This window comes from Phocaeicola faecalis, from assembly GCF_021730445.1.
In the GTDB taxonomy this organism is placed as follows: domain Bacteria; phylum Bacteroidota; class Bacteroidia; order Bacteroidales; family Bacteroidaceae; genus Phocaeicola; species Phocaeicola faecalis.
Genome location: NZ_JADNRM010000003.1, coordinates 57,672 through 173,014 on the forward strand (window position 1 = coordinate 57,672; position 115,343 = coordinate 173,014).

Consider the following 115,343-nt stretch of genomic DNA (forward strand, 5'->3'; position numbering starts at 1 on the left):
GGTGGTGCAGCCAACTTGAAAAATATGGAAGAAGCTTTCAGCAAACGCACCAAACTGGAGAAAGTGAGAATGGCCAAAGACTGCCAACTGAGTCTTAAAGGAGGTATTGAATTAAAGAAAGACGGAACGGCCAACACCATCATCGCACTGTTGGCTGCCGGAAAAGAGAACTGTTACCGCCCTGAACACCCGAAAGAACCGGTACAACCCATTCAAACCGGGCTCTTTACTGAAGAAGGAGAAAGTGCAGAAGAAAAAAGAAGAAGACTGGCACAGGAAGCCGAAGAGAAACGCAGAAAGGAAGAAGCTGAAAAGCAACGCATTGCCGACTGTGAAAGCTTCATAAAGAAAGCCATCGAACTGAAGAATGCTGAAAAATATAAAGAAGCATTAGCTGCTTTGAGCAAAGCAGAAATGCTCGGTGTAGAAACCAAGAATGCTCAGATACGCGAACTGGAGAAAGACATCAAGCAATTGAAAAAAGGCAGCAGCCTTTGGTCAAAGCTGGGCAAGAAAATCACCACGCTCTCTGACGACCTGTTAAAAGAAGATTAAAAGAAACAAGTAAATTACATCACCTTATATAATATAGTAAGATTATGTCTGATGAAACTATAATGCCATTCGATTTCCCACAAGACAACCCGACCATCATTAAAGTAATCGGTGTGGGTGGTGGCGGCGGCAATGCCGTAAATCACATGTACAAAGAAGGTATTCACGATGTAACATTTGTAGTGTGCAACACAGACAATCAGGCATTGGCCGAATCGCCTGTGCCCGTCAAACTGCAACTGGGCAAAGAAGGACTGGGAGCCGGAAATCGTCCTGCACGTGCACGCGAAGCCGCTGAAGAAAGCATTGAAGACGTAAAAAATATGCTGAACGACGGCTGTAAAATGGTATTTATCACTGCCGGAATGGGGGGAGGAACCGGAACCGGTGCGGCACCTATCATTGCCAAGACAGCCAAAGATATGGATATCCTTACTGTAGGTATCGTCACTATACCCTTCTTGTTCGAAGGCAATCGCAAAATAGATCAGGCGCTGGACGGTGTAGAGCAAATGAGCCAGCACGTAGACGCTTTGTTGGTTATCAATAATGAACGCCTGCGCGACATTTACTCCGACTTCAGTGTCATGAATGCTTTCGGAAAAGCAGATGACACCCTTTCTGTAGCAGCAAAAAGTATTGCCGAGATTATCACTATCCGCGGTACTATCAACCTCGACTTCAATGACGTGAAAACAGTATTGAAAGACGGTGGTGTGGCCATAATGAGTACCGGATACGGTGAAGGAGAAAATCGTGTGAGCCAGGCTATCAATGATGCTCTTCACTCTCCGCTGCTGAACAACAATGATATTTTCAACTCAAAGAAGATTCTGTTTAACATCTCTTTCAGCACTAAGAGCGAGTTAATGATGGAAGAAATGAACGAAGTGCACGACTTCATGAGTAAGTTTGGCAAAGATGTGGAAACCAAATGGGGACTTTACATCGACGAATCGTTGGAAAGCAAAGTGAAATTCACTGTACTGGCAACCGGCTTCGGCATCAAAGATGTACCGGGTATGGACAATATGCTCAACAAACGTACCATCGAAGAACAAAAGAAGCTGGAAGAACAGGAAGAAGAAGAACAGCGCAAAGATGAACGCCGCGGAGACTACTACGGTCGCGACACTTTCAAGAATAGCAACAAGAAAAAACGCCACAACATCTATATCTTCAGTCTGGAAGACCTTGACAATGACGACATCATCAGTATGGTGGAAACAACCCCCACTTATCAACGAACCAAGACTGTGCTCGAAAGTATCCAATCCAAAGCCGTGGCCGAGGAAGAGGAAACATTCAGCAACAACGATACCGAAAACGGTGGCATAACAATAACATTTTAACAACTAAAATATAGAGAATATGGATTTATTTGACGTAATCAGCAACGATATCAAAGAGGCTATGAAGGCCAAGGACAAAGTGAAATTAGAAACTTTGCGCAATGTAAAGAAATTCTTCCTCGAAGCAAAGACCGCTCCGGGAGCCAATGATACACTGACCGATGACGCTGCTCTAAAAATTATGCAGAAATTGGTAAAACAAGGCAAGGACTCAGCTGCTATTTACACCGAACAAGGCCGTTCTGATTTGGCAGAAACCGAATTGGCTCAGGTAGCCGTCATCGAAGCCTATCTACCGAAACAGATGGGGGCTGAAGAATTGGAAGCTGCTTTGAAAACAATCATTGCAGAAGTAGGCGCAACCGGTCCACAGGATATGGGCAAAGTAATGGGCGTGGCTACCAAGCAACTGGCAGGCAAAGCAGAAGGTCGTGCCATTTCAGCTAAGGTAAAAGAACTGTTAGCATAAAGCCTTTAAACACCATTTAAAAAAGACGGAAGCGTTTGCCAAAAAGCTGCTGAAGTTTTTGAAAAAGGCAGGAGAGTTTTTCTGAAAAGACCTTGGTCTTGTGTAAGAAACGCTCTCCTGTCTTTTTTATTGCAACAACGTCTTTACAATAAGTTTAATTCATCATCCTGCTTCCACACCAAGCTATTGTAGCACTAATGGCCCCCCTGATATATGAAACGCAGTTTCCCGAGGCAGTCATTATTCTTGGGGATTTAACAAATCAAGAAGGTGTGTCAAAACCAACATGACCACTCTACAAAGTTACAGATTGTAACTAACAATTATAAAGGAGCCATATCAAACTCTGTTTTTAAGTAATGATATGGCTCTTTTCATCATTGATTTAGGGAGTCAAGTTTCAGATTAAAAATTGTCCTTTCATCAAATTACGTTTTGACACATCCTTTCCTCCGGTTTTCAACCCCCGCAGACACTTAGAACTCCCTACGTCGTTTCATTAGCCGGAATAAGCGTTTGCGTCCTTTCGATTAAGCCTTTCTGTCAGTCGGATTACTACAGTCTTCGGCAGTGGACTGTACAGTCCATTACGGCAGACTGTACAGTCCGTTACGGTAGACCGTACAGTCCGTTGCTGTAGACTGTAGTAATCTTCCGTTCAAAAAGCTTTAGCTGACCCTAAGAAACAGCTTACTCTTCCTTTGTCGATGACATGACATATAAATCACTAAGAATACTGACTGCCCCGCTTTCCTTTACTTCGTATTTGAATCCGCAGAAAAATATCGGTTTTCAGGCAAAGAGCTCTTTCAATACATCCAATGATTTAAGCAAAGGGAAATCAGGCAAATGCAGGCGATAATAATCATTGATAATGGTAAGACAACGGTTGCGCTCCGCACGACTCATGGCAAAAAGGTGCATCGTCTCATAATTCATCCGCATCAGAATATTAATATGAGAAGCCTCATCCGGCTTCAGAAACGCCCCATGCGAAGGCTGTATGGGAGTGAAACAAGCATTGAGCAAATCAAAAAAACATCCCTCATCATAATCTTCCGTATTAGGATAAAGACCTAGAAAGCGGGAAAAGCGCATCAAAAACACCAAATGAAAATTGGCAAACCCACGCTCACACTCATCCAACCAACGAATGGAATGCTCCAAATAAGCAAAAAGCGGTCTGTTCTCTGCCTCCTCACGCAATGACCGATAAAGAAACTCTGCAAGAAACATAGCTATGGCCGACTTATATGGGTCATAAGGCAAGGTACGAAACGGATACCATGATTTAGCCTCCTTAACAGGATAGAGGCTGCCATTCGGACGATAGTCCGCCTCAAACTCCACCATAGCAAGGGGTTGAAAAAGCACCGACTTCACCGCCGACTTGCGCGAGCGGGGAATTTTCACCAGAAACGAAGCCCGTCCCGTGTGCTGCGTATAGATATCGACAATATTCGAAGTATCATTATACTTTAGACTATGAAGTACGATTCCGACTGTTTTTTGCAACATATTCTTCCATTATTAAGCCTCTACCACGTACAAAAGTAGTCAATTTCGAGGAAAATGAGCAGAAAACTAAAAAAAATCACTCGAATGTTTTGGAGATTTAAAAATAGTTCCTACCTTTGCAACCGCAAAAGAGAAAAACACTCTCTGATGCAAAAGCCAAGCTAAGGCTGGCAAGTTAAAGGCCTGGCCCCTTCGTCTATCGGTTAGGACGCAAGATTTTCATTCTTGAAAGGGGGGTTCGATTCCCCCAGGGGCTACAAATAAAAATAATAAAAGAACAAAACTAAAGATTAGTCGAGATGGCAAATCACAAATCATCAGTAAAGAGAATCAGACAGGAAGAGAAGAGAAGACTTCATAACAGATATTATGCAAAAACAATGCGTAACGCTGTTAAAAAACTTCGTGAGACTTCTGACAAAGCAGAAGCTGTTGCAATGTATCCGGGCATCCAAAAAATGTTGGACAAGTTAGCTAAGCGCAACATTATTCATAAGAATAAAGCTTCTAACCTGAAGTCTAAATTGGCTGCTCATATTAGCAAGCTCGCTTAAGCAAAGTCTTAAACTAAAAGATAAAATAGGCTGAATCATACGATTCGGCCTTTTGTCGTTTCAGGAAGACTGAATACCCGACAACGGCTCAAACTATCCCTTCCCATAACCTAAGCGTTTTCTTGGGTCAAGTCAAAAAATATGTGGGTATAATATTTGAGAAACATTGAAAGTCTGCAATGCTAAAAACATACATCCTTCCAAAGTATTATAAATCAAGTACATCAGACGAACACCTGATTGGACGTCAGCATTGTAACTCAGAGGTCATGCTTATCACCCACAGGGTTTTCAGATTAACCCGTTTTCTTCCTCTCAGCCAAGTCTTTTTCTACGTCAGACTATGACGTCCTGTTACGGCAGGATATACGTCCCACCGAAGCAGGACGTAATAATCTATAGCCCGAAAAAGCTTAGCCCTTAGGAAGAGACAGCTAAATCTTCCTTTAGAGTGCCGTAAAACGAAATGACGGAAGCCAAAGAAGTTAATAATGTACAAACAAAGAATAACTTTCTTTGCACATCCAATGTTTTTTTTACTTTTGAAGAACTAAAAAAAACAATTATGAAAAGCATTAAAATCAAAGCGTTAATAACCGCTACAGTTATTCTAAGCAGTTACACCATTCACAGAGCAAAGACAGACTCTAAGGAGTTTTCAAGCATGGCATTAATGAATATTGAAGCATTGGCCGATGACAATGAAACTAATGGTGAGAAAAGATTCAAATACGATACATGGTACAATGAGGATTGTTACATATATGTTGGCGGAGCCTATGCCAAAGGGAAGAAAGTATCTTGTCGCGACGGGCACGACCATCCAGTATGCGTTGACTGCCAACTGTAAATTATGTTTCTTATGTACAAAATAGTATCAGTTCTCTGCATCATACTTTTTGCCGGATGTCAAAACTCCGGCAAAAATTGTAATGTAACAGAAGGAAAAAAACTATTGATTCCTTCACAATCGGCTATAACCATCGAAGACTTAATAGCCGACTATGACACGATAAGGCTAGAAGCTTCAAATCATTCTTTATTATCTGGTATCCTGCTAGTACGTACTATGAACAATAAATTATACATCACAGACAACACCCTGTCTATTGTATTCATCTATTCTATGCAAGGCAAATACTTATCAAAGATTTGCAACCAGGGAGAAGGTCCGGAAGAATACATCAAAATAAGCAGCTTCGAAACAGATCCAGCCAATAACCGCCTACTCCTTACTGACAGTTTCTCCAAACGTTTGTTTGAATATGACGAAAACGGAAAACTACAGCAAGTCATTTCTTTAGATTTCTCACCAACATCCATCGTTTCTGATATATCCAAACGATATATTCACCTTAATTCCGGAGGAAAAGACCAATATAGCGACCAGCGAATGGAAAGCAACAACGTGCATATAGTCAATAATAGGGGCAAAGTAGTAGATACATTTTTAAAAGACGAAACACCTAAACGCTTGGACATTCGTTCCGCCTCCGCAGCCAGCTATGCCGAAAATGGAGAGTTGCTTTATATGCCTCTGCTATCCGATACAATCTATAGAATACATCAATCAGAAGCGATACCCGAGTATATATTCGATAATCAGACAGGCCTCAAAACACTATCAGAAAAAGACAAGGAAACGCTTTATTACAAATATGGCGACAACAATATTGAAGAGATGGAGCAAAAGAGATATTTATTGACCTGCGGGGGATTCCTTCATTCCGACAGCCTAATTTTTTTAGACATGGGGTGGAATATACCTTTATATACTTATTACTCCAAAAAGCATAAAAGCGCAATAACCATTAACCCCGATGAATTACGGGGCAACAAAGGGCTATGTGCAATATTCTCCACACACCCCAAAGTCATAACCGGAAAATCATTCTATATAAACATCGCACCCGAACAAATACAATACGCATTACCTTTATTACCTGAAAGCAAACTCAAAACTTTCTTCGAGGCAATGACAGAAAATGACAATCCATGCATCATCGTTTACCGCTTGAATGAAGATTTATTCACCGACAAAAACTGAGGTTTGACTCTCTTTCCCTGCTAGCCTGAATCATTCATGTCCGGAGGGTTAAGAAGTTAAAGAGCTATCAGCCAACAAGTTGAATTAGAAGTGATAACTCCTTTAACTGCTGCAGTGAATGATGCAGGCTAGGATTATGCAACAACGGGATTTCGCATTTTGTCATTTCCATGCCCCCATCCTCTTTCCCAAAGCCACGGAACATAAAGCACGTCCCTCCTTTTTGCGTTTTTTTAGTTCGAAATCCCCTTTTATCTCAGCATTTTTTCGTATCTTTGAGAGCTAAATAAAGAAATCTAATTAAACATGACTGAAGAAGAAAAGATAAACGGCGAGAACAATTATTCGGCCAGCAATATCCAGGTTCTTGAAGGACTGGAGGCCGTTCGTAAACGTCCCGCCATGTATATCGGAGATATCAGCGAAAAGGGTTTGCACCACTTGGTTTATGAAGTTGTTGACAACTCTATCGACGAAGCGCTGGCAGGATTCTGTGACCACATAGAAGTAACAATTAACGAAGACAACTCCATCACAGTGCAGGACAACGGCCGTGGTATCCCGGTGGATTTCCACGAAAAAGAAAAGAAATCCGCATTGGAAGTCGTTATGACGGTGCTCCATGCCGGAGGTAAATTCGATAAAGGTTCCTATAAAGTATCCGGTGGTCTTCACGGTGTAGGTGTATCGTGTGTGAATGCACTGTCCAAGCACATGACTACACAAGTATTCCGCAACGGTAAGATTTTCCAGCAAGAATATTCATGCGGACATCCCCTGTACTCGGTTAAAGAAGTAGGCAATGCAGAAATCAGCGGTACCAAACAAACCTTTTGGCCGGATGATTCTATCTTCACTGTTACCGAATATAAATATGATATCCTCGAAGCACGTATGCGCGAATTGGCTTACCTGAACAAGGGTATTACCATCTCGCTCACTGACCGTCGCCAGAAAGACGAGGAAGGCAACTTTAAGAAAGAAGTGTTCCACTCGGACGAAGGTGTGAAAGAGTTTGTACGCTTTCTGAACCGAAACAATGATTCACTGATTGACGATGTGATTTATCTGAACACAGAGAAAAACGGTACCCCAATTGAATGTGCTATCATGTACAACACCGGTTATCGTGAAAGTCTGCATTCTTATGTCAACAATATCAACACTATAGAAGGTGGTACACACGAAGCGGGATTCCGCAGCGCACTGACACGTGTACTTAAGAAATATGCCGAAGATATCAAGGCATTGGAGAAAGCAAAAGTCGAAATCTCGGGAGAAGACTTCCGCGAAGGCTTGATAGCTGTTATCTCTGTAAAAGTAGCCGAACCGCAATTTGAAGGACAAACCAAAACCAAGCTGGGTAACAGCGAAGTCAGCGGAGCCGTGAATCAAGCCGTGGGTGAAGCACTTACCTACTATCTGGAAGAGCATCCGAAAGAAGCAAAGCAGATTGTAGACAAAGTGATTTTGGCTGCTACTGCCCGTATTGCCGCACGCAAGGCCCGCGAATCTGTTCAGCGCAAAAGCCCGATGGGGGGTGGCGGACTGCCGGGTAAACTTGCCGACTGTTCTAGCCGTAATCCTGAGGAATGTGAATTATTCCTTGTCGAGGGTGACTCGGCAGGTGGTTCTGCCAAACAAGGACGCAGCCGTGCCACGCAAGCTATCCTGCCACTGAGAGGTAAGATTCTGAACGTGGAAAAAGCGATGTGGCACAAAGCATTTGAAAGCGATGAAGTAAACAATATCATCACTGCACTGGGTATTCGTTTCGGTGTGGACGGTGACGACGACAGCAAGAAAGCAAACATTGACAAACTGCGTTATCATAAGGTGGTAATCATGACCGATGCCGATGTCGATGGTTCACATATCGACACTCTTATCATGACATTGTTCTACCGCTATATGCCGGAAATCATCGAAAACGGCCACTTATATATTGCTAATCCGCCTCTCTATAAATGTAGTAAAGGCAAAATCAGCGAATATTGCTATACTGAAGAAGCCCGTCAGGAGTTTATCCAAAAATATGGCGACGGTCAGGAAAACGGCATTCATACACAGCGATACAAAGGTTTGGGTGAAATGAATCCCGAACAGCTTTGGGAAACAACAATGAATCCTGAGACCCGTATCCTGAAACAAGTGACAATAGAAAATGCCGCAAACGTGGATTATATCTTCTCCATGCTGATGGGGGATGATGTAGGTCCGCGCCGCGAGTTCATAGAGAAAAACGCGACGTATGCGAATATCGACGCGTAATAGTTGTATTCAACTAAATATTTAAAAATTAAAAAAAAACAATCCTCACATCTTACAATTTGAGGTAGTCCCGACTCTTCACCGAGCCGGGACTTTTTACATACATCCTCCCCCTTCCGCACACAATAGGGCTCCCCTTTTCATTTATATTTCATTTCCTTTTCCCGAAGGGTGCCATAATACTTCCTTGTGCCATTTTCATCGATGAAATGGGAGAAAACAGACAAACACAAACGATAAGAGAGCTTCAGATAAACGTTCTTTTTCTTATAATTTTAATCACTTGATGAAGATTATATGCGGGAAAGTCTTAATTTTGGAACATCAAACCATTTGGAATATAAACCATTAATAAGATAATAACATGAAACTCACATTCCGAATCGAATACCGCACCGCCTGGGGAGAAGCACTCGGCGCAACATTATGCGGCAACGATAACCAACCAATCATGCTCAGCACCGGGGACGGAATCCGTTGGGAAGGCAGTGCCGAAATGACGGACGCCCCCGCAGGTATCCCTATCTCCTACCGTTATGGAGTGTACCGCGACGGACAATGTATCCGTCGGGAAAGCGGAACAATGCCCCATATCTTCTGTCCCGGCAAAAAGAGCAATTGCCACTATATATTAGATGACTTTTGGAAAGACCTTCCACAAGAATCCTATTTATATAGTTCTGCATTCAGCGGCGACTACCAATCTGCCAACAGTATAAAAACAATTGCTCCTGCCGATTGCAGTATTACCTTCCGTGCCCTTTGCCCCTGTTTACATCACAAACATCAGCAATTGGGAATTTGCGGACGCGGTGCAGCATTGGGAGACTGGGATGGCAAACGAGCTGTACTGATGGAAGAAATCCAACCCAACGAATGGACAGTAACTCTGAATGCCGCCAGCATGGAGTTCCCACTAGAATATAAATTTGTGGCTTGCAATGCCGATACCAAAGAAGTGGAAGAATGGGAAGCCCACAATAACCGCCTGCTCTACATCGACGGAATGAAAAAGGGAGAAATCTATCTCACTCCCGAAACTGAAGTCCATTTCACTTCTTCTGCACGCAAGGTGGCAGGTACTGCCATTCCGGTCTTCTCACTTCGTAGCGAAGGCAGTTTTGGCGTAGGCGACTTCGGTGACTTAAAGAAACTGATAGACTGGGCAGTGAGCACCCACCAGCAAGCTGTACAGATTCTTCCCATCAATGATACTACCATTACCAATACCTGGATGGATTCTTATCCCTACAACAGCATTTCAATTTATGCATTCCATCCCATGTACATTGATTTGCGTCAGTTGGGCAAACTAAAAGACAAAGAGGCACTAGCTGTCTATGAAGAGAAACGAAAAGAACTGAATGCTCTTCCCCAAATCGATTATGAAGCGGTGAACAACGCCAAACGAGCCTATCTGAAATCGATGTTCCAACAAACGGGAAAGAAAGTGCTGGCTTCTGCCGAATTCAAGAAGTTCTTCAAAGAAAATGAACATTGGTTACTCCCCTACGCTGCTTTCTCTTATTTAAGAGACCAGTATGGTACCCCCAATTTCAGCCAATGGCCTGCACATAATGAATACCATGCTGATGAGATAGCGGTCATGTGTGCACCCGAAAGCAACTGTTACGAAGAAATTGCTTTCTATTATTATGTACAATACAACCTGCACATCCAATTATTGGATGCCGGCAATTATGCACGCGAAAAAGGTATTATCTTTAAAGGAGATATTCCCATAGGTATCAGCCGCAATAGTGTGGAAGCCTGGATTGAGCCCTACTATTTCAATATGAACGGACAAGCCGGTGCACCGCCCGATGCATTCTCTACCAACGGACAGAACTGGGGTTTCCCCACATACAATTGGGATGTAATGGAGAAGGACAACTACCAATGGTGGCAAAAGCGTTTCCGCAAAATGGCAGAATACTTTACCGCCTACCGCATTGACCACATCTTGGGCTTCTTCCGCATTTGGGAGATTCCATCCCATTCGGTTCATGGCTTACTGGGACAGTTTGTACCTGCCCTGCCGATGAGTGTAGACGAAATACAAAGCTATGGGTTGACCTTCCAAAAAGACTTCATGACGAAGCCATTCATTAATGAGAATATCCTGAACCGCATTTTCGGCGAGAAAGCCGGTATGGTGAAAGAGACATTCGTGCGCCACTGCCATGATGATATTTATGAAATGCGTTCTGAATTTGATACGCAGCGTAAGGTAGAATCCTATTTTGCCGACCGGAAAGACGAAGAAAGCAGAAATATATGTGAAGGACTGTATGCACTAATCAGCAATGTACTTTTCGTGCCCGACCGTAAACACCCTTCCATGTATCATCCGCGTATCGCTGTGCAGAACGACTTCATTTTTGAGGTGCTGAGCTGGGGAGATAAAGAAGCATTCAACCGCCTTTATAACCACTATTATTATCAACGTCATAACCAGTTCTGGTATCAGGAAGCAATGAAGAAACTCCCCATCCTGACACAGTCTACATCGATGCTGGTATGTGGTGAAGACTTGGGCATGGTGCCCGACTGTGTGCCCTGGGTAATGGAACAGTTGCAGATACTCAGCCTTGAGATTCAGCGTATGCCCAAAAATCCCCAACACGAGTTCGGCCATGTATGGGAATATCCTTATCGTTCGGTTTGCACCATTTCTACCCATGACATGTCTACATTGCGGGGCTGGTGGGAAGAAGATTACGAACAGACCTGCCGTTACTACAATCAGGTGATGGGACACTGGGGCGAAGTACCTGCCACCGCACCGGGATGGGTTTGCGAAGAGATTGTGCGCAGCCACTTGGAATGTCCGTCTTTGCTCTGTATCCTGTCATTCCAAGACTGGTTATCGATGGACGAGGAAATCCGTTATCCGGATGTAAACGCCGAACGAATTAATGTGCCGGCCAACCCGCGCCATTATTGGAGATACAGAATGCATCTCACTCTGGAAGAGCTGATGAAGAGCGACAAGTTTAATGAAAAGATGAAAGAAATGATTGATGCCACAGGCAGATTCTAACTTATATCAATATCATGAAGAAAATACCGGATTTAGGATTTTGGAAACTGTGGAATATTAGTTTCGGATTCTTTGGCGTACAAATAGCCTACGCTCTGCAAAGTGCTAATATAAGCCGTATCTTTTCCACACTGGGGGCAGACCCTCACGACTTAAGTTACTTTTGGATTCTTCCTCCACTGGCAGGAATCATTGTGCAACCTATCATCGGTGCCTTGAGCGACCGCACCTGGACACGTTTCGGACGACGTATTCCTTACCTGTTTGTGGGGGCGCTCGTTGCGGTGTGTGTCATGTGCCTGTTGCCGAATGCAGGAAGTTTCGGCATGAGCGTCGGTGCTGCCATGATTTTTGGCTTGGTTTCTTTGATGTTCCTCGACACTTCCATCAATATGGCTATGCAACCTTTTAAAATGATGGTAGGCGATATGGTCAACGAAAAACAAAAAGGGCTTGCCTATTCCATTCAAAGTTTTCTTTGTAATGCAGGAAGTTTGGCTGGATACCTGTTTCCGTTTATCTTTGCGGCAATCGGTATTAGCAATATCGCCCCCAAGGGTGTCGTGCCTGATTCTGTCATCTACTCTTTCTACATCGGGGCGTTCATCCTGACACTTTGCGTCCTTTATACATCGGCCAAAGTGAAGGAATTTCCACCTGAAGAATATGCAGAATATCACGGCATTACCAATGAGGAGAAAAAGGAAAAGACAAATATGTTCAAGCTATTGGTCAAAGCCCCGAAAGCTTTCTGGACGGTAGGCTTGGTGCAATTCTTTTGTTGGGCAGCCTTCATGTTTATGTGGACTTACACCAATGGAACTGTGGCATTGAATGTCTTTGATACTCCTACGGTAGAAACAATGGCAGGAGGTGTAGCGAAAGTAGTTCTCGACACTCAATCCATGCAATATCAGAATGCCGCCGACTGGGTAGGTATCCTGTTTGCGGTACAGGCAATCGGCTCTGTCATTTGGGCTGCAGTGATTCCGACAATTAAAAACAAAAAGTTTGCCTATGTACTCAGTCTGGTACTTGGAGGCATCGGTTTCATCTCTATTTTGTTCATCCATAATCAATATGCATTATTTGTATCATTCGTATTGATTGGTTGTGCATGGGCGGCAATGTTGGCTTTGCCTTTCACTATTCTGACCAATGCACTGACAGGAGGACACATGGGTACTTACCTGGGACTGTTCAACGGAACCATCTGTGTCCCGCAAATCGTAGCCGCTTCGCTGGGAGGAATGATACTGAAGATGTTTACCACAACAGGCAACGTTGCCCCGGAAGTTAATATGCTGGTATTGGCAGGGATATTCCTCATTATCGGTGCCGGCTGTGTGGGTATTATTAAGGAGAAACAGTAACGGATAAAGGCATCATAAAACACGTTAGTACGCATCGCCTCATACGTACTAACGTGTAAGCCCACACATACAGAGGCAGAGCCCCACACATACGGACGTGTAAAGTGACGCGTCAGGCCGCGTCATAAATTCATCACATCGTGCTCGAATCGTTCTTTATCTCCTATGGCCTTATTCCTTATCTTACTGCGATAGTTGTATATCGTAGCCAAAGAATACCCCAAGAAATGGGCAATCTTATTACTGTCTGTCACTCCCAAGCGAATCAATGCGAAGATGCGAAGTTCTGTAGTCAACAGTTCGCCCGATTTAGGATATATTCTTCCTTCTTCTATCAACAATTTATTAAAAGAAGGGATAAAATGAGGGAATAACTCCAAGAAGGATTTATCAAATTCATTATAAAAGTCTTTCCGCTCGTCACGGATAAACTGTTCCGACTTAATGGCTTTAAACAAATCATCTATGCGGGATGCCATCGCCATTTTTGCCAATGAGCGGCGGTAGAGCTCCAACTTATCAAGATAAATCACACATCTGTCCAGATAACGGGCAATATACACTTCTTTTATCTTACCGGTCTGCTCCAGTTCGTCATTGACATCGGTCAACCGCTTGTTAGCCAAACTTAAATCTCTACGCATGGCCGACAGTTTCTTCATCCATCTATACAGATAGAAAATTGCAGCAATGAGAAAAAGAGACAAAAGGCTGACACTAATCAACAGGGTACGAGAAATCTGACGCTCCCTTTGTTCCTTCAATTTATAAGCCTTGTCGATGATGGGAAAGAACTGAGCCACTTCGATAAAGCGTAGCCGGGCATTGCACGAAACGGCATCCTCCATCGAGCAATTCAGATATTTATATGCACGGTCTATATCTCCTTTTTCATACATCAGTTGGGCTAGTTTCTGCAGAGATGCATACTCTTTTGTGGCAGACTCCAAATCAACCACAGCGGTCAAGGCCAAATAATAAATCTGTTTATCCACATCCTCAGTCACATCATACACCTCGGACAACGTATAATAGATATATGCCTTCTGTCGCTTATCAGGGTTCTGCTCCAACAGGCCATTCAGAATAACCAGTGAGCTGTCCGGTTTACCTATCACCATGTACTTCTCCGCCAACACGATATCCCTGTCCACTCCCGGATATGCCGTTGCCAATATGGAATCACGATAAGCATCAGTCCTCTCCAGATACTTTTGCTTTTCCTCCGTATTGGTCGTATAGTCGGCCACCCAACCGTAATAAGCCCGGAAAGTACGATAATAATAATTCAACGGTCCCTGCTTCAGCACTTGGGGATTAATCTGCCTCAACTGTTCCAATGACTCATTATACATCCCCATCACTCCCATAACCTCAGCACGATTGATGATGATTTCGTTTTTCAACTCAGGTTTGTCAAGCAACGGAAGCAAATGCATTTTCTCATTTATATAATATAAAGAGGAGTCTGCCTGATAATGCAGATAAAGATAAAAAAGCGACCCGCAGAGTTCATACTTCTCCCCATGGTCCTTGGACCGGTGAAGCCGAGCCTTTATTTCATCAATTTCTTTTTCTTTCTCCACATGGAAAGAATGCTTTTCCTCTATGACTCTATCCAGCTCTTTCAGCACAGATTCATTAGGTCCTTTCCCTGCCATCAAAGTCATCGGACAGATAAAAAGGAGCAATATAAGACAATATGTGATTTTTCTCATTCCGTATTAATTAAGTATTACACAAATATATAAAGATAAGTAATTAAAATAAAGAAAAACAAGAAATATATTTTCATATCCATTTATATTTTCCATTAGGTCTGACGGCATAAAGCCACTAATAATCAATCACATAAGGGCAAAATACATTTATATTTTTATTCTACTCCTAAAAAGGGATTCATTACTCTCCTACATTTGCAACACCAAGCAAACCGAATAACATTAAATACTATATATTATGAAAAGAAGCTTTATACTTATGACACTGCTCGCACTCTTCGGCTTACAGCACACCACGTCTGCAGCCATTATCAAGAAAGTTGCCCCAACCTTCTGGTGGGCAGGTATGAAAAATCCCGAATTGCAAGTATTATTGTATGGCGATAATATCTCGTCAAGCGATGTGAGTATTTCCTCCAAAGACATTCTGTTAAAGGAAGTAGTCAAACAAGAAAACCCGAACTATCTTCTCTTATATATGGATTTGTCGGAAGCGGCTCCCCAATCTTTCAATATAACGTTGAAACAAGGTAAAAAAGAAACTGTTGTCCCTTACGAAATCAAACAACGTAGAAACGGTGCTTCCGATGTAAAAGGATTCAATGCCGGTGACGTACTTTATCTGATTATGCCGGACCGTTTTTCTAATGGTGATCCTTCGAACGATATTATCCCGGGAATGCTTGAAGCAAAAGTAGACCGTAATGAACCGTTTGCACGCCATGGCGGTGACTTGAAAGGTATCGAAAATCATTTGGATTACTTGGACAAGCTGGGTGTCACTGCCATTTGGCTCAACCCTATCCAAGAAAATGATATGAAAGAAGGTTCATACCATGGTTACGCCATCACCGACTACTACCAGGTAGACCGCCGCTTCGGTAACAACGAAGAGTTCCGCAAACTGGTAGATGCCGCTCACGCCAAAGGAATGAAAGTAGTAATGGACATGATATTCAACCATTGCGGCAGTGAGAACTATCTCTTCAAAGATATGCCTTCAAAAGACTGGTTCAATTTCAGAGGAAACTATGTACAGACTTCTTATAAGACCGCCAGTGTACAAGATATACATGCCGCTGACTATGAGCGCAAATTGGCAGTCGACGGTTGGTTCACCGAATCAATGCCCGACTTCAACCAACGCAACCGCCATGTAGCAAACTATCTGATTCAAAGCAGTATTTGGTGGATTGAATATGCAGGTATCAACGGAATTCGCCAAGACACACATCCATACGCAGACTTTGATATGATGTCAAATTGGTGTAAAGCCGTCAATGAGGAATATCCCGACTTCAACATCGTGGGTGAAACTTGGCTGAACAGCAATGTACTTGTTTCTTTTTGGCAAAAAGACAGCAAACTTGCCGCACCCAGAAACTCAAATCTCCGCACAGTGATGGACTTCCCCCTGATGGAGCACATGAACTGGGCTTTCGATGAAGAGACAACCGACTGGAACGGAGGATTATTCCGCCTTTATGATTATCTGACACAAGACCTTGTCTATGCAGACCCCATGAGTCTGCTGATATTCCTCGACAACCACGACACTTCACGCTTCTACCACAACGATGAAGACACCAAGAACCTGAACCGCTACAAACAAGCACTTGCTTTCTTGCTTACTACCCGCGGTATTCCTCAGATTTATTATGGTACAGAAATATTAATGGCGGCAGACAAAGCGAATGGCGACGGCCTCCTCCGTTGTGACTATCCCGGCGGATGGCAGGGAGATCCACGCAATTGTTTCCAAAACGCCAATCGCACCGCTCAACAAAGAGAAGCATTTGACTATATGCAGAAATTGTTGCAATGGAGAAAAGGAAATGAAGCTATCGCCAAAGGAACACTAAAACATTTTGCACCCAATAAAGGAGTATATGTATACGAAAGAAAATATGGAAACAAATCGGTTACTGTATTTATGAACGGCAACGATAAGGAACAATGCATTGATTTAACTCCTTATAAAGAAATATTGCCACAGACATCTGCCGCTGATGTTTTGACGGGTAGTAAAGTTGATTTAAGAAAAGAATTAACGCTATCCGGTCGTGAGATATTGATTTTAGAGTTCTGATGTAGTTCACTTTGATTTATATTTATCGGATGTTGCAAATCAGGCAATACATTAATATTCAATCAGATAACATTAAGCAAAGAATAAATTCATTTATATTTTTATTCTTGTGAGATTTTTGAATATACAAGAGCCTTACATTTGCAACATCCGAAACAAAACAGAGTTAGGAAACTTGTTAGCTTATAATTTAATACCATAGTTATATGAAAATTAAAAAGAAACTTTCACTCATTGCATTCATTTGCATTTCATTCATAGCAAATGCACAGCAAAAACTTACATCACCGGATGGCAATCTGGAAATGACCTTCCACCTAAATGGAGAAGGCGCCCCCATTTATGAACTGACCTATAAACAAAAACCTGTCATCAAACCCAGCAAACTGGGGCTGGAATTGAAAAAAGAAGATGCCGATGCTAAGACAGACTTTGAATGGACAGACCGTAAAGATGCCGACAAACTTGATTCTAAAACAAACCTATATAATGGATTTGAGCTGAAGGATGCCCAAACTTCTACTTTTGACGAAACTTGGCAACCGGTATGGGGAGAAGAAAAAGAAATTCGCAATCATTACAATGAGCTGGCAGTAACCCTGAACCAGCCGGCAAACGATAGGTATATCATCATACGCTTCCGTCTTTTCAATGACGGACTGGGCTTCCGCTACGAATTCCCCCTGCAGAAGAACCTGAATTATTTTGTTATCAAAGAAGAACGTTCACAATTCGGTATGGCAGGAGACCATACTGCTTATTGGATTCCCGGAGATTATGACACGCAGGAATACGACTATACCGTTTCCCGTCTGTCTGAAATCAGAGGTTTGATGAAGACAGCCATTACCCCCAACTCTTCACAAACCCCATTCTCGCCCACAGGTGTTCAAACGGCCTTGATGATGAAGACAGACGACGGACTGTATATCAATCTTCACGAGGCAGCATTAATCGATTATGCCTGTATGCATCTGAATCTGGATGATAAGAACATGGTATTCGAATCATGGCTGACTCCCGACGCACAAGGTGATAAAGGATATATGCAGACACCTTGTTCTTCACCGTGGCGCACCGTCATCGTGAGTGATGACGCACGCAATATCCTTGCTTCACGTATTACTTTAAATCTGAATGAGCCTTGCAAAATTGAAGATACATCATGGATTAAACCGGTGAAATATATCGGTGTTTGGTGGGATATGATTACCGGTAAAGGTTCTTGGGCTTACACAGACGAACTTTCCAGCGTGAAATTGGGAGAAACCGATTATTCTAAAACCAAACCAAACGGAAAGCATTCTGCAAACACAGCTAATGTGAAACGATACATTGATTTCGCGGCTCAGCACGGTTTTGACCAAGTATTGGTAGAGGGATGGAACGAAGGTTGGGAAGACTGGTTTGGCAAGAGTAAAGATTATGTTTTCGACTTTGTGACTCCTTATCCCGACTTTAATGTGAAAGAACTTCAGAACTATGCGGCAAGTAAAGGTGTTAAACTAATGATGCATCATGAAACTTCGGCTTCTGTACGTAACTACGAGCGTCACATGGACAAAGCTTACCAATTTATGGCCGACAATGGTTATAACTCGGTGAAGAGTGGTTATGTGGGCAACATCATCCCTCGTGGAGAACACCATTACGGACAATGGATGGACAACCATTATCTCTATGCGGTAAAGAAAGCAGCCGATTATAAAATCATGGTAAATGCACATGAAGCAGTACGCCCTACCGGTATTTGTCGCACTTATCCTAACCTGATAGGCAACGAATCGGCTCGCGGAACAGAATATGAATCGTTTGGCGGAAATAATGTTAATCATACTACTATACTTCCGTTTACCAGACTGATTGGAGGACCAATGGATTACACTCCGGGCATCTTTGAGACACATTGCAACAAGATGAGTCCGACGAATAATTCACAAGTACGCTCTACGCTGGCACGTCAGCTGGCATTATACGTCACCATGTACAGTCCATTGCAAATGGCTGCTGACATTCCCGAAAACTACGAACGCTTCATGGATGCGTTCCAGTTTATCACAGATGTGGCAATAGACTGGGATGAAAGTAAATATCTGGAAGCCGAACCGGGAGACTATATCACTATCGCCCGCAAAGCCAAGGGAACAAATGACTGGTACATTGGTTGTACAGCAGACGAAAACGGCCATACATCCAAACTGACATTTGATTTCCTCGAACCGGGAAAACAATACATCGCTACCATATATGCTGATGCAAAGGACGCCGATTGGAAAAACAATCCGCAGGCATACACTATTCGCAGAGGCATTTTGACCAGCAAGAGCAAATTAAACTTGCGTGCAGCCAGTGGCGGCGGTTATGCAATCAGCATTAAAGAGGTGAAAGATAAATCAGAGGTAAAAGGAATAAAGAGGTTATAAATTAATTGTAATTATCGAAAAGACCGTTTTCAATAGGTATTTATTAAAGTAAAAAACATGAATAAATAACTTAACTTTAAATTTAAAGACATGAAAAGAAACGTGATGTTTAAAATCCTACTCATGATAGTAGTGGGATTGTTCTTGTCCCTAGACGCATTTGCCCAGCAAATGACGGTTAAAGGAATTGTCAAAGATACAACCGGCGAGCCGATTATCGGTGCCAATGTTGTAGTGAAAGGAAGTAGCAACGGTACAATTACCGACTTCGAAGGCAACTTCCAATTCAACGCCAACAAAGGCGATATTATTGTGATTTCATTTATCGGTTATCAAGCACAGGAAGTACCTGCTGCTGCTAACCTGAACATTATTCTGAAAGATGATACACAATTATTGCAGGATGTAGTGGTCATTGGTTATGGTACCGTTAAAAAGAATGATGCAACCGGTTCTGTAACAGCCATTAAGCCAGACCAATTGAGCAAAGGTATTACGACCAATGCACAAGACATGTTGTCCGGTAAAGTTGCCGGTGTCAGCGTTATTTCCAACGACGGTGCTCCCGGCAGCGGTGCCCAGATTCGTATCCGCGGCGGTTCCTCTTTAAATGCCAGCAACGACCCGTTATTGGTTATCGACGGATTGGCTATTGACAATCAAGGTATCAAAGGTATGTCAAACGGTCTGTCAATGGTCAACCCTGAAGATATCGAAACTTTCACTGTATTAAAAGATGCTTCTGCAACAGCTATCTACGGTTCACGTGCATCCAACGGTGTAATTATCATAACTACCAAAAAAGGAAAGAGCGGACAAGCGCCGAAAGTGAACTATAACGGTTCTATTTCTTTGGCCACCACTCAAAAGCGTTATGACGTACTGGATGGAAATGAATACCGTGCTTACGCCCAGCAGTTATGGGGAGATAAATATCCCGCAGAAATGGATACAGCCAACACAGACTGGCAAGACCAGATTTTCCGTACCGCTGTAAGTACTGACCATCATGTATCTATCACCGGTGGATTCAAGAATGTTCCGTATCGCGTATCTGTAGGTTACACCAATGAAAATGGTATTATCAAAACTTCCAACTTCCAGCGTTTGACTGCATCTGTCAATCTTGCTCCGTCATTCTTTGATGACCATTTAAAATTCAACATCAACGCCAAATACATGTATGGCAAGAACCGTTACGCCGATTCTGGTGCAGCTGTAGGCGGCGCATTGTCTATTGCTCCTACTCACCCTGTTTATGGAACAGGAGATGCATTTAAATTCTCAGGCGGTTACTGGCAGGATATGCAGGCAACAGACGGTTTCAGTGATAAAGACTGGACTTATACGACAGATAAAAATACTCCTCAAAACCCGTTGGCTGCGCTGGAACAACGTAATAAGAAAGCAAACAGCAACGACTTTGTAGGAAATGTAGAAGTAGACTATAAAGTTCATTTCTTACCGGACTTGCGTCTTCATGCCAGCATCGGCGGTGAATATGCAGACGGTGATGAACGTGAAATTGTTTCTCCATATTCATACACCAATAACTATTACGGATGGAATGGGTTGTCTACCCAGTATAAGTATAATATATCCTACAATGCTTATGCACAATACATCAAGTCTCTTGGCGCACACGATTTCGACATCATGGTCGGCGGTGAGGAACAACACTTCCACCGTAATGGTGCTGACGGCGTAGGTCAAGGATGGGATGCTTATAAGAACGAACCGGTAGATCAGGCATTGCGCAGTCAAAAAGCTTATGCTACACGCAATACACTGGTTTCTTTCTTCGGACGTTTAAACTACTCTTTACTGAGCCGCTATTTATTCACGTTCACTATGCGTTGGGATGGTTCTTCACGTTTCAGCAGCGACAACCGTTGGGGTACATTCCCTTCATTGGCTTTAGGCTGGAAGATAAAAGAAGAAAGCTTCCTTAAAAATGTGAACTTCCTTTCTGATTTGAAACTTCGTCTTGGCTGGGGTATCACAGGACAGCAGGATATAGGTGATGACTTTGCATTTCTTCCTCTGTATGTGACGAGTGATGACTATGCACAATATCCTTTTGGCGATACCTACTACAATACTTCACGCCCCAAGGCTTTCAACACAGATTTGAAGTGGGAAAAGACAACCACCTGGAACGGCGGTTTGGATTTTGGCTTCCTGAATGGAAGAATATCAGGCGCTATTGACGGATACTATCGTGAAACAGAAGACTTGCTGAACAGTGTCAAGATTCCTGTAGGAACTAATTTCAATGCACAGATGATGAAGAATATCGGTTCTTTAAAGAATTACGGTGTGGAATTCTCCATCAATGCCAAGCCTATTGTATCCAAAGACTTTACATGGGATTTGACTTACAACGTTACTTGGAACCACAACGAGATTACCAAGTTAAACGGCGGCGACGATAGTGACTACTACGTTGAGACCGGTGACAAGATATCTAAGGGTAACAATACCAAGGTTCAAGCAAATAAAGTAGGCCATGCAGCCAACGCTTTCTATGTTTACCAACAAGTCTACGATGAGAACGGAAAGCCTATCGAAAATATGTTTGTAGACCGCAACGGCGATGGCAAGATTAACAGTGCCGACAAATATATCTATAAGAAACCGGCTGCCGACGTATTGATGGGTCTGACTTCCAAAATGCTGTATAAAGACTGGGACTTCAGCTTCTCTTTACGTGCAAGCCTCAACAACTATGTCTATTATGACTTTTTGAGCAATAAGGCAAATGTCAGTGCTTCCGGCCTGTACACAAACAATGCATACGTCAATACAACCAAAGAAGCCATCGCTCTTGGTTTCACAGGAAAAGGCGAATACTATATGAGTGACTATTTCGTTCGCAACGCTTCATTCATCCGTTGTGACAATATCACGTTGGGATATTCTTTCAAAAACTTACTCCGGTCACAAGCCTATCAGGGAGTGGGCGGCCGTGTATTTGCTACCGTACAGAATCCGTTTGTCATTTCTAAATACAAAGGACTCGACCCGGAAATCAAAAGTGGTATAGACAGCAGCCCATACCCTAGAGCAACGACATTCTTATTAGGTGTCAGCCTTCAATTTTAACTTAACTTTAAAACGAAATAATCATGAAAACAAGATATTTTAAAAAGACATTCGCCTCAGCACTGGTGGTCGCTGCCATTCTAGGCACCAGTTCGTGCATTAATGATTTGGATATTAGTCCGATTGATCCTCAATATGCTCCCAGCTTCGACCAGAATGATGTATTCGTAAAAGAATATGCATTATTAGGTTTGACAGGACAAAAGGGTCCGGCCGGATCAGCCGACCTCGACGGACAAGATGAAGGTGAATCAGGCTTTTACCGTACCATCTTTAACTGCAACGAATTGCCAAGTGACGAATGTATCTGGGCTTGGCAGACCGACGTAGATATTCCCCAGTTGACAAACATCGGTTGGAACTCTTCCAGTATCCGTACCGAATGGGTATATGTCCGCTTGGGATACAACATCACACAGCTCAACTTCTTCCTCGACCAGACAGAAGGAAAAGACGATGAAGAAACAATGCGCCAACGCTCTGAAGTCCGCTTCCTGCGTGCATTACATTATTTCTACTACCTCGATTTATTTGGTAAAGCTCCATTTAAAGAGCACTTTAACAATGAACTTCCGGTTGAAAAGAAAGGCAGCGATTTATATGCCTACATTCAGAATGAGTTAAGCGAGTGCGAAAGTGCCATGTATGAACCACGCCAAGCCCCATTCGGCCGTGCAGACAAAGCAGCAAACTGGCTACTGCGTGCACGTCTGTATCTGAATGCTGAAGTATATACCGGCAAAGCAGATTATGCCAACGCAAGGGATTATGCAGACAAAGTAATCAACTCATCTTATAAGCTATGCCCTGAATATCGTTTGCTGTTCATGGCAGATAACGATGAAAATGCACAGGCAATGCAAGAAATTATCCTGCCTATCCGTCAGGATGGTATCAAGACACGTAATTATGGAGGTTCCACTTATTTGGTCAATGGTACCCGCACTGCCGGTATGCCGCGTATGGGTACTACCAATGGATGGTCTTGTATCTTCTCACGCGCAGCATTGGTTAAGAAATTCTTCCCTGATCTTTCTCAAGTACCGATGTTGCCCGGTGACATTGAAGTGCCCGCCGCAGAGAATATCAACACAGATGAGAAAATCGATGCTTTCGATGCTCAATATGGTACAAGAACGGTAGATATGATTAAAGCGGCAGGCGATGACCGTGCCATGTTCTATTCAGGAATCGGTGGCGGCATCCGCAAAGTCGAGACTGATGTCATTTCCGGTTTTAAAGACGGGTTATCTATCGTAAAATGGCAAAATATCCGTTCAGACGGACAGCCGACACATCATACAGAATATCCTGATACCGACATTCCTTTGATGCGTTTATCTGAAGCCTATCTGACCCGTGCCGAGGCAAAATTCCGCTTGGGAGAAGATGCAACCGAAGATATCAATACTCTTCGCAAACGCGCCAACTGCACCAGACTTGTTCAGACGGTGACTGAAAAAGAAATTATTGATGAATGGGCACGTGAGTTTTATCTGGAAGGACGTCGTCGTTCGGACTTGATTCGTTTCGATATGTTCACCAGCAATAAATACTTGTGGGATTGGAAAGGCGGATCAGCAACCGGAACTTCTGTTTCTTCTTTCTACAATGTTTATCCTATTCCGGCATCGGATATGAATAACAATCCGAACATGTCACAAAACACAGGATATTAATCAGCAGTTTCCGTTTAACAATTAAAGTATGTACATTATGAAAAAGATATTCAACATATTGCTTCTTGCTGTAGCCACCCTCTCCGTGTTTACAGCATGCGAAAAGGACGATGACAGCAATCCCGTTCTAAACGAGCCGACCACCTTTTCACTCAACCTGCCGCCATACGCAGCTAGGAATGTGTACGATTTAAAAAATTCGAAGACAGTAGAACTGACTTGTTCACAGCCTGATTATGGTTTCCCGGCTGCCACAACATACAGTGTCCAGGTGGCGCTTGATTCTGAATTTACAGAAAAGACAGAAGAAAGTGAAGCGAACTATACCGAATTGGCTACAACTTATTCTACAGCCAAAATGGATGTAGTGGCATCTGAACTGAATACGGCTATCATAGAGTTATGGGCTGCCCAAAATGAAGGAGCCGATTTCCCGACGACGCCAATTAGCGTCTTTATCCGTCTGAAGGCTACCATTACAGGCAGTGACAGAGGGGTGTGCATTTCTAATGTAATAGTATTGCCGAAAGTACTGGGCAACGCATCCAACGACAAATTAGAAACACCCCAAACCATGTTCCTCGTTGGTTCTATGCTTGATACAGAATGGACTATCTGGAAACCAATGGTACAAGTCAGCGGTTTGGACGGACAATTCTGGAGACTGATTTATTTCGCAGCCGGTGATGAATTCAAGTTCGGAACCAAAGAGAAAGAATATATCGGTTCGGACGATACCCGTTTAACAATTACAGACAAGGCCGAATCCGGTGTTACCGGCACCAACAGCGGCAACATAACTGTCAAGAATGCCGGTTGGTATGTAGTCTTTATCAAAGCAGCAGTAAAAGGCAGTGATTATGCGTTTAGCATGACATTCTATCCGGGCGAAATATACCTGTTCGGAGCAACCAATGGCGGAACATGGGACTATAGCGACACTTGGAAATTCACTACCCCTGACAGTAAAGACGGTTCATTCGTCTCTCCTGCCATGACAGCAAGCGGTGAAGCCCGTATCTGCGTTAAGACGGATGTCGATTGGTGGAGAACCGAATTTACACTCTGTAACGGTGAAATCTTCTATCGCGAAAACAATCCGGTCAACGACAGTTGGGGTAAAGATGTAGGTCCTGAGTATTCTATTCAGGGAGCAGCGGGCAAAACCGTCCAACTCAACTTCACAGCCGGAACAGGAGAACTAAAATAATAACCTTAAAACGAAAGATTCATCATGAAAAAACAATTTATATACGCAGGAATGTTTCTATTAACCATAGGATTCTCTGCATGTAACGAAGATTTTAAGGACTGGGCTGACCCCCAGTCCAATCCCCAAGAGGATAATGCAGAACAAATGACTGCTACTTTCGCAACAGGTAAAGATGCTCATATCATCATGGACGAAGCTACTGCCGACTCTGTGGAAATCGTGAAATTAACTTCAACAACAGCCGTGGAAGGTAGTACCATTACTCTCAGCTCTTTATCATTCAACGATGATTACTCTTTACCCTTCACAGCCAAAGACGGTACTGTAAAAGTTGCCTTGGCCCAACTGGACAGCATTACCCAAGAAATATATAAAAGCCGTGCCAGTGTAGAACGCAGCCTGCGCGCCATTGTCAAGGCAGCAGCCACAACCCCGGCAGGAGACGGTATCCAACTTTCGGGCAATGAAGTGAATATCCTACTGAAACCGGGATCCACTCCCGAGGTAGACCCGAAAGGTTACTATGTAGTAGGCGCATTCACCGGTTGGAATGCAGTCGGTGCTTTGCCCATGACACCCGATCCCAACAATGAGAATGTCTATACACTGGAAACCGAAACAACAGAGGCTAATCAGAACTTTAAGATTTTCCCGGCTGCCGCCATCAACGGTCAGGAAATCGACTGGTCACAGGCGTTAGGAGCGAAAAAAGACGGTGACACGGCTGCCGAAAACTTCCTGACCTGGAAAGTGGGTGATAAAGAAGCAGGAGCCATCATGGTGGAAGAAGCCGGTAAAATCAAGATTTCAATCAATGTAACCGATTTCCGCTATTCAGTAAAAGACAATAGCGCCCCCACAGAACTCTATATGACCGGAAGTGCATATAATTGGGGCAAGATATGGAAACAGCTTGTTCCTGTCAACGACACAAAAGGGGCATTCTGGGGCATTTACTATTTCGCAGCTAACGACCAAGTGAAATTTGCTCCGCAAGCTGATTGGGGTAATGACTTCGGTTTTACCGCCACTATCTCGCAAGCGTCTGTCGACCGTGCCGAATTGTCAGATTCCGATGGAAATATCAAGGTAGGCAAGGAAGGCTGGTATCTGGTCTATGTATCGGTCATCGGTAATAACCGGGTGGTAGAGTTTGAAACACCTAATGTATATCTGATGGGAGATACTTCTTATGACGGCTGGAATGCTCAGTTAGTAGAACAAGACTTGTTTATCATCCCCACAGAAGCAGACGGTTCATTCGTCTCACCGGCATTCGCCAAGGACGGAGAAGTCCGTATATGCGTACATCCCGAAGCTGCCGCCGCTGACTGGTGGAGAACAGAATTTATCATCCTGAACGGCAAAATCGAGTATCGCGGCAACGGTGGAGACCAAGACCGAGTACAAGGGAAAACCGGTCAGAAAGCATATCTGAACTTCTCAGACAACACCGGAAAAATAGAATAACCAGTATACAGATTAAAAACCTTGAAAGCCGTCCTTCGTCCAAAAGGACGGCTTTTTTAATAGACACCCATTATGAAAAAATATAATTATTCCCTTCTATTAGGGTTATTGTTTTCCTGTTTATTCGCTGCCTGCTCGGATAACGACAAAGACGATTTTACGATAGAAGAAGTGGAGGGGCTGAATTACTCTCCCCAAACGCCGGATGCCGACCAAGCGCTGACCATTACTTTCAAAGCACCAACGTCGTCCGCCCTGTTCGGATACAAAGGTGATGTATATATCCATACCGGCATAGTGAGCGAAGGCGACTGGCAGTATGTCCCGGCCGAATGGAACCAGAATACAGACAAATGCAAGATGGTAAAGCGAGAAGACAATGTATGGAGCATCACTCTGGAACCCAGCATACGCGATTGGTTCCATTCGGACAAGACACCGATAGAAAAACTGGGTATCGTCATCCGTAGCTCCGACGGCAGTCTAAAAGGAATCGGCAACGACTCCTTTGTAAAAGTAACAGACAACAAATACCAGGAGTTTGCACCCGCCGAAATCAGATATGCCTCCCTTCCGGAAAATGTAGAAGAAGGCATCAACATCATCAATGCCAATACCGTAACCCTTGTGCTCTATGATAAAGACACCGAAGGTAACCACAAAGACTTTGCACACGTCCTCGGCGACTTCAACAACTGGGAGCTGACAAATAACGATAACTGCCGGATGTATCGCGATGATGCTGCCGGTTGCTGGTGGATTACACTGAACAACCTCAACCCATCCAAAGAATATGCATTTCAATACTATACAGGAACCCAAGAAGGTGAAGTAATCCGCTTGGGAGATGCCTATTGCGAAAAAATTCTTGACCCGGAGCACGACAATGATATCCCGGCATCTGTCTATCCCGACAACAAGACTTATCCCAAAGACGGAAAAGGAATTGTCTCGGTATTCAAGACACAAAGAGACAACTATGCCTGGAGTATACCCGATTTCAAGATACAACACCCCAAACAACTGGTTATCTATGAAATGCATCTGCGCGATTTCACAACCGATCATACCATCAATGGCGCTTTGCAGAAACTGGATTATCTGAAAGCCATGGGCATCAATGCCATCGAGCTGATGCCTGTCCAGGAATTTGACGGCAATGACAGTTGGGGCTATAACCCTTCCTTCTATTTTGCCCTCGACAAGACATACGGTACCCCTAAAATGTATAAAGACTTCATCGATGCCTGCCATCGGAAAGGCATAGCCGTCATTCTTGACGTCGTATACAATCATGCGACCGGAAATATGCCTTTTGCCCGATTGTATTGGGACAATGCAAAGAACAAGACTGCCCGAAACAATCCTTACTTTAACACAGACGCCCCGCATCCTTACAGTGTTTTCCAAGACTTTAACCACGAAAGCCCATTGGTGCGCAAGTTCGTCAAACGGAACCTGAAGTTCCTGCTGGACGAATATAAAATAGACGGTTTCCGCTTCGACCTCACTAAAGGTTTCACCCAAACCGCATCTACCGAAGCCACCGCCTCCAACTATGATGCAAGCCGCATAGCCATTCTAAAAGACTATAACTCGGCAGTCAAGGCAGTCAAAAGTGATGCATTCGTCATATTCGAACACTTTTGTGACAACAAAGAAGAGCAGGAATTGGCAGCCGACGGAGTATACCTATGGCGCAACATGAACAATGCCTATTGCCAGTCTGCCATGGGCTGGAAAGAAGATAGCGGTTTCGCCGGACTATATGAAACCACCCCCTCATGGGTAGGCTTTATGGAGAGCCACGACGAAGAGCGCATGGGCTACAAACAAACCCAATGGGGAAATGGAGTGATTCGAACCGACCTCTCCACCCGCATCAGCCAACTAGCCGCCAATGCCGCTTTCTTCTTTACCGTTCCGGGCCCCAAAATGATATGGCAGTTCGGTGAGCTGGGATACGACTTCAGCATCAACAGTAACGAAACAGGAACAACCGTTAACGAAGAATACCGTACATCGCGCAAACCCATCCGTTGGGATTATTATGAAAACGCCACGCGCAAAAAACTTTATGAAGTATATAGCCAACTAATTGCCTTGCGCAACGAGAAGCCATCCTTGTTTGAAGGGAACGCCACCCTGACATGGAGAGCTGGTGCATCCGATTGGGACCAAGGGCGTTCCCTCTACCTCAGCGGACTTACCGAAGAAGCTATTGTTGTCGTCGGCAACTTCAGCAATGCCGATACGGACGTCACCTTCCCAGGTCCCACAGGCGAATGGAGAAACTATTTCACCGGACAAAACGAGACTGTAACGGAGAAAGTCACTGTCCCCGCCAATCATTTCATTCTGTATACCCGTTTCTAACCGATTCGGGTACAGAATAAAATATAAGTGAAGAAAAACCATTTATTATCAAAATAAATGTCTGAATTGTTTCTCATTCAAATCTTATTATGTACATTTGCCGAGCATTAAGTATTCTCATAGAAGAACAATATTACTTTTCCAACTTTATTCGCATGGTGACTAACGTAGAAATGTTTATCTTCATAAGATTCCTTATCGCAGAATTTCCCTATTTTATTATTAAAACATTTATTTTAAAATGAACATTTTTATCGCAGGACTGAGCTATAATTTGGGCGAAGCCGAACTAGAAGAATTATTTGCAGAGTATGGAGAAGTAGTTTCAGCCAGAGTTATCATGGACAGAGAAACAGGCCGTTCTAAAGGATACGGATTTGTTGAAATGACTGAAGATGAAGCCGGAAACAAAGCAATCGAAGCACTGAATGGTGCAGAAGTTGACGGAAAGACATTATCGGTATCAGTAGCCCGCCCCAAGACAGAAGGTCCGCGTCGCAGCTATAACAACAACGGCGGCGGTGGATACCGTGGCGGAAACCGTGGTGGCGGTTATGGCAACAGAGACAACAACTACGGCGGTGGCAATAGAGACAACAATTACGGTGGCGGCAGAAACAGATATTAATCTGTAGAATCCCACTTCATATATCAGACGTGCGGAGATGCTGAAAAGTATTTCCGCACGTTCGTTTTCTATAGAATAGAATTTTATTGATTTTCATTCATTTGTTTCAAATAGTATCATTATATTTGCGACAATTTGGAGGTTTTTCTCCGTAATACATAACCATACAAACACTGCATATATGAAAACCAACTTACAGATATTGAGAGCTATGCTCCTTTGGAGTGCATTTCTTCTCTACTCTGACATGGTTTATGCAGTAACAAAGACGCCAGACGGCAATACGGCAGGAAGCAACAACGATTCCATCCCGGCTACATCATACGTTGTCCAGAGCACCTCCTACAACTTGCTCTCTCCCGTAGATTCCCTCTCCTTCTCCCGCCGGTTCATTCATCGGATAGGCATCGAGGCACGTCCGGGATACATCTTCCCGACCAATCCTTTCCTCAGAGGAGACAACTACTACGGAACATCCATCTCGAACGCATTCTCCGCCCATATGAAATACTCATTTCAATTCCAGCCCCATACGGCTATCGGACGGGTATATCGGAGTGCTTACCAAGGCATCGGACTGTCTTACTTTGATTTCGGTGACAACCGTCAACTGGGAAAGCCGGTCAGCATCTACTTGTTTCAAGGGGCAAACATCGTGCAGTTCAATCCACGCCTGTCACTCAACTACGAATGGAACTTCGGATTGTCTTTCGGGTGGAAACCTTATGACAGCTACGAAAACATGTATAACAAAGTGATCGGCTCGAAGGCAAACGCTTATCTCAATACCAATTTTTACCTCAACTGGTCAGTCTCTCCGCAACTCGACCTCACCACCGGCATAGCCCTCAGTCACTTTTCCAACGGAAGCACGAAGTTTCCCAATGCCGGACTGAATACCATCGGACTTAAAGTGGGCATGGTGTACAACATCAACCGCACGGAAGATGCCCTCTCCAAGTCGACCTATCGCCCTGTGATCCCTCGCTTTCCTTGCCACATCAGTTATGATTTGGTTTTATTCGGTTCGTGGCGCCGCAAGGGAGTGGCATACAATGGCGAACAAATAGCTTCGCCGGAAGCCTATCCCGTTTTCGGCTTCAACTTTGCCCCGATGTATAATTTGGGATACAAATTCCGCTTGGGCATATCCCTTGACGGAGTTTACGATGGAAGTGCCAATGTATATGCCGACCAGTACGGCAATGAATTCTTCAAACCCTCCTTTCGCCATCAGTTAGCGCTAGGACTTTCCGGCCGTGCAGAATATGTGATGCCTTATTTCACAGTCGGTCTGGGCGTCGGAACCAACGTGTTGCATGGAGGCGGAGACTGGAACGGTTGTTATCAGGTATTGGCACTTAAAATAGATGTTACGCGCAATTCCTTCCTGCATATCGGCTATAATTTACAGGATTTCCACAATCCCAACTACCTGATGCTGGGACTCGGTTTCCGTTTCCACAACAGAAGTCCCAGAGTCCATCGCTAACTCCGTTTCGTCCCATAGGGCCTTCCCCCTTATGCGCTTGTCGATATGAATCCTTCCGACCCTTCCTTTAAGTTCTTCCCTCTCTATTCCTAAACATTTTTGAACGCCCAGCTTCTATCTCTCAGCAGCTGAGAGATAGAACATGTAAGATGAAAAGGGCTTAAAAGAAAGAAGGTAAGGCGTTAAGAGAGGGAAAGCGAGGGGTTAATGAGGGGAGCTAAGGAAGTCAAAGGAGGGCACTTAAAGAGTCAGAAGAGGAGACATCAAAGAGTCAGAAGAAGGACTCCCCCAATTAACAGAAAGGAATCAAGGGCTTAATGACGGGAAGAAGAGACGGAAGAGAAAAATATCCCTCTCCAAGCAAATTCCATCTAAAAAAGCACTACATTTGCAAAGAACAGTAAGCACAAACGCTCTATAAACCATTACTATTTTAAAACACATGAAAAAACTACTTTATATCTTCATGCTCCTTGTTGCCACACAAGCCGTAATTAGTTGTATGCCCAAAGACCAAAAGGCAATACTCCAAACTGCCGAAACCTTATTATATGAACATCCCGACAGTGCCTTGAAACTGCTCAAACAAATAGAATATCCCAAAGCATTGCCCTACGACCAACTGATGCTTTACGGTTGGATACAAGCCCGCGCCCACCATGTACGTAACATCTCCATGAGCGAGGACTCTTTGATTCTGCCCGCAACCGATTATTTTCTCAGCAAAGGCGACTCCGACAAAATAGCCGGCATCTATCTGACAAAAGCAACCTACTACCGATGGACTTTGCAATACGACAAGATGGAAGCTGTGCTGGACTCTGCCATTGCCTTTGCACTACCGAGAAAAGACAGCATAAACCTATTCTATCTGTACTACAGCAAAGGAGCCATTCACAACGAACTAAAAAAAGACTATGCACATGCCGCCCAATATATGAAAGAAGCCCTCCGCTACCATGAAGAGCCGGAGCTTCTTGCCTCCCTCGGAGTCTGTTTAGGCCTCGACAAAATAGTATATCGTACAGCCTCCAGCAAAACCGACAGCGCATCCTATTATATGGATAGAGCCATCGAACTGGCGCTGGCCACAAAAGATACGGCAAGAGCCCGTCACTATATGAGTAGTCATGCCCAAATGCTTACCGCTTATCGCCAACCTCAGAAAGCCATTGAACTGGCAAAACGTACATTGCAGTTCATGCCACACGGAGACCAAAGAGCGATACTCTACAGCAGCATCGGTGAAAATTATCTGAGAGAGGAGAATCTGGATTCGGCACAACATTATATCACACTGGCCGACAAGGAAAAACCGAGGTTTGTCTCTTTCAGGAATCTGATAGCCCAATATCAGATGATAATAGACTATGTGCGCACCAAAGATTTCGACAATATCACTATCAACCGATATAACGATTCAATAGGCAATGCACTGAATTATGAGAAGAATACCGTCCATCAAAAGAATCAATCAAAAGCATTACTGGAAAAAGAAAGGTTTCAGATGGACATTGAGAGACAGCACACACAAATTGTCCTGTTAATAACGCTGTTCATATTAGTGGTATGCGGTGGAGCCGTGACCTTCTACATCCACAACCGCCGCAATAAGCTTATCGAAACGGAGGAACGCATCGAAGCTTTGAAACGATTGCTGAACGATGCGACAAAGAATGAAAAGGAAGGAACGGAAGACGAGCATTTCTTCAAGAAGATATTGCTCCAACAATTGGGCATCATCCGAATGGTAGCCGCACAGCCCACCACACAGAATCAGGAAATGCTCCGGCGCGTATCCGGCATCAGCAATAAGGAGATTCCAACCGAAAGCCTGCTGGTGTGGAAAGACTTGTATCCGTTGATAGATAAAATGTACAATGGATTTTACAGCTTGATGAACCGGAAATACGGAGAAATACTCAGTGATAAGGAACAACAATTATGCTGTCTGCTTTGCGCTGAGTTCTCCACAAAGGAAATCAGTGTGGTGACACAACAGAGCATCCCTACTATCTACCAGCGAAAGACCAATATACGCAAGAAACTCAATATGGACGAGAAAGAGGATATTATAGAATTCATCAGAAAATAGCATAATTCGCGCTGGAACGGCAAGAAACAGGTGTCGCACTTGACCTTATAAACCACATATAGAACAGGAAACCGTTGATATAGACTTACGCTAATTACATTCATTGATTTTCAACACTTTACGCATTCAATATATAAAGAATTAATATACCGATATAGAGTGTTTGAGACGCATTTTGCCCCTAATTTTGCATCAAACAAAAACAAAATGCGTTATGAAAACAATACGTTTCAAGAGCCTTATGGCAAGAGAGCAAAAGAGTGGTTTCGTCAATCTGATCCATTGCCTGATTTTCGTGATGATAACATTAGGACTCTATATCTTAATGTTTATGTTTGAAAACAACAGCAGCTCACCTATCACTTACGGAAGTACATTTTCCTTCCTGTTTATCATATTGCTGGCCATTGCTCCCTGCCTGTTTACCAACGCAGAAGGCTGCACATCGGAAGAGAACGACCCGTTTTACTCTGTCAAATACATTATCGTCATACCTGCCATGTGCTTCTTGTCGGTATTGGTCCTTAATTTTATCCTTTCCATCTTTACCGGAAAGGGGGGAGCTGCATTCACCGAACAAATAACCGAACAAATGTTCCGTTCAGACCTGATCATGATATTCCTCACTCTGCAGCCGGCCTGCTTTGCCGGAAGAATCATCTACCGTGAACATCCATTGGCAAAATCTCTCTTGCTGGGAAGCATGGCCACCCTCTGCTATTTTCTTATCATGTCTGTCATTGCCGACCGCTTTATACCCGAAGGATATTCATTCGGAGTCCGCAACCTACTGTCCTTCTCTCCGCACTATACCTTTCCTTTGGAGCGAAACGGTTTGATTACGCTGACCTTACTCAACTATCTGTTGCCCTTTGGATGGGCGGCAACAATATGGATAAAAGGTGTAAAAGCATCAAAAAAGAACCATTCCATCGAATTATAAATATGAATAACATAAAAAACAAACACCATGAAACCATTTTATTCCAACCTATTCGCAAAGAGAATCTCTTTTATCGTCTTTATCAGCTTGTGCATAACTACCCTCTGTGCACAGACTTATCAACTGACCGGATGTGTAAAGGATGAAAAGCAAACCGCCATCGAAGTGGCCAATGTCATTCTACTGCAGGCTACCGACAGCACTTATCAGAATGGAGTCATCACCGATATGAACGGTTGTTTTACCATGAATGAATCTCAGGGGGAGTATATTCTCCAACTCTCGTTATTAGGATATCAAGACCTGCTAATCTCCATCAGCCTGAACAAAGATATAAACCTGGGCGAACTGACCCTGACAGAGTCTTCTTTAGCCTTAAACGCAGTGACGGTGACCGGCAGTAAGCCCATAATTAAAAGAGAGGCAGACCGTATCATTTTCGACGCCGGAAACTCGATTGCTTCCGTGGGAGGCAATGCATTGGATCTGCTCCGTGACGTGCCGGGACTGAAAGTTGACCCAAACAGTGTATCGGTGATTGGTAAAGGAGGTGTAAAGGTGTATATCAATGACCGCGAAACGAAATTGTCCGGTGATGACCTGATTGAGTATCTGCGCAGTTATAGCGCCAATCAAATCGGTAAGGTGGAAGTAATTACCACCCCGCCTGCCCATTATGATGCCGAAGGCAATGCAGGTATTATCAATATTCGTCTCAAAGCACGTCCCAATGATTATTGGGGCGGATCGGCCTCTGCTTCTTATGCATACGGAGACAGAGAAAATCGTAACAATGGAAGCCTGAACTTGAATTACAGCCAGGGGAACGTATCAGCTTTTGCCAATGTAGGAACAAACAATGGCGACTACACTCATCTGGAAAGAAACGTGAGCCATTATCCGGTGAATGATTGGAAAAGCCGCAGCAAATATGACTATGATATGACCGGCATCTATGGACAAGGCGGCTTGGATATGGCTTTGAAAAGCCGTTGGAATGTGGGAACACAGTTTACTTACTCTCATCGCAACAACGACAGTGAAACAACTAACCGCACATTAGTCAGCCCTCTGTATACGACCGTCATCGACTCTACGCTCACATCACTTACCAACGGCGACTTCAGTGCCGACCGTGTGAATGTAAATCTCCACATGGACAAGGCTTGGGGCACAATGGGAAAGAAGATGTTGCTGGACATAGATTACCTGAACGACCGACAAAGTACTCAAAATATATTCCGTTCTCATACCCTGACTCCCGACGGAAACAAGACAAACGGCTCGGATTTCAATTATGACAACGACCAAAGGCGCAAGGTAGATGTAATTTCTTCTGCCCTCGACTTTATTCTGCCTTGCGACGGATATAATATAAATGCCGGTGCCAAAGCCGCTTACACCCATACCCGTAACCGCATTGCATACGATAACTCTACCGTCGAGCAATTGCAGAATGATTATTTCCAATATAAAGAACAAATCTATGCACTCTATGCCGACTACAGCCGCAGAATGAACCAACAGTTTACTTTCAAGCTCGGCCTCAGAATGGAACATACACGCACCGAAGGAATCTCAGAAAGTGAAAACCGCACGGACAAACATTCTTATACACGCCTGTTCCCTACTGCCTATTTCCTTTATACGCCCGACGAAAAAAATGCCATCAGTTTAAGTTTCTCCAACCGCCTGTCGCGCCCGGCACACAACACGGTGAATCCGTTCACCATGTACCAAAACAGCCATCTCCGCGCCAAAGGTAAGGAAGACTTAAAGCCGAGCTATTCTTATAACACGGAACTGAGCTACACGCTGAAAAATAATTTCAATATCAACGCTTATTACAGTTACAATACGGATGTTATCTCACAAATCATGACGCTGGACTCATTGACCAACATTACCTCCGCCCTTTGGGAGAACTTTCTCACCATTCATCAGGTAGGGATTACCAATTCCTATACGCTGCGCACAGGATGGTGGCAGGCGTACTTACAGCATGGAGTGGCTTACTCCAGAAGTACTTCCAACTCTTCGGTCACTCTTCCGGAAGCTATCGGCTGGAGCTACAACGCGGCAATCCGCAATACTTTCTACTTCAACAAGCAAAAGACATTCATCGGTTCACTGTCCGCCAACTATATATCACCCAGAAAATCAGGAGTTTACAATATGAAACAGAATTATAATGTAAGTGCCGGCATCCGTTACAGCCTGCTCAAGAACAAGTTGAACCTGAGTCTGAATGCAAGCAACCTTTTACAGAGCCGCATGAAGGGAGAGATTATTTCCAATGGAATGAAGATGAATATCAGCAACTCGTACAATTCTACCTCCGTCACAGTAGGAGCTTCGTATACTTTCGGAGCCAATATCCGAAGCAAGCAACGAAGCGGAAGTAACAGCGACATTACTAACCGATTATAACCTCTATTGCAGTGGCGCAAGAGCATTGCGCCACCACGATAGAGGTCTGCTTATACACTAAAAGACCGGAATCGTATAAACCAATCCGATGGAGAAACGCTGAGTGTCAGGACTCACTGCTCCCAAGGCTTTGGCACGTTCCGTCAAATGATGGCCTTTATAAAGCATATGGGCAAATATCAGCAATTCACGGTTACGCATCGGGAAATACTCCACACAAGCCTGAGCATTCCAAGTAGTACGATAAAGTCCTTTCTCGAAGATTCCATTTGCCTTGTAGACACTTGCCGTTTCATAAGCCCCCTTCACATACACATTCCAATTGGGATGAATGCGATAGTCAAAATTGGCAATGGTACTGAAGTACTCCGCATTCTCGGCTGTAGTAGGCGTCAACACTGCCGGCCCTTGCAAATCGCTGATAATACCTTTGCTATCCAGCCCTTCGCGGGAGTACATCAAATCAACATAGGCAACAATCGGGCCTTTTTCATACACGTTTCCCGCAGTCAGGTAATAAATATTCTTACCCTCAGCCAGTTGTCCCCATGCGGCGGCATATCTCAGTTGGAGTGCTTTATCTATAAAGAGACCGTTCCAATTCAGGGTGGTTATAATAGGAATCTTTGTCTTGTTGACTCCGGCAGGAAGCCCATAAACATAAGTATCAGCATCTTCACCGCTACGATTATTAAGCACCTGCAACACCAGCTCTTGAGTCGGCGAGAAATTGAAAGTGCCCGTAACTCCTGCCTGATAAGCGGCCACATTATCATTAAATTCACTGAACTCCCTTACCTTGATAGCGTTTACATAATATTCATAACCGCCCAGAGAGAGAAATTGCTTACCCACTGTCAGGTTGAACTTATCGGACATTTTCCAATTCATATAGGCATACTCGATGGAAGAGGAAAGGTTATCCAGTGAATGCGGATTACTGTATTTATTAAAAGACTGACGGAAATGATAAGAGAAGTCCTTCGTGAAAGAACCTAATATCTCCAAACGCACACGATTCAACTTAAAAGCTGCCTCATCCAGACTGCCGTCTGTAAAGTAAGCAGCTCCCGAAGTATAAAACTCCAGATTCATGTGTGCCGATAAGTTGGGATTACTATTAGGGAATATACGCCCCAATAAACTGCGGATGGAATCATCCGGGCTGATTAAAGGCTGCTCTTGTGCGCAAACAGAACATACAGTGCACAACAGGATACAGCATGATAAGAATGTTCTTTTCATAATGTATTTTTTAGTATTAGATTTAACAAAAAAGGCGAGTGCCGGCCTCCATCCGGCAAATCATCAGGCGGACTGAATCAAATCAGTCCCCTCTTCTCAAGCTCTTCGGCAGCTATTTCCATTTCTTTATACCACTCTTCGCCAAATTTACGAATCAATGGCTCTTTCAAGAACTTATAAACAGGCAAATTCTCTTTCTGCCCCAGCAGGACAGCAGCCTTGCAAACATCCCAACGATGATAGTTTACGGCCTTGTAAGGGCCATAATCACCAATACGTATGGGATAAAGATGGCAGGAGACAGGTTTATAGAAATCAGTCTTCCCGGCTCGATAGGCTTTCTCAATAGCACAATAGCAATACCCTTTTTCATCATAACAAGTAAAGACACAATCCTTGTGATTGACAATAGAAGTCACCAAGTCGCCCTCTTCATCGGTATAAACCACACCCTGCTTATCTATCACAGCGCGCGCCTCGGGAGACAGTTCCTCCCAAATAACCGGAAGCACCTCTTCCAACTTCTCCACTTCATCCAACTCTACCGGAGCACCGGCATCGCCTTCTATACAACATTCACCTTTGCAAACATCCAAATTGCAAAGAAACTTTTCACGAAATACATCCAGTGAGATTACTACATCATCTATTTGTACCATTGTTTATTCTACTCTTCTTTATTTTATAGGATATGTTATTATAATTAATCGTTCTTCATCTCCTCCGCACAACTGATAACTTCCCCCAAAGGCTTTCAGATAAAGCCGGTTGATGGCATGGCGAATCCCTGCCTCCTGCCGGTCCTCGCTTTCCCAAAGAAGCGGACTGTTAACCACTATCAGTTTCAGGGCGTCATCCGTTTCACGCCTTAAGGTATAGCTCACCACTTGATAGGCTTTATTTTCTTTCGGCGGCATCAGCACGGAAGACAGCAGCTGAGTAAAGCGAGATACATCCATCGAGACCGGTAAAGTATTCGTTTCCTTGTGAAAGACCACCTCCACCGTATGGTTGCTTTCCATTTCCACCATCGACTTCACATCCTTGCACAACTGCACCAAATCATACACCTGCACATTGAATTTCATCATTCCCGATTCCAAACGCGCAAGGTCAAGAATATTAAATATCAGATTGGTCAGCTTTTCGGCATTCCGCTTGATAGCTTCCGAGAAATCCTGCCGCTGTACCTCCGTCAAACCAGTCTCGCTACACAGACGGTCAGACAGGCTCACCACCAAATTAAGCGGAACACGTATCTCATTTGTTATGTTATGCAGAAAAATATCTTTCATCTTGTCGGCAGCCTGAGCCATAGCATACGCTTCGCGCATTCCCTTTTCCGATTTCATCAGTTCACGGCGGATATGCAGCAACTGTACAATGCCTGCCACCAAAAACAGAAGGAACAAAGACCCGCCGCCTACCGCAACCTGCCAGAAACGTCTGACCCCCGCCTCCTTCTCAAACAGTGCCCTCTGAATCCGATAGTTAGCCTGAACAGTTTCCTCATTCATCTTCAAGGCCACCTGATTGAGAGAGTCACGCATCAAAGCCGCAACTTTGTAAGTCTCTGCTGCCTCTTGATATCGTCCCGCCTGCATATAAGCGTCTCCCAACAACCTTCGCATCTCACTCTCATACATAGGTTGGGTACCTTTGAAAGCAGCCAGCACCAACTTATATTCAGCGAAACATTTCTCCCATTCTTTTTTCAAACTGTAATATCCCGCCCATGAAAAATGATAATTAATAATAGCCGAGGAGAATAAATCCTCACTATAAAATTTAGCAGCTTCCTCCAAATGCTCCTTTAACTCTTCTGCACTCTCTTCCGCCAAATAGACTTTGCAATACAACAGTTCTATCTCAAGCAAAACCTTTCTATAGCGTTTCCTCAAAGAATGGTTCTTCTTTATCGCCCGATTGATTATGTTGCGTTGGGTTTTCAATTCTTCCTTCATCTCAGGATATTTACCCATCAGATAATAAGAACTTGACAAATATTGCCGTACCATCAACTCATCCTGTATCGTCAAAGGCGAAGTCTGCAACGCCTTTTTATAACGTTCAATCGCTTTCTCGGTATTCCGGGCAAAGGCATTTACCTTTCCTTCCGTCACATACGACAAGAATATTCCATGGTCTGCCTCCAGACGGACGGCTTCCCGGCGCATATTCTGCGATTCTTGAATGGCATACTCCGTATTTCCCTCCGAAGCTTTAAACTGAAGAAGATAATGCCATGCCTGAAAATAGACTTCGTACTCTCCGCAACGGTAACAGGCATCCTTCAACAAGTCAAACGTCTTTTCCATCATTTCCCCATTCATCCGGAACGTATAATAACGGAAATATTCATAACGGAGCTCCGATTCGCTTTTTACATCTTTCGCCTCCGCTGCCAGCACCAATGCCGTATCAAGTAATTCCGCCGACCAATCTTTATCTATATTCTGCGTAAACACTTTGTGGAGAAACAACGTACGTGTCGTATCTGCGGGCATGGAATGATAAATACGGAAAAGGCTGTCACGCAAAGCGTTATCGTCTAAAGCATGTACAGAAACACACGCCATTATGGTGCAGATATATACAAATAAGACTCTTTTCATTGCACCACCCTTCCTTCCTGTGTTAATGGATGGGTAAACACCAGACGTGCCCCACCCATATATGCCTGATCCACCCAAATGTCTCCACCCAGCCGGTTGATAATCAATTTACAGATAGACAACCCCAACCCTGTGCCCTGCACGCCTTCATGCAATTTTTCAAAACGACCGAATATGGCTTTCTGCTTCTCCACAGGAATGCCGCATCCCGTATCCATAACCGAGAACTCGGCCCAGCCACATTCATTCACCTTTAATGCCAATGTGATGCTGCCCTCTTTAGTGAACTTTGTCGCATTCACCAACAGATTGATCAGAATTTGTTGCAGACGGCACAAATCGGTTTCGATTGTCAACATAGGGACTTCCGTTTTAAAATCAATCACGGCAGAAGTCTGCTTGATATTGCCCAGCATCCTCACCACGTTGCGGCAGAGAGCCACAACTTCATGAGAGCCCACATCAAACTTCATATTCGTAATGTCCAGACATGAGATATCCACCACATCACCTATCAAGTTAATCAGCAGATTGGAATTTAAATGAATGACATCATTGCATTGGGCCCGCGTCACCTCGTCCAGTTCCTGAGTAGTGAGTAGCTCGGAGAAACCGGCCACCGCATTCAGAGGAGTCCTGATTTCATGGCTCATATTAGAAAGGAACAGGCTTTTGTTACGGATAGACTCCTCTGCCAGTGTTTTCGCTTCTTGATATTGATTCCTAGACTTTATCAATTCCCTCCTCTCCCTTCCCAAATAAATCAAACCGCCCAAAAGCAGTGACAAAAGGAACAATAGAACTCCGAAAATCAGTTCCCACAAGCGAGTCTGCTGCCGGTTGGCCTGCCACTCCAGTTCATCAATAGAATATTTTTTCCGCATATCCTCCACCCGGTCCACAGTGCAGGTCCGGAAGAGCGAGTCACTTCTTTCTATCAGTTTACTATATTCCTTGGCAGCTTCTTCATAATCGCCTCTTTCCATCTTTTGCTCCGCATCAAGCCAGTACAGACTATCTTCACCTACCTCTTCTGCATCAAGTGGCAAGAACGACAACCCAAACAAAACAAATGCCAAAGATATCAACCGTTTCATTTTACTAATTTGTGTAACAATGACAAAGGTAACCTTTTAAAAGAAAGAATCAATATGTACATCATAAAAAAAGAGGTGTTTCAAGAAACTATATGTTCTCAAAACACCACTTCGGTTCAGAAATATTGAAAATAATTACTTAATCAAATCTTTTCCTGTCATTTCTGCCGGCTGTGACATACCCAGAATATGCAGGATAGAAGGAGCAACGTCTGCCAACACACCATTTTCCACTTTTGCATCCTTATTGGAAGTAACGTATACAAACGGAACAGGGTTCAATGAGTGAGCCGTGTTAGGAGTGCCGTCTTCATTCAATGCATGGTCGGCATTACCGTGATCGGCTATGATAATAATTTCATAATCATTGGCTTTGGCTGCTTCCACTGTATCTTTCACACATTCGTCAATCGCCTTGACAGCTTTCTCTATTGCACCATAGATACCGGTGTGACCTACCATGTCGCCGTTGGCATAGTTCACAACAATAAAATCGAACTTTTGAGTATTGATAGCTTCCACCAGTTTGTCTTTCACTTCGTAAGCGCTCATTTCCGGCTTCAGGTCGTAGGTAGCCACCTTCGGCGATGGAACCAGAATACGTTCTTCAGCATCATACGGAGTCTCACGGCCACCGTTGAAGAAGAAAGTCACGTGAGCATATTTCTCTGTTTCAGCGATATGCAACTGAGTTTTGCCGTTAGCTGCCAGATATTCGCCCAGCGTGTTCTGCACATTTTCTTTATCGAACAAGATATGTACTCCCTTGAAAGATGCATCATACGGAGTCATGCAATAGAACTGCAAGCCCGGAATAGTATGCATACCCTGTTCGGGCATATCCTGCTGAGTCAAAACAACAGTCAATTCTTTAGCACGGTCATTACGGTAATTGAAGAAGATAACCACATCACCTTCTTTAATGGTGCCGTCTACTGTAGAGTTGTTAATCGGTTTGATAAATTCATCGGTAACACCTTCATCATAAGACTCCTGCATAGCCTGAACCATGTCGGCAGCCTGTTTTCCTTTACCCTCAACCAACAAGTCGTATGCTTCTTTCACACGTTCCCAACGTTTGTCACGGTCCATAGCATAGAAACGGCCTACGATAGAGGCAATCTTTCCGGCTGACTGTTCGCAGTGCGCAGTCAGTTGTTCGATAAAACCTTTACCGCTCTTCGGGTCAGTGTCACGGCCATCCATAAAACAGTGAATAAATGTATTCTCAATACCATATTCTTTAGCGATATCGCAAAGTTTGAACAAGTGATCGAATGAACTGTGTACACCACCGTTAGAAGTCAATCCCATGAAGTGAATGTTCTTGCCGTTTTCTTTAGCATAAGAAAAAGCAGAGACAATCTCAGGATTCTTCATGATACTATTGTCAGCACAGGCACGGTTAATCTTTACCAAATCCTGGTAAACGATACGTCCGGCACCGATATTCAAGTGTCCTACTTCAGAGTTACCCATTTGTCCATCAGGCAAACCAACATTTTCACCGCTGGCCTGCAATTCAGAGTGCGGATAATTAGCCAACAGACTATCCCAATAAGGAGTAGGAGTATTAAAGATTACATCGTCTTTACCTTGGTCGCCGATACCCCAGCCATCAAGAATCATTAAAAGGGCTTTTTTGCTCATAATCTTATTTTTGTTTAAAGTTTATCCTCGCTTTTACGGGTGCAAAGGTACAAAAAAGCCCTGTCAATGAATCATGTTTCACTTATTTTTTATTGTGGAAGTTCGAAGATAAAACGCAGCCCCTCTTTGAATTCTTCATCTTTCCATAAATGAGCATTCATGCGTTCGGCAATCATCTTGCACACCAGCCAGGTCACATCATCATTGGCACCGGCAGAGGCTGCGCCGGCGGCAGATACATTTCCTGTTCCGGCTATCAAGACCGAGGCCACATTCTTCTCCGGTTCCAAACGATAAGAAACAACAATACGCCCCTCCTCCGTTATTTGGTTGATACGGTTCAGCAAATGCCCCAATACATAACTGAAATAAGTCTGGTTAGTGCGTACTGTATCATTCTCAGGATCTCCTTCCAACACATACTCTACCTTCTCGTGAGGAGCATTTCTTCTCACATCATCCACTTCACGCATACACAACGTATGTATATTGGTCCAGTCCAATGGCAAGGAACCGTCACACGTATCCAGTCGCGCTATCTCCTGTATATCATCCAATGTCCGGTTTATCTGTCCCGAATTGTCACTGATAATCTTCAGGAAAGCAACCGATTCCTTTTCTTCTACCTTATTATCTATCAGAAAATCAGAAAAGCCTTTTATGGCATTCAAAGGAGCTAATATTTCATTGCAAAGATTACGCAGAAAAGCATATTTCATTTTTTCGCTCTCTTTCAACCGTTCTCCGGCAGCAATCAATTGGTTATTCGCATCCAACAATCTCCGGTTGAGTCCTTTCGTCTTACGCAAAAAGAAAATAATATAGAAAATAGTGCAGACAGCCAATACAAAAAGGGTCAGCAATAAAAAGACTTGCATCCGGCTCTTTTGCGCTTCCAGTGCCTGCTTTTCAATAATCAGTTCATCTACTTTCTGATTAATGGCAGTCTCTCGGGCGTCATTTGCTTCCGTATAACTCTTTACCTTCTCTTTTAATTCATCATACGCCTTATATGCCAGATACGCTTCTTTATAGCGATGCAGGCTATCGCAATAGTTCACTTTTTCCAAAGCAAAAGGAAGAGCATATTCATCCTTCTTCAACTCTGCGAAATGAGCGATAAGAGAATCACATATATTCACCACTTTATCATAATTTCCGAGCGTTAAATAGTAATTATAGGAGGTGAAAAGATATTCATAAGTAGGTGTAAAACTTGCATCTTCGGGGTAGTCATGGTTCAATTTGACAAACCCTCTGTAATATTCGGCCGCCTTTTCCTTTCCCAAGATGTTCGATGAACATGCCAGCATCCCGTAAGCATTCAGGAAATGACGCTGGTTCATCAGATAACGTTTCTTTTCTTTCAGGCTTGCCTTATATTTGTTCAGCATATCCAAATAACGAAGTGCATAATTCACTCTATCCGCTTCCTGAAGACAGTTTCCACAAATCATATAAAAAGAGTTGGGGCGGAACAACATACCTATCCGCACAGGCAAATCTTCCGTCAACATCAAGACTTCATCCAAATAAACCACCACCTCTTTAGACTTCTCCACATCTCCTGTATCCGCACGCCGTCCGGCTATGACTCCCAACAAATAGTAATCGGATATCTTCTCCAGTGTGGAAGCATCCTTTTTTGTTTTCAACCTCACCAATACCTCCGTCGTCAGGCTATCCGCTTCCGCCCCATCCGTGTAATAAACCACACGAACATCCATTATGGTTTTCATAAATGCAAGCAGGTGTTCTTTATATGGACTGTCCTGCAAGCTACGTTCCGCCTCAGCTATATAATACCTCGCAGTGTCTTTGATATCTTTATTCACATAATAGGCCATAATCTCACGCAAGGCCTCTTCTTTATGATATTCGTCTTTCTTCTCCAGTGCGACCTGATAAAGTTTCTTTGCCCATTGCAAATGCTCTGCCCCACGGGTAGCATCCATAGAGTTCGTCAAAACTTCCAGATTATTCTCTTTGGCAATAACACGGTCAGACCTTTGCCCGTACTGCCCGTCGTTCAGCGCTTGTACTTGAAGAATTCCAAAGGACCATCCCAAGAACAGGATTAATAAATAGAGGTTTCTCATCACCTTTAAAGTGTTTGGTTAATTTTAATGTCGACCCAAGTGACAAAAATAACCAATTGTCACATATCATCCAACATAATCTATGATATTATTTCTGCAGAAAATAAACAGAATGATTAATCTCTGCAAAACCGTGTTGCAAAACATACCAATTCATCTTGCTGTTTATAAATAAATTACATTTCTTTGCATCGGGACAGTTCAGCACAGTTGACGTCTGAATTTAATTCTTGAATAACACATGAAGATAACCTTTGGACAACAGACAACGAAAGTGAAGCAATTGGCTGATTTAATTAGTCAAGAGATTTCCACGGGCACCTACGAATCGGACTGTGCATTGCCCTCCATCAATCAATTAAGCCGTAACTACCATGTTTCGAGAGATACGGTCTTCAAGGCTTTTATCGACTTGAAAGACCGCGGCATGATTGATTCCACTCCCGGCAAAGGGTATTATGTCACCAATAAATTAAAGAACATTCTATTACTGCTGGATGAATACTCTCAGTTCAAATATTCACTTTACAACAGTTTCATCAAGAGGCTATCAATTAATTACAAAGTGGACCTGCTCTTTCACCAATATAACGAAAGACTCTTCAACACCATTATCCGCGAATCATCGGGAAGGTATAACAAATATATCGTGATGAACTTTGACAATGAGAAGTTCTCCAGCAATCTTTATAAGATAGAGCCATCCAAACTATTGCTACTGGACTTCGGGAAGTTCGACAAAAAAGGATATTCGTATGTATGCCAAGATTTTGATGATGGATTTTATCAGGCATTGAACCGTTTGGAAAAGCAATTGGGTAAATATGAGAAACTCATCCTATTGCTTCCCCGCGAAAGCAAGCATCCCGGCAGCAGTAGCAGATATTTTATAAAATTCTGCCGTGAGAGACAACTGAAAGGAGAAATAATCGACAATACCGACGAAATAAACATAAAGAAAGGAGAAGCATATATAGTCATACGCCAGATAGATGTGGTGAATATCATTAAGAGAAGCCGCAGCGAAGGGCTAAAATGCGGAAGCGATTTCGGGCTATTGGCCTACAATGACACTCCCTCTTATGAAGTGATTGACCAAGGCATTACTTCTATAAGCATTGACTGGGAGCAAATGGGAAAGCTGGCAGCAGATTTTGTCCTGTCAGGCAAAGAAATAAAAGAATATCTGCCAACCGAAGTACACATCAGGCATTCTTTATAGCGAGAAAATAGAAGTCAAAAAACATATAATTAAAAACTTATTATCAATAATATCATGGAAAAGTATCCGAAAATCGGGATTCGTCCCACTATCGACGGCCGCCAGGGTGGTGTTCGTGAAAGTCTTGAAGAAAAGACTATGAATTTGGCAAAAGCTGTTGCCGAACTAATCTCCACTAATTTGAAGAATGGTGACGGCAGTCCTGTGGAATGTGTCATTGCCGACAGTACCATCGGACGTGTAGGCGAAAGCGCTGCCTGTGCCGAGAAATTTGAACGCGAAGGTGTAGGAGCCACCATTACTGTGACCAGTTGCTGGTGTTATGGTTCGGAAACAATGGATATGAACCCGCACTGGCCCAAAGCCGTATGGGGCTTCAACGGAACGGAACGTCCGGGAGCCGTATATCTGGCAGCAGTATTGGCGGGACATGCACAGAAAGGTCTTCCTGCATTTGGCATCTATGGACATGATGTACAAGATTTGGACGACAATACCATTCCGGCAGATGTAGCCGAAAAACTGTTGCGTTTTGCCCGCGCTGCCATGGCTGTTGCCAATATGCGTGGAAAGAGCTATCTTTCTTTCGGCAGTGTCTGCATGGGTATCGCCGGTTCTATCGTAGACCCGAACTTCTTCCAAGAATATTTGGGCATCCGCAATGAGAGCGTGGATGAAACAGAAATCCTGCGCCGCATGGAAGAGGGCATCTATGATCACGAAGAATATGCCAAAGCGATGGCATGGACTGAAAAATATTGTAAGCCCAATGAAGGCGAAGACTTTAAGAACCGCCCAGAAAAGCGCAAAACACGTGAACAGAAAGATCAGGATTGGGAATTCATTGTGAAAATGACACTCATCATGCGTGACCTGATGACCGGTAATCCTAAACTGCGTGAAATGGGATACAAAGAAGAAGCCATCGGACACAATGCCATTGCTGCCGGCTTCCAAGGACAACGCCAATGGACTGACTGGAAACCCAACGGTGACTTTACCGAAGCATTATTAAATACCACTTTCGACTGGAACGGTATCCGCGAAGCCTTTGTCTTGGCTACCGAAAATGATGCCTGCAACGGTGTTGCTATGCTATTCGGTCATTTACTGAGCGGTTGCGGCCAGATGTTCTCGGACATCCGTACTTACTGGAGCCCCGAAGCTGTAAAACGTGTCACCGGCAAGGAACTGACCGGAATGGCCCAGAATGGTATTATCCACCTCATCAATTCAGGTGCTACTACATTGGATGCCACCGGTGAAAGCCGTAATGCTGCCGGAGAGCCCTGCATGAAGCCCAATTGGGAAATGACCGAAGCGGACATGGAAGCCTGTCTGAAAGCGACAACTTGGTATCCGGCAGACCGCGACTATTTCCGTGGCGGCGGTTTCTCTTCCAACTTCCTGTCAAAAGGCGGTATGCCTGTAACCATGATGCGTCTCAACCTGGTCAAAGGCCTCGGCCCCGTATTACAGTTGGCTGAAGGATGGACAGTGGATATCGACCCGGAAATCCACAATATATTGAATATGCGTACCGACCCCACTTGGCCCACCACTTGGTTCGTTCCGCGCCTGTGCGACAAACCGGCATTCAAAGATGTATATTCAGTAATGAACAACTGGGGCGCAAACCACGGTGCCATCAGTTACGGTCACATCGGACAAGACCTTATCACACTGGCTTCTATGCTCCGCATCCCGGTATGCATGCATAATATAGAAGACGATAAGATTTTCCGTCCGGCAGCATGGAACGCTTTCGGTATGGACAAAGAAGGTTCGGACTATAGAGCTTGCACTACTTACGGGCCTATCTACAAATAACAATTACACGTGGGTGTGTCAAAACGTCGATAATGCTGTCGTTTCGTTCGTAGGGGCGAGGTTCGCTCGCCCGAAAACAGTTTGCTTTGTGCCTTCGGGCAGGCAAATCCTGCCCCTACAACTGACGATGGGATAGGTCGGTTTAGTTTTGACACACTCCGTCAATGAATACCTTATATATACTTTGAAGAAAACAAACCATGAAAGATACAGACCAACCTATTTTGCATAAAGACGGAATCAGTTATATATTGCCTTTTATACTAGTCACCTGTTGCTTTGCCTTGTGGGGATTTGCCAATGACATCACCAATCCGATGGTAAAGGCTTTCTCTAAAATTTTCCGAATGAGCGTCACTGACGGTGCCTTGGTACAAGTCGCCTTCTATGGGGGCTATTTTGCTATGGCATTTCCGGCAGCAATGTTCATTCGTAAATATTCCTATAAGGCCGGCATTCTTTTAGGACTGAGCCTTTATGCCATAGGAGCTTTCCTATTTTTCCCCGCAAAAATGACCGGCAGTTATTATCCTTTCTTATTGGCTTATTTTATTCTTACCTGCGGACTCTCATTTTTGGAAACCAGCTCCAATCCATATATCCTGTCGATGGGAACAGAAGAAACTGCCACCCGGCGACTCAATTTGGCCCAGTCTTTCAATCCGATGGGGTCTTTGCTGGGTATGTATGTAGCCATGAACTTTATTCAGGCGAAACTTAATCCGATGGATACGGCAGAACGTGCACAGCTCCCCCCGACCGAGTTTGCCGCTGTGCGTGATTCCGACCTTTCGGTATTGATAGCTCCCTATCTCACCATTGGAATCGTCATATTCGTCATGCTTTTGGTGATTCGCTTTACTAAAATGCCAAAGAACGGCGACCAGTCACACAGTATTAATTTCGGTCCCACCCTCAAACGTATTTTCTCCATCCCCCACTATCGGGAAGGAGTTGTGGCACAATTCTTCTATGTCGGTGCCCAAATCATGTGCTGGACTTTCATCATCCAATACGGCACTCATTTATTTATGTCACAAGGTATGGAAGAAAAGGCGGCAGAAGTCCTTTCTCAGGAATATAACATCATTGCAATGATTATTTTCTGTATCAGCCGTTTTGTATGTACTTTCATCTTACGTTATCTCAACCCCGGAAAACTTCTGGCTATACTTGCAGTGGCAGGATGTTTCTTCACGGCGGGTGTTATTTTCTTCCAAAATATCTGGGGGATGTATTGTCTGGTAGCAGTCTCTGCCTGCATGTCATTGATGTTCCCCACCATCTACGGTATCGCTTTGACCGGCTTGGGAGATGATGCCAAATTCGGCGCCGCCGGTTTGATTATGGCTATCCTGGGAGGCTCGGTGCTTCCGCCGTTACAGGCTAGCATTATCGATATGCAAACTCTTTGGAATATGCCGGCAGTAAACCTCTCATTTATCTTGCCGTTCATCTGCTTTGTAGTGATTGTCATTTACGGACACCGTTCTTACAAACGAGGGAAATATTAATCCTGTCACTCAGAAAATAGGTTTGTTCATCAATATTTCATATTAGCAAACCTATTTTTTTTGGGGGGAGCATGCTCTAAAGTCCGTGGCAAATAATAGGGTGTAATGCCGGCTCTCGACTTTTCCCCTGAATGGCTTATCATACAATGACTGAATCCACAAAAACCAACTGTATTTTTCGCCCTACAAACGAAAAATCGGTCTCTTCCTTCCTCCCTTCATTAACCGCTAAAACGCCCTGTTGATGGGGGTTCCGATAGTGAATGGACTTCTTGTCACCGTCCTTTCAGCCTCCTTTCATTCGTCAAATTTCTTCCGCCTTAACTTTTTCTATAACGCTTTCATTTACGGTAGGTGGGTGTGTCAAAACGTGGATAATGCTGTCGTTTCGTTCGTAGGGGCGAGGTTCGCTCGCCCGAAAACAGTTTGCTTTGTGTCTTCGGGCAGGCAAACCCTGCCCCTACAGCTGACGATGGAATAGGTCGGTTTAGTTTTGACACACTCCCGATAGCTTCAAGTAAACCGTTCTCAGGCAGACACACTGGTCTGCCCCTACAGAAAACGGTGGGCTAAAAAGAGGAGTACACATACAATCGCTGAAGGCAGATTATGAAGGGACTTGGAAAGCGTGGCTGAAGGGAGGATGAGGGGATGTGCTGTCATCTTTAACAGGTTGATAGCCAGCGTATATGAATCAAAATGTAAGGATGAACGGAGAAAAGGAAATGACCGACTTGGTGAGAGTAAGATACAATCTGCCCCTACAAAAACATCCCGAGCTTTTTGAAAAAGATGCCGAGCTTTTTAAAAAACATCCCGAGCTTTTTGAAAAACACCAAGGTCTTTTTGCATCATTCAGTGTGTGAGCTTCCTATTTTTCAATGTGGACGTAGGCATCAGTTCACACGTACATACGCATCGGGCTACACGTACGTACGCATCGGGCTACACGTATATACGCATAAGCCTGCACGTACGTACGCATAAACCTACATATATAATCAAAACTGTAATGACAATTGCGGGTCTTCCCCTAAAAGGTTAAATGTCATCCGATGGTAAGGAGTCGTGCCATATTCCCTGATGGCCGCACGATGTTTCTTGGTAGGATATCCCTTATTAGAACTCCAGTCATAATAAGGATACTCTTCATGCAAAGTATTCATATAGTCATCACGATACGTCTTTGCCAGAATAGAAGCTGCTGCAATAGAAAGATATTTGCCATCTCCTTTCACCACTGTGGTATGCGGTATATCCTGATACTTTTTAAAGCGATTTCCATCTATCAACAAATGTTGGGGCTTCAGTTTCAACCCATCCACAGCACGATGCATAGCCAGAAATGAAGCATTCAGAATATTTATCTCATCAATCTCTGCAGGTGTCACCACTCCCACAGCCCATGCCAAAGCCTCCTTTTCTATCACTTCACGAAGAGCATACCGCTGATGTTCTGTCAATTGCTTGGAGTCATTCAACAGCTCATTTTTAAAGTCTTTTGGCAAGATAACGGCAGCGGCATAGACCGAACCGGCCAAACATCCACGGCCGGCCTCATCGCATCCGGCTTCCACCAATTCTTTGTTTAAGTAAGGTAACAGCATACTATTGCATTTCAAATTGTCGTCTGCAAAGATACTTGTTTAAAAGAAAAAATCAGTAGACAGTCTCAAAATAAACAGTTATTTTTATATAGGAGCTAAGCTTTACTTCGACCATTCAAATTTCAATAGCCTCAACCGATATTAAAATAGATATTGCTTGTGTTTCATGTTTTTTTTCGCTTACTTGCGCTTGTAAGTTAAAATAAGAAGTTATATATGAAAAAGATTTTTTTTATTGGCATGGCCATTATAACCATTGCTGTTTCCAATTTTTTACTGACTTCTTGTTCGGATAAGGCATCTCAGCCCACTATACGTACCCTGTCGTCGGTGAAGCTTTTGTCCGATGAAAGTTTAGGTACTCCCTATCATATTTGTGTGACAGACAAATATTTAATTTTGGGAAATATGAAGAGTGATACGATTTTAGAAGTATATACACTAAACGAAAGGAAAAAAATAAATCAGTTTTTACTTCACGGAGAAGGTCCCGGAGAAATGTTGCTTTTATCCAGTATACAATACTCTAAAGCCGGTCGCTGCTTTTACTTGTCTGATGTCTTAAAGAATCTAATTTATGAAGTGTCGGAATCGGATATTGAAAAAGCACACCCCAATATAAAAGAAATCTTTCGTTTTCAACCTGAGAAGCTACCCAAAAATGCAATGATTGGTGGCTGGCAGAAATTTTTGTCAAATGGGAAAATGCTGGCATCCGGTGCTGCTCCAGAAGGAATGTTAGCCTATTTTAATCAGCAAATGACAGAGTTTTCTTATTATGAGGCTTATCCTGATAAAGAAAAAGTAAACAGTGAACTTACAGACAGAGCTAATATTCAGTTGTATGCTTCGTGTAGCGCAGTATCTCCAGATGCTGAAAAATTGGCGGTGGCTTGTTATGGTGCCGATGTGATAGGATTTGCGCGATTGGATGGGAATGGTTTGAAGACTAAATTTGTCAAAGCTCAATACCCTAATGATATTTATGTGGAACATTTTGATTCGGAGAATGTACAGGCTGCTTTCACAAAAGAATCTTTGCGGCACTACGCTTGGGTTACTGCATCTGATAAAAAGGTTTATGCTTTATATAGTGGAAAAAAAGAAAGAGACTGTGCTCGGGGATTGATGCGTGGTAATGAGGTGAGATGTTATGACTGGGATGGGAATCTATTGGAAAAAATAAAGTTAGATTGTGAGGTATTGCAGATAGCTATCTCGCCTGACAATCAATATCTCTTTGCTGTAAGCGAGTCTCCGGGAACAGGTTATAGTATTTTAAAATATGAGCTATAAATTATTATTGTTCAAAAAATTAAATAAGCTATTATGAAAACACTCAAATTCATTCTATTCACTATCCTATTGGCAGTGGCTCCGCTGACAAAGGTTTATGCACAATGCGACAATCCCTTGAAATGGACTTTATCACGCACCTGGAGCAATGGCTTCAAAGCATTGCCCGATGTCTGTACCAATCTGAAGGAATTCCAAGCACAGTACAACAAAAATCAGGCACAATGGGATGCCATGTTCAAATGGCTGGCAGGCCATGATTTGCAAACCATACCTGCCGGAAGACATCCGATAGAAGGAACCTCGCTGGTTGTATCCGTTGAAGACAGCAAAAATGACCCACTGGAGAAACGAGGCTCAGAATCACATTACCATCATATAGATTTCCAATATGTGGTGAAGGGCACGGAACGCTTCGGGTTGCTGGACCATGCCAGCTCTTACCCTAACCGTGCTTATACACCCGACTTTATAAGCTATGACTTCGATGTGGATAAAACAACTTTTATAGACTCCACACCCGGACGTTTCTTCTTGTTTTTCCCTTGTGACTGGCACATTGCAAAAATTGCGACAGACAGCGGTTCGCAAGATATCAGGGTCATTGTGGTGAAACTGGACTATATACAATAAAGCCCGGCTATAAAATATGTCTTCTCCAAAGACAGACAAGAGCCTATCTTGCTTGCAAAATAGGCTCTTCTTTTACAGAAAAGGACGTATCTTTGCAGCAAAACGATAAAAGATATGTTTACTATTATAGGAATTATGTTTGCCGGGATGTTGCTCGGCTTTCTGCTACGCAAACAACGACTATCGTGGATACACAAAGTCATTACTGTTTTTATTTGGCTACTGCTTTTCCTGCTGGGAATAGATGTGGGAGGTAATCAAGAGATTATCAACGGATTACATACTATCGGTTTGGAAGCTATCACCCTCACCTTGGCAGCCGTACTGGGTAGCGTCACTGCTGCCTGGGCATTATGGTATATGGTATATAAAAGAAACGGGAGGACCGAAGCATGAAAGGAAGTCTGATTATCATCTCTTTTTTTGTTATCGGCACGCTATGCGGGGCTTATCATCTGATTCCATACGACTTTACGCAAAGCAATTTAAGTTATTATGCCCTATGCGCATTAATGTTCAGCGTGGGCATCAGCGTGGGAAATGACCCGCAGACACTCCGCAATTTCCGTTCACTCAATCCACGCCTTATATTTCTGCCCATCATGACCATTTTAGGCACATTAGCAGGATGCGCGGTTATCAGTTTATTCCTCTCCCACCGTTCTTTGTCGGATTGTCTGGCTGTCGGCTCCGGCTTCGGTTACTATTCATTGTCAAGCATCTTCATAACCGAATATAAAGGAGCGGAATTAGGAACTATTGCCTTACTGTCCAATATATCGCGTGAGATTATTACACTGCTGTTTGCACCTTTGCTTGTAAGATGGTTTGGAAATCTTGCCCCCATATCATCCGGTGGAGCAACTACTATGGATACAACCCTGCCTATTATCACAAGGACAGCGGGGGAAAGTTTTGTGGTCGTTTCTATTTTCCATGGGTTTGTGGTAGATTTTAGCGTACCGTTTCTAGTCACTTTATTTTGTTCGTTTCCGTAAGTTTTATCATTCGCCGGATAAACAAACCCAATCGGAGTTATCAATCAACATTCTTCAGGCACGGATTACACGGAAACACGGAAAAGAAATAAATTCATCCGTGTAAATCCATGAAATCCGTGCCTGAAGAATCGAAGAAGCAGAGGGTCAAAACATTTTGCTGACACGTTCGATGCCGGCAGCCAAAGCTTCTATCTCCTCTTTCGTATTATAAAGTCCGAAAGAAGCACGCACTGTCCCTTCTATACCCAAACGAATCATCAACGGTTGCGCACAATGATGTCCGGTACGGACAGCAATGCCCAATCGGTCGAGCAAGGTTCCCATATCCAAATGATGAATATTCCCTACCAGAAAAGAAACGACACCACTTTTGTGTTCCGCCTCACCAAAGATACGCATCCCTTCTATCTCTTTCAAACGTTTCATGGCATACACAGTCAATTCGTGCTCATAGGCAGCAATGTTGTCCATTCCGACAGCCGATACATAATCAAGCGCTTTTGCCAATGCCGTGGTGCCGATATAATCGGGTGTTCCGGCTTCAAACTTAAAAGGAAGTTCATTGAAAGTGGTTTTCTCGAAACTGACACTCTGTATCATTTCCCCTCCCCCCTGATAAGGCGGAAGTTTATCCAACCATTCCTCTTTTCCATAAAGTACACCTACCCCCGTAGGTCCATATATCTTATGCCCGCTAAATGCAAAAAAGTCTGCATCCAAGTCCTGCACGTCCACTTTCATGTGAGGTACGCTCTGTGCACCGTCTATCAGGACAGGGACACCGTGACCGTGAGCCGTTGCAATCATCTCCTTCACCGGATTTACAGTTCCGAGTACATTGCTGACATGCACCAGGCTCACTAATTTTGTACGTTCAGAAAAGAGTTTCTCATACTCATCTATAAGCAGTTCACCCTTATCATTCATCGGAATAACCTTCAGCACAATACCTCTTTTCTCGGCCTGCAATTGCCAAGGAACGATATTGCTATGGTGTTCCATGGTAGAAACAATCACCTCGTCACCTTCCTTCATCTGACTTTCGGCAAAGGAAGAGGCCAACAGATTGATACTTTCAGTAGTCCCCCGTGTAAACACGATTTCATTCGAACTGCGTGCATTGATAAACTTACGAACAGTTTCGCGTGAGGCTTCGTGCAACTCGGTCGCCTGCTGGGAAAGAAAGTGCACACCGCGATGAACATTGGCATTGACCGAATAATATTCGTCGGTAATGGCTTCTACAACACAACGCGGTTTCTGTGTGGTTGCCCCATTGTCCAAATAGATAAGCGGCTTACCATATACTTCCCTGCTCAATATCGGAAAGTCTTCCCTTATTTTCTGTATATCGTACATAGTTATCCTTTCTATTTACACATAGCGCAACCCTGGCACTTGTTCAGTTCGCCACGGAAGCGTTTTTCCACCAACAGGTGCAGGCGGTCTTTCAATGCCTCCAGACGGATGGTGTCAATCACTTCATTCACGAATGCAAACATCAACAACAGCCGGGCCTCATGAAGACTGATACCGCGCTGCTGCATATAGAATAATGCATTTTCATCCAACTGTCCTACAGTGGCTCCATGTGAACATTTCACATCATCTGCATAAATCTCCAGTTGAGGCTGAGTGTACATGTGTGCATCACGCGTAGCGCAAAGATTGCGGTTGGTCTGTTGGGAATTGGTATGTTGTGCTCCCGGACGTACCAATACCTTTCCTGCAAAAGCACCGACTGCCTGGTCATCCAATACATATTTAAACAGTTCGTTGCTGGTGCAGTCACTCACTTTATGGTCAATAAAAGTATGGTTATCCACCTGTTCGTTCTTATCAGCAATGGCCATGCCGCAAAGATTGATTTCGGCCCCCCGGCCCGACAATGTCACTTCCGTTGTATTGCGGGTAGTACCGTTGTGCAAAGTCATGCCGTTCAGTAAGACATTACTGTTGGCTTCCTGATTCACATAAAGGTTACTGAAACGCACACTGCTGGTATGGGTTTCTTCAAGTTCGTATAAATCGAAGACCGCATTCTCGCCGATATGAGCTTCAATCACCTGCGTAGAAAGGAAGTTCACATTATCCATTGCATGGTCGCAGACAAGCAGGCGGGCTTGTGCCCCATCTTCCAGCACAATCAGAATACGGCGGTTCACCATAAAATTGACATCTGCACGAAGAATATTCACCAACTGAATCGGCTTGTCTATGACTACTCCCTTGGGAACATACAACATAAAACCATCCTGCGCAAAGGTTGTATTAAAGGCAGTAATACCGTCCTTGGCTGTATCGGCCAGTTTACCATAATACTTCTTTACCAACTCAGGATGTTGTTCGGACAATTCTTTCAGGCTACCCAACAGTACGCCTTCCGGCAATTGTGATTTGGTCAATGATTTATTATAGAAAGCATCATTCACTACAAAGTAAAGAGAAGTGCTCATATTAGGCACATCACACTTAAACACTTCGTATGGATTCACCGGTATATCAAGTCGGTTCAGGTTCAAGCCATAATCAGGCTCAAACAACTTACTTGCATCGATGTATTTATACTTCTCCTGCTTGCGAGTAGGGAATCCCAATCGTTCAAAATCAGCAAATGCCTGTGCACGGGGAGCATTCAACACCTCGGCACTATGCTTGCATATCATTGCTTCGCATTGGGAAAAGAGGTCAATATATTGTTGTTCTGCTCTCATAATTATTCTCCTAATTCAGCTTTAATCCAATCGTAACCACGCTTTTCCAATTCCAATGCCAGTTCCGGACCGGCAGTTTTCACAATACGGCCTTTATAAAGCACATGAACGATATCCGGTTTGATATAGTCCAGCAGACGTTGGTAATGAGTAATCACGATACAACTGGTTTCGGGAGTTTTCAACTTGTTCACACCTTCCGCTACGATACGCAAAGCATCAATATCCAGACCTGAATCTGTCTCGTCCAAAATACTTAACTTCGGTTCAAGCATTGCCATCTGGAATATCTCGTTACGCTTTTTCTCTCCACCCGAGAAGCCCTCATTCACCGAGCGATTGGCCAGCTTATTATCCAACTCGACAACTGCACGCTTCTCGCGCATCAACTTTAAGAACTCGCTGGCAGTCAAAGGCGTCAAACCTTCATACTTCCGTTTTTCGTTCACCGCAGCACGCATGAAGTTCACCATGCTCACACCGGGGATTTCTACCGGATATTGGAACGAAAGGAACAAACCTTCATGGCTACGGTCTTCAGGACTCAACGCCAACAAGTCTTTTCCTTCAAATGTAACCGAACCTTTCGTCACCTCGAAAGCCGGATTACCTACCAATACAGACGAAAGGGTACTCTTGCCGGAACCATTCGGCCCCATGATAGCATGAACCTCACCCTTCTTTATATTCAAATCAATACCTTTCAATATCTCTTTGCCATTGACACTGGCATGCAAATCTTTTATCTCTAACATAATCCTTTATCTTTTTATTTATCCTACGCTTCCTTCCAATGAAATAGCCAACAGCTTTTGAGCCTCCACAGCAAACTCCATCGGAAGTTTATTGATAACTTCTTTAGCATAACCGTTCACAATCAGCCCGATGGCATCTTCTGTCGGAATGCCGCGCTGATTACAATAGAACAACTGGTCTTCACTGATTTTGCTGGTCGTTGCTTCGTGCTCCACCACAGCCGTTTCATTGTGAATATCCATGTAAGGGAAAGTATGTGCACCGCAATGGCTGCCCAGCAGCAGAGAGTCGCACTGACTGTAATTACGTGCATTCTCGGCTTTCTCGGCCACACGCACCAATCCACGATACGAATTCTGGCTTTTGCCTGCACTGATGCCTTTACTCACAATCGTAGAACGTGTATTTTTACCCAGATGAATCATCTTGGTACCGGTATCGGCCTGCTGGTAGTTATTGGTGACAGCAACAGAATAGAATTCCGCCGTAGAATTATCTCCACTCAGGATACAACTCGGATACTTCCACGTAATGGCCGAACCCGTTTCCACCTGTGTCCAACTCAATTTGCTGTCCACCCCTTTACAATGTCCGCGCTTAGTCACGAAGTTATAAATACCTCCTTTACCTTCGGCATCCCCCGGATACCAGTTTTGGACAGTAGAATATTTCACTTCGGCACGATCGTGCACCACAATCTCCACAATAGCGGCATGCAACTGGTTTTCATCACGCTGAGGAGCCGTACATCCTTCCAGATATGACACATAACTATCATCATCCGCCACAATCAATGTACGTTCAAACTGTCCGGTATTTGCCGCATTGATACGGAAATAAGTAGAAAGCTCCATAGGGCAGCGCACTCCTTTCGGAATATACACAAAAGAGCCATCGCTAAATACAGCCGAATTTAGTGCGGCAAAGAAGTTATCACGATAGCCCACCACCGAGCCCATATATTTCTGTACCAAATCAGGATGTTCCTTCACTGCCTCACTGAATGAGCAGAAAATAATGCCTTTCTCCAACAACGTTTCGCGAAAAGTAGTCTTTACCGATACAGAGTCCATGACCGCATCTACCGCCATACCACTCAGTTGACGCTGTTCGTGCAGAGGAATACCTAATTTATTAAAGGTCTTAATCAGTTCCGGGTCTACTTCATCCAAGCTCTTGGGACCTTCCTTCTTCTTGGTCGGGTCGGCATAATAAGAAATAGCCTGATAATCTATTTCGGGAATCATGAGGTGCGCCCATGTAGGCATCTCCATTGTAAGCCAATGGCGGTATGCTTTCAATCGGAATTCCAACAGCCATTCCGGTTCCTCTTTCTTGGCAGAAATCAACCGAATGACATCCTCATTCAACCCCTTCTCTATAATGTCTGTGTGAACATCCGTAGTGAAGCCATATTTATACTTCTCCTGCGTCAGCTCTTTCACATATTTATTGGGTTCTTCTTGCATATCTTATATTTCTATTAATTGTTCTGTTACATTTTTGAATACCGGGAAAAAGATGCCGGACAAGTCTCTCATTGAATAATATAACACCGACTCCTGCTTCTTTGTTGCATCTATCATCTCATCTTTCGGGTCAATATATTCCAATACATGGATGGCTAACCCTATCAGTATCATATATTTCAAAGCCCCTAATCCACTTCCCAACCAACGATTCAACCATCCCAAACGGACAGCGTCCAAAGCCTTCGTCAGAAGAGAGGCAACCAATGCAAACCCCAACGGCACTGCCACCCAAATAAGAACAAATGCCAATATCTGGGCAATAGTAGTTGATGTTCCCAAGACAGGGGCAAGCTTTTCGGCAACGGTAGCAAATAGAGCCCGCGCCACCAGAAGCCCTGCTATCAACCCGACAATAGAGGCCAGCTGCTTCACAAACCCTTTCATCAGGCCCTGTAGCACTCCGACACCTATCACCACCAATATAATAATATCTATTGTCGTCATCTTTATGATATAAAAAAGGCACGGATTACACGGAGATACACGGTTTTATAAATACCATCCGTGAAATCCGTGTAATCCGTGCCTGATAAAACTATTATAGAGTCTGTTTAACTTCTACTTCTTCGTAAGTTTCAATGATATCTTCAACCTTAATATCATTGCAGTTTGTCAAACTGATACCACACTCAAAGTTAGTACCGACTTCCTTCACATCATCCTTGAAACGCTTCAGTGCGTTGATAGTACCTGTAAATACCACAATACCATCACGAATCAAACGAGCCTTATCCGAACGTTTCACTTTACCGGTCTTCACCATCGCACCGGCAACAATACCGACCTTGCTGATGTTGAACACTTCACGCACTTCGATAGTAGCAGTTACCTGTTCCTTCAATGTAGGAGCCAACATACCTTCCATCGCAGCCTTCACTTCCTCGATAGCGTCATAGATAACAGAATATTTACGGATATCGACGCCATCCTGTTCTGCCATCTTAGCGGCAGCACTTGAAGGACGCACCTGGAAGCCAACAATAATTGCATTCGAAGCAGCAGCCAAAGTAACATCAGACTCAGAAATCTGACCCACACCTTTGTGGATTACGTTAACCTGCACCTGCTCGGTAGACAATTTAATCAAGGAGTCGCTCAATGCTTCCACAGAACCGTCCACGTCACCCTTAACGATGATGTTCAATTCATGGAAATCACCCAACGCCAGACGGCGTCCGACTTCATCCAGTGTCAACATCTTCTGAGTACGCAAGCCCTGTTCACGTTGCAACTGCTCACGCTTATTGGCTATTTCACGAGCTTCCTGTTCGGTATCAATCACATGGAAAGTATCACCGGCAGCAGGAGCACCATTCAGACCCAGAATCAACACCGGTTCAGAAGGACCTGCCTCCTTGATACGCTGGTTGCGTTCGTTGAACATTGCTTTCACCTTACCGTATGAAGTACCTGCCAACACGATATCTCCCATACGGAGTGTACCGTTCGACACAAGGATGGTAGCTACATAACCACGCCCCTTATCCAATGTTGACTCAATAATAGAACCGGTAGCCTTACGGTCGGGGTTAGCCTTCAAGTCAAGCATTTCGGCTTCCAACAATACCTTTTCCAGCAACTCGTGTACACCTGTACCTTTCTTTGCCGAGATATCTTGTGACTGATATTTACCTCCCCATTCTTCTACAAGAAAGTTCATAGCAGCCAATTCTTCCTTAATCTTATCAGGGTTGGCATGCGGCTTATCTACCTTATTAATAGCAAACACGATAGGTACACCGGCAGCCATAGCATGATTAATCGCTTCTTTGGTTTGTGGCATCACATTATCATCAGCAGCTACAATAATAATAGCGATATCCGTTACTTTCGCACCACGGGCACGCATCGCAGTAAATGCTTCATGACCCGGCGTATCAAGAAAAGTGATACGGCGTCCGTCTTCCAACTTCACATTGTACGCACCGATATGCTGGGTAATACCACCCGCTTCACCTGCAATTACATTTGCCTTACGAACATAGTCCAGCAATGAAGTCTTACCATGGTCTACGTGACCCATCACAGTAACAATCGGAGCGCGCGGTTGCAAATCTTCTTCTGCATCTTCCTCTTCGGTAATGGCCTGTGCCACTTCTGCACTGACATATTCAGTTTTATATCCAAACTCTTCAGCAACAAGATTAATCGTTTCAGCATCCAAACGCTGATTGATGGAAACCATAATACCGATGCTCATACAAGTAGCGATAACCTTAGTGACAGGAACATCCATCATACTTGCCAGTTCGTTGGCTGTAACAAACTCGGTAATCTTCAATACCTTGCTTTCTTCCTGTTCCATTTCTTCCAGTTCCAACTGGCGGTTCATCACGTTTTCACGTTTCTCCTTACGATACTTAGAGGCCTTGCTCTTCGTCTTGTTAGTCAGGCGAGCCAAAGTTTCTTTTACCTGCTTAGCTACATCCTCATCGCTGACTTCCGTTTTGACAACCGGCTTCTTAAAGCGGTCTTTATTAAATTTTCCGCCTCCACTCTGGTTATTGTTCGGTCTGTTATTTCCACCACCTTTACCGGAATTGTTATTATCCCTGCGCTGATTATTATTACTATTATTGTTATTCGTACCACCGGCAGCATTAATATCTACCCGTTCTTTGTTAATACGATTACGTTTCTTCTTCTTGCCATCATCGGTTGCACTTCCTGCTCCCGGTTTAGCAATTTTATCGTCACTCTTTCTTATCTCCTTGATAATAGCATCTTTCATCTGCTTACGCTGTTCCTGACGCTGTTTATCCTTCTCTTCTCTCTCTTTCCGCCTTTCCTCTTTCGATTTCTTCTTCGGACGAGTAGACTGGTTCAATGCATCCAGGTCAATCTGACCTACTACATTAATCTTTGATTTAAATTCAGTAGGACGAATTTTAAATACATCGTCTTCTTCTTTTTCCTGAACGGGTGCTGCGGGTGCTTCTTTTTCCATTTCTATCACCTGGGGTTTCTTCTGTTCTTCCGCTTTTTGTTGAACTTCGGGTTCTTTCTTTTCTTCTTGTTGGACAGGGGCAGGCTTCGGTTGCGGAGCAGGCTCTTGTATCTTCTCTTCTACCACTACCGGTTCTTGAGGAGCTTCAACTTTCTGTTCTTCAACCTTCACAGGCTCTTCCTTCTTGGGTGCCGGCTGCTCAGTCTTCACAGAGACCGGTTGTTCGGCTGCCTTAGGAGCAGGGCGTTTGTTCAAGCTGTCCAAATCTATTTTGCCCACTTGCTTGAATTTTGGGCGTACATCTTCAGGGATAACAGTTTTCACGACTTCCTCTTTTTTAGGTTTTTCAAAACCGTCAATAGAGATTGAAGCCTTGTTACGATCCTTATTCTGTCTTTCCTGAATAAATTTCTCAGACTCTATTTTCAAATTCTTATCTGTGCTGAACTCTTTCACAAGTACAGCATATTGTTCTTCGGTAATTTTCGCATTAGGGCTGGCCTCAATGGTGTAGCCCTTCTTTTGCAAGAATTCAACTACCGTCGTTATTCCTACATTTAAATCTCTTGTTACTTTGTTCAGTCTAATCGTCATACTCGTTTTTTAATTATTAACTACGAGCCGGTGCCGAAGATTACTCTTCAAATTCAGCTCTTAAAATTCTCAACACGTCATCTACCGTGTCTTCTTCGAGGTCCGCTTTTTCAATCAACATTTCACGCGGGGCATTGATTACAGCTTTAGCCGTATCCAATCCGATACCTTTAATGGCATTGATAACCCATTCATCAATTTCATCCTTGAACTCATCCAAGTAGATATCTTCGTCCATCGCGTTTTCATCCAGTTCGCGGTACACATCAATCGTATATTCGGTAAGCATACTGGCGAGCTTAATATTCATACCGCCCTTACCGATTGCCAAAGATACTTCTTCCGGTTTCAGATAGACTTCAGCTTTCTTGTCTTCTTCGTGCAACACGATTGAAGAAATTTTGGCCGGACTCAAGGCACGCTGAATGAACAACTGAATGTTAGAAGTATAGTTAATCACGTCAATGTTCTCGTTACGCAACTCGCGCACGATTCCATGAATACGTGAACCCTTCACACCAACACAAGCACCTACCGGGTCAATACGGTCATCGTAAGACTCAACTGCAATTTTTGCACGTTCGCCCGGAATGCGCGCGATTTTCTTAATGGTAATCAATCCGTCATTAATTTCGGGGACTTCCATTTCGAACAGGCGCTGCAAGAACACAGGTGAGGTACGGCTCAGGATAATTTTCGGATTATTGTTTTTATTGTCCACACGAGCCACTACAGCGCGGGCTGTTTCGCCCTTACGGTAGAAATCGCTCGGGATTTGTTCAGTTTTGGGGAGTAACAGCTCATTGCCTTCATCATCAAGCAACAAGATTTCTTTCTTCCAAATCTGATAAACTTCCGCACTGATTACAGTACCTACCCTATCAATATATTTGTTGTATAAACTATCTTTTTCCAGTTCCAGAATCTTCGACGCCAATGTCTGACGCAGATTCAGGATGGCGCGTCGGCCAAACTTGGCAAAGATTACTTCATCAGTCACTTCCTCACCCACCTCATACGAAGCATCTATCTTCTGAGCTTCCGTCAGTGAGATTTGCATATTCGGATTAGTCAAGTCCTCATCTGCAACAACTTCACGGTTACGCCATATTTCGAAATCGCCCTTATCCGGGTTCACGATAACGTCGTAATTTTCATCAGTGCCAAACATTTTCGCGATTACACTACGGAAAGACTCTTCGAGTACACTTACCATAGTTGTTCTATCAATATTCTTTAATTCCTTAAATTCCGAAAATGTATCAATCAAGCTGATTGTTTCTTCTTTTTTGGCCATAATTATTTAAAACTAATTAAGTATTTAGTGTATTTTATCTCATCATACGAAAAAGTAACATCTTCTTCCACCAGTTTGGGACGCTTTGCTCCTTCCGGTTTCACTTTTCTCTCAATAGTTACAGTAAAGTTATCTTCGTTAGCCTCCTTCAACACACCTTCCAGCTTCTTACCGGTCTTAGTCAGCACTTCAACGTCCTTACCAATGTGTATCAGGTATTGTTGTAACACCTTAAAAGGTTGTCCGATACCAGCCGAGCCTACTTCCAACTCATAGTCTTCCTCCTCACGGTCTAGCTTAGACTCAATGTAGCGGCTGAGTTCCACACAATCGTCAATCCATACCCCTTCGGCATGGTCAATTTCTACTACAATTTTGTCATCCGGGTTCACTGTGACGTCTACTAAAAAGTAATCTTTACCTTCCAACCATTCGTCAACAATCCGGGTTACTACATTCTTATCTATCATTTATTAGTTATTAAGAACAAAAAAAGGGCTTAATCAAGCCCCACCATTCATCCATTTCGCTGCAAAGATACAAATTATCTATCAGTGCCACAAAATATTCTATTAAAAAATTGTAGTTTTGCAGAAACTTATAACACTATGGGTAAAAACAGTTTAAATACCAACAAACAATTCATGATAGGCAATGGCATACTTGCCTTCGGAGTCTTGGCTGTAGTCATTATCTTCCTTTATATGTCTTTCCGTTTCAAGCGGGATGCAAATAAGGTCGTCACTTACGAAGGCGTGTACAACATCGAGGTAAGTAAAGACTTTGCCGGTGACAGCATCGCAATATATGTAAATGACAGCCTACTGATGGACCGCACCATGCCCGATGCCAGCCTAAAACTGGAAATCAATCGGTTTGCAGAAGGAAATGTCCTAATGGTGGTGGACAACAAAACGGATAAAACCACCCCTTTCAATCTTAATCCAAAGGGAAGCAAAGTGATTGTCAAAAAGGATGGAGACGTGATTTATATACTTGAAAAAGAAGCGGATACAGCCCAATAAAGAGCCGGAATGACAAAGAAGGAGATGTGTCAACAGTTATGTTTATGATTGGAACTTTGACACATCTCCTTCATTACTAATGATACTCTTCAAGGCTGCTATATTTACCCCTAACAAGAAAAGTACCTATTCGATTTCTTGATACAATGTACTTTTAACATTGAATAATCATTTATTTATCAAATTTCTTTTCAGTACTTGTCTCTTCACTCTGTTTTTATCACTTCTGCAGTTTCAACTTACGCGAAGCCTCCAAATTCCCCGAAACAGCCTTCAACACAAGCGTCTGAGAATCGGCCGTCGCAACAAGAAACGAAGCAACACCAGCTTCAGCTTTTATTGTAGCCGGACCGCGCACCTCGCCGCCTTGTAATACTTCCAGCCTTACTTCACGATTGTTCTCTCCAAAACAATCGGTACCATGCAAATCCTTCAAGTTGACATAAACAATCAGCAAGTCACAACACGAGGCAGGCACACCGCTTTCAAAATAAGTGATATCCATCGCCTCAACTGCACCCGGTGTGCGGACAACATGTTCGGCCACAGCTTTTCCATCCTTATATCCTATCGCTTTTAATTCACCCTGCTCCCACTTGACATTGAAGAACGTAAAGGGAGGAAAGTCGATATTCACAGCATTTCCGCCATCAGGACGCGATACATACTTTGCAGTAGACGGTTTGTTGTCAGGACGCTGACGTGCCACTACTCGCCCGTTTAACAACAGTTGCACTTCATCTACATTACCATATACTTGCAATGTATCCGAAGAATCTTCCAGCCAATGGCTGTTGATAAAAACTTCGTATGCCATAGGTCCGGCAGGTGTAAAACTTCCTTTTTTTACCTGCGTACGGAAATAAAGCAGACCGAATTTAGGCAAACGGAACACATCAGCCAAACCACTGTAACAGATATTGTCGCAACATCCCCGATTATAGTCATACATACTCCACACTGCGCCACCAATCGTCCAAGGATAATAAGCACGATAACGGTTATGACTCCACTGGGCATTCCAAGCGTTTTGCGTCATTGCATGGTCACCGTCTCCACGAGTCACTCGAGTCGTGCTATAATGTCCACCAAATTCATAATCATAATATTCACGGATAAAGCCCGGTTTTCGGGTTGTATTGGGACGATTATATCCTTCCTCCCAATCATTATAGCATACATCGAAACCATCATATCCATAAGTATCGCCCGATGTATAACATTGGTCACCGGGAAATTCCTCATGAGCAGTCTGCACCGCTTGATCTTTCCAGTTTTTGGGAGGCCATGATTCATTAAGGGTTGTTTCCCACATAATGATAGAGGGATGGTTACGGTCACGGCGTATCAAATCACGAATATCCTTGTATGTATGATCAATGAACCCCTGTGCCTTATTGAAGAATTGCCATCCGGGAATCGGTTCAATAACCAGCAAACCCAACTCACCACAAGCCTCCAGCACAGATGGGTCTTGCGGATAATGCCCCAAACGCACCGTATTAAAACCATTGTTACGTATCTGATACATATCGCGGTATTGCGCTTGGTCGGAAATGGCATTCCCCACATAAGGATACTCTTGATGCCGGTTGCTTCCTTCCAGTATCAGAGGCTTGCCATTAATGACAAACCCTTTCTCGCGCGTCATTTCAATACGGCGTATTCCGATACGCGTATTCTCACAATCGGTAACTTCCCGACCGTCCATCACCTCGGTACGCAATACATAGAGAGCAGGCGAGTCGGGATACCATAATTTAGGATTGTTCACTGCAAACTGCTGCGTATGATGCAGCGTAGTGCCGGCAGCCAAGACAAGCGGACTTTCCACCGAAGCCACTTTCTTGCCACATCCTCCTTTCTTCTTGCTCCATTCATAAAGAGTATGCCGTATAGTCAGATGTTTTTGTATTCCGGTTTTATTACTTACCTGTGTTTTCACCTTTACCTCAGCTTCCTGCTCCGATACCCGGGGATAAGTGACAAAGACTCCTCCTCCGGCCACTTCGTCCGCCATAATAGGATGAGTAATATGCACAGGCTGTTTTACGATGAGATTCACATCGCGATACAATCCTCCGTAGTAACAGAAATCAAGCGTCTCCAAAGGTTTGCCGGGAGGTATGAGCGGATTGTTCCGATTATCCAAACGCACCAATATTTCATTGGCGCGGTCGGCATGAAGCATTCCGGTAACATCCGCCACAAACGGAGTATAACCACCGGAATGCTGTGTCAAGTGTTGTCCGTTCACCCATACGTCTGCCAGATGCATCGCTCCTTCAAATTCCAGCCAAAGTTGCTTATCTATTTCTTTTCTACTGATATTTAACTGCTTACGATAATAGCATATCCCTTGCCACTGATGAAGTACAACAAGCGGTTCCACAAAAGGAGTATGTGGCAAATTGACCTGCTCCCATTTTCCCATCGAAAGCTGATTGAGTTCCAGTTCCAAAGTGTCCGGATGTACTGCCAAAGCCTGATTTTGTGCCTCTACATGTTGGATATTGAATTGTGAACTCCAATCAGAACCTTGATTCTTTATTTCAGTCAATTGTTGTTCCTTCTTCAAACGTTGGAACTCCCAATCAGCATTGATTTTTATGCTTTGTGCGCCAAGCGGTAAAGCAAACAATAAAACGAATGCGAAAGATGCAATATTCTTTTTGTTCATATATATTTATATTAAGATGCCTTCCCAAAAATTAAAGCAATATTCAATTGAACAAAGTTAAATAGTTTCCCGCTTATTAAATATAGATTCATTAAAAAAAATGGTAAGTGGAGATTTACTAGTGAATAGTCTTTCAATAAACAAAACAGATTGATTTATAAACAGAGAGAGCATAGTGTCCTATCAAACACTACACTCTCACATTCTATCATTTAGCCAAGTAAGTTTTTCCAAACAAGATATTTCCCTGTTTATCAACTACTTGTATTTTTAAGCCATCCTTAGCAATCTTACCTTTTAAAGCTGTTACACTCTCATTTACCAAAACTGGAAAATGAACTTTTTCCGATGGTTCATAATAATAATACCCCGGCTTGTTAATATGATAATGCCCTGATATCATTACATCTATTTTACCTCTATTCAAAATAGGTATAAACTTCTCTAATACTTCAGTTGGACCATGCCATATATCACCCTGCCAATCTACCGGAGGCATATGACCGATTACAATTTTATAAGGAGCTTGTTTAAAGTCATCAGATTCTATGACTTGTTCCAACCATTTAGCTTGTTCTGTCCGATAATTATCATAATCAGTTATCCCACTATATTCAATATCAGAGTCCGGTTTATCTTCACCTGTATCAAGAAAGATAAAAAAAGCAGGCCCCTGACGCAGAGTAAAATATAAATGCGGTTCTTTTACTGAAAAATAATTTTGGAAAGAAGTTGCAAAAACCCCTCTCGTTTCATGGTTACCACGAGCATAATACATTGGCTTTTCTTGAGCAAATAATTCTATTGACTTATTCATAAAGCTATCAAATACTTGTTCTTCACTCTTGGATTGAGAAACCATATCCCCATTATAAATAACCATATCACTCTCTGTATAATTTGCAGCATTCAATAATTCAGAAATATCATTTGTCCGACCATGAATATCATTTAGAACAGTAAAAGATATCTCTTTCTTATTACGGTTATTCGTAGTAAAGCATAACGGTTTCTTACTCCAAACATCTGTTGCAGCTATTCTTCCATAGATAACTTCTACTCCTTGGTGATCTAATATTTCCTGAGAATAAACCCTATAACGATAAGTTGTGCCAGGCTTTAAGTCTGAGATTTTTACGCTATGAATCAGACTTGTATTTTTCACTCCATTCTTAGAATCAAAATACCTACTTCTCTCCTTTTGATAAAAATTAGATCCATCATCTGGAGCCAGTTCTACCCAACCTATTGAAGGTTTATTAGACACCCAAACAATCGTAGTTTCCGTTTCTTTCAGATTCTGCAAATACGGACCATATTTAATCTCTACACGTTCTTGAGCAAATACTACCACCGCTCCAAAGCATATCAAAAGAATGCTTATCAAAAAGCGCTTGATTTTTTCCATTTCATTCATATTTAATATCTAAATCTTCATCTCGGTTTTAATAGCCTTCATTCTGTTTTAGGTTGGGATTCCGATCTAATTCCGTTTGTGTAAAAGGTAAGTATCGGTTATATGGCTCATACTTAAGTTGTTCCAGTTTACGGAACTTCTCATTCTCCGCTGTCGGTAATTCTACTACTGCCCTACGAGTAGGATCTGTTTCTTTCATATCCACTGTACCTGAAATACGATACAATGTCTGATTCATAATTGTTTCGGCCAAAGGCTTTCCTGTTGTATCCTTCCAGCGAAGCAAGTCTGCCCTACGTAAACCTTCTCCTGCCAACTCGATACAACGCTCCCTACGTACCAACTCCCGCAATTTATCTTGAGTATTATACTTGTTTCGATCCACTACAATATGCCCTCTCGTTGTTCTCAATTCATCTAATATATCAAAAACTTCTTCTGTATTCTCATTCTTTTCTACATTAATTTCCGCTATGGTCAACAAAACCTCGGCATAACGAAATAAAATAGGGCAAATAGCAGCATTACTTAATGAAGGAGAAAACTGAGTTGTTGGAAGAATATATTTGGCCCAAAGTAATCCTGTATGTGAAGCATTAGTAGCCGCATCCATAAAATCAGCATTTGCACTTTCACCTATTTTTTTATCTAATGTATTAAAAATGCGCTTCACCCCTGCAGGCGATGTAAAATCCATACCCGGATAAATCACGGTCTTATACAAACGTGGATCACGGTTATAAAATGGATGAACAGGATCATACCCCGAACCTTTTTCATCAATAGTTTGTCCATTGTTCATTTCATACATATCTACAAAGTTCTGGGTAGGCACCCAAGAGGCCCATCCTCCATCTTGATTATTAAACATACGCACTGCATTATCGAAAGCATAAGTATCCTTTACATGTTGCATTGCACATATAATTTCATCAGAATCAACACCAGCTTCGCTGAACATTGTCAAGAAATCAGGGTCCAACTTATATAAATCTAAGTTCTGTATATCACGAGCAGCCTTCATAGCCTGATCTAGATCTCCCCAATACAAAGAAGCCCGCATTTTAATAGCTAAAGCAGTACCTTTAGCTATCCGACCTCGTTCTTCTGGCCTTTTATTCAAATCGGCTATGGCCACATCAAGTTCATCATAGACAAACTTCTTAACGTCATCTTCCGAACTTCTAGGTAACTGTGCGTCTTCCGCAAGTTCAGGAAGACCAGTTATTAATGGAATACCTCCATACCAAAAATTCATCTGAAAATAACGCCAGGCTCTAATCGTACGAACCTGCGCTACCAAATCTTTCTTTTTAGCTTCATCTGCAAAAAGCACTTGTCCTGCATTCTCCAAAACGAGATTACAACGGCGAATGGTTGTATAGCTATAATATCCTACAGTAGAAGTCGATGATGAAGAGCCGTTTGACACATTCTTATAAGAACTAGACCCAGTAAAACTATAGGATATGTCCGACATACAATCGGCAAAAAAAATGTCACTGGAACCTGTTGCCGGATTATTCCAATTTTCGTAGCAAGCCGTAACTGCATTTATTACATCAGCTTCTGTTTTCCAAAATGTTGCCGGAGATAATTGATCATTGGGAATCGTATCAAAGAAATCATTACATGCAGATAATCCTCCACATAAACAAACAGATACAATCAAATACTTTATCGTTTTCATAATATAATTCATTTTTAGATTAGAAAGTCAAATTAACACCCACTGAATGAGTTGCAATCTGTGGATAATGAGAGCCTCTTCCTGATGGAGCTTCAGGATCAACATCAACAGGGAGACTGTCAAAACAAAACAGGTTTTCACCTGAATAGTATACTTTTGCATTAGAAATGCCTAACCCTTTTAACCAATTTTTAGGAAGTGTATATCCAAACTGCACATTCTTTATACGTAAATAATTAGCAGACTGCATCCAAAAGCTGGAATAATTAGAAGGGTCACTAGCAGATTTTCCACCTAATGCCACACGTGGGAAGGAACCATCAGGGTTTTCTGGTGACCAAGCATCTAACCATATAGTAGAAGGATGAGAATCATCACCATAAAATTCGCCAAACACTTCGCTAGTAAAGTAACGTTCTACTCCAGTAGCCCCTTGTAATAATACAGACAAATCGAAATTCTTCCAAGAAGTATTCAAATTCAATCCAAATGTAACCTTAGGCTGTTCTGCTCCTCCAACACGACGGTCATCTGCCGTCAGCTTTCCATTACCATCTGTATCTTTATAGCGAATATCTCCAGCTTTAAAAGCCTTTCCAAAGGGATTCCCATAAGTTTTTGTAAACTGATCAGCTTCTTCCTGACTTTGAAAAATACCGTCTGCCACATATCCATAAAAAGAATTATACGCTTCTCCTACCCGATTGATATAGTAGCTTGAAATCTTATCTCCTCCAACTCCCAGATCTAAAACTTCATTATGATTAAATGCTACATTTCCAGATGCATTAAAACGCCAATCTCCCCATTGTTTATGAAACGATGCTGTAACTTCAACTCCTCGATTTTCCATTTTCCCTACGTTATCTTTATAAGCCCCTAATCCAAAGGTAGCAGGAACAAGTACATCCATTATAATACCATCAGTCACACGGCTATAATATTCAATCGAGAAATCCAAGCAGGAAAATATACTAGTTTCAACAGCAATTCCCCAGTTAGTTGTAGTCTCCCAAGAAATAGACTCAATCTTTTGACTCGTTTGAGTTACTCCTGTATTGGTTATGCCACCAAATGGATACTTAGATCCTATACTATAAGTCACCATCCAAGGATAAAAGTCCTCCAAAGCATCTTGATTTCCTAACTTTCCCCAAGAGCCACGTATTTTTAACGACTGCAACCAATCTTGTGTGCCTTCCATAAAAGACTCTTCTGAAATCCTCCAAGCAGCAGAAACTGATGGGAAATATCCCCAACGGTTACTTTTGCTAAAACGAGAAGAGGCATCCGCACGGAAATTAGCTTCGAACAAATATTTTCCAGCATAATCATAATTTATCCTGCCAAAATAAGACATCATAGCCAACTCCCGAGTAAATCCAGAATTTTTCTGAGTAGCAACAGCACCTGCATTAATATCCGTCAAGTCGTTAGTAGGAAAACTTTCACGAGAAGCCCTTACCTCATCTTTGTTATATTTCTCTATATGATATCCTAATAACCCTTTTATGCTATGCTTTCCAAATGTATGATCATAATTAGCCAATAAATCGAAGTTATAACGATTCCATTGATAAATTCGTTTATCAACAGAGTTAGGTCCATGATATTTATTAGCATTATACTGAATGTCTTTCACATAATCTTTATAATCCTGAATATTAGAAACATAAGATCCTTGTGCTGTCAATTTTAAATCTGGAAGAATATCATAATCCAAAGCCAAAGTTCCTGTGAAATTCTGATTCTTACGAGTAACAACCTGATCTAAATCTAACCACGCAATTGGATTACCATCTCCAATAGTTCCATATGTTCCATCTGCATTTTTATACGGAATCCAAGGAGCAATACGATTAGACTGACGAATTATCTGATCTGACCCCCCTCCTACATAAGAGTTGGTTGGATCATCATAGTCATTATGTATATATGCCATATTCGCTTTCAGGTCCAACTTATCGCTCATTTTCACATCCAAATTCATACGGAAATTAAACTGTTCCCTGTTACTATTAACCATAATACCATTCTGATGCTGATACCCAATAGAAGTCATGTATTTTACATTGTCAGCTCCGCCAGAAAGATTTACATTATGCTTATGCATAAATCCATTTCCTTGAAAAGCCAAATCCTGCCAATCCGTATCAGGATGTCCATAAGGATCTGTCCCATTACGAAACAATTGAATATCTTCCTCTGTAAATCGCGGAGATTTTCCATCCGATTCTAAGGCTTTATTATATAAGGTAGCTGCATCTGCCGAACTTACCCGATCAATCATACCTGTAGCCTTTTGCCAACCAAAACTTCCACTATAAGCAATTGTCGGCTTTCCACTTTTACCTCTTTTTGTTGTTATCAAAATTACACCATTAGCTGCTTTTGACCCATAAATAGCTGCAGATGCAGCATCTTTTAATACAGAAATAGATTCAATATCATTGGGATCTATAGAATTCATCGTACCAGTTTCGATACCATCTACCAAAATATAGGGGTCTGAATTATTCAGGGTTCCTGTACCTCTCACCCTAATTGTACCAGCATCTTGTCCCGGACGTCCTTGTCCTGAAGTAATGGTCATTCCCGGAACTGCCCCTTGAATAGCCGCCGTCACATTTGTAACAGGTCGTTCTGTCAATGCTTCACTGCCAACAGTAGCCACAGATCCTGTCAAATTCAATTTTTTCTGAGAGCCATAACCTACCACTACCACTTCTTCCAATGTCTGTGTATCTTCTTTCAAGACTATTCTAAAGGAGTCTTTCCCTTTTGTAGCAACATTTTGCGTCAAATAGCCAATATACGTAACTAGCAATTCTCCATTGGTGTCTATCTCAAGACTAAACTGTCCGTCAATATCTGTAATTACACCATTCGTTTTTACATTCTTTTCAACTACATTTGCTCCGATGATAGGTTCGCCGACAGCATCCGTTACGACACCTGTCACCTTTTTCTTCTTTGAAGGAGTAGCTATTTGTTTTTTCTCTATCAGATAAATTTTATTGTTCTTTATTTCATAAGCCACTTTTGTACCGGTCAATAACTTACCCAAGGCTTCCTCTAAATTACAATCCTTTACCTGGATAGAAACTAATCGGTTGACATCCACTACCTGGTCACTAAATACCAGTGCCATTCCTGTCTGACTCTTTATAGAAGACAAGACTTTCTCTATTTTCTCATTCTTGAAATTTAAAGAAACTTTTTGTGACCACCCAGAGGCTGTAAAGCCAAATAAGAGAATACCCAACAGCAGTAACTTTTTCATTTTGTTTTTTGAGTTCATTTCATACACAGTATTAAATTATTATTTCATTATTACAAAAGGCCTTTCTGCATAGGCTAACACATCATCAAAAAATAGGTATGAGTCAAAATTCTCTTTTTTTCTTTAAAATCGCAAAAAGCCCATTCATAGTAAAAACGACAATCGGTGATACCTCTGTTTTACCTTATTCATTATAATAAGTATAGAACAAAAATATCACCGACTGATTTTATAATAACAACTTTATTCCTTTTCGGTTATCTCAAATATGCCTTTTCCAGTTTCGTTGAAAGAGATATGCGATACTGCTTCCAAATCATTTAAGACATCCACTACATTTACTTTATTAGTGGATAAAGTAAACCTATGATCCAGCAATGACGAATCAGGTACAATAAAATGTACATCGTACTGTCGTTCCAATACCTTGACTATCTCTTTCAAAGGGGTCAAATAGAAGTTCAAACCTTTGGAGCGCCATGAGGTTATCTGTTCCATATTCTCAGGACGAGAAATTTGACAAACACCCGACCGACGGTTATACTCGGCACTTTCCCCCGGATGCAATGGATACTCCTTACCTTTGGTATCTTTCAGCAGCACGCCCCCTTCATCCAGTGTCACCCACAGATTCGATTCTGCCGTATAAGCCTTAACATTAAATTTTGTGCCGGTCACCTTTACATTAATATCTCCCAAATCGACTACAAACGGACAATCCTTCTCTTTGGCCACCTCAAAATATCCTTCTCCCCACAACTCCACTGTGCGAGTGAATATACCAAACTTTTTGGGATACTTCAGCCGGGTATCCGAGTTTAATTGAACAATCGTTCCGTCTTGCAACACGACACGCATCTGCTCACCACAGGGTACGACCAATTCTGCATATTCGGTCTCAGAAAAAAGGCCAACCTTATCTGCCAAAAAACAAACTGAACCGCAAAGAAATATAAAGGGAATCAATACAGCGGCAGCCCACCAACGACGATAGGAATTAACCCGACGCCGGGATTTTATTTGTTGCAGGAAACGCTGCTTCATCTTTTCCTCCGGTATGGCATGAGGTACCCAATTCTCTACCTCACCCTCCGTCAAGGACAACATTTCCCCATCCATTCGTTTCGATAAATAATCATGTCCCTCTTCGGTGGCAAACCACTCCGAAACCTGTCTCGCATCTTCTGCAGATGCCTTATTATTCAGAACTTTATCTATTACAGCATCATCTATTTTCATCTTTTTGCCTGTTTTTCGCTAATTAATAAAACACTTCACCCCGATAAAGGTATGAGTCTGTCTTTAATAAAAAAAATAAAACCATACTACATAAAGCAACATTATCAGCGGTTCAATGGCATTGCGCAACAATTTAATCGCCTGTGTATAATGTGATTTTACAGTAGGAACGGTTATCTGCATCATGTCTGCTATCTCTTGATTAGAAAGTCCTTTTCCAATCTTCAGCTGACATATCTTTCTTTTTTGAGGAGGAAGCTCGTTTATTGCCGACCACAAATGCCCCTTCAACTCTTTGCTCTCAAGTTCTTTCAGGAAACCTTCATCCACTTCTTCACCTTGCTGGGCTATCTCATAGTGCTTTTCAAACACAATCTGCCTGTGCCGCAATTCATTTAAAATATAATTTTTAAGAATAGTAAACAGCAGGCTCCTGATACCGGACTGGAATTCAAAAGAATCGCGCTGTCCCCATAATTTCATAAAAGTATACTGAACAGCATCTTCAGCTTCTTCACCGGACTTAAAATACCGATAAGCCAATGCATACAACAGCCGATTGTACCGTTCAAAGACAATGGTAAAGGCGGCCTCGTCTCCCCGGCGGAGTCTGGCATATAACTTTTCATCAAAATCTATAAATTGATTCATCACGGAATAGTTTCAATTAAAGGTTAAGGCAACATTCGATGGAGCAAAGTTAGATAAATTTCCGCTTATTAAATATAGATTTTCTTAAAAGATTCCGATGCACTCCAAAAAGACTAAAGTGTTTTCCGAAAAGACTTTAGTCTTTTTGAAAAACACCTAATTGTTTTTTTTAAAGGCCTTGGTCTTTTAAAGACTTCCATCTTCTCAGCCAACAATAAAAGCGTTATTCAGTTTTACTCAGCAGGAAACAAGAATCAATTATCTTGCTTTCACACAACTCCTATCATAAAGTGCTGATTTAAAACTATATACCGTGAAAGAAACACCTGCTTTGTGTGAAAGGAGAAAATACTATAACTTTCCTGTCCGTGCACCCACTGATATAACAAAGCTTTCAGGACACCACCCAAATCCATACCTATAGAGTTTTTCCGATTCTATAATAATTATTGCTTATCATCTACCGGAAGCGGAGTGGAGTTGTCTTTATAGGCGGCAAAACCTTTAATCTTCACACGCTCCTGCTTGTCACTTTCCGATGCAGCATTGCTCAACTGTTGCAGATTCTCTTTGATACTGTCATGAGTAATAAAGAAATGGTCAAGCATCGCTTTCAGATATTCATCCAACGGCCCCTCTTTCGGAGTAAACAACGTGTGGCATTTCGAATGAAGTCCTACATTCTTCTCGTCTTCATCGGCAGTATAGATAGTAGTAACCAACGATTCCACATTCACCAGGTTTACTATTTCTTTCAGGTAAGGCAATGCCGGATTTTCGATGCTGATAGAAGCCCACCATGGATTCCAAATCATAATAAAGCGAGCCTCATCCTCTACAGCAATATAAAAATCATCTCCCTGATACTTAAACACGATATGCCCTTCCTCATTCGTCTCGGGTTGACAACCTATCTTCTTCAACACAGCAATAACCAACTCTTCCGTCCCGATTTCTTCCAAATCTTCTTTCGTCATGCGGTCAAGGTGATCTCTGCGCTTTTTCCGTTCGTGACGGACGCGAAGGAGCAAAAAGGTTAACGGCCATAATGCCAATGCTATAACAGCAATAAGAATAGTAAGATCGGTCATGCTTGTTCGTATTTAAAGGTTATGGTATCGAAACAAATATAAGAAATATTATCGGAAAAACACTTTATTACAGCTTAAATGTTTCCATTTCTCCCGCACGAAGTATTTTTTTCTTTGACTTGACCGTCTTTCCCTATAAAATACCGTTTCATAAATGGCTTTTCACATCCGGCATATTTATATCAAAATTCTTTCTAAAAATCAGTATTGAATTGTCGTAACTCCGCCCGCAGCAGATGCGCCCTTCCCTCGGTCATACTATCCAGCAGTTCCCAAAAACGAGGACCATGATTCATTTCTTTGGTATGCGACAACTCATGCAACAACACATAATCCATCAGATGCGAAGGCAACAGCATCAAATAACAAGAAAGGTTTATACTTCCGGCTGCCGAGCAACTGCCCCAGCGTCCTTTACTTCCGGTTATCTTCACTCGTTTGTATGACAGGCCATAGTGTTCTGCCAATGCATCAAGCAAAGGTGGCAAATATTCGGCGGCCGCTTTCTTCATCGCTCTGATAATGGCATTACGCACCAATCGCTGCACCTCCTCCTTTGTAAAGTCAACATCATGGGGACAAATGATTTTTATTCCTTCCTCCGTATTCCGCACAGAAAAACAGGTAAAATTGCCTTTTTCCAGCCATAGCCTGAAACAAGGAGCCTGAATACGGAAGTCCAAGTCTATAGGTTTCTTACATACCCTCTGCCAGTCCTGCAACAAACGTTCACGATATTGCTCTACAACTTCCATCACCTTACTGCTTAGGCTGTAAGGCGGTACCGTAACATGCAGTCCATCCGGCTTTACACGCATGGTAATGTTACGTGCCAAACGATGGGTACGCACAATAATACGGTTGAAGTCTTTGTCAGCTAATACTCTCTTTGTTGCCATATCAGCCACAAAGATATATTATTCACAAGAAAAAAAAGAGGAAATTGCAACTTTACTGTTATCCTCTTCGTCTAATAGATAGAAACCAATAAAAAAACACAGAAATATGAAACGTACATACTTTTACTTACTCGGTCTGGTTATGACTCTGACAAGCTGTGTAAACGGCATTGCTCCCAGTAAAAACAAAATAACCAAGAAATACAATGTGGAAGCATTCGATAATATTGCCAGCCAGGGTACCGTCAATATTGTATTCAAGCAAAGTAATGCCACAACTGTAGAGGCCTATGGTCCTGACAATGTCATTTCCAATCTTATTGTTACTTCGGAAGACAGTACACTGAACATCTCCATGAAGAAAGGTGTGAAGTTCCGCGGTTTGAAGGACAACAATGTCACAATCACCATTACTGCTCCCGAGCTAAGCAGCATCAGCCAACAGGGTACAGGCAATATGACCTTGAAAGATTCCATCAAAGTGGATGATATAAAAATCATTTCCAGCGGAACAGGAAATTTTAAAGCCGACGAATTGATAGCCGACAACATAAGTGTACGGTCTGACGGAATAGGCAATGTAATGCTGAAAGGAAAGGCAGAGAAGGCCAGCTATCACATCAAAGGCATTGGAAACCTAAACGCCAAAAATATGATTGTTTCGGATGTTGTCATTGAACAAAAGGGCATTGGAAATGTTTCTTGTTATGCATCAGGGAAGATAACCGTAAGTACAAACGGAATAGGAAATGTCGATTACTTTGGGAATCCTCCAACTACTGATATCAATAAATCAGGTATCGGCAACGTAAAAAGAAGATAAAGCTCATTTCATAACTCTCTCTTTACATTAGATTATCTACCAAAAAAAGGATTACTGCTCACGCGGTAATCCTTTTTACATTATTTAGTTAGTTAATTTAAAATTTGAGAGAATTGAAACTTCACAGCCTCGAATTAAAAAGTTGTTTTAATAAGCACTAACTATCTATTTATATATAAAAGCAAATGAAAATGTTATCTACTTCTTTACTCCTGTCGTTGCCTCATCTGCGGCTATCTTTGTAACCGTATCTATTGGCAACACCGGTTCATAAGCCACTTGCGGGTCATTTGCCGTATCACGGTAGTCGTCATGCATATACACCACATCACTACCATCATCCTGCATGGAACGTTGCACCACCGTTCCCATCACAAACAAGACAGCTATCATAGCAGCAGCCTTGAACAACGGCATAAAGCGCGTTCTCAAAGTGAGGCGTTGCGCTTTCACAACCGGTTTTTCCACCCGGGCCAGAACCTTGGCATCAAAGTCACTGTCCAGCCCTCTCTCCTTCTCAATCTCCTGATAAGCAAACATTGCCTTGTAACGGAGTAAATGAGCAGGAATCTCTTTCTGACGAAAGAAAGAACGCAAAATCTGTTCCTCTTCCAAAGAAGTCTCACAGTTCCAGTAGCGCTCCAATAACTGTTCAATGTACTTATAATCCATAATTTTCTATTTCAGTATATCTTTGTTTTATCTTTTGCCGACCCCGAAAAAGATTTATTTTCACCTGCTCTTCCGGTATCTGCAAAATATCTGCAATTTCTTTATAGCTCTTTCCTTCAATATCCCGCAACTGCATAATACTTCGTTGCTTTTCGGGAAGTTCGTTCAGCAGGCGGTGAATCAAACCTAATTGCTCACTCTGTGCCAACTGTTCGTAAGGGTTCAATGCATCGGGCAGTTCCTGTGTTTCGGGTGTCAATTCCATGTGCTGTGAATCTATCTTTTCACTCCGGTCTATTGCCAGATTTCTTGCTACCGTCAGGCAGTAGGCTTCGATGGATTCAAAATTCGGCCACTCATCACGTTTATTCCATACCCTAATCATCGTATCCTGCACCACATCCTCCGCTTCAGCACTGTTCAGCGTAATACGAAAAGCCAACCTGTAGAGTTTGTCTTTCAGGGGCAAAATGTCGTTTCGGAAACTGATTTCTTGCATTGCTCTGTAATAATGACGGGTGAGATGTACAAAAGTTACACTCACCCGCTTATTTTTTTGAATTATTTTTTGATTATAGTTCCACCTTCTCCTTTAATGGCTGAAGCTAAGGTAATTACCACCTGGCTCACTCCTGCATCAATGGCAGAGAAGGAGTTTTCCAGTTTAGGTATCATCCCTCCCTGAATGATACCCCGGGCTACATATTCTTTAAACTCTTCGGGAGTAATAATGGGAATGACGCTATCATCGTCATTTTCGTCACGCAATACGCCTTTCTTCTCAAAACAATAGACAAGTGTCACATCAAAGAGTGACGCCAACGCTTTTGCTGTTTCTCCGGCAATAGTATCGGCATTCGTATTCAGCATGCTTCCCTGTCCGTCATGTGTCAGAGGAGCCATGACAGGAACGATACCTTGGCGAATCAATGTGGCCAGAAAATCGGCATTCACCTTTTCCACATCACCCACATAGCCGTAATCCACATCCTTCACCGGGCGTTTCACTGAACGGATTACGTTCATATCCGCTCCGGTCAGCCCGATAGCATTCACTCCTCTAGCTTGCAGACCGGCAACGATATTCTTATTGACCAGTCCACCGTAAACCATGGTTACCACTTTCAGAGTTTCGGCATCCGTAATACGACGACCGTTCACCATTTTACTTTCAATACCCAGTCGGGCTGCCAGTTTGGTGGCAGAACGTCCCCCACCATGCACCAACAGTTTATATCCTTCGATAGCGGAAAAGTCAGCCAAAAGCCGGTTTAGCGTAGCTTCTTCCTCTACAATCTTTCCGCCTACCTTTATTATAGTCAGTTTTTCTTTCATCGTTTTATGTTATTCCAAATAAGTATATCCATAAAGGCCGGAACGATAGTTGGACAGGAATTCCTTTCCTTCTTCTACCGAGATTTTGCCTTCTTTTACAGATTTAGTCACCCAAGTTTCCAATGTGCGCACCAGTTTCTTCGGATTATACTGAACATAATCCAGCACTTCGGCCACGGTCTCGCCATCAATCACCTGGTCAATAGAATATCCTTTATCATCCACCGATACATGCACTGCATTCGTATCGCCAAACAAATTGTGCATATCTCCCAAAATTTCCTGATAAGCTCCTACCAAAAAGACACCTATATAATAAGAGTCTTTTTGCTTCAATGAGTGTACAGGCAAGTCGTGCGATACATAACGAGTAGATATAAAGTTGGCTATCTTTCCGTCAGAGTCACAAGTAATATCTTGCAAAGTAGCATTCCGGTCGGGCTTCTCGTCCAGTCTTTGGATAGGCATAATAGGGAATATCTGGTCTATCGCCCAAGAGTCCGGCAAAGATTGGAAAAGCGAAAAGTTGCAGAAATATTTATCAGCCAACAGTTTATCCAATTTACGGAATTCATCGGGAGCATGTTTTAATCCCGAAGCAATCTGATTAATCTCACGAGTCACAGACCAATAGAGACGTTCTATCTGTGCACGGGTTTTTAAATCGACAATACCATGGCTAAACAAGTCAAGCGCCTCTTCTCGAATCTGCTGTGCATCGTGCCATGCTTCCAGCATACGGCTCTGATTCAGATTATCCCATATTTCATACAACTCATGCACCAGCTCATGATCTTTTTCACTGACCTCAAACTCTTCATCCATTTCGGGTAAAGTGGCTGTTTCGAGCACTTCAAAGATGAGTACCGAATGGTGTGCCGTCAATGAACGTCCACTCTCTGTAATGATATTGGGATGCGGAATGTTATTTTTATCACTTGCATCTACCAGTGTAGAGATAGAGTCGTTTACATACTCCTGAATGGAATAATTCACACTGCTCTCACTATTGGAAGAGCGGGTACCATCATAGTCTACCCCCAAACCTCCTCCAATATCAACAAACTCAACGCTGAAGCCCATCGCATGCAATTGCACATAAAACTGTGAAGCTTCGCGTAAAGCAGTTTTTATACGACGTATCTTGGTTACTTGACTGCCGATATGGAAATGAATCAGTTTCAAACAGTCTTTCATATCTTTCTTTTCCAAAAAGTCAAGCGCTTCCAGCAACTCACTGGAAGTCAGTCCGAATTTACTGGCATCGCCGCCGCTATCCTCCCATTTTCCACTGCCCGAAGAAGCCAGTTTAATACGGATACCGATATTAGGACGTACATTGAGCTGCTTCGCCATCTTTGCAATCAAGCGTAGCTCATTCATCTTCTCTACGACCAGAAAGATACGCTTTCCCATCTTCTGTGCCAGTAGAGCCAACTCAATATAGCTCTCGTCTTTATATCCGTTGCAGATAATCAGTGAATCCGAATCCGTGTTGATGGCAATCACTGCATGCAGTTCGGGCTTGGAACCGGCTTCCAGTCCTAAATTAAACTTCTTGCCATGACTTATGATTTCTTCTACCACCGGACGCATCTGGTTCACTTTAATAGGATAGATGATAAAGTTTTCAGCTTTATAACCATACTCTTCGGATGCTTGCTTGAAACATTTCGAGATTTTTTCGATACGATTATCAAGAATATCCGGGAAACGGACCAGCATAGGTGCTGCGACATCCCGTAACTGAAGCTCGTCCACCAATTCTTTCAAATCGACTGCGACACCGTTCTTACGGGGAGTTACCACTACATGACCTTTGTCATTGATACTAAAGTACGAAGTTCCCCAACCTGTAATGTTGTAGAGTTCTTCCGAATCTTCAATACGCCATTTTCTCATTTCTTGTTCTGTGCAAAGAGTGTATACTTTTACTAAATAGATTATAACTTTTTAATCTGTTTATTTATTCAGCAGCTTTCTCAAGCTATCTACCGAAGTCTGTATCTGCGACTTGTCTTCCAACTCATCAGCCCGAAACAATAACTTCGCCTGCGAATAAAAAGGATGACGCTTCTGCAACGCTTCACAAATAAAGTTCATCAATTCTTCATCGCTCTTGTTTGCCAATAACGGACGCTGCTGCTTCGCCACTTTCAGCCGGCGAAACAATACCTCGGGCTCCACCTGAAGAAACACAGTATCCCCGCAAGCATTCATATAGTCCATATTGTCAAAAAAACAAGGAGTGCCTCCACCGGCCGAAATTACAACATCTTCAAACTCAGCCACCTCATGCAGCATCTTTTGCTCCAGTTCGCGGAAACCCTGTTCTCCGCGTTCTAAAAACAACTGCTGGACAGTTTTGTGAAAACGCTCCTCAATATACCAATCCAAGTCTATGAAAGTAAGACCCAGTTCGCGGGAAAACGCTTTACCTAAAGTCGTTTTTCCCGCACCCATATATCCTATTAAAAATATACGTGTCATTTCTTTTTCTTAGCAGCCACCCGTTTACGAGTTTCACTTTTTTCTTTCTGCAATTCTATCACCTTAAAGCAGGTCTCCAGGTTTAAATCTTTCGGCTCTACACTTTCAGGAATCTTATAGTTCTTTTTCTGATAAGCGATATAAGGTCCGTACCGACCATTCAGAATCTGCAAATCCGGTTCTTCATCAAATGTTTTAATAACCTTCTTTTCGGCAGCTTCGCGCTTGGCATTAATCATTTCAATCGCTCCTTCCAAGGTTACTTCCATCGGGTCTTCACCCTTGGGGATAGATACGAACACATTATTATGACGGACATAAGGACCAAACCGCCCCACTCCTACCGTCACTGTCTTGCCTTCATATTCACCCAAAGTTTTGGGGAGTTTGAACGAATCAAGCGCTTCTTCCAACGTAATTGTTTCTATCGAAAGACCTTTCGGCAAATGCGCAAACTTGGGTTTTTCCTCATCATCGGCTACCCCTATCTGTATCATCGGACCAAATCGACCGATTTTTACCGACACAGGTTTTCCAGTCACCGGGTCATTTCCAAGCATTCTTTCACCCACCTTATGCTCGCTCTTCGCATTCATGGTCTTGTCCACCAACGGATGAAAACCGTCATAGAAGTTCTTCATCACACTGGTCCATTCTTTCTCACCTTCCGCTACTTCATCAAACTCTTTTTCAACATTTGCGGTGAAATTATAATCCATAATTTCAGGAAAGAATGACATCAGAAAGTCATTAACCACAATACCTACATCAGTAGGCAGCAACTTAGACTTCTCATTCCCGGTCGTTTCCGTCTTGATGGTTTCGGTTATCTTATTTCCTTTCAGTTTCAATATTTCATAAGGACGTTTTACGCCTTCACTGTTTCCTTTTACCACGTAGCCACGTTGTTGGACTGTCGATATAGTAGGAGCATATGTAGACGGACGACCGATTCCCAGTTCCTCCAGCTTACGCACCAGACTGGCTTCGGTATAGCGCGGAGGACACATACTGAAACGCTGAGTAGCAGAAATTTCTTTATTTTCCAATGACTGTCCCTTGCTCAAAGGAGGCAATAAGCGGCTTTCATCCTCCTGCTCGTTATCGTCATCATAAGACTCTTTATATACACGCAAGTAACCATCAAAAATCACAACCTCGCCAATAGCAACGAAAGTTTCTTCACTATTACTGATAGAGATGGTAGCAGTGGTCTTTTCGAGTTCAGCCTCCGCCATCTGTGATGCAACAGTACGTTTCCAAATCAGTTCATACAGTTTCTGCTCTTGTGCTGTTCCTTCGATGGTCTCATTCGCCATATCCGTTGGACGGATTGCCTCGTGAGCCTCTTGTGCACCTTTTGTCTTCGTTGCAAACTGACGTGTCTTTACATATTTTTCCCCCATCAGCGACATGACCGTCGACTTGCTGGCAGCCAATGCCAAATCCGAAAGATTCACAGAGTCGGTACGCATATAAGTAATTTGTCCGCTTTCATATAAACGTTGCGCCACCATCATGGTCTGCGCAACCGTAAATCCTAACTTCCGGGCAGCCTCCTGCTGCAAAGTAGAAGTAGTAAATGGAGCTGCCGGCGACTTTTTAACCGGACGGGTTGTAATATCTTCAATCGAGAAATCCGCATCCTTACACAATTCAAGGAATGCCTGAGCCTCTTCTTTTGTCTTGAAACGTTTGCTCAATTCAGCCCTTACTTCCGTTTTATTGCCATCGGCATCAGGAGCTTCAAATATAGCAGTTACACGATAAGAAGGTTCGCTGACAAAAGCATGCACCTCACGCTCACGTTCCACAATCAACCGAACGGCAACAGACTGCACACGACCGGCAGAAAGAGCAGGTTTTACCTTCTTCCATAAAATAGGAGAAAGCTCAAAGCCCACAATTCTGTCCAAGATACGACGCGCCTGCTGAGCATTTACAAGATTCTCATCTATGTCACGCGGGGTTTCAATGGCTTTTAATATCGCAGTTTTGGTTATCTCGTGGAATACAATACGCTTTGTCCTCTTCGGATCCAATTTCAACACTTCATATAAATGCCACGAAATGGCTTCTCCCTCACGGTCCTCATCGGATGCGAGCCACACCATATCGGCTTTTTTCGCCGCAGCTTTCAACTCACTTACCAGTTTTGTCTTATCAGGAGGTATCTCATAAGTCGGTTCAAATCCCTTCTCTACATTGATACTGAAGTCCTTCTTCTTTAAATCACGGATATGCCCGTAACTGGAAAGGACTTTATAGTCTTCTCCTAAGAATTTTTCTATGGTCTTGGCTTTTGCGGGTGACTCTACAATTACAAGATTTTTTTGCATGATATAATGTATTCCATTTTAATTAAGGGCAAAAGTAGAAAAAAAGCAGAACTACACCTATATAATAAGGTATGTTTCTGCTTTTTTTTCTTAAAAAGGCTCTTTTACAGAGCCTTTTTAACTAAAATCGGAAAGTAAGGCCACCTAAAACATTCAGTTTCTCAGCAGGATAACCTCCTTCATAATAGTATTGTTTGTTTAATAGATTATTCACATCCACAAAGATAGAGATGTCTTTTAATAATGCATAGGTAGCACCCACGCTCAGATTACTGACAGGATCCACATCCTCTCCCTTACGCTTTACGTAATCATAACCCAACCGAAGTTTCAAGCCCTCCATTACCTTGGCATCAACTTTAAAGTTCAACTCCATTTCAGGCTTCATGGCAGCTATCGCATCATCGTCATGCTTGGTCGTCCAACCATAATACACACCTTTTACCGATGCATCAAAATAGTCTTTATAACCATACTTCACTTCCGCACCTCCATAACCGATTTTTCCTTTATCCTGCACAAAACCCGTATATACAAATTGTCCTGCGGGCACTAACGTACAAAACAACTCATGTTTACGTATCTGATAACCACCAAATACATTAAACCATAATCCGCTTGCAGGAGACGCCTTAAAACCCAAAGTTGCATCAAGAGGAACATACGTCGCATCGAGTTGCTGCCCTATTCCCCAATAGGGAGAGATGCGGCTTAACATACGATAATCGTTTACCTGTCTGCCTCCCTGTGCATTCAAATAAAGAATATAACTATCCGAGAAAATATACTCTGCACGAATATCCGGAGCTACATCTATGCCGCTATTATTACCTGTCACCCAGTCGACATGCGCACCGAGATGCAGTCGCCAACTGTCTTCGTCAATGGCATAATAAGGATTCAGGCCTAACGAAGTATAATTCTTCATGAAGTCATCCGAATAGAATAAGTTATCCATTTCAAACTTAATACCCACACGCTGAATATCACTCAGTTTTCCCCATACATCACCTACTGTATGAATCATTTTTTCCGTGCTGCTCTCATCGGAAATTGCCGGGTATTTCTGCTTGAAATACTGAAAGCCCGTTTGTACCGTAAATTGCAGTGGCATCATTTCATCCGTAGAAGACAGGGCGACATGGAAATCTCCCAAAGTGTGATGCTGCTTATCATTCTCACCGGAAATAGAAGAAATCGGACTCAACATATAATTAAACACACGAGAATGAAGTCCTCCTCCAAGATGCAGATCCATATTCTTGAAGCTATGTCGGTATCCTACATTAAAAGAGGAAGAATAGAAACGCGATTTCCAATCATTATCAATCGCATCTTTCAGGGTACCATTCATACCGTCCAAAGAAGCAGCGACATTCAGCCGGTCATCTTTCGTGATGTCCCATACATACCCGGCCTTAAAATCCACATTACCATAATTACCGGCGCCGGCACGCACATATCCTCGTTTCGCCTTCTCCCATTCCCATTCACGAACAATGGGAAACATCTCCTCATAATTCCAAGCAGCCACAGGGCGCAAAGCCGTGGCATACTCAATTCCCTTCTTCATTACTGCCGGTTCCTCCACCTTGGGCAATACATTTATTTTGGAAGCATCCATGACAGTAGGGTTATACTCATTTTCCACTACCACAGTGCGGTTCAGTGTACTGTCTTGCTGTGCATATACAGCCGACAGAGGCAACAAGCCCACAAATGCTATAATTGCTATTTTCTTCATAATCTTTAATTTTCAGCATTTAACTTATTCAGTCTGCTCTCTATCATTCCTGCAATATCATCATCCGCCTGATAATTCTGCCTTAATGAAAGCAAATATTGTTTGGCATCCAGGTTGCGTCCTAATTTCATATAAACATCAGATAACAACACAAAGCTACGCGCCAGCCAATAAGTATGCGGAGTGCTGACCTCAATATAATTCAAGACTTCTTTCTCGGCCTGCCCTGTCTGTCCGGCATCAAAATAAATCTGTGCTACTTTATATTTCGCTTCCGCACCATATACATTGCGAGTATCTTTTGCCAAGATTTTCAAATCCTCCATAGCCCCTTCTGCTTTTCCTGCATCCAGATAAGCCTTTGCACGATAATAATGAGCCTCATTGGATAATTCGGGAGCAATTTTCGTCTCTGCCAGCAAATCCGTTGCCGCCAGAATGACCTCTTCTCCATTGCCCGACATATATGCACTACGAAGCACACCCGTCTTTGCCAATTGCCGGCGTTCCGATGAAACAGCCTTATCTTTCAATTGCTTATAAACAGTCAATGCTTTTTCATAATCCTTTGCCGAATAAGCCATTTCAGCACTCATCATCATGGCATCTTCCGAATATTTATTATTGGGATAAGCCAAAACTTTGTCCAAATGTTCTGCCGCACTATTATAAGCCTTACGGTTATAATCTATCAATCCGACATAGTAATTGGCATTCAAGCTAAATGCACCTTCCGGGAAAGTTTGCAGATAGTGAGTAAAGCTATTGCGTGCTTCGTCTATTTCACCGCGCATATACACTCTTTCGGCAGCAACATAAGTCAACGAATCACGTTCGTTCACATCAAAATTGGCTCCACCGGGAATAGTAGAAGCAAAGTTGGCATACTCATCCACCTTGTTCAAATCAATATAAATAGATTTCAAATCCCTTTGGGCAAGACGAGCCTCCTCACTTCCCGGATAATTAGTGATTACCTGCTTGTAAGCCTGAATAGCTTCCGGATACTTATCGCCCTGATAATAGAGTAAACCGATTTCATTAGCCGCCCGACGAGCCATATTGCTTTCCGGGAATTTCTTCAGCAAAATATTGAAACGGTTAATAGCATTCGTATGATCCTCCATTTGAACAAAAGCACGGCCTTGTTCATATAAAGCATCATCCAAATATTGAGACTCGGGATAATCTGCTATCAAACGATTTAAAATTTGTATCTTTCCATTATAATCCTTCTGCAAGCCACGGACAAAAGCCTCTTGATATAAAGAATAATCACCCAAAGAAGAATCTATCTCCACAGCACGGGCATAATCCTGACGGGCCGAATCAAAACGGCGGGCATAAAAGTTACAGTCACCGATGCGATTGTAAGCATCTGCCTGTACAGCACGGTCATTGACAGTTCCACGATCAACAAAACGGGTAAACCAATTCAATGCACCATTATAATTCTTTTGCTTAAAGTCAGTATAGCCAAGATTATAAAGTGCCAATCCGTACTCCCGGTTCGTCTTATCGGGAGCAAACTCCAAGTACCGGCGTAAATCATTTCCAGCCTGAGCATAATGCTCCAACCTGTAGTTTGCCTCACCACGCCAATAATATGCATCAGCCTTAGTAGCCATATTATATTGTCCGATTGCCAAGGAACGATTAAAATATTCTATCGCCTCATGAAAATCGGCATTAGCAAACGCCTGAGTACCGAGACGGAACAGAATCTTTTGTTTCGCTTCCATGATTCGTGCACCCGGATGCTCAATCTTTGCAATAGACTTCAGCGCAGCTTCGTAGCTACGGGTATTCATATATACCTCTATCAAGTAATCATTTACCCGTTCGGCATACAGCGAGTTGGGAAATTCATTAAGGAAACGTTCGAACACCGTTACAGATTCAGCAAAAGGAGAATACGAAGTCTCATGTATACACAAAGCATAATTATAAAGAGCTTGTTCTTTCACCTGCGGATCAAATCCTGATGCAGAAGCCTGTTCAAAAGCCATTCTTGCCTGGTTGCGTTCCTTCAAGTTTAAATAGGCCAAGCCCATGTGCAAATATGCATTCTGAGATAAGGCATCGTTCACCGAAGTCGTTTCGCCCAATATGGCAGCCGCTTTTGAATAGACACCGGTATAATAATAACTCATACCCAACTCATACAGCGCTTTACGCTGCGGACGAGGCACTGCGACCTGATAACGTTCCAATGGTGCAATAGCCTCCTGATAATTATTCAGGCCGAAATAAGCCTCCCCCAAAACACGTTCCATCTGAGCCTCATCTTTATGGCCGGAATAAACCTGCAAATAATGAGCGGCCACCGAACGTGCCTGTTCATAATTACCTTTCAATAAATAAATTTCTCCTATATAATAGGGCACCAAAGATGAATATACGGCATCATCTTTCAAAGATAAAAAAGCATTTAATGCCTTGTCATACCGTTTCTCTACATAATCAATATAAGCCAAATTATAAATAGCATCCGATTGATAACGCGGGCTCACCTCTTTCAGTAAAAGGAACCATACGGAAGCATCACGCAAGTTTCCTTCCTTTAAATAAGAAGTGGCAAGGCGCATGGCGCAATCATCGCGCTCTGCATCGGGCAAGGTCTCAATATCACACGCCCTAAACATAGCTATCGCCTCCTTATATTTACCTTCTTCAAAATACACCGAAGCAATCAAAGAACGTACCCTGTCTGTATATCGTGAATCAGGGTATTTATCCAGATAAGCCTGCAACAGTTCCACGCTGTTTTTTGACTTCAAGTCATACTCTCTGCATACCCTTCGGTATTCCTTATCACCCGCCACATCATCGGGAAGGATTTGTTGGGCCATGCCTTGCAAAGCACACCCACCCATCAACGCAGCTATTAATAAAGTCCTTTTCTTCATATTCTATATCTAATATTTATATTCTTTCAAAAAACGTTTTACTCCCTCACGCACAGAATCAAGACCAAATTCCTCCGGATTTACCTTGTCAAGCGGCATCCAAAAAGAATCCGCCACATCATCCATCGCTTCAATCCGAGTCGTATCTTTCACCGTACAAAGGAAAAACTGATCTAACGTATGTACCAAAAAGCCGGAATAAAGATATGTATTGGGCAACGAAAACAGATAGACCGCTTTTTTCACTTCAAGACCCGTTTCTTCCAACACTTCACGTGCTACACCCTCTTCACCGGTTTCATACATATCTATAAACCCTCCCGAAAGGTCTAATGTTCCTTTCGCGGGTTCTTTACCCCGCCGGCAAACCAATAATTCATTTCTCTCATTCAAGATAAATGCCACTGTAGCGGCACTTGAATTAAAGTAATAGACAAAGCCACAATCCGCACAGCGTTTGGACTTCTCATTATTTACCACAAAATGTGAAGAACCACATTTGGGACAATACTTGAATAGCTCTAGTGGATGCATAATTACTCCTTTTCTTTTATAGACACCGCAAAGATAGCTTAAATGACAGATAATTCATTAATTAAATCTAAAAGAAGAAAGAGAAAACACAATTCTTAGTACATTTGTTAGCAAATACAAATGTAAATCACTCACATGGAGATTGTCATAATTATCGCACTTATTTTACTAAACGGGGTATTCGCCATGTCCGAAATAGCCTTGATTTCTGCGCGTAAAAGCAGTTTGAACAATGATGTCCGTCACGGCAGTTCCTCCGCACGTATCGCTCTTAAATTAGCCAATGACCCGGATAAGTTTTTATCGACCATACAAATCGGAATTACGCTGATTGGTATCCTCACCGGTATCTATTCCGGCGATGTATTAGCATCTGATTTCAGCAAAGTGCTGGTTTCAGCAGGCGTTCCAATCGCTTATGCACATATAATAGCACAAATTCTGATTGTCATTTTAGTGACCTATCTCACCATCATCTTTGGAGAACTTGTTCCGAAACGAATCGGTATGAGCGCATCTGCACGTGCAGCCAAGCTATTGGCACGTCCCATGTATTGGCTGTCTGTCATAGCTTCTCCTTTCGTGTGGATTCTGGCAAAAAGTACTTCACTGATTTTCAACTTGCTACATATCAACACTGCCGAAGAAAAGGTTACGGAGGAAGAAATCAAGTCCATGATTGAAGAAGGAGCCGAAAATGGCGAGGTACAAGAAGTAGAACAAGATATCGTAGACCGTGTCTTCTCGTTGGGCGACCGCAGCATCAATACCATTATGACCTATCGTAATGATATAGTGTCTATCGATATAGATATGGGAAACAAACAGATTTATGATATCGTATGCCAGCATTTATATCAGGTTTATCCGGTAACACAAGACAATACCTTGGACAATATCATAGGTGTGGTTTATCTGAAAGACCTTTTCGGTAAATTACAAGGGACGAACTTTAACCTGCGTGACGTTATTCGTCCGGCACAATACTTCCATGAAAACATGGATGTTTATAAAGTATTGGAACAAATACGCCAACACCATATTAAATACGGACTAATCTGCGACGAATTCGGTAGCCTTCAGGGAGTTATTACAATGAAAGATATATTGGAAGCATTGGTAGGGGCACTGCCCGGCGACTCTGAAGAGCCGGATATCATTCTCCGCAAAGACGGCAGTTGGCTGATAGACGGACAATGCTCTTTCTATGACTTCCTAAGTCATTTCGAAATGGAAGATTTATATCCTGAATATAACTACAATACATTGAGTGGACTTATTTTACAGCAGTTGGGACATATTCCCAAAACCGGAGAGCTTCTCCAATGGAACGATTTCCTTTTTGAAATTGTAGATATGGATGGGGCACGCATCGATAAGATATTGGTCACCCTGTCAGACAAAAACAAAGAAGATAAATAAAGGTATGCTACAAAGAGATTATATCATGCGTTTGGTTCGCCAATTTATAGAAGCACTGGAGAAATTGGTGGAAGAGAAGAAAAAAGAGGATGGCTCTGAGTTTCAACTAAAAATACAAAGTATCTATCGAGCCTATTTTAACCACAGCCACCACTTCTATTATGAGCAGGATGCAGAATATATCTTGACCGACCTGTCTCAAGACTATGAAGGGCAAGAGTTTCTGACCCGAATCGATATGTTGTCGGAGTTACTCTACCAGGATGCCCTGTTGAAAGAGCCGGACGAAAAGAAATATTTTTTATCAAAAGCGCTCTACCTAAAAGAGTATCTGGACACCCATAGTGACACCTTTTCTTTTGAGCGAAGAAACAAAATAAGTGAAATCAAGAAGTTATTAGAGATATAGACTAAAAAAATGCACTTTTTTTCAAAGAATCTATGTTTTTTCTTTCAAAATAGTAGATAAATTAAAAACTATTCCTATATTTGCTTACAGATTGACAACACTAAAATCAAAATATTATGGAGAAAATTGACAGTCTTGACAGACAGATTCTTGAAATTATATCTCAAAATGCCCGCATCCCGTTTAAAGATGTCGCGGCAGAATGTGGCGTTTCCCGTGCCGCTATTCACCAACGCGTACAAAGATTAATTGATCTGGGGGTTATTATCGGTTCGGGATATCATGTAAATCCTAAGAGTCTGGGTTACAGAACTTGTACTTACGTGGGAATCAAACTTGAAAAAGGTTCAATGTATAAAGCTGTAGTAAATGAATTAAAAAAAATTCCCGAGATAGTGGAATGTCATTTCACCACCGGTGCATACACTATGCTGACTAAAGTATACTCTCGTGACAATGAACATTTAATGGATATATTAAACTCCAGAATCCAAGAGATTCCCGGTGTGACAGCTACCGAAACAATGATATCTTTGGAACAAAGTATCAAGAAAGAAATTCCCATCCAAACCGAAAAATAATGGAATGGCTGACTGAATACCATTTAAGTGGCATTGCCATCGGCATTTGCACATTTCTGATAATCGGTCTTTTCCACCCCATTGTGGTCAAGGCTGAATATTATTGGGGAACACGCTGCTGGTGGATTTTCCTTCTTTTAGGAATAGTCGGCATCATCTGCTCAATCTTGATTAGCGACATACTTATTTCTTCACTCGCTGGCGTTTTCTCGTTTTCCTCCTTTTGGACTATAAAAGAAATCTTCGAGCAACGGGAACGCGTACTGAAAGGCTGGTTTCCGATGAACCCCAAGCGAAAACACGAGTACGAAGAAAAATAAATTTCTATTTTCCGGGCATTTCAAGTATAATGAGAAATACCCGGAAAATAATACCCTTCTTGCAAGGACAACTTATCACTATAGAGAAAAAAGATTCTCATAATGTCATTGGCGGCTACTCTATTTGCCATATTTTTCTTATTTTTGTGGACAACATCTAATATAAACTGAGGAAAAACAACATGAGATACAAATATTTATTACTCTTATTTGCACTATTGGCATTAAATACTCCCATTTTTGCTGAATATTTCAGGCATATTGGATTATCCGAAGGATTGACGCAGCCATCGGTAATGGCTATATACCAAGATCAATTGGGAAGAATGTGGTTTGGTACAAGAGAGGGAATAAATTTGTATGATGGCAAACGGATTACTTCTTTCAAAGGCTGGTGCAACGCTTCCGATGATTCATCGCCTATTTGGTTAGGAAATGAAGTCTCATCCATTGTCGAAGACAAGCAAGGGAATATTTTTTTCTTAGTCGACGATGATATTATAAAATTTGATATACAAACAGAGAAATTCAGTCGTATTACCAAAGGTAGCCGCATTCCCGTTTTAACATCACTTGAAGGAGATTTGTGGTACATGAGACGTGATTCCTTATTCAAATGCCCTGCAGGAACCACGGAACCAACCTTCATGCTGAAAACCGGAATTACCTCCCCCATTACCTGCCTGACATTGCTGCCCAATAAAATCTGCATCGGTTCGCATGACGGAATTTTCTTCTACGACCGTTCCGGCGGAAAAGAGACACATGTGCTCAGAGGAATTGACATCTACCGCATTTTTGAAAGTTCACAGAAAGAACTTTGGATTGGAACAAGAATGTATGGATTATACAGAATTAACCAAAAAGGAGAAATCAGACAGGTGCCTTTCAGTCCGGGTTCCCCCACGGGAATCAGCAGTTGGCAGATTCGTGATTTTGTGGAAGACGGTGAACATAACATATGGTTCGGGACCTTTGACGGATTACATAAATACAGCCCGAAGACAGGGCAGTATTCCCTTATCCAGATTCCCAAATATGTAGGAGGATTAAACCATCCCTCCATCTTTTCCCTTTGCAAAGATTTGCAAGGCACCATTTGGGTGGGAAGTTATTTTGGGGGAGTGAACTATTTCACTCCCAAGCAGGACAGCTTCGTGCATTACGACTATGACCAAAACGCCACCAAGAACCAGTATTATTCATATATAGGCGATATCGTAGTCGACAAGAATGAACACGTTTGGCTCAGTACAGACGGAGGAGGAATCAGTTGCACCGACAAAAACTGGAACATTATCCATCAGTTTACCGCCGGAGAAAAGAACTCAATACCTCACAATAACATAAAAAGCATATGTTACGACGAAGAAAACGCATGCCTGTATATAGGTACTTACTTAGGGGGATTGTCACGCTATGACCTGAAAACCGGACAATTCTACAATTACCTGGAAAGAAGAAAGGGAGAGCCCAACACCCCGAATGAAGTAGTCTTTCATGTAAAAATGTGGAAAGGCAAATTATATTTATCGGCACGCAACGGTGTATTCTCATTGGATACCAAAACACAACAGTTCCAAAAGCTGGATATTCCAACCGCCTATTATGAAAGCTTCGATATCGACCCGGAAGGATATTTATACCTGAGCGGGACGTTTAATCTGGTATCCATGCATTTAGACTCGATGAAGGCTTCTTATGTTCCGTTGACACAAAGAGGATACAATGCCAAGATAACCCGTATCCTGGCAACCAATAACGGTGCCTATATCAGCACGTTGGGAGGCGGACTGTTCTTTTATGACAAGAAAACTCATAAAACGACCCATTACACGGTAGAAGAGCATCAGCTTCCCAGCAACTTCTGCTATAATGTTTGCTTATCTCCCAGCGGGAATATACTGATAACCAGCGACAAAGGAGTGACAAGCTATTCTCCCGAAAAAAACAGTTTCACCACTATCAATTTGATGGAAAACTTTCCAACAGCACACATCATAAGCGGTTGTGGCATCTTTGCCTCCAACCAGAAGCGCATTTATGTAGGTGATACCAAAGGGGTAACCTCCTTTTCGGAAGAAGAGTTTCACAAAGCCAATACATTTCACCATAACCCCAGCCTCTATTTCTCGGAACTATGGATAAATAATCAACAAGTAGTGGCAGGAGATGAAACCGGAGTACTCACCAAGGCTTTTCCATATACCAAAAAACTCAAGTTAAACCATAACCAGAATAATCTGATTTTCAGCTTTGCCCTGCCCGATTATGAGCAGCAGTTATCGCAAAAGCAGTTCCAATATAAGTTGGACGGTTTCGATAAAAAATGGATTAAGACCAGCCAGACAGAAGTGCATTACACCAATCTTGATCCCGGCACTTATACATTGCGAGTGGCCGCCATTAATAACAGCAGTAATCAAAGTGGAGATATCACAGATAAAGAAATCAGTATACAACTGACCATCTCCGCTCCCTGGTATGCCACATGGTGGGCATCATTGCTCTATATCATTAGTTTCATAGGCTGCCTTTACTATTTTATATCCAGCCGCGTTGCCAAACGCACATTGGCACTTTCATTAGAGAAAGAACGCTTTGAGAAACAGCAGATAGAGCAGCTCAATCAGGAGAAACTGGTATTCTTCACCAATGTCAGCCATGAATTCCGCACCCCTCTAACACTGATAATCAGCCATATAGATATCATCTTGCAAAAATCTTCACTGAGTCCTTCTATCTATAACCAGATACTAAAAATCAGAAAGAACGCACAGCAAATGAGCAATCTGATTTCAGAGCTGCTTGAGTTCCGAAAGTTGGAACAAAACCATAAAACATTGCAGATATCCCAGCAAGACATCACCTCATTCTTGAAAGAAATTTATTTTTCATTTGTTGATTATGCCCACTTGCGTAATATCAATTATGTTTTCCAGTTATCGGAAACTCCTACACAATGCTGGTTTGACAGCCAGTTGCTTGAAAAGGTATTCTTCAATTTATTGTCCAATGCCTTCAAATATACTCAGGATAATGGAAATATTGTTATAGCCGGACGCACAACAGACAACGAAGTAGAAATCAGTATATCCGACACAGGAGCGGGTATCGCCAAGAATGATGTTTCACAAATATTCGTACGCTTCTTCCAGGCAAACAACCAGAAGCCGGGTGAATATTCATCGCCCGGCACCGGTATCGGCCTTGCTTTATCCAAAAGCATCATTGAAAAACACCATGGCACGATAACTGTCGACAGCACACTGGGCAAAGGCACTACATTCACAGTCCGGCTTCCCAGAAACGTAGATGTTTTCCGTGAAGACAAGAACATACAGCTATCCGACCCGCAACAAGAAAGCGCCATTGTACCCGGTTCTTTGGATGTTTTGCCCGAAACCGATGCATATCCAATGGAACCGGTCCATACAGAAGGGACGGGAGAGAAAGCGCACACCGTATTATTAGTGGAAGATAATGAAGAACTGCTCCAACTATTAACGGAACTATTCTCTCCATTTTACGAAGTGATTTGCGCCACCAATGGAGAAGAAGGCTTAAAACAAGTATATGAGCATAAGATAGATTTAATTATCAGTGATATTATGATGCCCAAAATGAGTGGTACGGAGATGTGTCTGCAGATTAAGAACAATATCGACTACTGCCACATACCTCTCATTTTACTTACTGCCCTTAATTCTACTGAACAGAATATTGAAGGACTGAACCGAGGTGCGGACGACTATATCACCAAGCCCTTCCATGCCCAATTATTGTTAGCACGTGCCAACAATCTGATTAGAAGCCGTTTGCTCATGCAGCATCAGTTCGATAAGAAACCGATATCCGAAATCGATTTAACCTGCATCAATCCATTGGATAAGGATATTCTGAAACGAACGGCAGAAAGCATTGAACAACATATTGATGATACGGAATATGACATTCCGGTGCTTTGCAAAGAAGTAGGTATCGGACGTTCACTCCTTTATACCAAATTTAAAGCATTGACCGGCATGACGCCTAACAACTTTATCTTGAATTACAGACTGAAACATGCCGCTACTTTATTACAGCAATATCCCGACATTCCTATCGCAGAGGTCAGTGACCGTTGCGGATTTAGCTCACCGGTATATTTCAGCCGTTGCTTTAAGAACCAATATGGATGTACTCCGCAAAACTATCGCAAGGAAAAGAAAGCGGAAAATTAACTCAAAGACTATCCGGCTCAATTTAAAGACGGAGCCTGACACAATGACATATATACGTGCAGGCTTATGCGTACGTACGTATAGCCCGATGCGTACGTACGTGTGGGCTTACGCGTATATATGTGTGGGCTGATGCCACCGTATGTATGAAGACTGACGCCTACGTGCACATTAAAAAATAGAAAGCCTACACTGAATGATGCAAAAAGACCTTGATGTTTTTAAAAAAGCTCGGTATGTTTTTTAAAAAGCTCGGCATCTTTTTCAAAAAGCTCGGGGTGTTTTTGTAGGGACAGATTGTATCTCACCCTCACCAAGTCGGTCATTCCCTCTTCTCCGTTCATCCTTACATTTTAATTATTATACACTGGCTATCAGATGGTTAAAGATGAAAGCACATCCCCTCATCCTCCCTTCAGCCGCGCTTCCGAATCCCTTCATAATCTGCCTTCAGCAATTTCCTTTTTTGCGAATGAAGGGAGGCTGAAGGGGTGGTGACGAGATGCCCATTCACTACCGGAGCCCCCATCAGCAGGGCGTTTCAACGGTTTATGAAAGGAAGAAGGAAGAAGCGGATTTCCGGTTGTAGGGAGAATAAACACAGTTGTTTTTTGTGGATTCAGCAATCAATGTGGAACTATCCGCAATCAAATGCCGGGAATTTCCTCTGAACTTTTATTTCAAGATATAATCAGTACGTGCCTGTGCAATACGAAAAGAATCAGAATATATAAAAACGGCTGAGCCCATCTGCATCCAGATAAACTCAGCCATATTCTGTCTTAGCCTATGATTTTAAACAATTAGTATTCCCATCCCGGTGTGCGTGTCAAATTCGGATTAAGCTCTATTTCGCTCTTAGGTACAGGCCATGTATACCATTGATCGCCTATCCAATCATAAACAGTACCACCTGTGCTTTCTGAACCTCCCCATGCATGTTGAGCAACTTTTTCATCAAATTTAGTCTCTTTCAATGTGCGCCAACGCATTTCGTCGAAGAAGTTAACACCCTCGTTTACAAATTCGCGGCGACGTTCATCGCGTACATAGTTGCGGGCTGTGGTTTGGTCGGAGAAGCTAGAAGCCATTGTAGGTATGCCAACACGGTCGCGCACTTCTTTTACCTTACTCATAGCACCTGACAAATCACCTTTTTCAACAAGAGCTTCAGCCCACATCAGCAATACATCGGCATAGCGGATGATAGGCTCGTCCACCGGATTCTGTTCACGACGTTGATATTCCAGGCCTTCGCCAATGAACTTACGGTGGATATATTTAAATTCAGCCTGTGCATTCATGAAGCCTGAAGCATAATAACTATCTGGCAAGTTAGGATTAGCATTAGGTTCGGCAGATGCTTGGTCAGCATAATATTTTCCAGCTACCGGCCAGCGGAAAGTATACCATGCTTCTGCAGTTGAGTTACTGTTTACACCTAAATAATCAGCATAAGGTGTTACCACATTATAAGCCAAACGAGGATCACGATGAGCGTAAGCTGTTTTCAAACGAGCCTCATTGCCTTCGGGTAAATAAATTGCCTGAATTTCTTTGGGCAACTTAGCCAATTCTGTGTCAATAGCTTTAGTCACAGTCGAATGAATTTCCTGACCATTTACATATTTATCACGAATAAAGAAAACCTTGCGGTATTTGGTGTGACCTTCTGCAGCTTCCATATCTGTTACTTTCTTCCAGTCGGACAAATAATCTTCCCAAGCGAATTTCTTTACTGTCTGTCCATCTACTTCTTCATAGAGATTTACGACCGCAGGAGTAACCTGCAAGTCTCCCCAGCACCCGCGAGAGTCTTTTGCACCTTGAGTAAATGCTGCACAATATTTTTGTATACCCGTACCATATCCAGTAGGATCTTCAATATACTGTACGCTAAGAATCATTTCTTCACAACGTTCGTTTGCAACCTTAAAAAGCTGTCTATAGTTAGGAAACAGTTTATAACCACAATCTCCTACTTTAGCAAAATCTGCAATAGCTTTATCATATTCTTTTGTTAATAAGTAGGCCTTACCACGTAGTGCATAAGCTGCACCCTTACTTACGCGTCCTTCACCTTGAATCTGATTATCCGGCAGATTAGGTTCAGCTATGGCATCACTTAAGTCTTGAATTACTTGTGCCCATACTTCCTGTTCAGAGCTTTGCCCTTTGTTACATTCAGACGGATTGACAGGCTCCGTATAAAGAGGTACACCTAGGCCACCATTACCGAAAAGAATATTCAGACGGTCATAAAAAAAGGCACGTAACACTTTACATTCAGCTACAAGACGCGCTTTTTTAGCATCATTTATAGGAGCATTCTGAATACCGGCAATAGCTGCATTCGCACGGTGTACTCCATCATACATCCATTGCCATGTTTTCAAAAAGAAACCATTGCTAGGATTTACCGATTTGGTAAATAGGTTTTGCATACCATATTCTCCCTGTCCTGCCATGCCTAATGCATCATAACCGTAGTATCCGATCATGGCATTAGCACCAATAAACTTATCTCCATGGAAGGGTCTCTGTAATGAATAATACACGCCAATAACCCCTTGGTCTACACTTTCTTCTGTGGTCCACATTGTTCCACTGGAAAGTTTATCATATGGCGCAGTGTCCAAAATGTCTGTGCAAGCCGTTGAAGTTCCCAATACAGCTGCTAATGCTAATAAATTGAATATCTTTTTCATGTTCGTTTCTATTTAATTAAAAGGTTACAGATAAACCGCCGGAGAACATTCTGGCAATCGGATATACAGCAAGTGAGCTGCCCAATTCTGGGTCTACACCGGGGAATCTGCTTGATTTGATAGTCAGCAGGTTTTCACCTGATACAAATACGCGCATATTACTGATTTTGGCAGGTGCAATCCATTTTTTAGGCAATGTATAGCCAATTTGCAGCGATTTCAACTTGAAGAATGACGTATTATACAAATAGAATGTATTTGACGGAGTCGTACCGCCAGAACTTAACAGACGTGGGTATTCGTTGTAAATGCTGGCATTGGGATCGGCAGCAGGGTCATAAGAAGAACCGATAATAGTTCCATTTTCATTTCTGATTATACCGGCATGAGACGCTTCAGAGTCATAAGAGTAAAATCTGCTCCATGCATCTCCGGGCAATGCATCGCCCACGTTGGTAATCAGCGAACCGTTGGCTCCTTTTGAATTGAGGTAATGATAACCGCCAAAGCGTCCTGACCATATCATACTGAAATCGAATCCACGCCATGCAGCAGTGATATTCAAGCCCAAAGTTACTTTCGGGGTGCTGCTCTTGCCGGTAAATTCACGGTCGTCATCGTTACCATATTTACCGTCACCGTTCACGTCATCCATAATCAAGTCACCATACCATAGATTAGAACCGTCAGAACCGATATTTTTCAAGTTATTATTGAATGTATATCCGGCAGCCATCATAGCAGCTACCCAGTCGAGGTCAGCTTTAGTGCGAATCATACCATCACGAGGACCACCTTTAGGATTTACACTGCCGTCAGCTAATTTATATGAGCCATCTCCTTTATAAGGGCGACGTAAGAAATATTCGTCTATCATATGTCCTTCTACGCGACGCGTATCTCCACCGGTAGATACATCAGCCAAGTTTGTATACCGCCATGTCGGATTACCCCAAATATCTTTAGTATCTTCATCTAATTCATATTGCAGTGCGCCTTTAAAGTCAGTTACCTTATTCTTGTTGAAGGCAAGATTGACACCAATACCATAACGGAAATCATTTATTTGGTCATTCCATCCCAAATTAAATTCAAAACCATGGTTAGTCAAGCTTGCTGTATTAGACATAGGTGCACTGATACTTCCCATTGTCTTATAAATAATAGAGTTAGTAAGAATGTCTGATGTTTTACGCAAGTAGAAGTCTGCTTCAAGAGTCAAGCGTTGATTCAGGAAAGAGGCATCCAAACCAAAGTTATAGGTGGTCACTTTTTCCCATGAAAGTGCCAGATTTTGAATAGACGATTGTATCAGACCGTTTTGTACTCTTTCATCAAATACATTATTTACTTTCTTATAAAGTGCCTGCCAGTCATAGTTGCCACCAACGGTATTTCCCAAAGAACCGTATGAAGCACGGATTTTCAAACTATTGACAGTATTCTTCAATGGTTCAAAAAAGGCTTCCTCACTGATACGCCATGCAGCAGAACCGGAAGGGAAGAAACTGCTACGATGTCCCGGAGCAAATTTTGAAGAAGCATCCGAACGGAAGCTGGCTTCAAGCAGATATTTTCCATTATAAGCGTAATTTATACGGCCAAAATAAGAGATTATTGCATTAACCGACTTGGCACTACCACCGATGGAATTCATTTCCGCTCCTGAGGTAATATCTGTAATACTCCAATCTATCAAGCCTTTCTTTTCTGCGCTAAATCCTGTGGTTTCACCGCGATATTGTTCATAACCGAAAAATGCGCCCACATCATGTTTGCCAAAAGTATTGTTATAACGTAACAACAGGTCAGCTGTATAACTGGTAGACTCATAAGCATAACGGTAAGTTGTCGCTTGGTCCAGTACCCCGATTCCTTCTTTCGGAGTATCAAAGCTTTCACGGAAACTATAACGTGGTAAATTCTGTGAATGGTGTTCATCATGACGAGAGTATTGACTCCAGTTGAATTTAGCTTCTGCAACAAGACCTTTCAATGGCAATTCTATATTGGCATACCATGTAGTATTAAGACGTGTGTAAGTATTTTGTCCACCCTGATAAGCCACCTGTTGCAGGATATTATCTTTTTGGGTTACTTCCGGATGTTCACTGGCGCCATATTTTCCATTATAAATAGGTGTCATTCCCGGCCATGCCTGAAGTAAATAGGTCATTGAAGTACTTCCCGGATCCTTAAATTCTTTTGTTCCATAAGTTTGTGTACCAAAAGTGATAATATCGGCAATCTTTGTTTCTATATTAGCACGAATATTAAAACGCTCCATACTGGTATTATCCAATGTTCCCGGATTATTCTGATAACCGAGCGACAACAGATAAGTAGTGTTTTTACTACCACCGGATACATTTACACCATATTTTTGGTAGAATGCAGGCTGGAAAAGAATTTGTGCCCAGTCTGTATTGGGATAAGCCAACCAATTAGGTATCTGCTGTCCTGTCACCGGATTGGTATAAATTCCATTAGGGTTTTTATCTGCTTCACGCCACTCCTCAATACTCTCCCAGCTATAGTCAGGAGTGTTAGCTGTAGGATTGGCATTTAATTTAGCAATATTATGCAACTCCATGAAATCAGCTGTACTTGACATCAGCTTAAAGTCAGTAATCGGCTTTTCCTGTGCAAACATTGCAGTAAGGGTTACTTTGGGGCTCTCGTCTTTCTTTCCTTTTTTAGTCGTTACCAAAATTACACCATTGGCTGCACGCGAACCATAAATAGCTGCTGCACTGGCATCCTTCAAAATAGAGATACTTTCCACATCATCCGTATTTAACGGACCCATATCAGCTTGTACTCCATCGACTAGAATCAAGGGGCTACTATTATTGAATGAGCCTTGACCACGTACCTGTATACCAATGCTCTCGTCACCAGGATTACCACTACCCTGAGTTACGCGCACACCCGGAGCGGCTCCAACCAAAGCCTGTCCAAGGTTCATTACAGGACGGTTAGCTATTTTTTCAGAATTAACCGATGATACAGAACCACTTAAGTTAACTTTCTTCTGCACACCATAACCTACGACAACAACTTCATCCAAGGTCTCAGAATCTTCTACCATTTTAATATTTAATGTTTGGGTAGTAGAAGTAATTTTCACTTCTTGCGTGTTATACCCGATATAGGATATTTGTAGAGTACAGTTTAAAGGGACGTTTAATGTGAACTCGCCATTGAAGTCTGTGATGACACCATTTGTTGTTCCTTTTTCAACTACATTGGCACCAATAATTGGCTCTCCTGTTTCATCAACAACTGTACCTTTGATTGTTTTTTGCTGCATGATNGTTTAAAGGGACGTTTAATGTGAACTCGCCATTGAAGTCTGTGATGACACCATTTGTTGTTCCTTTTTCAACTACATTGGCACCAATAATTGGCTCTCCTGTTTCATCAACAACTGTACCTTTGATTGTTTTTTGCTGCATGATACTTTGTACCATATCAGCATGAGGCGACGGAGAATTTCCGTTTGTAGCCCATACAGAACCGCTAGCAATTAAAGCTAACGACGCTCCCAACACCATTTTCTTTGGTAGAGAGCAGTAATGTTTGACATTCCTTCTCATAGAGTTTTAATTTAAAGTTAGTTTTTAAAACTCTGCAAATTTCTATTAAAATAAGTAGGAAGGCTATCTAAATTATCCAAACTAACTATAAAAATTGTCCGTGGATATTTTGTATAGGATTACTGGAATATTTTATTATGTTTAGGAATAGGCCTTAAATTATTATAAATCAGAGATATACCATTCTTTATATAAAAAGAGGCTAATTATCTTTTATATATTGGATTAATGAAGAATTACGGGCTATATGTTTCTTTAAGGTGTTGAAACTGCACTTCAATTTCCGGCAAATACTCTTCTTTGTTTCACCTTTCATTAACATACGTTTTATAATATCTTCTTTTCCGGTTAATTTATATTTAGAGTTTTTCTTGCCGGGAATTCTTCCCAAACGGCATCCTTCTGCTCTTTTTCTCGCTAATCCCTCTTTAGTTCGTTGGCTAATTAGATTTCTTTCTATTTGGGCGGAAAGCCCAAAAGCAAAAGCTAAAATTTGAGAATTTATATTATTCCCAAGCTCATATTGCTCTTTTACGGTTAAGACTGAAACTTCTTTAACCATACAAAGGTTAAGTATACTCATAATTTGCATAAGATTTCTTCCCAACCGGCTGATTTCAGAAATGATTAGAATATCTCCTTTCTTCATCTTTTTTAGTAGCGAACCAAGTTTTCGGTCTTCTGCAGCTTTAGTACCGGATACGATTTCACTAACCCATGCGTCCACAAAAAACTTTTTGTTTAGAGCAAATTTTTCTATTTCAAGTCGTTGGGTTTCTAACGTTTGTTTGTCCGTCGAAACACGAATGTAAGCGTATATCATTTTTAGTGCAAAGATAATATTTTAAACGTCCCTTTAAACAGTACTCTACAAATATCCTATATCGGATATAATATGCAAGAAGTGAAAATTANGTTGGGTTTCTAACGTTTGTTTGTCCGTCGAAACACGAATGTAAGCGTATATCATTTTTAGTGCAAAGATAATATTTTAAACGTCCCTTTAAACAGTACTCTACAAATATCCTATATCGGATATAATATGCAAGAAGTGAAAATTATTTCTACTACCCAAACATTAAATATTAAGATGGTAGAAGATACTAAGACTTTGGATGAAGTTGTAGTAGTAGGCTATGGTGTACAGAAGAAAGCCAATTTGACTGGAGCCGTTTCTTCAGTTGATTTTGAAGAGCAAGCCAAATCACGTCCTGTAACTACCGTATCTGCTGCTTTGGCTGGATTGAGTGCCGGTGTACAAGTTATGCAAAATTCCGGTCAGCCAGGTAGTGATGGTGCTACTATCCGTGTGCGTGGTGTAGGAACATTGAATGATGCTAATCCTTTGGTATTGATTGATGGTATGGAAGGATCTATGGATAATATCAATGCACAGGATATTGAAACAATATCTATTTTGAAAGATGCAGCCTCTTGTGCCATCTATGGTTCTCGTGCCGCTAATGGTGTTATCTTGATTAATACTAAACGTGGTAAAGGTCGCATCAGCGTAAACTATAGCGGTCGTTTATCATATGCAAAGCCGACAAATTTGATTGATTTTGTTAACGACTATGCGGATTATATGGATTTGATTAATGAATCATTCTATAATATCGGTCAACCTAATCACTTTAATCAATCTACAATTGATTTGTGGCGTGAAAAATCAAAAGACCCGAATGGGTTAAACGCAAATGGTGTGCCTAACTATGTGGCCTATCCAAACACGAATTGGCAGGATGAAATATTCCAAGATGGTATTATACAAGACCATAACGTTTCACTGAGTGGTGGCACTGACAATGTACGTTTCCTTACTTCGCTTGGTTATTTGGATAATCCTGGGTTGGTAGATAATACTGGTATTAAGAAATATAAACTTCGTGTAAACTTGGAAGCCGATGTCACTAAGTGGTTAACGGTAGGTACTCGTGTATATGGTGATATGCAGGACCAAGAAGCCGGAAACTTTTCGAATGCCAATAACTATTTGAGACAGACTACTCCGGGTATTTATCCCGAATGGAATGGAAGTTATGGTTATCCTGAAGCTCCCGAAGAAAGTCCTACAGCCAATGGTATTCTTCAGTTCTTGAATAACCAAAATGGTACTCGTAAAAAAACAAATGTCAACGCAACAGCTTTCAGTAAAGTAACTTTTATGAAAGGGTTAACTTGGACATTTAATTTCAACTATAAGCGCTATTGGTATGAAGCACGTACATGGACACATGCCAGTGATCAAGTAAAGTTCAGTACGGGTGAGGTTATTAAACCGGGTACTACTCCTGATTTGATGAGTACTTCTTTTAGTAATGAAGGAAATTGGTCGTATACATTAGAAAATATCTTAAACTATAATACCACTATTGCCAAAGATCATAACTTAGGAGTAATGGCAGGTTATCAAGAGTGGTATAAGTATTGGAATACTTCAAATGCCAGCTTGCAGGGTTTGATTGATGAATCTATCAATGTACCTAGCTCTGCTACTGAAATGAAAAGCATCGGTGGTACAGCCAATGACCGTGCGACTCGTTCATGGTTTGGACGTATCACTTATGACTATAAAGGACGTTATTTATTTGAAGCAAATATCCGCTATGACGGTAACAGCCGCTATGGAGCAGATCATCGTTGGGGTACTTTCCCTTCTTTCTCGGCCGGTTGGAGAATTTCTGAAGAATCTTTCATGGCAGGTACGCGTTCATGGTTGGATAACTTAAAAATCCGTGGATCATGGGGTCGTCTTGGTAATGATGGTGGCGATGATGTTGGTAACTATGAGTATCAGTCTGTTTATGGTATTACCGATTATTCATTTGGAGGAAAACAAGTCTCAGGTTTGGCAATGACCTCTTTGGCTAATTCGGCTTTAGGTTGGGAAACAACTAATAACTTGGACTTTGGTATTGATATGGCTATGTTGAACAATCGATTTACTGCTACTTTTGATATTTATAATAAGAGAACTACAGGTATTCTTACTACAAGAAGCATTCCTATCACATTGGGAGGTTTGTCTGCACCGCGTGTTAATATCGCAAAAATGGATGCTAAAGGTTTTGAAATAGATTTGGGATGGAGAGACCGTATTGGCAAGGTGGAATATTCTGTGAAGGGTAATTTCTCTTATAATATGAATAAGGTTAAGAGTTATAATGGACGTTTCACTCAAGGATGGAAGTATGAAAAAGGAAAAGATGCTAATGGCAATCCTATTTATGCATACACAGATAAGAAAGATGGAAATTTCAACTATGTTGATAAGAATGGTAACATTGTAACAAATGATGCCGATAAGATTTGGGGTAATAACGCCGGTGACGTATTCAACAATGGTAGCTCTAACAGCCCGATTGTAGAAGGACATATGAAAGGGGAATATTATATGATGGATGCATATAAGGGTAATGGTAAATATTATGATGCTGATGGTAATGTATTGCCTAATGGAGGTCCGAAAGACGGTATGATTCGTACAGAAGAAGACATGGCATGGGTAAAAGCGATGATAGCATCTGGTTACGAATTCTGGCCGAATAAGACAATCGGTAAAAATAATATTTGGTATGGCGATGTGCTGTATGGTGATGCTAATGGTGATGGTATCTATGGTAATTCCTATGATAATCGCTTCCAAGGAGTTTCAAGCGACCCGAAATATACTTTTGGTTTCCAGGCATCTGTTGCATGGAACGGATTTGACTTCTCAATGAATTGGGCCGGAGCTGCCGGACGTAAGTTGTATTGGGGACCGACCACAGGTTATAACAGCTCAGGTACACGCGTCGGTGTAGGACTTTCTAAAATGGTTGTGGAAGATCACTATTTCTATGACCCGGAAAATCCCAATGATCCCCGTACCAATATCGGAGGAAAATATTCTCGTTTGACAAACGGTGAAAGTGGCGCACAAGATCAGGTTACAAGTACACGTTTCTTGTATAGCGGTGATTATCTGAAACTGAAGAACATAACTATTGGTTATACTTTGCCAAAACATCTCACCAATAAACTGTATACTCAAAGCATTCGCTTATATGTATCTGGTGAAAACTTGCTAAGCATTGATGACTTCCCGGGACAAGACCCTGAAATCGGTTCCACCCCTAAATATACATCAGTACGTTCATTTGCGTTTGGAGCCAATATAACATTCTAAAATAAGAACAAAATATGAAAGCATTAAAAAATATAATAACCATATCTGCGGCTGTCCTGTTATTGAGTGGATGCCGTGCCGATTTGCTGGACACAGTGCCTCATGGTAGTGTTGCAGAAGGTAATATGTGGACATCTGAAAATTTGGCTGACAAAGGAGTGACAGCTATCTATTCCACTTTACGTAAAGATTATGTAGGTTTGAGTTTGTATAAACTTGATTGTTTTGGTGTATCAGCAGATTGCCGTGATCAAGATTATCCTCTTATGGTTAATAAAGTCACGACTAAAACCGGTTTATTCAGTGATTACTGGGCACAACACTATTCCGGTATATCACGCGCTAATGATGCAATAGTTCATCTTCCTGATGTAACAATGGACGAAGCAAAGAGAGCGCGTTATATGGCAGAAGCAAAGGTACTCCGTGCATACTTTTATTATAAACTGAATATCATGTATAAAGGCGTACCTGTATATTTAGAACCGATAGAAGCTTCGGAATGTACTGCAGGACAAAGTTCGGAAGCCGAGGTATGGCAGGTAATAATTGATGATTTGACTGATGCTATTAATGAACCTAATTTACCTAATATTTATGAAAAAGGTGCTAGTGAGTATGGCCGTGTAACAAAGGGATTAGCATATGCTTTGCGCGGAAAAGCTTATTTGTATCAAAAAGAGTATGCAAAAGCCGCTTCAGACTTTGAGGCTGTTGGAAACTGCGGATTTGCTTTGTTTGACGGCGATTACAAACAGCTGTTCAAAGAAGAAAATGAACAGTCTAGTGAAATGATATTCTCTGTTCAATGTATCGGCTTGTCAGGTTTAGGTAATGATATCAGTTTCCGTTATGGTACACGTAGTACATTTGGATCATGTTGGAATACATATTTGGTAAGTACCGATTTTGTCGAAACTTATGAGAATGCAGATGGAAGTAAGTTCAACTGGGATGATTATATCCCGGGATACAATGAAATGTCACCGGATGCTAGAGCAGTATATTTCCTTCGTGACGGTTTAACAGAGACTGAGAAAGAAGCAATGGCTAAAGCCGGTGCTGATATGAGCAAGTACTTACCTGAAGGTAACGAAGCGCGCATCAAGAAAGCATACGAAAACCGTGACCCTCGTTTGGCTGCTAGTATTATTACTCCGTATGCTGAATACGATGGAGCAAATAACTCAAATGCATTTACTTATACTTTACGTTGGCCGTATCGTGGTTACGACACTGCTGCTCCATTCGACTTGAAGACAGATACCAACAATCGTTTTTATTATCTGTTCCGTAAGTTTGTAGCTGAAGGACCGTCTGAAATACCCAATCGTTCATATTCGCCTATTGATATTCCTTTGATTCGTTATGCAGATGTATTGTTAAACTTGGCAGAGTGCTATAATGAATTAGACCAACAAGGCAAGGCTGTGGAATGTGTTAATAAGGTGCGTGCACGTGCCGGTGCAGCTCTGTTGAACTCAAACTCCGCAACAACAGTAGGAGGCAAGGATGATTTGCGAAATCGTATTCGTAACGAACGCCGTTGGGAATTTAATGGAGAAGGTGTGAACTTCTTTGATGAAATGCGTTGGCAGACTTGGAAAGAAAGTAAGTTCTTTGAGGGCTCTGCTCTAAAACAGATCTGGGGAACAGTGCAATATAAATATGTATGGAGTGGCGATCAAGTTTACACTTGGCCTGCACCGTGGAGCGAACGCCAATTGAATGAAAATCTGAAATTGGCTGACGGATGGAAAGACTAATTCAAAAATTAAGGTGAAAAGATCTATATTCTGATTAGAATACTATAAAGAGGGGATGCTTCGGTTGTGAAGTATCCCCTCTTTTTCTGAAAACTATTTTATTTGTTTTTTAGTTTACTACTTGTCTTATTGCAAATAAAATTACTTAGCCCTTTTTAGGGAAAATGCATTGAACTTTATCGTCCCTTTAAACTGNTCGGTTGTGAAGTATCCCCTCTTTTTCTGAAAACTATTTTATTTGTTTTTTAGTTTACTACTTGTCTTATTGCAAATAAAATTACTTAGCCCTTTTTAGGGAAAATGCATTGAACTTTATCGTCCCTTTAAACTGCACCGTGCAAGTATCATATATCGGATACGTCACAAAGGATATAAAGATTACAAGCACAACAAATAACCTGTCTATAAAGTTAGAGGAAGATTCCGAAACTTTAGATGAGGTGGTAGTTGTTGGTTATGGTGTACAGAAAAAAGTAAATCTAACCGGTGCGGTTGCTTCCGTGGACTTCGAGGAACAAACTAAATCTCGTCCCATCACTACTGTGTCTTCTGCATTGGCTGGTTTGAGCCCCGGTTTGCAAGCATCATCAGGTTCTGCAATGCCAGGTGAAGACAACACTACTCTGCGCGTTCGTGGTGTCGGTACCATGAATACTGCATCTCCGTTGGTTATTATCGACGGTATGGAAGGTTCATTGAATGCCGTAAACCCTCTGGACGTTGAAAACATCTCTATTTTGAAGGACGCTGCTTCTTGTGCTATCTATGGTGCACGTGCTGCCAATGGTGTTATCTTAGTAACTACCAAGGCTGGTACACGTGATAAAATCAACATCAACTATAGCGGCCGCATCTCATTCAACAGCCCAACTCGTATGATTAAAATGATGAGTAATTATGCTGATTACATGGAGTTGATGAATGAATCATATAGAAATGTAGGAAAGTCAGATGATTTGTTCGACCAGAAATACATTGATTTGTGGCGTGAGAAATCTAAAGATCCGAATGGTCTGAACGAAAACGGTGTGCCCAATTACATTGCTTATCCGAATACCGACTGGGCCGAAGAATTATTCTCGGGTGGTGTAATCCATGACCATAACTTGTCCGTATCCGGTGGTTCTGACAAAATTCGCTTCTTGTTGTCTGCAGGTTATCAGGATAATGAAGGTGTGGTAGATAATACTGCCAACAAACGTTATTCAATGCGTGCCAACATTGAAGCTAATCCGACCAAATGGTTAACGGTAGGTACTCGTACTTATGCATCACAGATGGATCGTGAAGTAGGTGACTTTTCAAATGCGAATAACTTCCTGCGCCAGTCTACAGCCGGTACTTATCCTTACTGGAACGGTAGCTACGGTTATCCGGAATGTCCTGACGAACGTGCTACGGCCAATAACCCGTTATACAAGTTGGCACGTAACGACGGTTTCAAACGTTATAACCGCTTCAATACCACTTTGTTCAGCAAAATCAAATTCTTTGAAGATTTGAGCTGGGATTTCAACTTCAACTATAACCGCTATATTTATGAAACACGCCAACATGGTGTGCCTGCTTATCAGACACGTTTCAGTGACGGTGTAATTGTTGACGGTATTACTCCACCCTCACAGTTGAGCACTAGTTTCGACTATGAATCAAACTATTCTTATACATTGGAGAACCTGATTAACTATCACCACACATTTGCTCAGAAGCATGATGTTTCTGCATTGTTGGGTTATCAGGAATTCTACAAGAACTATTATAAGGTTAATGCATCCAAGAAAGGTTTGATTGACGAATCATTGAACCAGTTCAGTGAAGCTACAGAAATGACAAGCATCGGCGGTTCTACTCAGGACTATGCCACTCGTTCTTATTTCGGCCGCGTAAACTACGCATATGACTCACGCTACTTGTTCGAGGCAAACTTCCGTTATGACGGTTCTTCACGTTTCCACGAAGACCACCGTTGGGGCTTCTTCCCATCATTGTCAGGTGCATGGCGTATCTCTGAAGAAGCGTTTATGGAATCAACCCGTTCATGGTTGGATAACTTGAAGATTCGTTTGTCTTGGGGTAAATTGGGTAACTCTGAAATCGGTAACTATGAATACCAATCAGCTTACGGAACCAGTAACTATGTATTTGGTAACAGCTTGGTTTCAGGTTTGGCTATCACAGCTTATGCCAACGAACTGTTGCAGTGGGAATCAACAACCACTACCAACTTAGGTATCGATGCTGCATTGCTGAACAACCGTTTGACTGTCGGAATCGACATTTATCATAAGATGACTTCCGGTATCTTGTATCGTCCTGCCATGGAATACGTTTTGGGTTACCATAACAACAGTGACGGTGTCAATGTGAAGGCTCCCCGCCAGAATATTGCAGAAGTAAGCAATGACGGTTTCGAACTTTCATTAGGATGGCGTGACAGAATCGGAAAGGTAGAATATTCTGTAAGCGGTAACTTCTCTTATAATAAAAATAAGGTAGACAAGTACAACGGTGAATATACCAGAACATGGGTAGAAGATCCGACCAATACATTGACTGGTGGTAAATGGACAGACAATATCGGAAAAGCCTCATCCGGCGGTAACTCTCCAGTAGTAGAAGGTCACATGTTAAACGAATATCGCTATCGCAGTGTATATAAAGGAAATGGTAAATACTTCAATGCAGACGGTTCTGTAAATCCGGCAGGTGGTCCTAAAGGTGGTATGATTCGTACGGAAGAAGATATGAACTGGGTAAAAGCCATGATGGATGCAGGTTACAAATTCAAACCGGGCAACTCAATCGGTAAAGCTAATATCTACTATGGTGACTACATCTATGCCGACGTTAACGGTGACGGTGTATATGGTGACTCTGACGACGAAGAATTCCAGGGACGTTCCAAGACTCCGAAATACAACTTCGGTTTCCAAGCTTCTGCTGCATGGAACGGATTTGATATCTCAATGGTATGGGCAGGTGCTGCCGGTTTCGACATCTATTGGGGTCCGACAGCAGGTTACAACGCTGCCAAGACAGAATGGGGTAACAACATCGCACAGCGCATTGCAGACGACCACTATTTCTACGATCCGAGCAATCCTGATGACCCACGTACAAACATCAATGGTAAATACCCGCGTATGACTTACCTTGACGGCAACGTTCAGAACAATGCATCATCTAACCGCTGGTTGTACAATGGTGACTATATCAAACTGAAGAACTTGTCTTTAGGCTATACTTTGCCACAAAAATGGGTAACAAAAGTAGCAATGCAGAATGCACGTATTTATGTTTCTGCAGAAAACTTACTGACAATCACTTCTTTCGAAGGTCAGGACCCGGAATCAGCAACCGGCATGGGATACTCTCCATTTAGAAGTATCGCCATCGGTGCTAACATAACATTCTAATAACCTTAAGATACGAACTCATGAAACTATTTACAAAATTATTTATATTATCAGCTGCGGTAACAGCTTTAAGTAGTTGCCGGGGTGACTTATTGGACACCGTGCCCTATGACAAAGCGGCATCAAACTCCATGTGGAGTAATGAAAACTTTTGTGAACTGGGTGTAGCCGGTGTGTACAGCGAGCTACGCGAAGACTATGTTGCAAAGAAGGCATACGAACTGGAGGCATTCTGCGCAAGCGGTAGCTGCCGTGATAATGACTACCCTATTCTGGCAGGAACAGCATCTATCGGTTCCGGCCTTTTCTCAGACTATTGGAGACAACACTATGAAGGAGTCCAACGTGCAAACGATGCTATCCAGCATCTTGCTGAGGCTCCGGTTCCCGATGCATTTAAAAACAAACTAATTGCTGAAGTTAAAGTGTTGCGTGCATTCTTCTACTATAAATTGAATGCTGTTTTCAGAGGTGTTCCTTACTATGACGAACCTATCCCTGTAACAGAAGCCAAAAAGCCACGCAACAGTGAAGCGGAAGTATGGGAAGGCTGTATCAAAGACTTAACTGATGCCATCAACGAGCCGACATTGCCCGACCGTATTGCTGCCGGTAATGCACAATGGGGACATATAACCAAATCTGTTGCTTACGCATTGCGCGGTAAAGTTTATTTGTGGATGCAAGAATGGGCAAAGGCTGAATCTGACTTCCGCCAAGTAGGAAACATGGGACACAAGTTGTTCGATGGAGGTTATAAACAACTCTTCAAAGAAGCTTACGAACAAAGTGATGAAGCTATCTTCTCATTGCAATGTATCGACAACAATGGAAGTGCCGACGGTAACTCAATGAGCTTCCGTTACGGTGGTCGTACGACATTCGGTTCTTGCTGGAATACCATTTTGGCCAGCACCGACTTCGTTGACACTTATGAAAATGTAGACGGCAGCAAGTTCAATTGGGATGATTATCTTCCCGGATACTCATCCATGGATCTTAAAGATCGTGAAGTGTTCTTCCTGCGCAATACAGATGCAGATGTATTGAAGGCTGAGCTTCTTTCATTAGGCTATGAAGGTGACATTGACAAAGAAATCGAAAATATTAAGAAAAAAGTGGAAAGCCGTTTGAGCAAACTGAGCGCTGCCGCACAAGCATTATATTTGCCGGCCGGTAATGAAGCACGTATCAAAGCCGCTTACGAAAACCGTGACCCACGTTTGGCACAGACTATCATTACTCCGTATGCTACCTACAATGGTTCGGGTAACAGTGTAGACCACACCTTTACTTCACGCTGGCCGTACTATGGTGCAGATACTAACGCTCCATTCGACCTCCGTACCGATACACAGAGCCACTTGTACTATCTGTTCCGCAAGTTTGTAGCCGAAGGTTCAAGCGAAATGACC

Annotated in this window: 78 protein-coding genes and 1 tRNA gene (2 of these 79 cut by a window edge); 41 read left to right on the forward strand and 38 right to left on the reverse strand. The window is 42.4% G+C overall.

All coding sequences use genetic code 11. The features are described from left to right. The 3 genes in view from ftsA to IR173_RS05595 are tightly spaced (at most 44 nt apart) and all read left to right on the forward strand, a layout consistent with a single transcriptional unit that may run on beyond the window. A protein-coding gene (gene ftsA / locus IR173_RS05585) for a cell division protein FtsA (protein WP_237038686.1) crosses the window boundary here: on the forward strand, nt 1–555 show its final stretch. The gene continues 966 nt to the left of window position 1, outside the view; only the last 555 of its 1,521 coding nucleotides appear in the window; the start codon falls outside the window, past its left edge; the stop codon is at nt 553–555. A gap of 44 nt (nt 556–599) precedes the next feature. Next, on the forward strand, nt 600–1,907 hold the full coding sequence (ftsZ, locus tag IR173_RS05590; RefSeq protein ID WP_237038687.1) for a cell division protein FtsZ: 1,308 nt from the start codon (nt 600–602) through the stop codon (nt 1,905–1,907). 19 nt (nt 1,908–1,926) lie between these two features. Continuing rightward, complete coding sequence (locus tag IR173_RS05595; protein ID WP_237038688.1) at nt 1,927–2,376, forward strand: GatB/YqeY domain-containing protein; 450 nt, start codon at nt 1,927–1,929, stop codon at nt 2,374–2,376. Between the two features lie 792 nt (nt 2,377–3,168). Here the strand turns inward: IR173_RS05595 and recO are convergent. Then, nucleotides 3,169–3,894: a DNA repair protein RecO gene (gene recO / locus IR173_RS05600; RefSeq protein ID WP_237038689.1), complete on the reverse strand. Its 726-nt coding sequence runs from the start codon at nt 3,892–3,894 to the stop codon at nt 3,169–3,171. 185 nt (nt 3,895–4,079) lie between these two features. Between recO and IR173_RS05605 the strand changes: the two genes are divergently transcribed. The 7 genes from IR173_RS05605 (at nt 4,080) to IR173_RS05635 (ending at nt 13,182) form a co-directional block, all read left to right on the forward strand. After that, nucleotides 4,080–4,151 (forward strand) — tRNA-Glu (locus tag IR173_RS05605). A 42-nt stretch (nt 4,152–4,193) separates the two neighbouring features. Beyond that, nucleotides 4,194–4,448 carry a 30S ribosomal protein S20 gene (gene rpsT / locus IR173_RS05610; RefSeq protein WP_237038690.1) on the forward strand — a complete coding sequence of 85 codons (255 nt, stop codon included), beginning with the start codon at nt 4,194–4,196 and terminating at the stop codon, nt 4,446–4,448. A 565-nt stretch (nt 4,449–5,013) separates the two neighbouring features. Further along, a complete protein-coding gene (locus tag IR173_RS05615) occupies nt 5,014–5,298 on the forward strand; it encodes an NVEALA domain-containing protein (RefSeq protein ID WP_237038691.1) in 285 nt (94 codons plus the stop codon). 12 nt (nt 5,299–5,310) lie between these two features. Then, a complete protein-coding gene (locus tag IR173_RS05620; protein WP_237038692.1) occupies nt 5,311–6,495 on the forward strand; it encodes a 6-bladed beta-propeller in 1,185 nt (394 codons plus the stop codon). A gap of 306 nt (nt 6,496–6,801) precedes the next feature. Next, nucleotides 6,802–8,766 (forward strand): DNA topoisomerase (ATP-hydrolyzing) subunit B, encoded by a 1,965-nt coding sequence (gene gyrB / locus IR173_RS05625; RefSeq protein WP_237038693.1) that lies wholly within the window; start codon nt 6,802–6,804, stop codon nt 8,764–8,766. Nucleotides 8,767–9,130: 364 nt separating this feature from the next. Then, the gene (locus IR173_RS05630) at nt 9,131–11,809 is read left to right on the forward strand and encodes a 4-alpha-glucanotransferase (protein WP_237038694.1); all 2,679 of its coding nucleotides are present in this window, start codon (nt 9,131–9,133) and stop codon (nt 11,807–11,809) included. A 14-nt stretch (nt 11,810–11,823) separates the two neighbouring features. Further along, nucleotides 11,824–13,182: an MFS transporter gene (locus IR173_RS05635; RefSeq protein WP_237038695.1), complete on the forward strand. Its 1,359-nt coding sequence runs from the start codon at nt 11,824–11,826 to the stop codon at nt 13,180–13,182. Between the two features lie 122 nt (nt 13,183–13,304). Here IR173_RS05635 and IR173_RS05640 read toward each other — a convergent pair whose 3' ends face one another. Then, nucleotides 13,305–14,900: a DUF6377 domain-containing protein gene (locus IR173_RS05640; protein ID WP_237038696.1), complete on the reverse strand. Its 1,596-nt coding sequence runs from the start codon at nt 14,898–14,900 to the stop codon at nt 13,305–13,307. Nucleotides 14,901–15,141: 241 nt separating this feature from the next. On the opposite strand from IR173_RS05640, the gene IR173_RS05645 reads away from it, so the two are divergent. The 12 genes from IR173_RS05645 to IR173_RS05700 all read left to right on the forward strand — a co-directional run bounded on the left by IR173_RS05645 (nt 15,142) and on the right by IR173_RS05700 (nt 36,846). After that, nucleotides 15,142–16,992 (forward strand): glycoside hydrolase family 13 protein, encoded by a 1,851-nt coding sequence (locus tag IR173_RS05645; protein WP_237038697.1) that lies wholly within the window; start codon nt 15,142–15,144, stop codon nt 16,990–16,992. A 206-nt stretch (nt 16,993–17,198) separates the two neighbouring features. Then, complete coding sequence (locus IR173_RS05650; protein ID WP_237038698.1) at nt 17,199–19,415, forward strand: glycoside hydrolase family 97 protein; 2,217 nt, start codon at nt 17,199–17,201, stop codon at nt 19,413–19,415. A gap of 90 nt (nt 19,416–19,505) precedes the next feature. After that, the gene (locus IR173_RS05655) at nt 19,506–22,520 is read left to right on the forward strand and encodes a SusC/RagA family TonB-linked outer membrane protein (protein ID WP_237038699.1); all 3,015 of its coding nucleotides are present in this window, start codon (nt 19,506–19,508) and stop codon (nt 22,518–22,520) included. Nucleotides 22,521–22,543: 23 nt separating this feature from the next. After that, nucleotides 22,544–24,199, forward strand: a complete 1,656-nt coding sequence (susD, locus tag IR173_RS05660; protein ID WP_237038700.1) for a starch-binding outer membrane lipoprotein SusD — start codon at nt 22,544–22,546, stop codon at nt 24,197–24,199. Nucleotides 24,200–24,236: 37 nt separating this feature from the next. Beyond that, the gene (locus IR173_RS05665) at nt 24,237–25,409 is read left to right on the forward strand and encodes a SusF/SusE family outer membrane protein (protein ID WP_237038701.1); all 1,173 of its coding nucleotides are present in this window, start codon (nt 24,237–24,239) and stop codon (nt 25,407–25,409) included. A gap of 24 nt (nt 25,410–25,433) precedes the next feature. Further along, complete coding sequence (locus tag IR173_RS05670; RefSeq protein ID WP_237038702.1) at nt 25,434–26,882, forward strand: Outer membrane protein SusF domain-containing protein; 1,449 nt, start codon at nt 25,434–25,436, stop codon at nt 26,880–26,882. Nucleotides 26,883–26,954: 72 nt separating this feature from the next. Then, nucleotides 26,955–29,258: an alpha-amylase family glycosyl hydrolase gene (locus tag IR173_RS05675; protein ID WP_237038703.1), complete on the forward strand. Its 2,304-nt coding sequence runs from the start codon at nt 26,955–26,957 to the stop codon at nt 29,256–29,258. A gap of 241 nt (nt 29,259–29,499) precedes the next feature. Continuing rightward, entirely contained in the window at nt 29,500–29,886 is a 387-nt protein-coding gene (locus IR173_RS05680) for an RNA recognition motif domain-containing protein (RefSeq protein ID WP_237038704.1), read from the forward strand. A gap of 181 nt (nt 29,887–30,067) precedes the next feature. After that, entirely contained in the window at nt 30,068–31,378 is a 1,311-nt protein-coding gene (locus IR173_RS05685) for an acyloxyacyl hydrolase (protein WP_237038705.1), read from the forward strand. A gap of 442 nt (nt 31,379–31,820) precedes the next feature. Next, nucleotides 31,821–33,473, forward strand: coding sequence for a helix-turn-helix transcriptional regulator (locus IR173_RS05690; RefSeq protein ID WP_237038706.1), 1,653 nt, complete (start codon nt 31,821–31,823; stop codon nt 33,471–33,473). A 214-nt stretch (nt 33,474–33,687) separates the two neighbouring features. Then, nucleotides 33,688–34,416, forward strand: coding sequence for a hypothetical protein (locus IR173_RS05695; RefSeq protein ID WP_237038707.1), 729 nt, complete (start codon nt 33,688–33,690; stop codon nt 34,414–34,416). A 27-nt stretch (nt 34,417–34,443) separates the two neighbouring features. After that, nucleotides 34,444–36,846, forward strand: a complete 2,403-nt coding sequence (locus IR173_RS05700) for a TonB-dependent receptor domain-containing protein (protein ID WP_237038708.1) — start codon at nt 34,444–34,446, stop codon at nt 36,844–36,846. 57 nt (nt 36,847–36,903) lie between these two features. On the opposite strand, the gene IR173_RS05705 is transcribed toward IR173_RS05700, so the two are convergent. The 6 genes from IR173_RS05705 to IR173_RS05730 all read right to left on the reverse strand — a co-directional run bounded on the left by IR173_RS05705 (nt 36,904) and on the right by IR173_RS05730 (nt 45,552). Beyond that, on the reverse strand, nt 36,904–38,091 hold the full coding sequence (locus IR173_RS05705) for an OprO/OprP family phosphate-selective porin (RefSeq protein ID WP_237038709.1): 1,188 nt from the start codon (nt 38,089–38,091) through the stop codon (nt 36,904–36,906). Nucleotides 38,092–38,168: 77 nt separating this feature from the next. Beyond that, nucleotides 38,169–38,750: a DUF3109 family protein gene (locus tag IR173_RS05710; RefSeq protein WP_237038710.1), complete on the reverse strand. Its 582-nt coding sequence runs from the start codon at nt 38,748–38,750 to the stop codon at nt 38,169–38,171. An 18-nt stretch (nt 38,751–38,768) separates the two neighbouring features. After that, nucleotides 38,769–40,706: a tetratricopeptide repeat-containing sensor histidine kinase gene (locus IR173_RS05715; RefSeq protein WP_237038711.1), complete on the reverse strand. Its 1,938-nt coding sequence runs from the start codon at nt 40,704–40,706 to the stop codon at nt 38,769–38,771. Next, on the reverse strand, nt 40,703–41,803 hold the full coding sequence (locus tag IR173_RS05720; RefSeq protein WP_237038712.1) for a sensor histidine kinase: 1,101 nt from the start codon (nt 41,801–41,803) through the stop codon (nt 40,703–40,705). Before IR173_RS05720 ends, IR173_RS05715 begins: the two co-directional genes overlap by 4 nt. A 135-nt stretch (nt 41,804–41,938) precedes the next feature. Then, a complete protein-coding gene (gpmI, locus tag IR173_RS05725; RefSeq protein WP_237038713.1) occupies nt 41,939–43,453 on the reverse strand; it encodes a 2,3-bisphosphoglycerate-independent phosphoglycerate mutase in 1,515 nt (504 codons plus the stop codon). Between the two features lie 89 nt (nt 43,454–43,542). Then, a complete protein-coding gene (locus tag IR173_RS05730; protein WP_237038714.1) occupies nt 43,543–45,552 on the reverse strand; it encodes a sensor histidine kinase in 2,010 nt (669 codons plus the stop codon). A gap of 241 nt (nt 45,553–45,793) precedes the next feature. On the opposite strand from IR173_RS05730, the gene IR173_RS05735 reads away from it, so the two are divergent. From IR173_RS05735 to IR173_RS05750, 4 genes are all read left to right on the forward strand, one after another. Next, entirely contained in the window at nt 45,794–46,774 is a 981-nt protein-coding gene (locus tag IR173_RS05735; RefSeq protein ID WP_237038715.1) for a GntR family transcriptional regulator, read from the forward strand. Nucleotides 46,775–46,828: 54 nt separating this feature from the next. Beyond that, nucleotides 46,829–48,604: an L-fucose isomerase gene (fucI, locus tag IR173_RS05740; RefSeq protein ID WP_237038716.1), complete on the forward strand. Its 1,776-nt coding sequence runs from the start codon at nt 46,829–46,831 to the stop codon at nt 48,602–48,604. Between the two features lie 200 nt (nt 48,605–48,804). After that, a complete protein-coding gene (gene fucP / locus IR173_RS05745; protein ID WP_237038717.1) occupies nt 48,805–50,118 on the forward strand; it encodes an L-fucose:H+ symporter permease in 1,314 nt (437 codons plus the stop codon). A gap of 689 nt (nt 50,119–50,807) precedes the next feature. After that, nucleotides 50,808–50,984, forward strand: a complete 177-nt coding sequence (locus tag IR173_RS05750) for a hypothetical protein (protein ID WP_237038718.1) — start codon at nt 50,808–50,810, stop codon at nt 50,982–50,984. A 135-nt stretch (nt 50,985–51,119) separates the two neighbouring features. On the opposite strand, the gene IR173_RS05755 is transcribed toward IR173_RS05750, so the two are convergent. Further along, nucleotides 51,120–51,725, reverse strand: a complete 606-nt coding sequence (locus IR173_RS05755; RefSeq protein ID WP_237038719.1) for a ribonuclease HII — start codon at nt 51,723–51,725, stop codon at nt 51,120–51,122. 216 nt (nt 51,726–51,941) lie between these two features. On the opposite strand from IR173_RS05755, the gene IR173_RS05760 reads away from it, so the two are divergent. The 4 genes from IR173_RS05760 to IR173_RS05775 all read left to right on the forward strand — a co-directional run bounded on the left by IR173_RS05760 (nt 51,942) and on the right by IR173_RS05775 (nt 54,652). Then, nucleotides 51,942–53,021, forward strand: a complete 1,080-nt coding sequence (locus IR173_RS05760) for a BF3164 family lipoprotein (protein ID WP_237038720.1) — start codon at nt 51,942–51,944, stop codon at nt 53,019–53,021. A 33-nt stretch (nt 53,022–53,054) separates the two neighbouring features. After that, a complete protein-coding gene (locus IR173_RS05765) occupies nt 53,055–53,654 on the forward strand; it encodes a YhcH/YjgK/YiaL family protein (protein ID WP_237038721.1) in 600 nt (199 codons plus the stop codon). Between the two features lie 114 nt (nt 53,655–53,768). Beyond that, nucleotides 53,769–54,050 carry a LysO family transporter gene (locus IR173_RS05770; RefSeq protein WP_237038722.1) on the forward strand — a complete coding sequence of 94 codons (282 nt, stop codon included), beginning with the start codon at nt 53,769–53,771 and terminating at the stop codon, nt 54,048–54,050. Beyond that, nucleotides 54,047–54,652, forward strand: coding sequence for a lysine exporter LysO family protein (locus IR173_RS05775; RefSeq protein WP_237038723.1), 606 nt, complete (start codon nt 54,047–54,049; stop codon nt 54,650–54,652). Before IR173_RS05770 ends, IR173_RS05775 begins: the two co-directional genes overlap by 4 nt. A 147-nt stretch (nt 54,653–54,799) precedes the next feature. Here IR173_RS05775 and IR173_RS05780 read toward each other — a convergent pair whose 3' ends face one another. From IR173_RS05780 to rimP, 8 genes are all read right to left on the reverse strand, one after another. After that, a complete protein-coding gene (locus IR173_RS05780; RefSeq protein ID WP_237038724.1) occupies nt 54,800–56,014 on the reverse strand; it encodes an aminotransferase class V-fold PLP-dependent enzyme in 1,215 nt (404 codons plus the stop codon). Between the two features lie 11 nt (nt 56,015–56,025). Continuing rightward, on the reverse strand, nt 56,026–57,369 hold the full coding sequence (sufD, locus tag IR173_RS05785; RefSeq protein ID WP_237038725.1) for a Fe-S cluster assembly protein SufD: 1,344 nt from the start codon (nt 57,367–57,369) through the stop codon (nt 56,026–56,028). A 2-nt stretch (nt 57,370–57,371) separates the two neighbouring features. After that, complete coding sequence (gene sufC / locus IR173_RS05790; RefSeq protein WP_237038726.1) at nt 57,372–58,124, reverse strand: Fe-S cluster assembly ATPase SufC; 753 nt, start codon at nt 58,122–58,124, stop codon at nt 57,372–57,374. Nucleotides 58,125–58,142: 18 nt separating this feature from the next. Continuing rightward, nucleotides 58,143–59,594, reverse strand: coding sequence for a Fe-S cluster assembly protein SufB (sufB, locus tag IR173_RS05795; protein ID WP_237038727.1), 1,452 nt, complete (start codon nt 59,592–59,594; stop codon nt 58,143–58,145). Nucleotides 59,595–59,597: 3 nt separating this feature from the next. Next, complete coding sequence (locus IR173_RS05800) at nt 59,598–60,101, reverse strand: CvpA family protein (RefSeq protein WP_237038728.1); 504 nt, start codon at nt 60,099–60,101, stop codon at nt 59,598–59,600. A 94-nt stretch (nt 60,102–60,195) separates the two neighbouring features. Beyond that, nucleotides 60,196–63,198: a translation initiation factor IF-2 gene (gene infB / locus IR173_RS05805; RefSeq protein WP_237038729.1), complete on the reverse strand. Its 3,003-nt coding sequence runs from the start codon at nt 63,196–63,198 to the stop codon at nt 60,196–60,198. 40 nt (nt 63,199–63,238) lie between these two features. Beyond that, nucleotides 63,239–64,495 (reverse strand): transcription termination factor NusA, encoded by a 1,257-nt coding sequence (gene nusA / locus IR173_RS05810; protein WP_005942450.1) that lies wholly within the window; start codon nt 64,493–64,495, stop codon nt 63,239–63,241. A gap of 2 nt (nt 64,496–64,497) precedes the next feature. Continuing rightward, nucleotides 64,498–64,965, reverse strand: coding sequence for a ribosome assembly cofactor RimP (rimP, locus tag IR173_RS05815; protein WP_237038730.1), 468 nt, complete (start codon nt 64,963–64,965; stop codon nt 64,498–64,500). Between the two features lie 138 nt (nt 64,966–65,103). Between rimP and IR173_RS05820 the strand changes: the two genes are divergently transcribed. Then, nucleotides 65,104–65,520, forward strand: coding sequence for a hypothetical protein (locus IR173_RS05820; protein WP_237038731.1), 417 nt, complete (start codon nt 65,104–65,106; stop codon nt 65,518–65,520). 220 nt (nt 65,521–65,740) lie between these two features. On the opposite strand, the gene IR173_RS05825 is transcribed toward IR173_RS05820, so the two are convergent. The 8 genes from IR173_RS05825 to IR173_RS05860 form a co-directional block, all read right to left on the reverse strand. Further along, on the reverse strand, nt 65,741–68,200 hold the full coding sequence (locus IR173_RS05825) for a glycoside hydrolase family 2 protein (RefSeq protein ID WP_237038732.1): 2,460 nt from the start codon (nt 68,198–68,200) through the stop codon (nt 65,741–65,743). A 208-nt stretch (nt 68,201–68,408) separates the two neighbouring features. Beyond that, on the reverse strand, nt 68,409–69,608 hold the full coding sequence (locus IR173_RS05830; RefSeq protein ID WP_237038733.1) for an FN3 domain-containing metallophosphoesterase family protein: 1,200 nt from the start codon (nt 69,606–69,608) through the stop codon (nt 68,409–68,411). 37 nt (nt 69,609–69,645) lie between these two features. Continuing rightward, entirely contained in the window at nt 69,646–71,307 is a 1,662-nt protein-coding gene (locus IR173_RS05835; protein WP_237038734.1) for a RagB/SusD family nutrient uptake outer membrane protein, read from the reverse strand. Between the two features lie 19 nt (nt 71,308–71,326). Then, nucleotides 71,327–74,590 carry a TonB-dependent receptor gene (locus IR173_RS05840; protein WP_237038735.1) on the reverse strand — a complete coding sequence of 1,088 codons (3,264 nt, stop codon included), beginning with the start codon at nt 74,588–74,590 and terminating at the stop codon, nt 71,327–71,329. A 243-nt stretch (nt 74,591–74,833) separates the two neighbouring features. Further along, a complete protein-coding gene (locus tag IR173_RS05845) occupies nt 74,834–75,829 on the reverse strand; it encodes a FecR family protein (protein WP_237038736.1) in 996 nt (331 codons plus the stop codon). Between the two features lie 63 nt (nt 75,830–75,892). Further along, nucleotides 75,893–76,480 (reverse strand): RNA polymerase sigma-70 factor, encoded by a 588-nt coding sequence (locus tag IR173_RS05850; RefSeq protein ID WP_237038737.1) that lies wholly within the window; start codon nt 76,478–76,480, stop codon nt 75,893–75,895. A 446-nt stretch (nt 76,481–76,926) separates the two neighbouring features. Continuing rightward, complete coding sequence (locus IR173_RS05855) at nt 76,927–77,571, reverse strand: YbjN domain-containing protein (protein ID WP_237038738.1); 645 nt, start codon at nt 77,569–77,571, stop codon at nt 76,927–76,929. Nucleotides 77,572–77,765: 194 nt separating this feature from the next. Beyond that, nucleotides 77,766–78,470, reverse strand: coding sequence for a M48 family metallopeptidase (locus IR173_RS05860; RefSeq protein ID WP_237038739.1), 705 nt, complete (start codon nt 78,468–78,470; stop codon nt 77,766–77,768). A gap of 106 nt (nt 78,471–78,576) precedes the next feature. Between IR173_RS05860 and IR173_RS05865 the strand changes: the two genes are divergently transcribed. Beyond that, the gene (locus tag IR173_RS05865) at nt 78,577–79,293 is read left to right on the forward strand and encodes a head GIN domain-containing protein (RefSeq protein WP_237038740.1); all 717 of its coding nucleotides are present in this window, start codon (nt 78,577–78,579) and stop codon (nt 79,291–79,293) included. A gap of 198 nt (nt 79,294–79,491) precedes the next feature. Here IR173_RS05865 and IR173_RS05870 read toward each other — a convergent pair whose 3' ends face one another. The 9 genes from IR173_RS05870 to IR173_RS05910 all read right to left on the reverse strand — a co-directional run bounded on the left by IR173_RS05870 (nt 79,492) and on the right by IR173_RS05910 (nt 91,316). Beyond that, nucleotides 79,492–79,965: a hypothetical protein gene (locus tag IR173_RS05870; protein WP_237038741.1), complete on the reverse strand. Its 474-nt coding sequence runs from the start codon at nt 79,963–79,965 to the stop codon at nt 79,492–79,494. Beyond that, entirely contained in the window at nt 79,955–80,464 is a 510-nt protein-coding gene (locus IR173_RS05875; protein ID WP_237038835.1) for an RNA polymerase sigma factor, read from the reverse strand. The genes IR173_RS05870 and IR173_RS05875 overlap by 11 nt, the downstream gene beginning before the upstream one ends. 62 nt (nt 80,465–80,526) lie before the next feature. Then, nucleotides 80,527–81,300: an acetylglutamate kinase gene (argB, locus tag IR173_RS05880; protein WP_237038742.1), complete on the reverse strand. Its 774-nt coding sequence runs from the start codon at nt 81,298–81,300 to the stop codon at nt 80,527–80,529. A gap of 9 nt (nt 81,301–81,309) precedes the next feature. Continuing rightward, complete coding sequence (speA, locus tag IR173_RS05885; RefSeq protein WP_237038743.1) at nt 81,310–83,202, reverse strand: biosynthetic arginine decarboxylase; 1,893 nt, start codon at nt 83,200–83,202, stop codon at nt 81,310–81,312. 60 nt (nt 83,203–83,262) lie between these two features. Continuing rightward, nucleotides 83,263–83,790: a shikimate kinase gene (locus IR173_RS05890; protein WP_237038744.1), complete on the reverse strand. Its 528-nt coding sequence runs from the start codon at nt 83,788–83,790 to the stop codon at nt 83,263–83,265. Further along, complete coding sequence (topA, locus tag IR173_RS05895; protein WP_237038745.1) at nt 83,787–86,129, reverse strand: type I DNA topoisomerase; 2,343 nt, start codon at nt 86,127–86,129, stop codon at nt 83,787–83,789. The genes IR173_RS05890 and topA overlap by 4 nt, the downstream gene beginning before the upstream one ends. A gap of 121 nt (nt 86,130–86,250) precedes the next feature. Continuing rightward, entirely contained in the window at nt 86,251–87,873 is a 1,623-nt protein-coding gene (locus IR173_RS05900; protein WP_237038746.1) for a TonB-dependent receptor, read from the reverse strand. Nucleotides 87,874–87,878: 5 nt separating this feature from the next. After that, nucleotides 87,879–90,782, reverse strand: a complete 2,904-nt coding sequence (locus IR173_RS05905; RefSeq protein ID WP_237038747.1) for a tetratricopeptide repeat protein — start codon at nt 90,780–90,782, stop codon at nt 87,879–87,881. A gap of 9 nt (nt 90,783–90,791) precedes the next feature. Then, on the reverse strand, nt 90,792–91,316 hold the full coding sequence (locus IR173_RS05910; RefSeq protein ID WP_237038748.1) for an NUDIX hydrolase: 525 nt from the start codon (nt 91,314–91,316) through the stop codon (nt 90,792–90,794). Between the two features lie 135 nt (nt 91,317–91,451). Between IR173_RS05910 and IR173_RS05915 the strand changes: the two genes are divergently transcribed. The 5 genes from IR173_RS05915 to IR173_RS05935 all read left to right on the forward strand — a co-directional run bounded on the left by IR173_RS05915 (nt 91,452) and on the right by IR173_RS05935 (nt 98,271). Next, nucleotides 91,452–92,738: a hemolysin family protein gene (locus IR173_RS05915; RefSeq protein WP_237038749.1), complete on the forward strand. Its 1,287-nt coding sequence runs from the start codon at nt 91,452–91,454 to the stop codon at nt 92,736–92,738. Nucleotides 92,739–92,742: 4 nt separating this feature from the next. Beyond that, complete coding sequence (locus IR173_RS05920) at nt 92,743–93,147, forward strand: hypothetical protein (protein ID WP_237038750.1); 405 nt, start codon at nt 92,743–92,745, stop codon at nt 93,145–93,147. 116 nt (nt 93,148–93,263) lie between these two features. Continuing rightward, nucleotides 93,264–93,728: an Lrp/AsnC family transcriptional regulator gene (locus tag IR173_RS05925; protein ID WP_237038751.1), complete on the forward strand. Its 465-nt coding sequence runs from the start codon at nt 93,264–93,266 to the stop codon at nt 93,726–93,728. Beyond that, nucleotides 93,728–94,048 carry a DUF4491 family protein gene (locus tag IR173_RS05930; RefSeq protein WP_237038752.1) on the forward strand — a complete coding sequence of 107 codons (321 nt, stop codon included), beginning with the start codon at nt 93,728–93,730 and terminating at the stop codon, nt 94,046–94,048. Before IR173_RS05925 ends, IR173_RS05930 begins: the two co-directional genes overlap by 1 nt. A gap of 182 nt (nt 94,049–94,230) precedes the next feature. After that, on the forward strand, nt 94,231–98,271 hold the full coding sequence (locus tag IR173_RS05935; RefSeq protein WP_237038753.1) for a hybrid sensor histidine kinase/response regulator transcription factor: 4,041 nt from the start codon (nt 94,231–94,233) through the stop codon (nt 98,269–98,271). Between the two features lie 803 nt (nt 98,272–99,074). Here IR173_RS05935 and IR173_RS05940 read toward each other — a convergent pair. From IR173_RS05940 to IR173_RS05955, 4 genes are all read right to left on the reverse strand, one after another. Next, on the reverse strand, nt 99,075–100,979 hold the full coding sequence (locus IR173_RS05940) for a RagB/SusD family nutrient uptake outer membrane protein (protein WP_237038754.1): 1,905 nt from the start codon (nt 100,977–100,979) through the stop codon (nt 99,075–99,077). Nucleotides 100,980–100,995: 16 nt separating this feature from the next. Beyond that, complete coding sequence (locus tag IR173_RS05945) at nt 100,996–104,292, reverse strand: SusC/RagA family TonB-linked outer membrane protein (protein WP_237038755.1); 3,297 nt, start codon at nt 104,290–104,292, stop codon at nt 100,996–100,998. After that, nucleotides 104,258–104,578 carry a carboxypeptidase-like regulatory domain-containing protein gene (locus tag IR173_RS05950; protein WP_237038756.1) on the reverse strand — a complete coding sequence of 107 codons (321 nt, stop codon included), beginning with the start codon at nt 104,576–104,578 and terminating at the stop codon, nt 104,258–104,260. The genes IR173_RS05945 and IR173_RS05950 overlap by 35 nt, the downstream gene beginning before the upstream one ends. 202 nt (nt 104,579–104,780) lie before the next feature. Further along, entirely contained in the window at nt 104,781–105,401 is a 621-nt protein-coding gene (locus IR173_RS05955) for a master DNA invertase Mpi family serine-type recombinase (RefSeq protein WP_237038757.1), read from the reverse strand. A gap of 165 nt (nt 105,402–105,566) precedes the next feature. On the opposite strand from IR173_RS05955, the gene IR173_RS05960 reads away from it, so the two are divergent. The 4 genes from IR173_RS05960 to IR173_RS05975 form a co-directional block, all read left to right on the forward strand. Then, nucleotides 105,567–108,746 (forward strand): SusC/RagA family TonB-linked outer membrane protein, encoded by a 3,180-nt coding sequence (locus IR173_RS05960; RefSeq protein WP_317207927.1) that lies wholly within the window; start codon nt 105,567–105,569, stop codon nt 108,744–108,746. Between the two features lie 14 nt (nt 108,747–108,760). Next, nucleotides 108,761–110,512, forward strand: a complete 1,752-nt coding sequence (locus tag IR173_RS05965; protein WP_237038759.1) for a RagB/SusD family nutrient uptake outer membrane protein — start codon at nt 108,761–108,763, stop codon at nt 110,510–110,512. 305 nt (nt 110,513–110,817) lie between these two features. Continuing rightward, entirely contained in the window at nt 110,818–113,928 is a 3,111-nt protein-coding gene (locus IR173_RS05970; protein ID WP_237038760.1) for a SusC/RagA family TonB-linked outer membrane protein, read from the forward strand. A 20-nt stretch (nt 113,929–113,948) separates the two neighbouring features. Next, a protein-coding gene (locus tag IR173_RS05975; protein WP_237038761.1) for a RagB/SusD family nutrient uptake outer membrane protein crosses the window boundary here: on the forward strand, nt 113,949–115,343 show its 5' portion. Its footprint extends 441 nt past the window's final position; 1,395 of the gene's 1,836 nt are visible here — the first part of the coding sequence; its start codon is at nt 113,949–113,951; its stop codon lies off the right edge, out of view.

Coding starts and splice junctions, on each gene's coding strand:
- IR173_RS05835 (WP_237038734.1), bottom strand. CDS start 71,307: ATGAAAACGATAAAGTATTTGATTGTATCTGTTTGTTTATGTGGAGGA.
- IR173_RS05850 (WP_237038737.1), bottom strand. CDS start 76,480: ATGAATCAATTTATAGATTTTGATGAAAAGTTATATGCCAGACTCCGC.
- IR173_RS05855 (WP_237038738.1), bottom strand. CDS start 77,571: ATGACCGATCTTACTATTCTTATTGCTGTTATAGCATTGGCATTATGG.
- topA (WP_237038745.1), bottom strand. CDS start 86,129: ATGCAAAAAAATCTTGTAATTGTAGAGTCACCCGCAAAAGCCAAGACC.
- IR173_RS05845 (WP_237038736.1), bottom strand. CDS start 75,829: ATGAAAATAGATGATGCTGTAATAGATAAAGTTCTGAATAATAAGGCA.
- IR173_RS05800 (WP_237038728.1), bottom strand. CDS start 60,101: ATGACGACAATAGATATTATTATATTGGTGGTGATAGGTGTCGGAGTG.
- IR173_RS05760 (WP_237038720.1), top strand. CDS start 51,942: ATGAAAAAGATTTTTTTTATTGGCATGGCCATTATAACCATTGCTGTT.
- gyrB (WP_237038693.1), top strand. CDS start 6,802: ATGACTGAAGAAGAAAAGATAAACGGCGAGAACAATTATTCGGCCAGC.
- IR173_RS05715 (WP_237038711.1), bottom strand. CDS start 40,706: ATGAAAAGAGTCTTATTTGTATATATCTGCACCATAATGGCGTGTGTT.
- IR173_RS05730 (WP_237038714.1), bottom strand. CDS start 45,552: ATGAGAAACCTCTATTTATTAATCCTGTTCTTGGGATGGTCCTTTGGA.
- IR173_RS05755 (WP_237038719.1), bottom strand. CDS start 51,725: ATGCTGTTACCTTACTTAAACAAAGAATTGGTGGAAGCCGGATGCGAT.
- IR173_RS05965 (WP_237038759.1), top strand. CDS start 108,761: ATGAAAGCATTAAAAAATATAATAACCATATCTGCGGCTGTCCTGTTA.
- ftsZ (WP_237038687.1), top strand. CDS start 600: ATGTCTGATGAAACTATAATGCCATTCGATTTCCCACAAGACAACCCG.
- infB (WP_237038729.1), bottom strand. CDS start 63,198: ATGACGATTAGACTGAACAAAGTAACAAGAGATTTAAATGTAGGAATA.
- IR173_RS05935 (WP_237038753.1), top strand. CDS start 94,231: ATGAGATACAAATATTTATTACTCTTATTTGCACTATTGGCATTAAAT.
- IR173_RS05955 (WP_237038757.1), bottom strand. CDS start 105,401: ATGATATACGCTTACATTCGTGTTTCGACGGACAAACAAACGTTAGAA.
- IR173_RS05710 (WP_237038710.1), bottom strand. CDS start 38,750: ATGGTACAAATAGATGATGTAGTAATCTCACTGGATGTATTTCGTGAA.
- IR173_RS05650 (WP_237038698.1), top strand. CDS start 17,199: ATGAAAATTAAAAAGAAACTTTCACTCATTGCATTCATTTGCATTTCA.
- recO (WP_237038689.1), bottom strand. CDS start 3,894: ATGTTGCAAAAAACAGTCGGAATCGTACTTCATAGTCTAAAGTATAAT.
- IR173_RS05680 (WP_237038704.1), top strand. CDS start 29,500: ATGAACATTTTTATCGCAGGACTGAGCTATAATTTGGGCGAAGCCGAA.
- IR173_RS05595 (WP_237038688.1), top strand. CDS start 1,927: ATGGATTTATTTGACGTAATCAGCAACGATATCAAAGAGGCTATGAAG.
- IR173_RS05940 (WP_237038754.1), bottom strand. CDS start 100,979: ATGAAAAAGATATTCAATTTATTAGCATTAGCAGCTGTATTGGGAACT.
- IR173_RS05620 (WP_237038692.1), top strand. CDS start 5,311: ATGTACAAAATAGTATCAGTTCTCTGCATCATACTTTTTGCCGGATGT.
- IR173_RS05820 (WP_237038731.1), top strand. CDS start 65,104: ATGGGTAAAAACAGTTTAAATACCAACAAACAATTCATGATAGGCAAT.
- sufC (WP_237038726.1), bottom strand. CDS start 58,124: ATGTTAGAGATAAAAGATTTGCATGCCAGTGTCAATGGCAAAGAGATA.
- fucP (WP_237038717.1), top strand. CDS start 48,805: ATGAAAGATACAGACCAACCTATTTTGCATAAAGACGGAATCAGTTAT.
- IR173_RS05700 (WP_237038708.1), top strand. CDS start 34,444: ATGAAACCATTTTATTCCAACCTATTCGCAAAGAGAATCTCTTTTATC.
- IR173_RS05945 (WP_237038755.1), bottom strand. CDS start 104,292: ATGCAGCAAAAAACAATCAAAGGTACAGTTGTTGATGAAACAGGAGAG.
- IR173_RS05735 (WP_237038715.1), top strand. CDS start 45,794: ATGAAGATAACCTTTGGACAACAGACAACGAAAGTGAAGCAATTGGCT.
- IR173_RS05750 (WP_237038718.1), top strand. CDS start 50,808: ATGAATCAAAATGTAAGGATGAACGGAGAAAAGGAAATGACCGACTTG.
- IR173_RS05875 (WP_237038835.1), bottom strand. CDS start 80,464: ATGCAAGAAATCAGTTTCCGAAACGACATTTTGCCCCTGAAAGACAAA.
- IR173_RS05695 (WP_237038707.1), top strand. CDS start 33,688: ATGAAAACAATACGTTTCAAGAGCCTTATGGCAAGAGAGCAAAAGAGT.
- IR173_RS05705 (WP_237038709.1), bottom strand. CDS start 38,091: ATGAAAAGAACATTCTTATCATGCTGTATCCTGTTGTGCACTGTATGT.
- IR173_RS05665 (WP_237038701.1), top strand. CDS start 24,237: ATGAAAAAGATATTCAACATATTGCTTCTTGCTGTAGCCACCCTCTCC.
- IR173_RS05645 (WP_237038697.1), top strand. CDS start 15,142: ATGAAAAGAAGCTTTATACTTATGACACTGCTCGCACTCTTCGGCTTA.
- IR173_RS05915 (WP_237038749.1), top strand. CDS start 91,452: ATGGAGATTGTCATAATTATCGCACTTATTTTACTAAACGGGGTATTC.
- IR173_RS05865 (WP_237038740.1), top strand. CDS start 78,577: ATGAAACGTACATACTTTTACTTACTCGGTCTGGTTATGACTCTGACA.
- IR173_RS05840 (WP_237038735.1), bottom strand. CDS start 74,590: ATGAAAAAGTTACTGCTGTTGGGTATTCTCTTATTTGGCTTTACAGCC.
- IR173_RS05640 (WP_237038696.1), bottom strand. CDS start 14,900: ATGAGAAAAATCACATATTGTCTTATATTGCTCCTTTTTATCTGTCCG.
- IR173_RS05775 (WP_237038723.1), top strand. CDS start 54,047: ATGAAAGGAAGTCTGATTATCATCTCTTTTTTTGTTATCGGCACGCTA.
- IR173_RS05825 (WP_237038732.1), bottom strand. CDS start 68,200: ATGAACAAAAAGAATATTGCATCTTTCGCATTCGTTTTATTGTTTGCT.
- fucI (WP_237038716.1), top strand. CDS start 46,829: ATGGAAAAGTATCCGAAAATCGGGATTCGTCCCACTATCGACGGCCGC.
- argB (WP_237038742.1), bottom strand. CDS start 81,300: ATGAAAGAAAAACTGACTATAATAAAGGTAGGCGGAAAGATTGTAGAG.
- IR173_RS05765 (WP_237038721.1), top strand. CDS start 53,055: ATGAAAACACTCAAATTCATTCTATTCACTATCCTATTGGCAGTGGCT.
- IR173_RS05780 (WP_237038724.1), bottom strand. CDS start 56,014: ATGTACGATATACAGAAAATAAGGGAAGACTTTCCGATATTGAGCAGG.
- sufD (WP_237038725.1), bottom strand. CDS start 57,369: ATGAGAGCAGAACAACAATATATTGACCTCTTTTCCCAATGCGAAGCA.
- nusA (WP_005942450.1), bottom strand. CDS start 64,495: ATGGCCAAAAAAGAAGAAACAATCAGCTTGATTGATACATTTTCGGAA.
- IR173_RS05860 (WP_237038739.1), bottom strand. CDS start 78,470: ATGGCAACAAAGAGAGTATTAGCTGACAAAGACTTCAACCGTATTATT.
- sufB (WP_237038727.1), bottom strand. CDS start 59,594: ATGCAAGAAGAACCCAATAAATATGTGAAAGAGCTGACGCAGGAGAAG.
- rimP (WP_237038730.1), bottom strand. CDS start 64,965: ATGATAGATAAGAATGTAGTAACCCGGATTGTTGACGAATGGTTGGAA.
- IR173_RS05685 (WP_237038705.1), top strand. CDS start 30,068: ATGAAAACCAACTTACAGATATTGAGAGCTATGCTCCTTTGGAGTGCA.
- IR173_RS05930 (WP_237038752.1), top strand. CDS start 93,728: ATGGAATGGCTGACTGAATACCATTTAAGTGGCATTGCCATCGGCATT.
- IR173_RS05630 (WP_237038694.1), top strand. CDS start 9,131: ATGAAACTCACATTCCGAATCGAATACCGCACCGCCTGGGGAGAAGCA.
- IR173_RS05690 (WP_237038706.1), top strand. CDS start 31,821: ATGAAAAAACTACTTTATATCTTCATGCTCCTTGTTGCCACACAAGCC.
- IR173_RS05675 (WP_237038703.1), top strand. CDS start 26,955: ATGAAAAAATATAATTATTCCCTTCTATTAGGGTTATTGTTTTCCTGT.
- IR173_RS05870 (WP_237038741.1), bottom strand. CDS start 79,965: ATGGATTATAAGTACATTGAACAGTTATTGGAGCGCTACTGGAACTGT.
- IR173_RS05615 (WP_237038691.1), top strand. CDS start 5,014: ATGAAAAGCATTAAAATCAAAGCGTTAATAACCGCTACAGTTATTCTA.
- IR173_RS05830 (WP_237038733.1), bottom strand. CDS start 69,608: ATGGAAAAAATCAAGCGCTTTTTGATAAGCATTCTTTTGATATGCTTT.
- gpmI (WP_237038713.1), bottom strand. CDS start 43,453: ATGAGCAAAAAAGCCCTTTTAATGATTCTTGATGGCTGGGGTATCGGC.
- IR173_RS05890 (WP_237038744.1), bottom strand. CDS start 83,790: ATGACACGTATATTTTTAATAGGATATATGGGTGCGGGAAAAACGACT.
- IR173_RS05900 (WP_237038746.1), bottom strand. CDS start 87,873: ATGAAGAAAATAGCAATTATAGCATTTGTGGGCTTGTTGCCTCTGTCG.
- IR173_RS05655 (WP_237038699.1), top strand. CDS start 19,506: ATGAAAAGAAACGTGATGTTTAAAATCCTACTCATGATAGTAGTGGGA.
- IR173_RS05670 (WP_237038702.1), top strand. CDS start 25,434: ATGAAAAAACAATTTATATACGCAGGAATGTTTCTATTAACCATAGGA.
- IR173_RS05635 (WP_237038695.1), top strand. CDS start 11,824: ATGAAGAAAATACCGGATTTAGGATTTTGGAAACTGTGGAATATTAGT.
- IR173_RS05770 (WP_237038722.1), top strand. CDS start 53,769: ATGTTTACTATTATAGGAATTATGTTTGCCGGGATGTTGCTCGGCTTT.
- IR173_RS05910 (WP_237038748.1), bottom strand. CDS start 91,316: ATGCATCCACTAGAGCTATTCAAGTATTGTCCCAAATGTGGTTCTTCA.
- IR173_RS05925 (WP_237038751.1), top strand. CDS start 93,264: ATGGAGAAAATTGACAGTCTTGACAGACAGATTCTTGAAATTATATCT.
- speA (WP_237038743.1), bottom strand. CDS start 83,202: ATGAGAAAATGGCGTATTGAAGATTCGGAAGAACTCTACAACATTACA.
- IR173_RS05720 (WP_237038712.1), bottom strand. CDS start 41,803: ATGAAACGGTTGATATCTTTGGCATTTGTTTTGTTTGGGTTGTCGTTC.
- susD (WP_237038700.1), top strand. CDS start 22,544: ATGAAAACAAGATATTTTAAAAAGACATTCGCCTCAGCACTGGTGGTC.
- rpsT (WP_237038690.1), top strand. CDS start 4,194: ATGGCAAATCACAAATCATCAGTAAAGAGAATCAGACAGGAAGAGAAG.
- IR173_RS05920 (WP_237038750.1), top strand. CDS start 92,743: ATGCTACAAAGAGATTATATCATGCGTTTGGTTCGCCAATTTATAGAA.
- IR173_RS05905 (WP_237038747.1), bottom strand. CDS start 90,782: ATGAAGAAAAGGACTTTATTAATAGCTGCGTTGATGGGTGGGTGTGCT.